This window comes from Winogradskyella pelagia (assembly GCF_017581965.1).
Lineage (GTDB): Bacteria > Bacteroidota > Bacteroidia > Flavobacteriales > Flavobacteriaceae > Winogradskyella > Winogradskyella pelagia.
Window position 1 is genome coordinate 403,701 of sequence record NZ_JAGEVF010000001.1, and the last position, 115,343, is coordinate 519,043.

Below are 115,343 nucleotides of genomic sequence, written 5' to 3' on the forward strand. Positions count from 1 at the left end.
ACCCACAGTCTCGAAGTAAGTGTAGTGGGACGCTCTTTGGGAAGAAAAGTTGGGCAGTGTATATTGGAAAAACACCCTCATTTATCAGAAGTTCATGGATATACTTTAAATGATTTTGGTGCAATTGTAGCAGCGGCTGCATTAGCGCACGATATAGGCAATCCTCCTTTTGGTCATTCTGGTGAAAAAGCCATAGGGTCATATTTTAAAGACGGCCATGGGAGTGCATTGACAGACCAACTAACAGCAAAGGAATACCAAGATTTATGTGATTTTGAAGGCAATGCAAATGGCTTTAATATACTTGCTCAAAGCAGAGAAGGACGCTCTGGCGGACTTAGATTAAGCTATGCTACATTGGGAGCTTTTATGAAGTATCCAAAAGAATCTTTACCCAAGAAACCAACATCGCATATCGCTGATAAAAAGTATGGTTTTTTTCAATCAGATAAGAAGATGTTTATTGATGTTGCTAACGAACTGGGATTGCAAAAGCGCAGTGAAGCCCATCACAGTTATCAGCGGCATCCCTTAGCTTTTCTTGTAGAGGCTGCTGATGATATCTGTTATACTATAATTGATTTTGAAGATGGTATAAACTTAGGTCTCATCGAAGAAGATTATGCATTGGAATACCTAATTAATTTAGTCAGAGACCGCATACAAACTAAAAATTATAACGCACTCACAACAAAACAAGATCGCGTTAGTTACTTAAGAGCTTTAGCCATAGGGACTTTAATTGATGAAGCTGCTTCTATATTTATGGAAAATGAAGCTAATATTCTTAAAGGTGATTTTGATAAAGCACTTCTAGATACATCTAAATACAAGGCCCAAATAGAAGACATTATCGCTTTGAGTATTAAGAACGTTTACAACTCTCAAGATGTGGTTTATAAGGAAATAGCAGGTTATGAGATTTTAAACCATTTATTAAACTGCTTTGGTACAGTTGCGACAAATTGCTTTAATAGTAGCTTGACGCATTATGATAAATTGTTGTTGGAGCTACTTCCGCCTTCAATTCATTTAGGCCAAGAATCACTCTATGAAAACGCATTAAGTATTTCACGTTTTGTTGCTTCATTGTCCGATTCTAATGCTATGATGCTACATCAAAAGCTTAAAGGACAGATCCACTAGTTGCATTTCATCGATTATTTTTGGTTTTTATCGTTTAATTATCGTATTTAGAAGTGAGTTTACCCCAAAAACCACCTACTTATGAGAAATAATATACTTGGAGGCTTAATTGTTTTTTTGGCCGTAGTGACGTGTTTAATTTTATTAGACGATATTACATCTTCAAAAGACCAGCAACAAATAACTACAGAATTTAGCCAGGATAACGCACATACAAAGGACTTAGCTTCTGTTGAAGCTGAGGAGAAGTGATTCTAATTTAGCTTTTACAGAAGCTACATCTAATTCTTGCAGTGTCATTAACTCAGGAATCGTTCCGTGCTCCACAAATTCATCATTTATTCCTAAGATTGAAATAGATTGGGGGTAATTGTTATTGTTTGCAAACGCTATTATAGAACTTCCTAAACCTCCTATAATCGTACCATCTTCAATGGTAACAATCTGCTCATAATTTTTAAAAATATGATGAAGCAGATTTTCATCTATAGGTTTAAGAAAGCGCATATCAAAATGGCCAATAGCATTCGTATATTTAGATTCTCCAATAGCCTCACTTATTGTATTTGCAATAGGTCCAATAGAAATAACAGCAAGTTTTTCACCTTTTTTAAGGCATTCACCTTTCCCGATTTCAATAGTACTAAAGGATTTTTTCCATTCAGTAATATGCCCTCGACCTCTTGGGTACCTTACGGCTAGAGGAAAATCTATACCTAATTGAGCTGTATACATAATATTGCGCAGTTCTGTGACATTTCTAGGTGAAAAAATAACAAGATTTGGGATGCAATTAAGAAAAGCTAAATCAAACACGCCATGGTGTGTTGCACCATCCTGGCCTACCAATCCTGCTCTGTCTAAGCAAAATATAACCGGTAAATTCTGCAAAGCAACATCGTGTATAACCTGATCGTAAGCGCGTTGCAAAAAGGTGGAGTAGATATTGCAAAATGGAATGAGCCCTTGAGTGGCCATTCCTGCCGCCAGTGTTACCGCATGTTGCTCAGCGATTCCAACATCAAAGGCTCGCTCCGGAAATTTGGCCATCATATACTTTAAAGAACTTCCAGTGGGCATTGCTGGTGTAATACCAATAATTTTATGGTTACTATCAGCTAATTCCACAATAGTATGTCCGAAGACATCCTGATACTTTGGAGGTAAGATTTCTCCAGACTTAGGTGTTAATTCTCCTGTTTTAGCATCAAATTTACCTGGCGCATGGTAAACCACTTGATTTTCTTCAGCTGATTTTAGCCCTTTTCCTTTTGTGGTAATGACATGAAGAAACTTTGGTCCATCAATAGTTTTTAGACGCTCCAACTCTGTAATTAGAGCATTGAGGTCGTGCCCATCTATAGGTCCAGAATATGCGAAATTTAAAGCTTCGAAAATATTCTCTCTTTTTTGGGTGCCTTTTTTAACATTAGTCAAATATTCTTTAAGAGCACCGACACTTGGATCAATTCCAATAGCGTTGTCATTGAGAATAACTAATAGATTGGTATCGGTAACACCAGCATGATTCAAAGCTTCAAATGCCATACCACTAGCTATGGAGGCATCTCCAATAACTGCTATGTGCTGTTTGTTTTCACCTTTTATTTTTGACGCAATCGCCATACCTAACGCTGCAGAAATTGAGGTTGAGGAATGCCCCACACCAAAAGTATCATAAATACTTTCTGCTCGTTTAGGAAATCCACTCAAACCGTTAAGTTGGCGATTGGTATCAAATTGATGTTTGCGTCCCGTCAAGATTTTATGTCCATAGGCTTGGTGGCCAACATCCCAAACCAATAAATCATTAGGTGTATTAAAAACATAGTGAATTGCGATAGTCAATTCTACAACACCCAAACTAGCACCAAGATGCCCTTCCTTTACTGCCACAATTGAAATAATAAATTCCCTTAACTCTTGGGCAATCTGACTAAGCTGGGTATAGCTAAAACTCCTTAAATCCTCTGGAGAATCGATGTTATCTAGTAAATCTTGTTTCACTTGGCAAAAATACGGGATCTCCTTAACACTATGTTTCAATCTATACCCAAGTACTTATAATTTTATCATAAAATGAAAGTTTGAGAAATATTCATTCATATCATTTAACAAATTGATGTTTATGTGTTAAAAATTTGAGTGATTTTAAATATTTAGTGGTATTCCTTATTTTTGAAAAAAATTGCTTACATCGCTAAGATGTATCATTCACTCTAACCATTATCTGCTATGACAAAAACATTACGTTTTTTTGCTGTAACTCTTTGTGCACTTTTCGCATTAAGTATTACAGCTCAGACCCCATTACAAGAGTCTCAATATGGAGATTTAATTATTACTTTTTTAGATACGAACAAGGAAAAGTACAATCTGGAAGAAAGTGACTACTCTGACCTAGTTCTTTTAAATGAAACCTATTCTAGAAGTACTGATATCAATCACTACTACGTTAATCAATCTTACCAGAATATTAGAATATTCAATGCAATCTCTAGCATCGCTATTAAAGAAGCTAAGGTATTTTATTTTGCTAATCGTTTTATTGGAAATGTCAATGATAAGGTAAATGCTATTACTCCAGTTATTTCACCTGAAGCTGCCATTCAAAAGGTTGCAAATCAATTTGAGCTTGGACAGATTAATGCTCTTGAGCAGCTCAATGTAAACGGTAAACGTTTTACGTTTAATTCAGCCGGAATTTCCTCCGAGGATATTCCTGTAGAATTGGTGTTGCTTCCTAAGGAAAATACACTTCAGTTAGCTTGGGACATACTCATTTTTAAAACGGATAATTCTAATTGGTGGAGTGTAAGGGTAGATGCCTTGAGTGGCGATGTTCTGGAGTCTAACGATTTAATTCTAAGTTGTAATTTTGACCATAAAGTATCGGAAGATAACCATGACCACGCAACGGATTTCAAGCTAGATTTATTCAAACAAGAATATACATCAATGCCTGCCATGGTTGATGGTTCTAGATATAATGTTTTCCCCCTTCCGGTAGAAAGTCCAAATCATGGTTCTAGACAAATTGTTTCTAGTCCTTCTGACCCTGTGGCCTCGCCTTTTGGATGGCATGACACAGATGGTATATTAGGTCCCGAGCATACAATAACAAGGGGTAATAATGTCTTGGCAAAAGAAGATGTAGATGGAGGAAATGAGCAGGGTGGTGTTGGATATTCACCAGACGGTAGTCAAGCATTGGTTTTTGACTTTCCTCTGGACTTCAGTCTTTCTCCATTTGATTACCAAGATGCTGCTATTACAAATTTGTTCTACATGAATAATATGATGCACGATGTATGGTATAAGCATGGTTTCGATGAGCAGTCTGGAAATTTTCAAGAGTCTAACTATATCACAGGGCAAGGTATAGGGAATGATTTTGTTTTTGCAGATGCACAAGATGGAAGCGGATTTAATAATGCTAATTTTGGTACGCCACCAGATGGTTCTAATCCTAGAATGCAGATGTTTTTATGGACGCCACCAGGAGGAGGAAATTCAGGCGATAGGCTGGATGTATTAAATGGACCATTATCTGGAAATTATGAAGCAGTCGGCGCCACTTTTGGAGCAGATTTACCAACTGATACAGCAATAACAGGACAATTGGGTCTAGCACTAGATTCAACAGCGGATTTTTACGACGCATGCCAAAATTTAATAAGTCCGTTTTTAATCAATGGTAAAATTGCTGTCATTCGCAGAGGTGGATGTCAATTTGGTACTAAGGTTCTTGCCGCTGAAAATGCTGGAGCTATTGCGGCAATTGTTGTAAATAATTCGCCAGATGCACTAATTCCAATGGGTCCCGGAAATGATGGAGGTTCGGTTACTATTCCTTCGGTTATGGTTACTCAAGCGTTTGGGGAGCAGTTGATTTCTGCTTTAGAAAATAGCCAAACTATAAATATATCCTTACAAGGGCCTGATTTAGTCGGTTTTGTAGATGGTGATTTTGACAATGTTATTGTAGCACACGAATATGGTCATGGAATTTCTAATAGATTAGCAGGAGGTCCACAAGCCGCAAATTGTCTATTTAATGATGAGCAGATGGGAGAAGGATGGTCTGATTGGTTTGGTTTAGTTATAACTATGACTGAAAATGATTTACCCGAAACAGGAAGAGGAGTTGGTACATTTGCATTGAGTCAACCTACAACTGGCGGAGGTATACGGCCAGCAAGATATAGTACAGATTTTGCCGTTAATCCTGCCACCTATGATGATTCTAATTTCCTCGCACAACCTCACGGTATTGGCTTCGTATGGGCAACAGTACTTTGGGACTTAACATGGGCTTATATCGATAAGTATGGTTTTGATTCAGATTTGTATAATGGTTCTGGGGGTAATAATCGTATTATGCAACTGGTAATTGATGGATTGAAATTGCAACCATGTCAGCCTGGATTTATTGATGGAAGAGATGCTTTGTTGGCAGCTGATATGGCCACTACGGGAGGTGAGAACCAATGCATTATTTGGGAAGTGTTTGCGGCGCGTGGTTTAGGATTTAACGCACAACAAGGATCTTCATTAAACAGGGGAGACCAAGTTGAAGACTTTACTTTACCTCCTACTGATGACCCTTCATTAGCAAATTGCTCTAGCTTAAATGTTGATGAGTTTGCACAGCAAAACGTAAGTGTTTATCCTAATCCAACTCAAACAGAATTGTTTATTGAGGCTAAAGAAAACTTAGGAGATGTTACCATAACACTTATAGATATAAATGGACGTCTGGTTTACAAAGGAAGTGACAGTTTATTTAATCCTATTTCTATTAATACCTCAGACCTAAAAGCTGGACTGTATATTTTAACTATAACTGGAGATAATTTCAGCTATAACGAGAAAATTATAAAGAACTAATTATCTTTAGTCTCGTATGATAACACCCTACGATGACAACTACTTTATGAAAAAGGCCCTTCAGGAAGCTGAAGCGGCCTTTGATAAAGGCGAAATTCCGGTTGGGGCAATAATAGTTGTTGAAAACAGAATTATTGCTAGGAGCCATAACCTTACTGAACTTTTAAATGATGTAACGGCCCACGCAGAAATGCAAGCTATTACGGCTGCCTCAAATTTTTTAGGAGGTAAATATCTTCATAATTGTATTCTGTATGTTACTTTAGAACCTTGCCAAATGTGCGCTGGTGCACTGTATTGGAGTCAAATCTCAAAGATTGTATATGGAGCTTCGGACGAGACTAGAGGATTTAAATCTATGGGAACTCAATTACATCCTAAAACCAAAGTCATTGAAGGTGTAATGGCAAATGAAGCTTCAGACCTTTTAAAACGTTTTTTTATACAAAAACGGAATTTAAACTGATGCAAAAAAAAACGCCCAGCTAAAAGCTGAGCGTTGAAACTGTAATAAAGTATATCTTAAAGAATGCTTACATTGGCAGCAACCATTCCTTTGCGTCCTTCTTCTTCCGTGTACTCGACATTATCGCCTTCGCGTAATTCTAAACCATTAAGGTTTGATACGTGTACGAAGATGTCTTTTCCTGTTTCTTCGTTTGTAATGAATCCAAATCCTTTTGAATCATTGAAAAATTTAACTGTTCCAGTCATTGTAAAAAAAATAATAAATTAAAGTGCAAATGTAGGATAATTATAACAGTCTTTTGTTAACAAATTGTATTTTTTTAATGTGGTTTTAATTAAAACTCTTTGGCTTTAACCAAAGAAAGCTTAGTCCATTTTAAATCTGTGGTACTTTTGTTTTGTGAATTTATAGCTTCTTCTCTTTTTGTGTTTTCCGCATTTTATCGAGATTTTCTTGGGTAAGCATATAGTCCTTAAAGTCCTTATCCTTCCAACGGTAATACGAAAAAAGAGGAAATACAACTAAAAAAAGGCCCACAACACCAAAACCAATGAGTTTTTGAGAATAAGACACATCTAAAATAAAACCACAAGTAATGCTTGCTAGGGAGGTTAAAAGAGCAATAGCTGTTATTGATTTAATCAATTTCATGAGGTAAAATTAATCAATTCGCGCCTGTATGCAGTCAATAATTTTGATTTAGAGACAAAGCCGTAATATTTATTGTCTTTAATAACCGGAAGATTCCATGCACCAGAATCATGAAATTTTTTCATAACCATTTCCATGGAATCATTATTGTATTGAATGTATTCAGGAGGTTTATGCATAAAGGTTTCAACAGTAGTTGAGCTATATAAGGATTGGTCAAACATCACTGTTCTTATATCATCTAAATATATAATTCCCACAAAATTACCAGTATCGTCAGTTACAGGAAAAAGGTTCCGATTAGACTTAGCCACACCTTTAAGTAGCATATTACCCAATGTCATTTCAGGGTGTAATTCTATAAAGTCTTTCTCAATAACCGTATCTAGATTCATTAAAGTTAAAACACTTTTGTCTTTATTTTGGGTTAACAAGGCGCCTTTCTCTAAGAGTTCCTTGGTGTAAATAGTGTGGTCTAACGTGTTTTTATTGATAATAAAAGACATGGAAGCTGTAATCATTAGCGGAACAAACAATTCATACCCTCCAGAGATTTCGGCAATTAAAAAAATAGCCGTTAAGGGCGCATGGAGCACCCCTGAAATTAGCCCAGCCATACCGATTAATGTAAAATTTGCTTCAGAAACCGAAAAACCCAAACCACTGTTATTAATAATCTTTGCCACTACATTTCCCAAGGCGCTTCCCATAACTAAAGTTGGAATTATAATTCCTCCTGTACCACCAGCGGCAAAGGTTGTGGTCATTGCAATAGCCTTAAAAATAGTAATACCAATAAGTAATGCAATTACAACCCATATATTGTCTAAGTAGGGATCAAAAGGTGTGCTACCCAAAGCTTTAATATCATTTCCTAACAATAAATCATTAATAAAACCAAATCCTTCACCATAAAGAGGAGGAATGAAATAGAGCATAGCACCAATGGCTAATCCTCCAATAATTAGTTTTTGACGCGCAGATTTTAGTTTGTTAAAAATTGATGTTATAGAAAAATAGATTTTTGAAAAGTAGATTGAAGCTATACCAGTTCCTATGCCTAAAACAATGTAGAAAAGGGTGTCTTTAATCACAAATTTTTCAGAAACATTAAAATCAAATAACACACTATCTCCAAGAAAAAAATAAGACGTAATTACAGACGAAACCGATGCAATTAAAAGGGGCAATAAAGAAGCAAAGGTTAAATCTAGACTAAATACCTCAATGGCAAATATTATGGCGGCAATAGGAGATTTGAAGATAGAGGCAATGGCGCCAGCGGAGGCACAACCAATTAAAAGACTTCTTGTTTTTCTATCTGTATGAAGTAATCCTCCAAGAGTAGAACTCACAGCTGAAGAAGACGCAATAGCAGGACCTAATAACCCTACTGAACCTCCGAAGCCAACAGTTAAAGGTGCTGTAACAATTGGAAAATACATGTTGTGCCTATTAATAATTCCGTTGCGTTTAGATAAAGCATAGAGTATTGAGGGAATAGCGTGTCCGCTAGGTCTTTTTGCAATGTACTGAACAAAAAGATAAACTAAAAAGAGGCCAACAATAGGTAGAATAAAGTAAATGCTATTTTGTGAAAGAACGATTCCTTTTTCAAGAATGGCCTCTATCCCAAACGTAATGTTTTTAATGAAAACAGATATTAAACCAGCTAATAGGCCAATGACCAAGCTTAGTAAAAACACAAAGTTCTTTTCTGAGATATGTCGATATCTCCAAATAAGTATGCGCTTAAATAAGTTTGATTTTGACATAACCTAAAACTAACAAAAAATCCTGCCATAAGACAGGATTTAATTATTATGATTCTAAATCTAATTTGAGATGTAATTCTTTCAATTGTTCCTTGTCAATAACGGCAGGAGCATCAATCATAACATCACGACCAGAATTGTTTTTAGGGAAGGCGATAAAATCTCGTATGGTCTCTTGTCCACCCAAAATAGAAACAAGTCTATCTAATCCAAATGCAATACCACCATGAGGTGGTGCGCCATATTCAAAAGCATCCATTAAGAATCCAAACTGCGCTCTTGCCTCTTCATCAGTAAACCCTAGATGTCTTAGCATTATAGCTTGTGTTGCTTTATCATGAATTCTAATAGATCCCCCACCGATTTCATTGCCATTTAAAACTAAATCGTAGGCATTAGCCTTAACATTACCTGGATTTGAATCTAACAATGCTAGTTGGCCAGGTTTTGGTGAGGTAAATGGATGGTGCATCGCATGATAGCGTTCGGTTTCTTCGTCCCATTCTAATAATGGAAAATCTATAACCCAGAGCGGAGCAAATTCATTTGGTTTTCTCAGACCTAAACGTTCTGCCAGTTCCATTCGTAAAGCGCTAAGTTGGGCTCGTACTTTATTGGTATCACCTGATAAAACGCAGATAAGGTCGCCTGGTTTGGCACCAGTAACTTCAGCCCATTTGGCCAAATCTTCTTGGCTGTAAAATTTATCAACCGAAGATTTAAAGCTGCCATCCTCATTATAACGACAATAAACCATGCCTAAAGCACCTATCTGTGGGCGTTTGACCCAATCAATAAGTTTGTCAATTTCCTTTCGAGTGTAACTATTTGCGCCAGGAACGGCTATACCAACAACAAGTTCAGCAGAATTAAATACATTAAAGTCCTTGTGCTGCGCCACCTCATTGAGCTCGCCAAATTGCATTCCAAATCTTATATCTGGTTTATCATTACCGTATAAGCGCATAGCGTCATCAAAGGTCATCCTTGGAAACTTGTTTACCTCAATACCGTGAGTTTCTTTTATGAGATGTTTTGTCAATCCTTCAAATGTATTGAGGATATCTTCTTGTTCTACAAAAGCCATTTCACAATCAATTTGAGTGAATTCGGGCTGGCGGTCAGCTCTTAAATCTTCGTCTCTAAAGCATTTTACAATTTGAAAATATTTATCCATGCCACCTACCATAAGCAGTTGCTTAAAGGTTTGTGGTGATTGTGGTAAGGCATAAAATTGACCTTCATTCATTCGTGATGGGACTACGAAATCTCTAGCGCCTTCAGGAGTAGATTTAATTAAATAAGGTGTTTCTACCTCAATAAAGCCCTCTTCCGATAAATAATTACGAACAGCTTGAGCAACCTTGTGTCTAAAAATCAAGCTGTCCTTAACAGGATTTCGTCTAATATCGATATATCGAAATTTCATGCGAAGGTCATCGCCACCATCGGTATCATCTTCAATAGTAAAAGGTGGTACAAGTGAAGCGTTTAAAAGGGTAAGTTCTTTAACCAAAACTTCGACTCCACCAGTTGGGATATTTGGGTTTTTAGAAGCACGTTCTACAACAGTTCCTTTTACTTGAATTACGAATTCTCTACCTAATTTTCGTGCCTTATCCATCAATTCCTTAACGGAGCGCTCCTCATCAAAATACAACTGTGTTATCCCGTAACGATCCCGTAGGTCTACATAAATCATAAAACCCTTATCTCTAACACCTTGAACCCAGCCTGAAAGTGTCACCTCCGTATTTATATGCGTGGCTCTAAGTTCACCACAAGTATGACTTCTATACATTTCATTTAATTAAGGCTGCAAATTTAAGCAACTTAGCCTATTAACACTAAAAAAGCCTTGACAATTGTCAAGGCTTTTCGCTATTAATCAACTTTGGTGTTTAGAACAAAAGTGGGTTCATTTGAGATTTTTGGGTCGGAAGTTTTAACTGTTTCGCTTGTTTCCGAGAACTGACGTTTTGACCACATTTTAAATTTAGTGATTAAGAAAAACAAAATTGGTACTACAATAAGCGTTAAAAAGGTTGCCACAAAAAGACCGTAGATTACGGTCCATGCTAGTGGTCCCCAGAAAATCACGTTATCACCTCCGACATAAATATTGGCATCAAAATCACTGAAAAAAGTAAAGAAATTGATGTTTAATCCAATAGCAAGAGGTATTAAACCTAGAATGGTCGTGATTGCCGTAAGTAATACAGGTCTTAAACGTGCTTTACCAGCCTTAACAACACATTCAAATAAATCTTTTACGGGTAGGTACTCGTTATCATCTAGATTTAGAGCATCTTTTCTTCTGTCTATAAGCAATTGGGCATAGTCCAAAAGAACAACACCATTATTTACTACAATACCGGCCAATGAAATAATTCCCATCATGGTCATCATAATAACAAAAGAAGATCCCGTAATTACAATACCTCCAAATACGCCTATTAAACTCAAGAATATCGCTATCATAATAATAGCTGGCTTTGATACTGAGTTAAATTGGAAAATAAGAATGAAGAAAATTAAACCTAGACCTTTGAAGAATGCACCCATTAAAAAGGATTGTTGCTTATTCTGTTCTTCAATCTGCCCAGTGTAATCTATCTTAATACTATTAGGAAAGTCTGTAAAGGCTTTCATCTCGGTTTTAATTTGGTCAACGACCGCTGCCGCATCTACAAAACCTGGCGCCAAAGCTGAATACACGGTGACTACCCGTTTAGTATCTCGGTGTTTTATGGCACTAAATCCGGAGCTATTACTTTGTTTAGCGAGAGCTGAAACCGGAATTGCCTTTACCTGACCCGAAGCCATATCTCTAAATGTGATATTCTGATTAAATAAGGCACTTTTGTTATATCGAATATCTTCACCAAAACGAACGTAAATATCATAGTCATCACCATCTTCTTTATAGATCCCAGCTTTAGAACCAAATAGTGCATTTCTGAGTTGCATTCCAACTTGTCCAACACTAACCCCAAGTTCACCTGCTTTTTCGCGATCTACTTCCACACTCATAGAAGGCTTATCTTTGTTAACATCTATTTTAAGTTCGTCAACACCAGGCACATTCCGAGTGTTGATGAAGCGACGCATTTGTTCGGCTGTAGCAATCAATTCATCATAATTGTCCCCTTGTAGCTCAATGTTTATTGGAGCTCCGGCAGGTGGCCCAGCGATATCTTTTTCTACTGAAATCAATACGCCAGGGTAAACCCCTGTTAAGGCTTCCTGCACTTTTTGACGTAACAATTCACTGTCTTGACCTCGACGGTATTTATATTGTCGCATGGTCGCCGTAATTTTACCTCGATGAGGCATTTCGGCCTGAGAACCGCCATCAGTTTGCGGATTTCCGGCTCCTTCACCAACCTGTGAAACTGCAGCTTCCACCATGTAATTATAACCATTATCCAGATACGTATCTTCATTTAAAATTTGATAGACACGCTGTTCTATTTCTTTAGTTATTGAATTTGTTTTATCAATATCGGTTCCTTCAGGATATTCGATATAAACAATGATTTGATTGGGCTTGTTATCGGGGAAAAACTCCACCTGTGTGCGTTGAGAAGCTATGGAAGCACCAAAACCTCCGAAGGCAACAAATAAAAGAATAAAGGTGCCTACGGCTATACTAACTGGTTTCCATCCACTTAATGCACTACGGAGCGTATTTTCATAAGCACTCTCAAGCCATGTTAATATTTTTCTTTGGAAATAATTTGCGGCGCCTCTTAAAAATAAACGATAAACCCAAAGCATTAGGGCTGTAAAAAGCATAACACCACCAAGACCGCGATAAGGTCCGCCGATAACAAGTATGAGTAAACCTAAACCACCAACAATTGCAGAAATTGAAATGATACGTTTTAAAGGCATTTCTTTATCCTCAATGGTCATAAACTGTGACACCAGAACTGAATTGAAGAAAATAGCAACAAATAATGAAGATCCTAGGACTACAGAGAGGGTCACAGGGAAGTAAATCATAAATTGACCAAATAAGCCTGGCCACAAGCCTAGAGGAACAAAAGCGGCAACTGTTGTAACAGTAGATATGATAATAGGAAAAGCAATCTCGCCGATACCTTTTTTAGCGGCCTCAATGCGTGAAAGCCCTTCTTCATCCATTAAGCGATAGACATTTTCTACAACTACAATTCCATTATCTACGAGCATACCAAGTCCCATAATAAGACCAAAAAGTATCATTGTATTTAGAGTGTAACCTAAGGCGCTTAAAATCATCAAAGACATAAACATAGACATAGGAATGGCAAACCCAACAAAAAGCGCATTTTTAAACCCTAGGAAGAACATTAAAACGGTTACTACCAATATAATTCCGAAGATGATATTATTGACTAAATCGTCAACTTGCCCAATGGTTTTGTCTGATAAGTCGTTGGTGATGGTAACTTCTAAATTTTTTGGAAAATAATTTTCTTGCGCCTCTTTTACAATAGTTTTTATTCGCTCTGCCGCTGCTACCATGTTCTTTCCTGAACGCTTCTTAACATCTAGCATTACTACCTTTTTACCGTCTTTTCTGGCGTAAGTCGTTTTGTCTTTTTCTTTAAATGTTACCGTTGCTAAATCTCGTAAATAGATAGGTTGATTATTTTCTGATTTTACGACAAAGTTGTAAAGGTCTCTTGGTTCTTCAATTTCACCTAAAACTCTTATAGTTCTGCGTTGTCCGCTTGCAATGAGGTTACCAGCAGAAGTAGTAACATTACCGCGATTTATGGCATTGATTATATCATCGAAGCTAACTTGCATAGCTGTCATTTTATAGACGTCTACTGCAACTTCAACTTCTTTTTCTTGAGCACCTCTAATATCTGCTTGTTTAATTTCTAATAAATCTTCAATATCATCTTGAAGATATTCTGCATAATCTTTTAACTTCTGGATAGGGTAATCTCCAGTAAGATTAATGTTTAGTATCGGGAGCTCCTCAGACATGCTCAGATCAAATACGTTTGGATCTACTTTAGCACCATTAAACGTTGGCCAATCTTCACCTGCTGTTTCAGTATCTATTTCATCCTTAACCAATTGTTTCGCCACCTCTACATCCATATCATCATCAAACTCAACGATAATTATGGAGTAGTCTTCTTGAGATGTTGAAGTAATCTCGACGACGTTAGTTACGGTTTTAAGTTTGTCTTCTAAGGGGTCAGTTATTAGTTTTTCTATGTCTTCCGCGGTATTCCCTGGATAGACAGAGCTAATGTATATTTTGGTTTCTTTTATTTCAGGAAAATCCTCACGAGGCATGCTAAAATAAGCTGTTATTCCTAAGATAAGGATAAACGCCATTAACACATACATTGTGGTTTTATTGGTAATCGCCCAAGAGGACAATTTAAATTCCTTATCTATGTTTTTCTTTTTTTTGGCCATGGGTAGTTAGATTTTTTGTGGTCTTATGATTGACGATCTATCTTAACGCGTTGTCCATTTTTAACGCTTCTTGCACCTTCTTTTATTAACTGCATATTTGGTTGAAGCCCAGAAATAACCTCAATGATATCGCCTTGGGTTTTTCCTGTTTTAATATCTATCCGTTCTACAGTTCCCATATTATTACTAATATCTTTTAGTGCAAAAACATATTGAGAACCTCCCGCATCTTCTGAAATAATATTTTGGGGTATGAGTATAGCGTTTTCATTGGTGTAATCATTAATCCTTAAGCGTGCTGTAAGATTTGGCTTTATATTACTGTCTTTTTCGGTTACAGGGACTTCTATAGTGTAAGTTCTATTAGACGGATTGATATAGTCACTCGCTTGGCGAATAGTTGAGGACATCGTTTTTCCTAAAAACGGAAATTCAATATCAACAGTTTTACCTTTGGTAACATCTGCCACATAGCGCTCTGGCACATCTGTTTCTATATACATATTATTTAGATTGACCAGGCGCATCAAAGACAGTCCTGCAGCAACGAGGTTGCCTTGTTCAATAAAAATTTCGTCAATTGTTCCTGAGATTGGAGCTGTTACCTTGGTTTTTGCAAGTTGCTGATTCATTTGGCTTATAGCTTCAGACTGCGCTTCATAATTAGATTTAGCTTGTAAATATTGTATCTCACTTCCTATATTTTGCTCCCACAAGCGCTTTTGACGCTCAAAAGTTGTTTTGGCTAGGTCGCGTTGTATTTTCATTTGAGCTATTTGTTGAGATAAACCACCGTCGTCAATCTTTGCTAATACCTGACCTTTAGATACTTTTTGACCTTCTTTTACGAAAACCTGGGTCAACTGACCATTGAATTCTGAACTAATAGTGACAACACTTTTTGTGGTTACATTTCCTTGTAATTCTATAAAATGGTAAAATGGTTCAGCTTCAGAGATTACAGTTGTAATTAGCGGTAACTTGCTGTTCTCGTCAAGTAAGGCAATGCGATCATTTAATTGTTTTAATTGTGCTGAGATTTCTTGTTGTGCTGCGTAAAGCTCGTCTTTTTTTGCCTTGATGGAGTCTAGATCTTTGGAGTTAAGAACTTTTTCTACACTAATTTTTGAGGCATCGATAGTTTCTTTTCCGCCGCAAGAAATAAGAGCTAAACTTGTTAGTACTAATAAGATATATTGGAATTTCATTTCATTAATTTTTTTAGTGGATAGATGGCTTATTAATTTGGGCGGTTTAATACCGTTTCAAGTTGTGTTTTATTAGTGATAACATTTAACATGGACTGTAAGTACTCCGACTGCGCATTATATAATTGGGTTTGTGCTTGTCTCAGTTCAAAACTAGAACCAATACCCTCAAAGAATTTTGTTTCATTTTTCTTTTCAATACGCTCGGCCAGTTTTAAATTCTGTTTTTTAATGTCATAATCTTCAATGGAAAACTGGTAATCGCTTTTAGCACGTGCTATTTCTAGTCTAATTTGTTGCTCTAGCTCTGTTAGACTCTCTTCAGCAATTTCTAATTCAATTTTGGCGCGCTGGGTTTTTGCCGTTCTGCCGAGGGAACTAAAAATGGGGATATTTAGATTAATACCAAAAGCAGAAAACCCAGACCAGTTTTGGTCCGAGTCTAAAAAAGTAAACTCATTACTAAAACCTAAATAACCACCATTAATAAAACCTGTTAATTGCGGTAAAGCTTTACTTTTTTCTAATTTTACCAACAACTCTTTGGAGGTTTTATCGTTTTCTGCAATCATGTAATCTATATTATCTTCTACATTTTCTTCGGCATTTAAAAGTTCTAGCGATATATTGGTTTCCGCGAGGTTTTCTAAAGAATCAGTTAGTACAGTATTGGTGTTTACATCTATGCCTAAAGTTATATTGAACATTTGATACGCGATGGTTTTAAGGCGTGTGGCATTTTTTAACAGACTTTCAATACCAGATAAAGTGATTTGCAATTGCTCAACACTTTCTTCTTCTTCAAGTCCGTTTTCGTAAATCTTTGTAGTCTCATCTAGGTTCTTTCTAAGAACATCTCTGTTTTTGACAAGAATGGCTTCACTTTCAATAGCCAATAAAACATTGCCATAGGCATTGATTACGTTTTGTCTTACTTGAAGTTCTGTTTTTTCTTTCGCATTTTTTGAAATTTCTAAAAAAACCTTAACAGATTGAAGACCTACAATATAAGAACCATCGAATATCAACTGATTTAAAGTTGCCGAGGCACTTACATTTTGTTTGGTTCCGAATATGACCTCTTCAAAGTCTCCGGGATTACCACCGAAGAATTCGGCAGGGACTACAGATACTTGTTGTTCTAAAAAGTTTTGATAATTAATGTTTCCGTCTATTTGAGGTAAACCCGTAGCTATGGTCTCCCATTTTTGTTCTTCTGCAGCCGCAACATCTCTTGAAGCATTTTTTACATTTCTGTTATTTTCTAAGGCATAAGTGATAGCCTCTTCAAGACTAAAGCTTTGTATCGCCTCTTGTGCTTGGCCAAAACCACCAACAAAAATGACCAGAAGGATTGAGATTATTTTTTTCATTTATTAGTATGATTTGTTGATGAAATTATTAAGTATGGCCATTCCTTTGTCAGTTACAATGGCTCTTAAATGGTATTCTAAGTAGCTCTCCATAAGATATTCCATCTGAAATTGCTGTGGAGGGAAAAACATATTGTCTTTTATGCCTGTCATACCTGTAAAGTACATGCGTGAAATAAAATCAACGTCAATGGAGTCTCTAAAAACACCTGTTTCAACACCGTCCTTTAAGCTCTCCTCTACCGATGAATGCATTTTTTCGAACTGTTTCATTTTAAGTTGGGTATAAATCTGAGGATAGTATTTTTTAAGCTGATGTTGGGGCGATGCCTTTTCGTTTTTTAAATGATGCATCACAAATAGCTTAATAGAGTACAGCTCTTCAATTGGGTTGGGTGCATTATCACAAATATCGTCAATGCCATTACAGATAGTATCGAAGAGGTGAAAGGTTACGGCCTCAACCAGTTTAGTTTTGTTTGGAAAGTGTACATATATAGTTTTTTTTGATATGCCCATAGTATTGGCAATGTCATCCATGGTAACGCTCTTAAACCCAAGATTTAGAAACAGTTCCGCTGAGGTATGTATGATTTTGTTTTTCATTAGAGCGAACAAAACTACGCACGGAAACTTTAAAAACAAAAAAAGTTTCCTAAGTTTTAATACTAATTTAACATTAGTAACATTGCCTTTAAATATGGGATATACATTATTTTTGCAGCATGCAACACATTGATACATACCGAAAAGACCTTCTAGAATTCATTGAGGTGTATACCAAGGATAGGGAACCTCAGAATCTGTATAACCCTATTCACTACATTTTGAAATTGGGAGGAAAGCGTCTAAGGCCTACACTTACGCTTATGACCTGTGATGTTTTTGAGGGAGATGTAACAGTGGCTTTAAATGCAGCTTTGTGTGTTGAGGTGTTTCATAATTTTACCCTCATCCATGATGATATTATGGATGATGCGCCATTGCGCCGAGGTCAACAAACTGTCCATGAGAAATGGGACGTAAACACAGGGATATTATCTGGTGATGCCATGTTGATAATGGCCTATCAACTCTTAGAAAAATACGGTACAGAACATTTTAAATCCTTAGTTACACTATTTAGCAAGACGGCAATTGAGGTATGTGAGGGACAACAATATGATATCGATTTTGAAACTAGAAATGATGTTGCTATACCAGAGTATTTAAAAATGATTGAATATAAAACAGCTGTTTTAGTGGGTGCTGCTATGAAAATGGGTGCTATTGTTGCTGGAGCTTCAGAAAAAGATCAAGATGCTATTTATGATTTTGGACGTTATTTGGGCATCGCTTTTCAGTTGCAAGATGATTATTTAGATGCTTTTGGAAATCCAGATACCTTTGGTAAACAAATTGGAGGTGATATAATTGAAAACAAAAAAACCTATTTGTATTTAAAGGCTAAGGAGTTTTCCAATCTAGATGATGAGAAGACGCTTCGGTCTTGGTTTGAAACCCAATCGGAAGATAATTCAGTAAAAATTAAGGCAGTTAAAGAATTATTTGTGGCCTCTGGTGCAGAGCGAGCAACTCTTGATGCCGTGGAGGATTATACCAATAAGGCGTTCACAGTTTTAGAACAATTGGCAATTTCTGAAGAGAAAAAAGCACTTTTAAAGCAATTTGGCCTAGGTCTGATGACCAGAAACGTGTGATGAATTTACCACAAACATTCGAAAATCTTATTGAAGAAGCGCATACGCTTAACCTTTACGAGAAGCTAATTGCACAACTCAACAAAGATTTAACATATGCCAATGTTGACCTTTATTTTAACACGAGTGTTCTCCCTTCTTCTTTAAGACTAATGCTTCAAGAAGTCGTCTATAAACTGATCAATGAAAAATTTATGGACTATCTCAACTTACTCTACATTGTAGATGTTTCGGAAGAAAAGGTGAGGTCATTAGACGGAATGGACACCTATAAACTTTCTGCAGATATTACTTTTCTTATTCTTCAACGCGTGTGGCAAAAAGTGTGGTTTAAAAACAAATACGCCTAAAAAAGAACTCGTACAAACGGAAACCATGAATCTGCGTAAATGCTACGATTTCTATCGTAGAGTAAATCATATTGTATACCAACCGTGACATTATTTGTGGTGTACCCTAATCCAAGAAAAATTGCTGGTACCCAGTATTTTTCGTCAGTAAAAGGGACATTAGCGTCAAAGGTTCTGTTAACATAGGACTGTTGGAATTCTGTTGATATTTGAATTTCTCTTATCGGATTGAAAAATCCAAGAAAACTACCACCGACAACAAAACTATCGTAAAAATTGCGCTCACTTGTGTAGGCAAAATTAAGGCCTACACCTGTAGAAACGTATTCGTTAAAACGGTAAACACCAATGGGAGCAAGGTTTCCGGCAAAAAAACCACTGCCAAAGTTCAATCCTATACCACCTCCAAACCTAACATTGTCCCAAAAAGAGGTCTGCATTGGTGTCGCATCTTGTGCATTTACAGCTCTTATATTGAATGCTGTGCATATCAGTATTAAACTTAGAACTTTGACAAATTTGGTTTGAGTAGTAGACATAAGAAAACAAGCTTGATTTTTAGTGTTATAAATATAATAAAACCCAAGCTATATTTGCTAAAAGTTGTATTTTTGAAGAAATTTTGTTGAAACGTCCACAGCGGAAATACTAATGGATAAATATTCCTTTCTCAACGCAGCACATACAGCATACTTTGCTGATTTATATGACCAATATCTAAAAAATCCTGATTCTGTAGAACCTAGTTGGCGAGCCTTTTTTCAAGGTTACGATTTTGGCTCTGAGAATTATGGTCTCGAAGGCGAAATCGTAGATGGTGTCTCTGCCCAGATTCCAGAACACCTTCAAAAAGAGTTTCAGGTAGTAAAACTTATTGATGGGTATAGAACTCGTGGACATTTGTTTACAAAGACAAACCCTGTAAGGGCCAGACGTAAATATGCTCCAACATTAGAAATTGAGAATTTTGGTTTATCGAAGGACGATTTGCAAACTACATTTTCAGCAGGTGAAATCATAGGTATAGGCTCAGCGACACTTCAAAAAATTATTGATAATTTAGAGCTTATCTACTGCGATTCTATTGGTGTGGAGTACATGTATATACGCAAACCAGAGGAAATTCAGTGGATTCAAGACAAGCTAAACATAAATGATAATCATAGTAAGTTCACAGCAGATGAGAAAAAGTACATTCTTAAAAAATTAAATCAAGCTGTAGCTTTTGAGTCATTTTTACATACCAAATATGTTGGCCAGAAGCGATTTTCATTAGAAGGAAATGAGTCATTAATACCTGCTGTTGATGCCATTATCGAAAAGGCAGCAGACCAAGGTGTTAAGGAATTTGTTATGGGGATGGCACATCGTGGCCGGTTAAGTACTTTGACTAATATTTTTGGTAAATCTGCTAAAGACATTTTCAGCGAATTTGACGGAAAGGATTATGAAGAAGAAATTTTTGATGGTGATGTTAAATACCATTTAGGATGGACGAGTAATCGAGAAACTTATAACAACAAGAAGATTAATCTTAATATAGCACCAAACCCTTCGCACTTAGAAACTGTAGGTGCTGTTGTGCAAGGCATTGCGCGAGCGAAACAAGATAAAAAAGAGATTGAAAATGCTACCCAAGTACTGCCTATCGTAGTTCATGGAGATGCGGCAATTGCAGGGCAGGGTTTAGTTTACGAGGTTGTTCAAATGGCCAAATTAGATGGTTACAAGACCAATGGGACAATACACATTGTTGTTAATAATCAAATAGGGTTTACAACCAATTATTTAGATGGTCGCTCCAGTACTTATTGTACAGATGTTGGAAAAGTAACTTTGTCTCCGGTGTTACATGTCAATGCTGATGATGCAGAGGCGGTTGTCCACGCTGCCCTTTTTGCACTCGATTTCAGAATGCAGTTTAAACGTGATGTTTTCATCGATTTATTAGGCTATAGAAAATACGGACACAATGAAGGTGATGAACCAAAATTTACACAACCACTACTTTACAAGGCGATATCAAAACATAAAAATCCAAGAGACATATATGCTTTACGGTTGATTGATGAAGGGATTATTGACGAAGGATATGTTAAACATATTGAGGCAGCTTACAAAGAACAGCTAGAAGAAAAACTAGAAGACTCCCGCAAAGAAGATAAGACTGAAATCACAGCCTTTATGCAAGAGGAATGGAAAGGGTTCACTCGTGTTACGGAAGTAACAATGATGGAGAACATTGACACTACTGTTTCAAAAGCAACTCTAGAGCAGGTTACAAAGGTAATTTCTAATCTTCCAAAGGATAAAAAGTTTATAAGAAAGATTCAACGTCTCATAGAATCACGTCAAATCATGTTTGACGAAAATCGTTTAGATTGGGCCATGGCTGAACATTTGGCTTATGGAACCCTTTTATTGGAAGGTTATGACGTACGCATTTCAGGTCAGGATGTTGAGCGTGGTACATTCTCACATCGTCATGCTGTAGTAAAAGTTGAGGATAGTGAAGAAGAGATTGTTTTACTAAAAAACCTATCGGATAATCAAGGAAACTTTAATATTTACAATTCCTTATTATCAGAATATGGTGTTGTTGGTTTTGATTATGGCTATGCCATGGCAAGCCCTAACACCTTAACAATTTGGGAAGCACAATTTGGCGACTTTAGTAATGGAGCCCAAATTATGATTGACCAATATATATCTTCAGGTGAGGATAAATGGAAAACCCAGAACGGATTAGTGATGCTATTACCTCATGGGTATGAAGGGCAGGGAGCTGAGCATTCATCTGGCCGTATGGAACGGTATTTACAGTTATGTGCTAAAGACAATATGTTTGTGGCCGATTGTACAACTCCTGCCAATATGTTCCATTTGTTAAGACGACAGATGAAAGCAGCGTATCGCAAACCATTAATTGTATTCACACCAAAAAGCTTATTGCGACATCCAAAGGTAATTTCTACAGTAGATGAATTTACAAATGGTAGTTTCCAAATGCTAATTGATGATAATAAAGTTGATGCAAAGAGTGTAAAAACTTTGGTTTTTGTTACTGGTAAGTTCTACTACGATTTATTAGATGAACGCCAGAAGCAAGGAAGAGAAGATATAGCGTTAGTAAGATTGGAGCAGTTGTTTCCTTTACCTATTAGTGCTATAAGGGAAATCATTAAAAAATACGGTAACGCAGATGATATTGTTTGGGCACAAGAAGAACCGAGAAATATGGGAGCATATAGCCATATGATGATGCATTTAGAAGAAGCTAGGTCTTGGCGTGCAGCTACAAGACGACCTTATGGAGCACCTGCGGCAGGTAGTTCAGTGCGTTCTAAAATGCGCCATAAAGAGGTTATCGATTTTGTATTTGACAAGTCTAAAGACAATCAAAAAAAGTATAAAGAACAATAAGAACTCAAATTAGAGCTTAATAAATCAAAAAGCATGATTTTAGAAATGAAAGTGCCTTCACCGGGCGAGTCCATAACGGAGGTTGAAATAGCAGAGTGGTTAGTAGAAGATGGTGATTATGTCGAAAAAGATCAGGCCATTGCTGAGGTAGATAGTGATAAGGCAACATTAGAATTACCTGCGGAAGCTAGTGGTACCATTACCTTAAAGGCAGAGGAAGGTGATGCCGTTGCAGTTGGTGAAGTTGTTTGTTTAATTGACACAAGTGCTAGCAAACCAGAAGGTGATTCAGCTTCTGAAACCAAAAGTGCTAAGGAGGAGAAGAAAGAGGAAGTGGCTAAGCAAGAAACTAAGCAACCTTCTCAATCTGAGCCAAAGACTTATGCTACTGGAACACCTAGTCCGGCAGCAAAGAAAATTTTGGATGAAAAAGGTATTAACCCCAACGATATAAAAGGCACAGGGAAAGATGGCAGAATTACCAAGGAAGATGCCGTTAGTGCAGTACCTTCTATGGGAACACCTACAGGTGGCACTAGAGGTGAATCGCGATCTAAGTTATCCATGTTAAGGCGCAAGGTTGCAGAACGTTTGGTTTCTGCCAAGAACGAAACAGCAATGTTAACAACATTTAATGAGGTAGACATGTCGCCGATTTTTGCTTTAAGAAAAGAGTACAAAGAAATCTTCAAAGATAAGCATGGTGTAGGTTTAGGCTTTATGAGTTTCTTTACTTTGGCTGTTGTTAGAGCGTTGAAGGAATTCCCTGCAGTAAATTCCATGATAGATGGTAAAGAGATGATTACTTATGATTTCTGTGATATCAGTATTGCTGTTTCTGGTCCAAAAGGACTTATGGTACCTGTAATACGGAATGCTGAAAACTTAACCTTTAGAGGCGTGGAATCCGAAGTAAAACGATTAGCTATTCGTGCAAGAGATGGTCAAATTACGGTTGATGAAATGACGGGCGGTACTTTCACTATTTCTAATGGTGGTGTTTTTGGAAGTATGTTGTCGACACCAATAATTAACCCGCCACAAAGTGGTATTTTAGGGATGCATAATATCGTAGAGCGGCCAGTTGCAGTAAATGGCCAAGTAGAAATACGACCAATAATGTATGTAGCGCTATCTTATGATCATCGCATCATTGACGGTAAGGAGTCTGTTGGCTTCTTGGTTGCGGTAAAAGAAGCGTTGGAAAACCCGATAGAACTTTTAATGCACAATGACATTAAAAAAGCACTAGAACTTTAAAATTATTTTTGAGTATAATATTGAAAAGCGAGGCATATAGTCTCGCTTTTTTGTGTGCTATTTTTTTGAGCAAGCTTAGAATTTATTGAAACCAAAAAAGCACAATTCATTAAGAATCGTGCTTTCTCCCCTTATTGCCAAGGGCTAACTAACTAAAATTAACTAATAAAATTAACTGCAACATTTGCAGAAATTACTATCAGAGATACTACTGTTAGCAGTACAATTAATAGTTTATCTGATTTTTCCGAACGATTATTCACTGTTTCCATACTGTTATTTGTTATAAAAAAGCCCTGAACTTTATTTAATTCAAGGCTTTTTAGACTTGAATTTGAGGCAGATGATTAATAGCACTGTAAAATTGTAAAATATAATATCATGATACAATACGTAGAACTACGTATTTTTTACGCAAATGCAACAAAAAAGCCCTGGACGTAAATCCAAGGCTCCTTAATCCCCTAAGAACTAATTAATAGCTCGTTATTAACCCTTAATTAATAACAATACTGTAAAGGTCTTAAATAATTGTGACTGATTTTATACGTAGTTCTACGTATTTTTTAAATAATTTGAAACCTCTTGGGCAAATAAATACAAACTTGCAGAGTTAGAGTCTAATGCAAGCTTTTGGCGTATATTACTTTTGTGTTTCTCTACAGTTCTGGCAGATATAAATAATTCTTTAGCTATTTCTTGAGCAGTTTTGGTCTCGCCTATTAACTTAAGGACTTTGATTTCAGTCTTAGTTAGAGACTTTATCTTCTCTTTTGCCGAATCAACTTCAATATATTCTACTAACTCAGGACTAAAATAAGGTGTGTTGTTTAGAACAGAATGAATACAGTTTTCAATTTCGTCTAAAGCGAACTCTTTAAGCACATAGCCAAAAATGCCTAGCGACTTTGCGGTATTGTAAATAGCTTCATCTTTTTCAAAAGTAATGAGTACAATCTTTGTCTTTATTTCGGCGTCTTTACACTTCTCGGCAATTTGCAAACCGGTAAAGAAAGGCATTTTAATATCTAATATGGCAAGGTCTGGTTGGTGTGCCATTATTAAGGCTAAGGCTTCTTTACCATTTTTTGCACTAGCCAACACATTATAATTATGCTCAACCAAAAAGTCGTGAAGACCTTTAAGTACCAGAGGATGATCGTCTGCTATAATTATACTTGGCTCCATTTTTAGATTTGAGTTTAGGGTAGAATTAAGATTTTGTTTTAAGGGTTGGTAATTTTAAATAGAGATATTTTTTTTCATAATCAATAATGGCCTTACCTTTTTTAAGAATATCAGCACCAATTATTCCATCAACAGGTTGAGCGTTATGGTTAATTAGACCTTCATTGACATGTGCGAGATTAAAAAGAATTAAAGCCATCCTATTTTTTTTCCATTTACCAATTTTAAGATTGTTGGATTTTGAAATCATTGTAGCCATATTAGAGGCACCAGCACCAACTGCTTTAATTTCAGAATCTTTAACCTTTAAGTTAAATCGTTCTATGGCCTCAAAACCCACACAACTACTAGAGGCACCAGTATCTAAAATAAATCGCCCTTTAATACCGTTGATTTGAGCTTTGATTTCAAAATGATTGGTTTTTGTCAACTTCAACTTAATTTTTGAATATCCTTTGCTCTCCAAAAATTCCATTAGTGTTACCATAGCCTTAATTTCTGTAAATATAACATTCTAAACGATTATTTTTGCAGCATGATTATAACAGATACACATACCCACTTATATTCTGAAGCTTTCGATGAGGATCGGGATGCAATGATTAAAAGAGCTATAGATAAAGGGATAAAGCGATTTTTTGTACCTGCTATAGACTCCACCTATACTGAAGGTATGCTGCAGTTAGAGAGAGACTATCCAGAATATATTTATCTTATGATGGGTTTACATCCTACGCATGTTAAGACCAATTACAAGAAAGAGTTATCACATGTAGAGGAAATGCTCGGTAAGCATAAATTTTATGCTGTAGGAGAGATTGGTATCGATTTATATTGGGATACTTCAACTTTAGATTACCAGAAAGAGGCTTTCAAATATCAAATACGGTTAGCGAAAAAACACAAGTTGCCAATAGTAATTCATTGTAGAGATGCCTTTGATGAAATATTTGACGTTCTAGAAGAGGAGCGTGCGGATGATTTGTATGGTATCTTCCACTGTTTTACAGGGACGATTGAACAGGCTAAACGCGCTATTGGATTTAATATGAAGCTTGGTATTGGTGGCGTAGTAACTTTTAAAAATGGTAAAATAGACCAGTATGTAAACCAAATTGATATAAGCCACATTGTGTTGGAGACAGATTCACCCTATTTAGCACCTAGGCCTTATAGAGGTAAACGTAACGAAAGCGCCTATATATATAAGGTGTTAGAAAAATTGTCCGAACTTTATAATTTAAGTACTACCGAGATAGCTCAAATCACAACTAAGAATTCAAAGCAAATATTTGGCATATAATTAAACTATGAGCAATCCCAAGATTTTATTGATTTACACTGGAGGCACTATCGGCATGATGAAAGATGCCGATACGGGTGCTTTAAAGGCCTTTGATTTTGATAGTATATTACAACGCATTCCTGAGTTGAGACTTTTGGATTGTGAAATTTCCACAATGTCTTTCGATAATCCTATCGATTCCTCTAACATGAACCCAACCTATTGGGCTGATATCGCTAATATCATTCATTTTAATTACGAGTATTATGATGGTTTTGTTGTATTGCATGGAAGTGATACTATGAGTTATTCTGCATCAGCCCTAAGTTTTATGCTAGAGAATCTAGAAAAGCCTGTAGTTTTTACGGGTTCTCAACTGCCAATAGGTGATTTAAGAACCGACGCCAAAGAAAATTTAATTACATCCATCCAGATGGCTTCACTTCAAAAGGATGGAAAACCAGTAATTAGAGAGGTGTGCCTTTATTTTGAATATAAGTTATATCGTGGTAACAGAACGACTAAAATCAATGCGGAACATTTTGAAGCTTTTGCATCCCCTAATTACCCAACTCTTGCAGAATCTGGCGTACACCTTAAGGTGAATTATGAATTTCTGCGACGCGAAAAATTCAAGGCAGAATTAATTGTAAGAACAGCCATGGATACCGATATTGGAATTCTTAAACTATTTCCAGGCATGTCAGAACATATTCTAGAAGCAGTTTTCGAGAAACAACTGCTTAAAGGGCTTATATTAGAAACCTATGGGGCAGGTAATGCCACAACTGAAAAATGGTTTATTAACTTATTAAAAAACGCTATTGATAATGGGTTGTATATCATTAATGTAACTCAATGTACTGCGGGTAGTGTTAACATGGGGCAATATGAAACGAGCTCACAATTAAAGTCTATTGGAGTTATTTCTGGTAAGGATATGACTACAGAGGCGGCCGTTACTAAATTAATGTATCTGCTGGGCTACGGATTAGAACCTTCAGAATTTAAACATTACTTTGAAAAATCACTTCGTGGAGAAATGGCTTAAAATTAACGACGTAAATTTTAGAGTTTAAAGTTTTTTTCGTTATTTCACGACCTGTTAATTTGAAATAGGCTATTCAGAGAGGTGGCCGAGTGGTCGAAGGCGCACGCCTGGAAAGTGTGTATACCTCAAAAGGGTATCGAGGGTTCGAATCCCTTCCTCTCTGCTTTTATTTTAAGTTTCAGTAATATATTTTTTTTATCTTTAACACTTTAACTAATAAAATTAAGATTAAGAACAATGAAAAGATTATTTTCTATCCTTGCCGTTACGTGTTTAATGGCTTTCGGAACTGTTAGTGCCAACGCAACGACATATGCTTCTGCAACGGCAACCGTAACCACTATAGTTCAAGACGATGCGGCAGCAGAAGACTTAGGCTTTCATCAAGAATTAAAAAAGCGTTTTATTGAAGGAGGTCCTGGATTTATGGGGATTGTACTGTTATGTTTAATTCTTGGTTTAGCTATTGCTATAGAGAGAATTATCTTTTTGAATCTGTCTACGACCAATACAAAAAAATTAACTCAGAATGTTGAAGACGCTTTGGCATCTGGAGGTATTGAAGCCGCTAAGGAAGTATGTAGAAATACAAAAGGGCCGGTCGCTTCAATTTTCTATCAAGGTTTAGATAGAGCAGATGAAGATATTGACGCTGCGGAAAAGGCGGTAGTCGCTTACGGCGGTGTTCAAATGGGCCAATTAGAGAAAAATGTTTCTTGGATTTCATTATTTATTGCCTTGGCACCGATGCTTGGTTTCATGGGTACGGTAATTGGTATGATTCAAGCATTCGATAAAATTGAAGCTGCTGGCGATATGCAACCTTCTTTAGTTGCAGGTGGTATTAAAGTAGCACTTTTAACAACAGTATTTGGTCTTATTGTGGCTATTATTCTTCAAATTTTCTACAACTACATCATCGCTAAAATCGATAGCATTGTAAATGATATGGAAGATGCTTCTATCACATTGATGGATTTATTAGTAAGACACAAAAAATAATTAAAAGACCAAACAAATTATGTTACACAAAATATTAAAAATTGTTGCAGCAATTCTTAGTGTCCTGGGCATAGTCTTCCTTGGAAGAATAATTGCACGAGGTGACGATGAAATAAAAGCTGCGGCACTTGCAGGAGATACGGCTATCGTTGACCCTATTGCCATTGTGGCTTACATAACATTAGGTCTTGTCCTTTTATTTGTTGTGGTTTTTGTAGTTAAAAACTTATTTACCAATACAGCAGGACTTAAAAACACATTAATAGGGGTAGGAGCTTTTGTAGCTGTACTTATTATATCGTACATGCTATCTGGCGGTGATCCAATGCAATATAAAATGCAAGATGGATTTGCCACAGAGGGGCAATCTCAGTTAGTAGGGGCTGGTTTAACAGCATTCTATATATTAATCATCGTTGCTGCGGTGGCAATGATTTTTTCAGGAGTTAAAAAAGTAATTAGTAAATAAGGATTTATGGCAAAAAGAGCAGCACCAGAGGTAAATGCAGGTTCAATGGCTGATATTGCTTTCTTATTGCTTATCTTTTTCTTGGTTACAACCACGATTGAAAAGGATAAGGGGATATTAAGAAGTTTGCCTCCTATTGACGACTCTGAGACTGAGCCACCAATTATTAAGCAGAAAAATCTTTTTACCGTTCTCATCAATAGAAACAATCAACTTTTGGTTGAAGATGAGCAAATGGAACTTAAAGATTTAAGACAAGCTGCGATAGATTTTCTAGATAATGGTGGAGGTGAAAATGCAGACGGAGAAAAATGTGATTATTGTAGAGGTGAGCGAGATCCATCATCTTCGGATCACCCTGACAAGGCTATTATTTCAATGAAGCACGATCGCGAAACGTCTTATGAACAGTACATAGAAGTGCAGAACGAGCTCGTAGCGGCTTATAACATCTTAAGAGAAAGAGAAGCACAACGTCTTTATAACAGAAGTTTCGAATCCATGTTAGCGGAAAAGGAAAAGAATCAGTTTAAAAAGGACGATAAATTAAATGAGCAAATAGAGACCATAAAAAAGATGTTCCCTATGAAGCTCTCTGAAGCAGAACCAGATAAAAATTAAAAGTAACGCATATGTCTAAGTTTAAGAACAAGAAACAAGGGGATTTGCCTGCAATTTCAACGGCATCCTTACCAGATATTGTATTTATGTTGCTTTTCTTTTTTATGGTGGCAACAGTGATGAGAGATAGCTCTCTAATGATTGAGAATATATTGCCGAGCGCAGATCAAGTTGAAAAACTGAAAAAGGATAGAACAACCTTCATCTATGCAGGTAAGCCAAGTAGCCAATACAAACAATTTGGTGAAGAGCCTCGAATTCAAATCAACGACCAGTTTGTTGGTATTGAGGATATAATGCCAGCTGTTTTACAGGCACAATCAGAGTTAAATGAAGAGCTACAGAGTAAAATAGTAGTGGGGCTAAAGGTAGATAAAGAAACCCATGCTGGATTAATTTCTGATATAAAGCAAGAACTACGTAAAGCAAATACGCTAAAGGTAATGTATATTACTAACGCGCGAGCGGAACAGTAAGTTCTAAATGCTTAATTTTATACAAAGCGCTTTGATAAGAATCAAGGCGCTTTTTTTATGTGCAATCCTCTAAAGATTTTGTAGCTTTATTCTATGAAGTATTTAATTGTTTTATTTGCCTGTATTATCAGTTGGAATGGGCTCTCGCAGACCAACTCAGAGAAAGATAAGGAAGAAATGTATAGGGACTATAGAGAAGATCAATTTTATTTTGCTATAACTTATAATCTATTAAATAATAAAGCCGGATTAATTTCACAAACTGGTTTTTCCCCTGGCTTTCACTTAGGGTTTATTAGAGATATGCCAATTAATAAACGACGTAATTTGGCTATCGGATTAGGAATAGGTCTATCTGCAAATTCTTATAATCAAAATCTATCTATACTAGAGAATAACAGTACTGTTGAATTTACGGTTTTAGATGATCGCCAATTTGATATCACTAAAAATCGATTTTCTACTTTTTTAATTGAAGTACCAATAGAATTTAGATGGCGTACTTCTACGGCAACAGAGTATAGCTTCTGGAGAATTTATACAGGTATGAAATTTGGCTATATGTTCTATAACACAACAGTATTAGAGAGTACTGCAGGTAATGAGCGATTGAGAAATTTAGATGTATTTAATCGGTTTCAATATGGAATAACTTTCAGTGCGGGATTAAACACATGGAATGTTCATTTCTATTATAATTTAGCGCCTTTGTTTAGCAATAATTCTCAATTGAATGGAGGGTCTATTGATTTATCAGCATTTAAAATAGGTCTGATTTTTTATATATTATAACCAATAATTGACAAATACCAGCTGAGGGAATAATCCTGTAAACAAACCTATTAAAAGTTCTCGATTGGTGTGTGCCTTAAGGTGTAGTCTAGAAGTGGCAATAGCACCAAGAATAATCATCATTAAAGCGATAGTACCATTAATATTTATTTTGTAATGAATTCCTATAGCTACTGCAAACATAAAAAAACCTGATGCTGCAATCATATGAATACTTGCTTTAATCTTAAAGGCAGCTAATATAAAACAAGCTAATGTTGAGCATAGAATGCCTAAAAAGAAATAATATAACTCCAAAATCTCGTTTGGAGGCATTACCCTGATAAGTATAAGGGTTACAATAATGCAATTGATTAGTAACGGAATAAGCCGTTCCTTTGTTTTTTTAAGGTAAATAGTTTCTACTTTATTTATGGTTTTTAGTAAAAAGAATAATAAGACAGGAAGAATAATGGTGAGAATCACAATAGAAAAAACCTTAGCCTTCATAACAGATTCTGGGATAAACCGTGGTGTTTTTGAAAAGTAAAATAGCACACCTAAGAGGGGCATAATAAGTGGATGGAAAACAAATGAAATACTTTTTAATATAAAATCCTTCATTAGTTTAAGCTTAAATTTTCTTTCTTAAACGAGCCACAGGTATATCTAACTGCTCTCTATACTTAGCGACAGTTCTTCTCGCGATAGGATATCCTTTTTCCTTTAGAATTTTTGACAGCGCATCGTCAGTGAGTGGCTTTTTTTTGTTTTCTTCCTCGATAACGGTCTCTAGTATTTTTTTGATTTCTCTCGTTGAAACTTCTTCCCCTTGATCGTTTGTCATAGACTCTGAAAAGAATTCTTTAATTAATTTGGTACCATAGGGCGTATCAACATATTTGCTGTTAGCAACTCGAGAAATGGTAGAAACATCCATGTCTATTTCGTCAGCGATATCTTTTAATATCATTGGGCGCAATTTACGCTCATCACCTGATAAAAAGTATTCTTTTTGGTAGTTCATAATAGCGCTCATTGTAACAAATAAGGTTTGCTGTCGTTGTTTAACAGCCTCTATAAACCATTTAGCAGCATCTAACTTTTGTTTGATGAAAAGAACTGCATCCTTTTGTGCCTTAGATTTATTTTTACTGTTCTTATAGCCTTTAAGCATATTGTTGTATTCTCTAGATACATGTAGCTCTGGAGCATTTCTTCCGTTGAGCGTAAGTTCTAACTCACCTTCTACAATTTTAATAGCAAAATCTGGCACAATGTGTTCAACAATTCGGTTATTACCAGCATAGGAGCCTCCAGGCTTAGGATTTAAACGCTCAATTTCTTCTATAGCATCTCTGAGTTGGCTTTCGTCGATATTGAATTTTTGCATCAATTTTTTGTAATGCTTTTTGGTAAATTGCTCAAAGGCTTTATCAATGATTAAACTGGCTAATTCTACATCTGGGCTTTTGGGTTTTCTGTGTAATTGAATACTCAAACATTCTTGTAGGTCTCTTGCAGCTACACCAGGTGGGTCTAATTGCTGTACAATTTTTAGGACTTTTTCGATTTCCTCTTCATTAGTATACACATTTTGAGTAAATGCTAAGTCGTCTGTAATATCAGATAAGGATCGTCTTATATATCCACTGTCATCGACACTTCCCACTAAAAAGCTAGCAATTTCCTCTTCTAGCTCATTCAGTCTAAAGGTATTGAGCTGATTTACTAAGTGCTGAGTAAATGTGGTGCCCGAAGCATAAGGTACCTGCTTGTCTTCATCATCAGCACTATAGTTGCTTGCTTGAGTTCTATATTCTGGTATTTCGTCATCACTTAAGTACTCATCTACATTAATATCTTCTGCATCAATGGTGTCATTATCATCGTAGTCGTCACTGCTATTATCAAACTCATCCAAGGTTTCTTTAGACTCTGTGTCCTTGCCAGTATCTAAAGCAGGGTTTTCCTCTAGCTCTTGTTTTAAGCGTTGTTCAAAGGCCTGGGTAGGAAGCTGAATCAGTTTCATTAACTGAATCTGCTGCGGTGAGAGCTTTTGAGATAGTTTAAATTGTAAAAACTGCTTTAGGGCCATAAGTAATTGTAAGTCTTACTATAAAAATATAAAAAAACCTAGCAGCTTTGGTCAAACTCTAGGTTTTATTCTTTTTTAGAATTCTGCGTTCTGAGGTGTACGAGGATAGGGTATAACATCTCTGATATTACCCATACCAGTGGCAAACATCACAAGCCGTTCGAAGCCTAGTCCAAATCCGGAGTGCACAGCCGTACCATACTTTCTTAAATCCAAGTACCACCAAAGTTCCTCTTCCGGGATATCTAAGGCTTTCATTTTCTCTTTAAGTACCTCTAAGCGCTCTTCTCTTTGAGAGCCACCGACCATTTCACCAATTCCTGGGAAGAGAATATCCATGGCCCTAACAGTTTTTCCATCCTCGTTTAAACGCATGTAAAATGCCTTAATATCGGCTGGATAGTCAAATAGGATAACTGGGCATTTAAAATGTTTTTCAACTAAATACCTTTCATGTTCCGACTGTAGATCAGCTCCCCATTCTGAAATTAAATAATTAAATTTTTTCTTTTTATTGGGTTTAGAATTTCTAAGGATATCAATAGCCTCTGTATAGCTAACACGTTTAAAATTGTTGTCTACTACAAACTTTATTTTTTCAATAAGAGGCATCGGGCTACGCTCCGTTTGAGGTTTTGATTTTTCTTCATCAATTAAGCGTTTTTCTAAAAACTCTAAGTCATCAGCATTGTGCTCCAAAATATAGTTGAGTACATCCTTAAGAAAATCCTCCGCTAAATCCATATTACCATCCAAATCCATAAAGGCTACTTCTGGTTCAATCATCCAGAATTCTGCTAAATGTCTAGACGTATTAGAGTTTTCAGCCCTAAAAGTCGGTCCAAAAGTATATACTTTACCCAAAGACATAGCATAGGTTTCAGCTTCTAACTGTCCGGATACTGTTAAGTTAGTTTCCTTACCAAAAAAATCTTCTTTATAGTTTATTGAGCCATCTTCATTCAATGGTGGATGTTTTGCATCTAGAGTGGAGACTCTAAACATTTCACCTGCACCTTCAGCATCACTGCCTGTAATAATAGGTGTATGCATATTGTAAAAACCATTTTCTGTAAAATATTTGTGTATTGCGAATGACAATGACGAACGTAAGCGCATAACTGCACTAAATGTATTGGTCCTTGTGCGCAGATGGGCATTTTTTCTTAAGAACTCAAAAGAGTGCTTTTTTGGTTGAATTGGATAATCTACAGGATGGGAATCTCCTAAAACCTCTAATTCTTTAACTTGTATTTCAACGGACTGACCTTTACCTTGACTCTCAACAAGTTCACCAAGGACATGAATTGCTGCGCCTGTAGTTATCCGTTTTAACAGATTTTCATTAAAATTTTCAAAATCAACAACGCATTGTATATTGTTTAAGGTAGAACCGTCATTTAAGGCAATGAATCTGTTTGCCCTAAATGTTCTTACCCATCCTTTTACAGAAACTTTTTCTGTTTTAGTCTTTTGAGCTAATAATTCGGCTACAGTGTTTGATGTCATTAATTCTTAATTTTGAGTGCTAAAATACGTCTTATTCTTGGTTATCTAAATCCTCATCTTCTGATGGAATAATATCAATTGTTGGTTTTCTGAGGACTTCTTTATTTGCAATATTACGTTCTAGCGATAAAAGCATAGATGGCAGTAACAAAAGATTAGATAACATTGCAAATAGTAAGGTAATGGAAACTAAGGCCCCAAGAGCTACGGTACCCCCAAAACTAGAAATGGTAAAGACAGAAAAACCAAAAAACAGCACGATGGAAGTGTAAAACATACTAACACCTGTTTCTCGGAGAGCCGCATATACTGATTTTCTAATTTTCCAATGATTGGCTTGTAGTTCTTGTCTATATTTTGCCAAGAAATGAATGGTGTCATCTACAGAAATTCCAAAAGCGATACTAAAAACTAAAATAGTTGATGGCTTAATAGGAACGCCTAAATAGCCCATAAGTCCTGCAGTGACTAGTAATGGTAGTAGATTAGGAATGAGTGACACAATAATCATTCTAAAAGAACGAAATAAATATGCCATAAATAGTGATATTAGAAATATGGCTAGAGATAAGGAGATTATTAGGTTTCTTACGAGATATTTAGTGCCCTTTTGAAATACTAGTGCTTTTCCTGTCATACTAACATTATAGCGTTCTTTTGGGAATACCTTATTGATTTTATTTTGGATATCCTCTTGAATACGCTCCATTTTGTCCGTGCCAATATCCTTCATAAATGTTGTAATCCTGGCATATTGTCCAGTACTGTCAACAAAATTCTTAAGTAAATCTACATCTGAGTTAGAATTTTTTGCATAGGATAGAATAAAGCTATTTTCTTGACTTGTTGGAAGTTGATAGTACTTTGGATTACCATTGTAATAGGCTTGTTTGCTGTATTTAACCAAGCTTACAACGGAAATGGGTTTAGATAATTCTGGTGTCTCGATAATTAGTTCTTCAACTTCGTTAATCCTTTTAAGCGTAGCTAGTTTCATAACACCTTTTTTTCGCTTGGTGTCAACCATTATTTCTAGGGGCATTATACCATTAAACTCTTCTTCAAAGAATCGAATGTCTTTAAAGAATTGTTTGTTCTTGGGCATATCCTCAATTAAACTACCAGATATTTTAATTTGATTGATACCAATCATACTTGCCATAATTAAAATAATGGCTGTGGTATAGATGGTTATTTTCTTATGCTTAACCATGCGCTCCATCCAGTCAACAAAACCACCTATCCAACGCTTATTAAGGTGTTCTAAATGCCTATCTTTTGGAAAAGGTAAAAAGGTGTATATAATTGGAATTATAAGTAAGCAAAGAATAAAAATAGCTAGAATACTTAGTGAAGCTACAATACCAAACTCTTTTAATAGTTTACTTTCAGTTAAAATGAAAGTGGCAAATCCCGACGCTGTTGTAACATTTGTCATTAGCGTAGCATTACCAATTTTGGTAATAACCCGTTGTAGAGATTTAACTTTATTTCCATGAGATTTAACCTCGTGTTGATATTTGTTGATAAGAAATATACAATTGGGAATACCTATAACAATTATCAGAGGTGGAATTAAGGCGGTTAGAACCGTAATTTCGTAGTTCAGTAAACCTAGGATACCAAAGGTCCACATTACACCAATACAAACCACTATTAACGAAATAAAAGTGGCCCTAAAAGACCTAAAGAATAAAAAGAAAATTAAAGATGTAACCAGAAGTGCAGCCCCTATAAATACGCCTATTTCATCAACAATATTTTGAGAATTTAGAGTTCTTATATAGGGCATACCAGAAACTCTCACATTGATATTGTGAGCTGATTCAAAAGACTCTATTTCGGCTTGTAAATCCTCAATAATAAAATCTTTTCTAACCGAAGTATTAACGATATCCTTTTTTAAATACAATGCAGTTCTAAGTGTTTTGGTCTCTGCATTAAATAAAAAGTTATCGTAAAAGGGGTATTTTTTAAATAAATCGTTTTGAAGTTTGATAATTTCCTGAGAGGAGGTAATAGAATCTTTGATGAAGGGCTCTAAATCAAATTGATTTTTATCTGTATTCTTTACTAACTTCTGAAGGTCTTTAATGGAGATAACGGTCTCTATCTCATCATAGGCTTTAAACCCTTCGGCTAAAGCATTCCATGCATTTAGCTTTTCAACTTCAAAAACACTAGAATCCTTAACACCTAAAACTATGAGATTTCCCTCTTCGCCGAAAATGTCTAAAAATGCCTTATAGGTTAAATTAACTTTATGGTCGTCGGGTAGGAGATTTGCTTCTGTATAGGTAAAGCGCATATTTTTCCACTGCATGCTTAAAAACACCGTTGCTATTGAAATAGCAATAAGTATAAAGATTTTGTTGCGTAAGATTAGCCGTGCAAGAGCTTCCCAAAATCCGGTTGTTAATAGTTTAAACATACATTTAAAAAATGAGCCGCAAAGGTAGAAAAAAGCAAAGTGAAAAAATTAGGTTTCACAAACATTTTACAAGGCTTTAACTGCGTTTATCGTCAAATCTAAATTTCATTAGTAAATACAATTTTTCGGGAGGTATTAAGTTTAACAGTTTTTAGGTGTTGTGGTCTTGACTGCTCATCCTTAAATACTTAATTTTAAATAAAACTTTAGCTATGAGTTTTCGCCTTCTTTTTTCCGCTTTAATAATCATTTCCGCTTTTAGTTCTAGAAGTGTATTTTCTCAAGATAATAATGAAGTTAAGCACGAGGCACTTGCCGAGAAAATCTATTTGCAATTAGATAACTCTGTTTATACAACTGACAAAACAGTTTGGTTTAAAGCCATTTTAGTAAATGCCTCAACACATTTTAGGGATATGGCTAGTGGTGTACTTTATGTTGATTTAATCAACTCTAACAAAGACATTATTGATAGCAAAATTTTGAGAATACAAAATGGTATAGGTAGCGGCTTTTTTGAACTAGACTCAAGCTACGAAATGGGTGATTACTTGGTTAGGGCGTATACAGAATGGAGCAAGAATTTTAATAATGACTTTATGTATGAAACCTATATCCAGATTTATCCAGAGAGAAAAGGTTTTGACGTAAAAGATGCGATTGCTAATATTAGAAAAGAAAATAGTTCTAAAGAGAACATCAATCTTAAAGCCGAATTAAATCCAAATATTCTAGATAAAACCCATAATAACGAAGTAACTGCGATTATTGCAACGAAAGATGCAATAGATACTGTTTTCGTCGAAAAGAAGAATAGAAAGTACATTTTAGATTACCAACTTCCTAAGACCACCAATGAAGTTAGCATTAAAATCATTGCAAAAAATGGATTGTCTTACAAAACATCTATTTACCCAAACAAAACCGGTATTGATGTTCAGTTTTTTCCAGAAAGTGGCGATTTAGTTGATGGTTTAACAAGTAAGATTGGGTTTAAGGCCATCGGTTATGATGGCTTGTCAAGGGAAGTAGAAGGAGAGATTTATGCCGATGACCAAATTGTGGCAACGCTTAAGAGCAACCGGCTAGGGATGGGTCATTTTATGATGAAGACAATAGATAAACAGCAATCTTATACCGCTAAGTTAAAAGAAATAGGGACCAATAAAGTTCAGACATTTTCATTACCCGAAGTAAAGGCAACAGGTAATGTAATGAGAGTGAAGCAAATTAAGGATATGATTTTCGTTGGTATTGAATCTAATTATCTCAAAACAGAACGTATAGCTTTAAAAGGGCATACTAGAGGATACCCTTACTATTCTCAAAGCGCTAGTCTAACCGATGGGCGATTTATATTTAGTATTCCAAACAAAGAATTTCCAGATGGTATTATCGCTCTTACGCTTTTAGATTCTAATAATCGACCTTTAGCAGAACGCTTGTTTTTTAATGAAAACCTTAGAAATAGAATTGGGTCAGAAATAAGCTTGAATAATAATCAATTTAATAAGCGCGATAAAATTAAGCTGTCGGTTTCCTTTGAAAAAAATAAAACAACAAAACCTATAAGTTCTTCCCTTTTGGTAACTAAAAGTGATGTTATTGGTTCGGAAGACTACAATTCAAATTTATTATCCTATTTACTATTGACTTCGGACCTTAAGGGACACATTGAAGAGCCTAATTCTTACTTTGAGAAGGATTCAGATTTAAACATCGATGATTTAATGTTAACTCAAGGGTGGCGAAACTATAATTATTCATCGTCTAGAATGAAATTACCTTATAAAATCGAGAATTGGCTTACTATAGATGGCGTGATTAATCCCAAGAAAAAAGGACTAGATGACCAGGTAGAATTAACACTTTTGAATTTAGGAGAAGACTATGCTGTACTATCTCAAAAAGTCCCTGTTCCGGGAAGTTTTAGTTTTGAACTGCCAGATTTATATGGCTTTGCTGGAGATATTGTTATACAACCCGCGGGAAATAAGGCAAAAGATAAAGATAATTACGCAATTGGTATAATAGACAAAACACCATGGCCTGTTCACTTTAATCAAAACAATATTTCATCATTTAAGGAACTTACAGAAATACCAGAAATGATTGAGAATTATCAAATGCAAAAGTCATCATTAGACAGTTTTTATTTAGATAATAATTCAGTTACAGAATTAGATGAGGTCATTCTAACAGGTTATCGTATGACAAGTAAAAGGCGAGAGATGTATGAACGCTATGGTCCACCCAATGTTGTCATTGAATCTAGGGAGCTAATGAGTAAAACTAGGGATTTTAATTATGGCTTATACGATGTGCTGCAAAGGGGGTTCGTAGATAAAATAACCATTACAAGAAGTGGTCCTTTCGGTGATTTAAAAGCATCCTCTATACAAGGTGGTAAAGGCCATGCAAATATAGTGGTTGTTGATGGTAAACCGGTGATGCCCTGGGATTCTTTACTTGTACAGTATATCAGACCAAAAGAAGTAACGAGTTTTGAAGTTATTGATATCCCTAAAAGATTTGCGAGGCTTTACCGGCAGCTTTATCCCCAGGCAACTATGCCACCTCTTACGGGGAGTATAATTGCTATATATACTAAAAATGGTATTGGGCTTCACGGAGCTATAAAGACCAGAAGCAATGTAGATATCCGGCAAAAGCGTTTATTTTCGGAGCCAAAGGAGTTTTATGTTCCAAAATATGGGACCGATTCAAGTTTAGATGCTCATATACCAGATTATAGATCTCCTGTATTTTGGCAACCTGAGGTTACATCAACTTTGGATAAAAACTTAAGTTTTGAATTTTATCATTCAGATGATATTGGGATTTTCACAGTTATTGTAGAGTCTATTTCTTATGATGGTAAAATTGGATACTCAACACAAAGATATTCTGTGGGTGATGAGAATCAGTCTAAAGAGTAATATTAAAGGTAAATTTAAAGGCAAAATTATCTGCAATTTCTGGTAGATGATAAGCCCCATATCGGTAAGCGAAACTCAATCCAAAACCAAATAATAGTTTGTTGATTTCAAATCCAGATTCTGAATATAAATGATTTAGGGTATTGAATTCTATACCTTCATGTCTGTCAATACTGTTCATATCACCAATGGCAAACCTGGAAATAAGAACTAGTTGTGGCTTAAACCATTCGGAAATCTTAAAAGGTTTAAAAAAGTGCTTCAATTGAAGGGTAGAAAACTTATCGCTAAAGAACTCATTAAAATACATAGTCTCAAAACTATTGAGGCCTGCCACAGAAAAGCGTTGAAGAATTGTTTCTTTATTGATGTTGTTAGGGTAGGCGTGATAGAGGTGGGTCAATGGGGCCTCACCTCCCGCAATTCCGGCTACAAGAGTTAATTTTGTTATGGCCTCATTACTATGGTTAAATTGTTGAATGGCTCTAAAATCTATCTTAGAAAAATTAAAATCGCCACCTAAAACAGAACTAAAAGCCTGTGTAAATTGAAGTGTAAATTTTGGATAACCGACTTTCTTTTCAATGGCTCTCTCGTTTATTATCTCGTAACTACTAAATGGGCTCCATTGTAGACTAATTCGTCCGAGACTTAAGTCGTATCTGGTATATTGAGCATCATCAAGAACAAATGTATATGTATATGTTGGGTCAATTTTGCTAGTGGAAATTTGGGTTTCTGTAAGTAAGTGATTGGATATTTGGTGTTCTACACCAATTGATTTTGTGATGTGTCTATGGAATAAACTAATGTTTAAAAGTCTAGGTTCAAAAAAAGTAAAATAGCGCTTATCTGTTAAGAAAGTAGAGCTTCCAGTTTCTTGTAAATCGTCTGTGTAGCTTAAGTTTACCCAAGTATTACTAGATTTATTAACTCTAAAACCTCCACCAAGGCTAAATTTATAGCGCTTATCTCTAAATCCATAAACACCATAACCATTTAAGCGATAAACACCTGAGAACCTTTCGTTAGTGGTGCCTCCCAAACCTGTTCTAAATCCTTCAAATTGATTAAATTTTATAAGGTAACGAAGGTCTAGGTTAAAGAAGCCAATAGGCAAATACCCATTACCAATATTTTTAAAAAATTCGGCTTTGCGTATGGAGTCTTTTTCTTGTTGTACAGAATTTTTTTCTTTGGTTACTGGGTTTTGGGCAGCACTGGTAGTTATAAAAATAAAAAAAAGGGTAAACAACAGATGCTTTACCATTAATAGGAGGAATATAAAAAATCATCCCATATTTTTATGGAATGATTTCTATGAGTAAATGTTATTATACAGTCATAATCTCGTTTTCCTTTACATCGAGAATATCGTCTATACGCTTAACGTAATTATCGGTTAATTCTTGTACGTCAATTTCTGCATTGCCTTGAAGGTCTTCCGAAGCATCTGTTTTTTTAATCTCGTTCATGGCCTCTTTTCTGGCACTACGTACTCCTACCTTTGCATGTTCTGCTTCAGCTTTGGCTTGTTTTGCTAAAGTTTTTCTGCGTTCCTCAGTCAATGGTGGAACATTTATTATTATCATTTCTCCATTGTTCATAGGGTTAAAACCCAAGTTCGCAAGCATAATGCCACGCTCTATTTCTTGAAGCATACTTTTTTCCCATGGCTGCACGGAAATAGTTCTACCATCTGGCGTGTTAACATTGGCAACTTGATTTAATGGTGTTTGAGAACCATAATACTCTACCATAACACTTCCCAACATTGCTGGACTTGCTTTACCGGCACGAATATTCACAAATTCTTTTTCGAGATGCTTTATAGCGGCATCCATGGCCTCTTTTGCCGTATCTAAAATAAATTGAATTTCTTCGTTCATGATTTATGTTTTACCTAGGCCTACAACTTTTAGGCCATACATTTTACAATTTAACTTTGGTCCCTATATTTTCTCCGGAAACAACTTTTAATAAGTTTCCTTTTTTATTCATATCAAAAACAATTATTGGTAATTCATTTTCTTGGCTTAAGGTAAAAGCAGTGGTGTCCATGACTTTCAACCCTTTCCTAAGAACATCTTCAAAGGTGATGTCATCAAACTTAATTGCTGAAGTGTCTTTTTCAGGGTCCGTGTTATAAATCCCATCCACACGCGTTCCTTTTAATATAACATCTGCTTCTATTTCTATGGCTCTAAGTACAGCGGCAGAGTCAGTGGTAAAGTAAGGATTACCAGTACCTCCTCCAAAAATTACTACTCGCCCTTTTTCTAAATGTCTAAGGGCTTTTCTTCTAATAAATGGTTCAGCAACTTCGTTTATTTTAATAGCAGACTGCAAGCGTGTGGGTATACCTGCGTCTTCTAAAGCGCTCTGCAATGCTAAACCATTGATAATGGTTGCTAACATGCCCATATGATCACCTTGTACGCGGTCCATTCCGTTACTAGCACCGGCTACACCTCTAAATATATTTCCGCCACCAATAACAATTGCTACCTCTACACCTTTATCGGTAATTGATTTAATATCTTCTGCGTATTCCGAGAGACGTTCTGGGTCAATACCGTATTGGCGTGATCCCATAAGAGCTTCACCAGAGAGTTTGAGTAGTATTCTTTTGTATTTCATTAGTGGGTTTGTGTGCTATTTTATAATATGATTTACTCGGCCTTTTTATGAGTTTTCCCCTGTGATTTCGTTTAACTCAATCGTTCAGATGAGACTCAAGCAAAACTACGTAATAATTGGCATCTGTAAAAGTGAAAAAAATGTCAAAAAAAAAGCCTCCTTTAAGGAGACTTTTTTAATCTATTTCAACTAGCAATTAGCCTAAAGCAACTCTACTGAATGTAGTTACTTTAACATCGCCTATAGTTTTTACGTATTCAGCAACACTAACTTTACTATCCTTAATAAATGCTTGGTTTACTAAAGTGTTATCTTTAAAGAAACGCTTTAATTTACCTTTAGCGATATTGTCTAACATAGCTTCAGGCTTACCTTCTTGGCGTAATTGATCTTTAGCAATTTCAATTTCTTTCTCAATTGTAACGGCATCAACACCACCTTCATCTAAAGCAATAGGATTCATAGCAGCTGCTTGCATAGCTACATCTTTTGCTACAACACCAGAGCCTTCTACGTTTGAGGAAAGACCAACTAATGTTGCGATTTTATTTCCAGCGTGGATGTAAGAACCAACAAATGGCGCTTCAATTTTTTCAAAAGCATTAATATCTAATTTTTCACCGATAACACCTGTTTGCTCAATAAGTTTATCAGCAACGGTCATGCCATTGAAGTCAGCAGCTAAGAATTCTTCTTTAGAGTTACAATTTAAAGCAAGTTCAGCCAACTCATGAGCTAAAGCCACAAAGCTTTCGTTTTTACCTACAAAGTCTGTTTCGCATCCAAGTACAATAGAAACGCCGACTGTTTTGTCTGCATTTACTTTTGCAATAGCTGCCCCTTCTGTAGATTCCCTATCAGCCCTTTTAGCTGCTACTTTTTGTCCTTTTTTGCGAAGTATCTCTATCGCTTTGTCAAAATCGCCACCTGCTTCTACTAATGCCTTTTTGCAGTCCATCATTCCTGCACCAGTAGCTTTTCTTAGTTTGTTTACTTCTGCTGCGGTAACTTTTACAGTATTTTCCATGGTTATGTGAGTTTAAAAAGGTCGAATAATTTCAAATTCTATATAGGAGAATTAATCGACTTTCTTATAAGTTTTAAATTTTTTTATTCTTCTTCTTGAGTCGTAACTGCTTCTTTTGTTGCCGCTACTGCTTCAACTTTTTTGGTTTTAGTCTCGACTTTAGCAGATTTACCTTCTTTGTCGGCACGCTCAGCTTTTCTCTCATTTAATCCATCTGCAATTGATGAAGCTACTATAGATAAAATCTTATGAATAGATTTTGAAGCATCATCGTTTGATGGAATTACATAATCTACCTGACGTGGGTCTGAATTGGTGTCAACCATTGCAAAAATTGGAATGTTCAATTTTTGAGCTTCTTTAATTGCAATATGCTCACGCTTAATGTCAACAACGAATAATGCACCTGGTAAACGTGTCATATCAGATATAGAACCAAGGTTCTTTTCTAACTTTGCACGTTGTCTGTCTACCTGAAGACGTTCTTTTTTAGATAAAGAATTGAAAGTGCCATCCTGCTTCATTCTATCAATAGAGGCCATTTTTTTCACCGCTTTTCTGATAGTAACAAAATTAGTTAACATTCCACCAGGCCAACGTTCTGTAATGTAAGGTTGGTTAACCCCTCCTGCCTTTTCAGCAACGATGTCTTTAGCTTGTTTTTTAGTGGCAACAAATAAAATCTTTTTACCTGATGCTGCAATTTTACTTAATGCGGCACAAGCTTCGTTAATCTTAGCTGATGTTTTGTAAAGATTAATAATATGGATACCGTTGCGCTCCATATAAATGTAAGGGGCCATGTTTGGATCCCACTTACGTGTAAGGTGACCGAAGTGTACACCTGCTTCTAGTAAGTCTTTTACTTCTACTTTTTCCATTTTGTAATAGTTTACGTTCTGTTGAATTAGCAATGATTAAGTGGTTGCTTTCGCTTGCCTTAACCATTTAGATGCTAAACTAAATCCCAATGTTTACATTGTGGACAACAATAACTGGTTTAAATTGTGCTGAATTATTCAGCGATTTCAATAAAATAAAACAATTCAGAATCTGAATATTCAGATTCTGAATTAAGTGTTGTTGGATATTAACGTTTCGAGAACTGGAATTTCTTACGAGCTTTCTTCTGTCCGAATTTCTTACGCTCTACCATTCTTGGATCTCTAGTCAATAGACCTTCTGGCTTCAATATTGTTCTGTTTTCAGGGTCTAGCTCGCACATTGCACGAGATAAACCTAAACGTACTGCTTCTGCCTGGCCGGTGATACCACCTCCATATACGTTAACAGTAATATCAAAGTTGCCATCATTGTTAGTCAAGGCTATTGGTTGATTGACTTTATACTGCAATGTTGCAGTAGTAAAGTAATCTGCCATGTCTTTTTTGTTCACTGTAATCTTGCCTTTTCCTTTGGCAACATATACACGGGCAACAGCCGTCTTTCTACGGCCAATTTTGTGAATTACTTCCATTAGTTAATGTCGTTTAATTTAATTGTCTTTGGTTTTTGAGCTTCGTGTTTGTGCTCTGCACCAGCAACAACAGTTAAGTTACGGAACAACTGCGCTCCGAGTTTGTTTTTAGGTAACATACCTTTAACCGACTTCTCTACTAATCTTGTTGGGTTTTTATCAAAAAGTTCAGTAGCAGTCAGACTTCTTTGACCACCTGGATAACCTGTGTGGCGGATGTAACTTTTATCCGTCCATTTGTTCCCAGTTAAGTTGACTTTCTCTGCGTTGACAACAATTACATTGTCACCGCAATCAACGTGTGGCGTAAAGTTAGGTTTGTGCTTTCCTCTAAGTAGAATAGCTACTCTAGAAGCTAAGCGACCTAAGTTTTGTCCTTCAGCATCAACAACAACCCACTCTTTGTTGACAGTGGCTTTGTTTGCAGAAACTGTTTTGTAGCTTAATGTATCCACACTAATTTGATTTGTAATTGCGCTCGTTGGCGCAATTGATTAAACAATTCTCTCTAAAAAAGAGTTTGCAAATTTACGATAAACTATTGGATAACCAAATGTTGTGAAAGATATTTTTGGGGTTGAAAACCAGGCAAATGGTAGAGTTGATATTTACTCTTCTTCATCAATGGGAACTACAAGTACAGGAATTTTAGTTTTTTTAATAAGCTTACTCGATACGCTTCCAACCAATGCTTCGTAAAGAAAGTTGTGATCTTCATATCCAACGATAATTAAATCGATATTTAAATGGTCAGCCTCCTTCAAAATTATTTCTAAAGTTGCACCTTGAATCAATATACCCTCAGCATTTACACCTTTGTTTTCTAAGTCATCAGCTAAGACTTGCAGTGCCTTGTGCTCATTTTTTAGTTCTTCGGCTCTAAAATCTCTAATGTACTGAGGACCTACTTCGTAGCCAACAAAGTCTGGGTCTGGAGCAGTTACATGAAGTAACCAAACTTTAGATGAATAGCTTTTTGCTAGGTTATAAGCCATTTTTACAAGCTTTTGTTCACTATTATTAAAATCAATGGTTACTAACAGGTTTTTCATGTCTAAAGGTGTTGCAAATAAGTCAACTGTATTACCTTATAATATACAAAAAATTCCTATTAAATTAACGTTGTTCTATTATGATTTTATAAGATAACCTTGGGGTTAAGGCCACGCAGGCTAGAAGGCATTAATTCTAATAACATCAATCTCTTCTAGTGAAAATACATTTTTATTGATGAGTTTTATATACTCATCAGAAACCGAGGCGTTAAACAGAATAAGGTCGTCGGTATTAATTGTCACTTTTATTCCATAATCGAATAAAGTTCTTACAGGGTGTGTTTCAATATCTGCTACCGCTCCCAATGCTTTATTACTTGAAGGGCAAATATTAAGACGAATATCCCGCTCTAAAATCATATCCATAGTCTTTTGAGAGTCAACAGCTCTAATACCGTGTTGGATTTCATCCGGATTTAACAGTAAAATGGTTTTTTCAATACTTGTGTGATCGGAAAATTCTCCAATATGTACTTTAGTTTTTATGCCTTTGTCTTTGGCCATATCATAGATTCTAATAAATGGATTGAGGTCTTTGCCAGCTTCTTGTCCATACAAATCGATACCATTAAAAACACCACTATCTATACATTTTGTACTGTAGTTATATACTTTTTCTAAATCTAAATCTTTGTTTACACCAAAGTCTGGTTTAAATTGAATTTGAGGGTTATATTTTTCTTTCAAACGTTTAACCTCTTCAATAACGTTTTCTATTGAGTCATTGAAAAATCGAGCTAAACCAATATCCACGCTTGCTTCAAGTAAACTTACATTGTCTTGTATGGCACTTTCAATAGCAATTTCCATAAAGTTAACTACATCTTTATCAGTTGTCATAATATTGTTGAGATGACCGTAGATAAATTCAATCATTCCATTTAAGCCATTATAACTTGTTGGAAAATTAATATTAGCAGTAGGATAACGCTGCTTAAAAAGCTCTTGAGACCCAGATAGGTGTAGATGATTATGGACATCTGCTTTTGGCAGATTTTTTATGTCGTCTATTTTGTCTTTCAAATTAATCCTATAAATGCGGAAGCAATATAATGAACTTTAGTATAAAGAAAATTATAGGATAGGTGATAGTTGAGCAAAACAATATAAAAGCCCTCCGTCAATTAATTGACGGAGGGCAAAGTCTAAAGTAATATAGTTTAGGACTATTTTTCTTGGTCGGTAACTTGTACAATTTCATACATATCCTTACCATCTACCTGGATTGGTTGATAGTAGGTGTCACCAAATTGCACATAGGTCTGCTCACCTATTTTAACTTCTTCCCCTCCTTCTGGCAGATTGGGTACAATGGTACCTGCTGTTGCGGGAACTACGATATATCCTTGATTATTTTTTTCGTAGAAGGCACCAGCATAGTAGTAATTATCTTTGTTGCTTTCATCGATAACCACCTTTTCTGCTTCATCAGGAATATCAGGGACTTGGGCTCCAACCGGAGCTTGAACAGCAACAAAGCCATCTTCAGTTTTCATATAGTAAGTTCCATTTTCGTAGTGGTACTCTTCCTTGTCTTCTTCTTTGGCATTGCTATCATTTACAATACTCACAATAATTGCTGTAGTAGCTATAGACGTTACAAAATAGCCCCAAGGACGATAATAAGGTCCCCAATAAAATGGTGTGTAAGGATGATAAAAATAAGGTCTATGACAATAGTAATAAAAACCGCCATAGCGATAAGGAGGTCGTCTGTAGGGTCTATAGCTTGGCCTAACAACGGTGTTTCTTCTATTAATAGTCACATTTCTGCTTCTGTCTATCTTTACATTGTTATTACCAACTCTATTTCTATTACCAACCTTATTATTGCCGCTTCTATTAACGCTGCGATCGGTTGTACGATTTTTTACATTTGAGGTTCTTCTATTAGTTGTCTTATTTGAAGTTGTAGGTCTTGTTACCTTTTTATTGGCCCCTCTATTGCTACCGCCATTTATAGACCTGTTACGTGTAGAAGGCGTAGTTGTTTTAGGTCTAGTCGTTGGTCTAGTTTGCCTATTTGTCGATTGTGGTCGCGTAGTTGTTTTCGGTCTAGACGTCGGCCTACTTACGTTTCTGCTAGGTGTTCTAGATGCACTATGACGCATACGCTGAGCTTCGAGTTGCTCTGGTAAAATAAACATCATAAGCGTAAATAAGAACGCAAGACTGATATGTGTTTTTTGTAAAGGAATCATTTTGTAAATTTTTTAAAATTAAGATTTGGCTAGGATACTAATCAATTTGGCACTTGTTGGAGGCCTAAAGTTAAACATGCTTTCTGGTAATATTGGGTTAATATTCCAATTGGAGAAAGTTCCTTGATAGTGTTTATGGCCATTTTCTTTATCGATAATTAAAAAGCGTTTTGGAGTAAACATAGCATTATTGTTTATCCAAATTTGAAAAGTCATATGCTTATTACTTGCCATTACATGAAAACATTCTTCTTCGTCTACAGTTTTAAAACCGAGATATTTTACAAATTCAAAATTTTCTAATACATCATCAACTAAACTAGGATAAAATATATCCGCTCCAGGGAAATCAATTCCAAACCGATTATTTATGTCATCTACCATGTCAATGATATTATCTGGTGCTTCAAGCGATACATAATTATTTTCATCGAAGGAGTAATAGGTTAGAATTTCACCATTGTACCAGATTGCTTTGTTGCCAGAATCTCCTTTGCTGTGAACAGCCATTTTATCAGGACCAACCATTTGAATTTTATGCGTACTAAAATGTCTTTCATTTTCCCTTAGGTCGTTCATTTTATCATTTGCCGTTTCAAGATTAAAAGTTACCGAGGTAAGTTCTCCAATCACAGTACTCATCTTACTGAGTAAATTAACTGCTACAGTATCTACTTTAGTCATTTCCTGGCTGTATCCAAGGACACCACTTGAGATAAAAATTAAAATAAAAAGTTTTTTCATAGGATATTGATTTCTGCTTTTAAAGCTACTATTAATTTAATCAAAAAAAAAGGAATAATTTCATAGGTTATAGTCCAAATCTGTATTGGAGGCCTGTAAAAAAGGTATTTCTACCTTCAGAAAAGCCATATTCAGCGCGGAGCATCCAACTCTTATTGATTTGAAATTGGCTCCCAACAACAAAATTCCACATACTTAACTGACGCTTGTCTAGACTATAATCAATGGTTGAGCTTTCTGCAGTATCTAATGCGGATTCTGCACCATTTAAAAATCGAGAGGCTACATTTAATTTGGCTTGGTTCGTTTCCCTTTTTACAATATTTACCGGGTTTTGTTGTTGAATAGGGCTTAAATTTTCCCACCATTGGTCTAGCTCTTGCTGAGCATCGCCAACTTTCGTTTGGCCCGCCGCCACTTTTGAATTCCATTCTTCAAATGGTAGTACTTCATCTAAACCAAGGCTGCCTCTAGTATCTCTTTTAACTTTAAGTCTGAAGCCTCCAACCCAAAATGAGATATTGCGATTTGGTTTTCTCAGCTGAAAGGTCTTTCCAATTCGTGGGTCAAAAACAAAAGCGAAAACAGGATTCTCCTGGGCATCTACATCGGTCCAGGTAAAATTCATATCAAAAGCAATCCAGCCGCCAAAAAAACCTGCTGTTGGAGTTAAACCAAATCCAACTGTTGTTGTATTAAAGAGCGGGTTGGTTTGAATATTAAACAATTCTTCGGCTTCATTAATTCTAGGAATTACAATACTTACATCGACATTAGTACGCGATTGCGCCTGGGCAAAAATACCATAGACATTTAGAAAAGGGAAGAGCCAAACATCTGGTCTAATATTTACACCGTTAGACTCTGCCGTTGTAGAATTAAAACGTATAATATCGTCGACATTAATTAAGTCGCCACTATTAAAACCAACAGCAACATTTGAGATGACAATATCTGATTTTTGCCATAAGTAATTAACACTTATTCCCGCAGAGTAGGGTAAATCAAATCCAAGCTCTTTTACTTTTTTTCCAAAAATGGGTAAAAGGTTTTTGTACTCAAGCGTATCTTGCGGTTTATCGGTGAGTTCGGAATATACTTGGCTATTAACACTACTTGTATAAAACAAGACCATTAATACCGTAACACAAAAAACTTTAAAATTCATAATCAAATGATAAGTGAGTTTAAAAATACTATTTTCACTAGATAACTGTTGAACAAAGTAATTTTTATTCGCCACCTATTTTTTTATTGAATTTACTAATTGTTTTCTCGATAATAGGAATTTCTAATCCTATTATAGCTTGATATCTTCTGTTTTTTAGATTTGAATTTTGTGTGTTGTTAAAATCTAGGCCAGATGCATTAATTTGAAAAGGGTTGTTAAAATCTGCTGAGCCTGTAGCATAGGTTATTCCTAAAATAATGTTTGCCCAAGACATCTTCCAATCGATTCCTCCACTAAGGTGAAAATAATTTGCGCCAATAGCTGTATTGTCTGAGTCGTTCGTAGTTAAATCTAAAACTGAAGCGTTGGTTTTATAGGCATTAAAGTCTGTTGAAAATCCAAAAAACGATTTAAATTTTTCAGATATATATACCTCACCACCTGCACCAAAGTTAATAATGGCTCTGCGTTCTTCATTAAATGGAACAGGTATTAGGTTGGGTTGACCAATATCAATATCTGGAATACGTATTCGAGTAAAATCTGAAATACCAGAAACGAAATCTAAATTGAGATGAATCTTACTCCTATTTACGGGAATACCCGCGCCAATTGAAATACCAAAAGGCTCCTTGCGTCTTGCATCGAGGCTATCGAAGCCATAAGTATAGAATACATCAGAACCACTTCCTGCACCAGATACCACTTGATTATAGTTGTAGGAGGCATCCTCATAGATTTCTAAATAAGGCAGATTGATATTTAAGCCTAGGTCAATTGAATTTAATTTATAGCTCATTCCTAGTTTTAGATAGAGCCCATATGATTTTTGACTAAATCCTGTTTGGGTCAAGTAATAGGCTACTGCATCTGAATTGTACTGGATAGTGTGACTTATACTTCGTGAGCCACTATCTTTATAGGACGATCCAAAAGCTGAAATCCCAAGACTTAGATTGTCATTTACCTCCGTTGCCCATGTTAAACCATACCAATCTTCTCTCACATTTGAATTAACAGAAGCATTTAAACCATAATTCTCAGTACTAGGAAAAAAGTTGAGAATATTATCGGTGATTTGATTGCTTGAGATGCCTAAATTTAAATCATTTCGCCTTCGAGAAATAAATGAATAACCAAAACGCTCACCAAAGAGTTTGAAAGTACCACCAGCCATTGAGGGTACCCCTCCAAAAGATGTATTCTCAATTTGCCTTTCTTCATCTAGCACGGTAGTCAAAATCAAAGAATTTAATTGATATGCCTTGGCATTAAATGCAAACCCTGTATTTTCAATACTTGTTAATCGTGCAGGATTGTAAAATACTAAACCAATATCTGAGACACTACCTGTAACATTACCTGACAAAAGTATAGACCGGTTACCAAAATTATTGAACTTATAATTACCTTGTTGACTCCAATTGAGCATAGTGCTGCAAATACCAATACAGAATAAAATTATTTTAGCCCGCATCCTATTACTTGGTAACACCTTCAGATTTATCTTTTGATTTTTTCGCTTTATTGGCACCAATAGGAATATTTAATTTTAAAAAAATAGAATTATTGTTTGTCCCTGATACGTTTTTATAGACGTTTGTAAGACCGTGATAATATTTAATCCCTATGGTCATGCCATCTGTGGCTCTGAGTTTGTAACCTGTACCAATGGTTAAACCTGTATCTATTTTATTAATGTTGTCTTTATTAAAATCCCTTATTCGAGTTTCTGTAGAGCTATTGTCTGCATTAAATTCTACAAAGGCATCGTACATGAGTCCAAATTGTGGACCTGCTTCCAAATAGATTCTGTTTTTAAAATTGTATTTCAATAGTACAGGTACTACAAAATAACTGATTCGTTGCGTGTAGTCACCATTTTCTTGTTTAGGTGTAATTCCAAGAAAAGCCAAGTCGTTTTCAGAGAGTCTGTCATCGCCAAGTCTTGCTTTTACTAAGACACCTGTATAGATATTCCATTGGTTTTTCAATCTAAAGTCAAAATAAAAACCAAGATTTAATGAGGCTAAACGCCTGTTGGCTTCTAAAGTGTTAATGTCTGAAAAATTAAAACCTCCTTCAAGTCCGAATTCAAGACCATCAGAATTCAACTTATCTCCAAAAATTAACGACAATAGTATTTGGGATTGTCCCTGAAGGCAAAATGTCAGGAAGAGCATTAGAAAAACTGATTTAAGAGGCTTCATTGGTCTGATTATTATGTGCGAAAGTTAATAAAATGATTTTAACGGCATTCATGAAGTTTATTTCGCCGCTCTTTTCAGTCTGTCATTAATAGACTTTCCCAAACCAAAATCTGGTAATCGCTCGGCAATTATGATATCTAAGTTCTGCTTATCGAGCATATGTAGCGCATCATAAAGCTTGGCAGCCGCTTCATTAAGGTTATTGCCAGTATTAGACAAAACCCTTTTGGCAGAAATATTCTCATCTTCCATGAAATCGTTAAAAGCTAAGATACCAATTTTAAGACCTGAATATTGTTTAATGGCGTCTTTAAGGGAATCCGTAAGAACTGTTTTGGTCTTTGGGGCGTAATGGCGTTCTAACATTCCAGGAGCTAATGGTTTATTTGTCTTTGTATTCTTTATACCAATGCGGCCTACTACCGCTTCTATGTCTTCAATTGATATGGATCCTAAACGATAAATCACAGGTTCTTCACCTTCAAATCCTATAATAGTAGATTCAATCCCTTTTTTGCATGGTCCGCCATCTAAAATAAGATCTATAGTGCTCCCAAAATAAGATTCAACATGCCCAACAGTGGTTGGACTAATTCGGTTAAATGGGTTAGCGCTGGGTGCCGCCAGTGGAAAATCTAATTTGCTTAAAAGTTCTAAAGTCAAAGGATGGTTTGGAACTCTAACAGCTACGGTGGATTTTCCTGCGGTTATTATATCAGGGATATGATTTCGTTTAGGTAAGACCAATGTAATAGCTCCGGGCCAAAATGTGTCGGCTAACAGTTGTGCTTTCTTTGGGACGTAGGAAGCAATGGTATCAAGATTTTTTTTGTTGCCAATGTGAACAATTAGAGGGTTGAAATGAGGCCGTTGTTTCGTCTTAAAAATGGCCTTTATGGCTTTTTCACTAAAAATATTTCCTGCAAGCCCATAAACCGTTTCCGTTGGTATGGCAACAAGTTGCTCAGCTTTAAGAATAGCAATAGCTTTATTTATATCGGTGGAGATGATACTCATTCAAAACTTATAAAAGGATTTATTTTAATGCGCCTCTAACCAATTATCACCAATATCTAAATCAACATCTAACGGAACTGAGAGTTGATACGCTTTTTCCATTTCAGTTTTGATAAGTGTTTTCATGGTTTCTAATTCTGGTTTATAAATATCAAAAACCAATTCGTCATGTACTTGCAATAGCATTTTAGATTTGTAATTACCAGCGGTTAATTTTTCATGAATCCTAATCATGGCAATTTTAATGATATCTGCCGCACTACCTTGTATTGGAGCGTTAACCGCATTGCGCTCTGCTGCTCCTCTAACTACTGCATTACGAGAATTGATGTCCTTTAAATAGCGACGTCTTCCTAATACGGTTTGAACATAACCATTATCTCTTGCGAAATCAACCTGCTTACTCATGTAAGCTTTTAACTTTGGATAGGTTTCATAGTACGTATCAATAAGTTCTTTAGCTTCACTACGAGATAAATCGGTTTGGTTACTTAATCCGAAGGCAGACACGCCATAGATTATCCCAAAATTTACCGTTTTAGCGTTGCTACGCTGCTCACGTGTCACTTCGGTAAGAGGAACATTAAAAACTCTTGAAGCAGTTGAGGCATGGATATCTTCACCATTTTTAAAGGCTTCAATCATCGTTTCTTCTTCGCTAAGTGCAGCAATAATCCTTAATTCTATCTGAGAGTAATCCGCAGCTAATAAAGTATACTCCTCATTTCTTGGGATAAAGGCTTTGCGGACTTGGCGGCCACGTTCTGTTCTTATAGGAATATTTTGAAGATTAGGATTATTACTACTTAAACGTCCTGTAGCAGCTACGGTTTGGATATAATCAGTATGAACTCTTCCTGTACTGTCTTCTACTTGTAATGGCAAAGCATCAACATAGGTGCTTTTTAGTTTTGCCAAACCTCTATACTCTAAAATATCTTGAATGATTTTGTGGTCTTTTGCCAAATAGCTCAACACATCCTCTGCAGTTGAATATTGACCCGTTTTGGTCTTCTTAGGTTTATCGACCAACTTCATTTTTTCGAATAAAATCACACCTAATTGCTTTGGTGAAGCAATATTAAACTCTTCACCAGCAGCTTCAAATATACTTTTCTCTAGATTTGCTATATCATTATTGAGCGCTTCAGAAAGTGAACTTAAAAAATCCTTATCTAAATTAATACCTTCTAATTCCATAGACGCCAAGACACGCAATAATGGAATTTCAATATCGTTAAACAGCTTTTGTGTGTTGGCTTCTCCTAGCTCTTTTTCAAAGTGCTCCTTGAGTTGTAAAGTAATATCGGCATCTTCAACTGCATATTCGGTTTGTTTTTCAATAGGGACTTCTCGCATTGAAAGTTGATTCTTGCCTTTTTTACCAATGAGCTCTGTTATGGAAATAGGGGTGTAATTGAGGTAAGTTTCTGCTAGGACATCCATATTGTGGCGCATATCTGGATTGATCAAATAGTGTGCTAACATGGTGTCAAAGAGTTTGCCTTTTACTTCAATATTGTATTTAGCCAATACCTTAATGTCATATTTTAAATTCTGACCGATTTTTTCAATGGTTTCACTTTCAAAAAATGGTCTTAAGATTTCTATTAAGTCTTGAGCTTCGTTTCTATCCTCTGGAAATGGCATATAAAAGCCCTTGCCAGCTTCCCACGAGAAGGCAATGCCTACTAATTCAGCGGTTAGTGGATTAAGTCCTGTGGTTTCCGTATCAAAACAAACCGAAGATTGATTTAATAAGTTTTTTACGAATAGTTGGGTTGCCATACCAGGAGCTATACTTTGGTAAAAGTGTGTGGTCGTTTCGGCAGTTTTTCGTGTAAATTCAGATACTGTTTCTGTTTTAGGACTATCATCTCCGCCAAACAATGAAAACTGTCCCGCTCCTGCAGATTTCTGTTCTTTTGAAGCAGCTTTAGGCACTTCTTTTTTTGTTGTATTTTCAGTTGAAGCAGAAGTCGATGCCTCTTGAGAAAATGTTTTTAAGAAGTTGTCCGTAAGACGTCTAAATTCTAGGTTTTGAAAAATTTCTTTTACTTTTTCAATATCTGGATGGTCGAGTTCAAAGTCTTTGGCATCGAAATCAACAGGTACATCTAGCATTATGGTAGCTAGTTTCTTAGAGAGCAGACCAAGTTCGCTGTTGGCTTCAACTTTCTCTTTCATTTTGCCTTTGAGTTGGTCTGTGTTTTCTAAAAGACCTTCCATACTGCCGAATTGATTAATGAATTTTTTGGCAGTTTTCTCTCCAACACCGGGTAAACCTGGGATATTATCACTGGCATCACCCATCATACCCAAAAAGTCAATCACTTGCAATGGGTTGTCAACTTCAAATTTTTTCTTCACTTCAGGAATTCCCCATGTCTCGTAACCTCCACCAAAAACTGGGCGATACATAAAGATATTATCTGTCACCAACTGTGCAAAATCTTTATCTGGAGTGACCATAAATACCTTATAGCCCTCTTTTTCGGCTTGCCTAGAAAGTGTTCCAATAACATCATCAGCCTCAAAGCCTTCTTTTACCATAATAGGAATATGCATAGCTTTTAAAATCTCATAAATGTATGGTACCGCAGTTTTAATACCTTCAGGTGTTTCATCTCTATTAGCTTTGTAGGCTTCAAACATTTCAACGCGGTCGGCACTGCCTCCTTTGTCAAAACAAACGGCCAAATGGTCTGGGCGTTCTCGTTTAATGACATCTAAAAGTGAGTTCATAAAACCCATAATGGCAGAGGTGTCTTCGCCTTTAGAGTTAATTCTGGGATTCTTTATAAACGCATAATAACCCCTAAAAATTAAAGCATAGGCATCGACTAAGAAAAGACGTTTTTGATCGGACATTGTATTGATTTTGTAAGAGTCTCAAAGCTACAAAACTTAAGTCTTGAAAAGAAAGATTGTACAGCTAAAAAAATAAAACACTTAAGCTAAATTTAACAGGTTTCAGTATTGGCTGAAATGAAAAAAAGAAAGCCGCTCTCTAATGCGGCTTTCTTCACTCAAATTATAGTTGAAGACAATCCAATAATGTGGTTTATCATCTAATATTAGACGATATGGATTACTTTTTTATGAATAGTTTATTAGTTATAGCAGTATTAGAGAAAAGATTTATGATGCAAACTCTAATTTTATAATTGGTATAATCAGAAGGGCTTGTAGCGAGCAACTTGTCTTCTACAAAAAAGACTTAAAAGAATAGTTCTATAAAAAAAGGTCGAAACAACGTTTCGACCTTTTTTTAGCACATTTATTTTATTGTTTAGCAAAGCTTCACAGTCTTAACCTTAATTTGAAGACTTTTTCGATAAGCTTTAATACTTATTAAATCGTTGCTCTTTTTTCGGTTTATCTTAAGAGCTTTTGCTTTCATTTGCGTTGTAAGTGTTGCTTTTTTAGCTGCAGGCTGTTCTAACTTAGTTTCATTCTCTAGTTCGTTACCTAATGCGCTAGCTGTGGCATCTTGCCCAAAACTGAGAGCAGATACTGTTAAGAATACTATAATGGCACAAACTTTTTTCATAATTAGAAGTCCTTTTTTTTAACTTCGAATCAAAGAAACAACCTATTCATTGTTTAAGTGATAACTTTTGGACGAAACAAGAGGATAAATAGACAACTGACATGCCTTAGTTAAAAACATCGATGAAATGCACAAAATGCGCTGTTAGCCCTTTAAAATCGCTTTATTTCTACCTGAAAAATGTTAAAATATAAGCTAAATAGGGTGCTTTACGGATAACATCGATGAAATGCAGCAAAACACAAGCGATACAGGCAAATAGATTAAAACTACTATGAAAGATTTTAAAGAAAACCCATATTACGACCTATTTTCAAAGCAAGAATCCAATAAGTACAATATTGGAAAGTCTAACTATAAAGAAAGGATTAAGAAACTGAATGCCTTGCAGATTGCCATTGAAAAGACATTTAGAAAAGACATACAAGAGGCTTTATTTAAAGATTTGGGCAAGCCTCGGGTTGAAAGTGAAATGACTGAAATCTATCAGATAGTCAGTGATATTAAATATGTAAAAAAGCATTTACGGCTGTGGATGCGCAAGCAAAGAGTTAGTACACCCTTGTCTATGTTAGGAGCTAGCTCTTACTTTATATATGAGTCTAAAGGAGTGTGTTTAATTATTTCACCGTGGAATTTCCCGTTTAACTTAACTTTTGGGCCCTTAATTTCAGCAATTGCTGCTGGCAATACTGCTATTATCAAGCCTTCCGAGATGACGCCATATTCATCAGCTTTAATGAAAAGTATCATAGAAACTGTTTTTAATGACGATGAGGTTGCACTTATAGAAGGCGAAGTTGAGGTTTCGACAGCCTTATTAGAATTACCTTTTAACCATGTTTTCTTTACAGGATCTCCACAAGTGGGTAAAATTGTAATGAAAGCTGCGGCCAAACATTTGGCATCAGTAACCTTGGAACTCGGAGGAAAATCTCCAACGCTTGTTGATAGTACTGCCAATATAGATTTAGCAGCAAAAAAGATTGTCTGGGGCAAATTTCTTAATTGTGGCCAAATTTGTGTGTCTCCAGACTATGTGCTTATTGATGAAACAGTAAAATCTCAGTTTATTGAAGCCTGTAAGAAATGGATTGCCAAATATTATGGTAATCATCCAGCGTCGTCTCATTCTTATGGTAGAATTGTAACAAACAAACACTTTAAAAGGTTACGGGCTCACCTTGACAACGCAAATCAACATGGTGCAGTAACAGAAATTGGTGGAATAAGTGAATCCCAGAGCAGGTATATTGCTCCAACGGTATTGTCTAATGTTACAGACGAAACAAGTGTAATGCAAGAGGAAATATTTGGTCCGCTTTTGCCAATTGTAACTTACAGTAGTTTTGAAGACGCCATTACCTATATTAACTCCAAAGAACGTCCGCTAGCACTTTATATCTACAGCAAATCAAAAACCAATATTGATAGAATAATTAAAAACACTAGGGCAGGCGGTACATGTATCAACAATAATATAATCCATTACGCTAACCATAACCTACCTTTTGGTGGTGTAAATAATAGTGGTATTGGTAAAAGCCATGGGTTTTACGGGTTTAAGGCCTTTTCAAACGAGCGGGCTGTGGTAAGGCAGCATACCTTTGGTATTACGGAGTTGTTGTTTCCACCTTATAATAAGTCAAAGGAGAACATGGCCAAATGGACTATAAAATGGTTTTAGATTTCAATTAGAAATTTTTAAAACTACCGTTTAATCAGTCTCTTGATAGATATTTTATTATTAACTTTAATTTTCAATAGATAAACACCAGCATCTAAGTTTCCAATATTTAAGGTTTTAATACCATTAAAGGTTGCAACGAGCTTACCATTAATGGTATATACCTTTACTTCATTAACTTCCAAAGGAGTATCTAAAGTCGTAATGTCTTTAGCAGGATTTGGGTAAAGGTCTAGGTCTTCTTGAAATAGTGTTGCATCATCAACATGTAGTACACTAAACATAAATGTGCCCTGTCCTGAGGCAATCCCGCCAAAATAGTCTTGAGTTGTTGTATTATCAATATTGGCATTATAGAAACTGTCTACCGTACCGCCTAAACCCAGGGCAATAGGATCAGAATTACTCAGTATCTCTAGCTGACCAGAAGTTGGCATATTAGTAACATCAAAAGAAGTGATGATAATTTGTTGTCCAGAGGTATGTGATAATAGGGTTTGTCCTGGTGGAAGATTGATTAAAAACCCATCACGAGTACCATCTCCAAGACCATTTGCCGTAAGAACAGCAGCAGTCACCTCAGTAGAAGATAAATTTCGTCCATTGAACTGGGTTAAATTGGAAACGTCTGCATTACCAGTAGGTAGCATTAGTGCAAAACCAATGTCTGAGATGTCTGTATTGCCAACAGAATCAAAATCTGGGATAGCAACCACTGAAAAATTGAAGTCCGAATTCTGTACTAGGGCAAACTCATAGCTTTGCGCACTTAGAACTGTAGTAAAAATTAGCGTAATAATTGTGTAAAAATGTTTCATGATATAATTATTTTAATTTGAAGGTGGAACTGTTGTTGAAATGGTGTAGGTTGGAAAGTTTAGAAAGTTTCCAGGATGATTTAGGACATTATCCTTAATAAGGTTGCTATCGTTGGCGGTACCAGAGAATCGTGCAATGCCATCTAGGTTGACATCTTCAATGAGATAGCCTGTAGATGAAAACGTGATGAAATTGAGAAAGTTTGCAGTATCTGCTAAAATGTAATCTTTAATGGTATTGGCATCATTATTAGCGCCTGAAAATGTCACAGCATTATTGTCACCAGCATCACCTGTCCAAAGGGCTGTATCACCAGTAGATAAAACAGCTTGTGCATTGAGGCCAAAGGTGTTAAAAAGAGAATTTGTAAAATCTACAATAGTCGTTATATCCTCAGCCAATACAATGGGCAACTGACTCATGGCACCAAGATGATTTCGGTGTTTAATCACAACAAAGTGATCTTTAGGAGGTGCATTCATGTTTAAGGTAGAGATACCATCTACAGCAACCACATCACCATCGCGTTGCAACAACCCAGACTTACCATTTAGTAGCTTGGTATTATCGTTACTAGAACGCAGTTCTACCCAAACCCAATCCACTATGGCATCATTACCAGTTACCGAAAATACGGAAGCATCGCACGTGGCATTATCAGCATAAGGACTCGTTGTTGGTATAAGCCCTGCACTACGTAGGTCATCATTCATAAAGCCACCAGTATCTGGATTAAGAATAGGGCCTTGTAGATAGACTACAGGGTCTATTTTTAGCTTAAAACTAGAGTTGATAAAACCTTCAGATACGGAAAGCGTAGGCATACTGTATTCTTGTACGTTAACTTCGCCTAAGGTGTACAGCATATTTACACCACCAGCAGAGGCAGATGCACCACCAGAATCTATGCTGAATTTTTCTATGGATTGGCCATAGTTAAAGAAGTTGTGAGCTATAATTATGAAAATTATAAAGTGTTTTTTCATGATTTTATGATATTAAGAGTAGTTTTTAGCTGTACCATTTTTAGTTCTTACCATATTATCCGATTTAATTAGTTTCTATTAAAAAAGCGTGTTAACCGAAATCGTTGTCGTAAAAAGTTGTACTAGTCTATTTTCATGAGTATTAAAATATATTCTGTTCCAATATACTGGCTATCAGATATTTTGATACGAATCTTATTTAGATTAGTATTTGCAAAACTATTTTCTAGGTTGACATATACTGAATTAGTATCTCCTGATGTATAATTGCCAGCAGTTGTATACCAATTGAGACCTTGAGCACCTCCAGTATTAGATTTGACCTTACAGCTTACTACATGAGTATTCTCCCAATTATAGCCTGTTGGGTAATCTATAATAGTGGTGCCTCCAGCATCACCAACACCTGTTATTTTAATGACCTCTGATATAGCCGTCCCTGATGAACCAATAGTTGTTGTATTATTAATCGTTAAATCTCCAGGAATATCAACCTTTCCATTCTTTAAAACCGTCAAGGCATTTGATCGATTTGTATCATCCGTGCCGTTGCCAATTTCAAAAAGGGGATCTGATTCTATCCAACTATTAGCATTACCATTTCCAATATTGTAGCGGCCTAGTGCAGCGCTACTAAAGGCTTGAGCTCTTGTAAAACGTCCTGCAGCAGTTGCGCTGCGGCCTGTGGCTTCTGTTGCACTTCCCATAGCAATAGAACCAATGTTAGTGGCGGTTGTAGCACTACCTAAAGCAACTGAAGAGCCTCCTGATGCTGTTGTTTCGCGCCCTAATGAAATAGAATAATCACCGCTAGCATTTGCAGAACTACCCATGGCTACTGCAGCAATATTTGTAGCATTATTTTGATTTCCTATGGCTGTTGCATATAATGCTGAGGCCGTATTGTTTCTTCCAGTAGCAAATGAATAGGCTCCAGTGGCACCTTGTGTACTTGACGCCACAGTGCTATGGCTTAAATCTACAGCATTATTACCAACATTTCCATAATTGGCAGCATCTACTCCATTTAACCTCCAACCATTTCCATTACCTTCGTCTAGGGCTTCTAGACCGGAACTGCCCAAATTTAAATCTGCATATTCTTTGGTAATTAATGCTTTATCATCGGTGATCTCAGATAGGTCAAAGCTAGGTGCGGTTATGGTACCGTTTTTAAATAGCGTTAGCGCATTAGAGCGATTGGAGTTAGATATGCCGTTTCCGATTTCGAAAAGTGGATCAGTTTCTACCCAATTGAAAGGATCTCCACCGCCAATATTGTAGCGCCCTATTGCTAAAGAGATAAAAGCTTCAGCGGTAGTTACAAATCCCATAGCAGTTGAATTGAAACCTGAGGCAGTTGTGGAAACCCCCATTGCTGTTGCGTAATTTCCTGATGCTTCTGTGCTAGTTCCCATCGCGGTTGATGAAGTTCCTGATGCTCCTGTGCTACTTCCCATCGCGGTTGAATTAGATCCAGATGCTTCTGTGCTACTTCCCATCGCTCTTGAATTTGATCCAGATGCTACTGATCTATTTCCCATCGCGGTTGAATTAGATCCAGATGCTTCTGTCCTAAATCCCATTGCAGTTGCTCCAGAACCTGACGCTACCGTCTCACGTCCCATAGCAGTTGAGTTGTTCTCAGATGCTTCTGTGCCAAATCCTATTGTGAATGAATTAAAACCAGTTGCACCTTTTGTAGTTGAAGACAAATTGTTAAAACTTAAATCTATGGCAAAAGCACCGATATTACCATAATTGTTGGGGTCGCTACCCTTCAATCGCCAACCCGTACCATTGCCTTCATCCAAAGCTTCAAGACCAGAACTGCCCAAATTTAAATCTGCATATTCTTTGGTAATTAATGTTTTATCATCTGTTATTTCAGAGATATCTAGACTTGGAGCGACAATGGTTCCATTTTTTAATATGGTTAAAGCATTAGAGCGATTTGAATTAGACGTACCATTACCAACTTCTAATAAGGGATCCGTGCCAACTACAGATTGTGGATCACCACCACCAACATTGTATTTACCAAGTGCTGTAGATTGTACGGATTCTGCTATGGTACCTTCTCCCATTGCTGTAGAATAAATACCAGAAGCTGTAGTGCTTCTTCCTAAAGCGGTTGAATTATTCCCAGAAGCAATAGTGCTGAACCCTGTAGCTAATGAGGAATCGCCTGAGGCCTCAGTTCTATTACCCATAGCCGTAGAGTTTAAGCCTGTGGCACCATAGGTAGATGAAGTTGCGTTAGAAATGCTTAAATCTACAGCGTTTATACCTATGTTTCCATAATTATTGGGGTTTCGGTCTTTCAATCTCCAGCCCGTTTTACTATCCTCAGTTATCGTATTAAGCCCATTGACATTATTCGCAGTTTCGGCATTAAGCGCATAGGGTACTGTCATAAACCGAGTTGTACCAAGATCTACTAGGCCACTGCCAGTATCGATCTGTACATTTAAAAAATGTTCGGCACTCGCCCAATCTATGCTTGAAAAGTCACCTGAATCAACAGTGCCTTCACCAATGTTTAAAATTACGAGGCCGTTGGCATCTGTAGTTGGTGTATGGGTCTCTTGATAGACATTGGTCTGAGTCACACCTTGTAGAATGGATAATTGGATTGTAATGGTTTCGTTAGCTACAACATTGCCCAAATTGTCTTTAATGATGGCTTTGTAGTTAATACTGTTGTTTTGAGCGGTAAGTGATACGGTGCTAAAAAGTACAAGAACGAGGGAATAGAGATATGTTTTCATGGATGTAGTAATTAATTTTTATTGACATCTGAACTTCTAAAAAAGAGTCCTTTAGCCCAGAATGATATCATAAAATTAATGGCAATAGCCCATGAACATCTAATAAATGGGTGGGTACACTAATTAAATTAGTGAACGGAATAAAAAAGGAAGTAAATGAAATTACAGCAAATTGAGTTTTCTAATCAATTGCTCTTTATGCGATTTGCTGTAGGGGATTTTATGGTTTTTTATAAAGATATAACCATCGTGAATAGAGTCTATTTTGGAGAAGTTGATGATATAAGACCGATGTACTTTTAAGAATATGGAAGCAGGTAATTTTTCTTCTACTTTTTTTAAGGTATTGCTCAGTAAGTGCTTTTTTTCTGAAGTATATAGATTACAATAATTGTCGTAGGCTTCAAAAAACAGAATGCTACTTTGTTTTACTTTAATGAGTTCGCCCTTGTTCTTAATAAAGAAATCATCACTCTTTTCATTTACCGTGATATTAGATTTAGCGGTTTCATATTTATGGTAGGCCAATTCTATATTGGCCATTAATGTGTTTTCATTAAATGGTTTTACAATATAGCCCGATGGATTTGTGGATTTAACACGCTCAAGCGTATTTTCATCAGAAAGCGAGGTCAGGAATATAAAGGGAATATCTAGTTTGTTTTTAAAATGATTTACGACATCTACACCATCCATATCGCCTTTAATCATAATATCAACAAGGACTAAATCTGGTTTTAGGTCTTCTATATCAAAGATGGCGTCTTTACCTCTGAGACTTATACCTGTAATGGTATGATTATCATTTTCCAAGATGGTTTTAATTGTCTCTGCAATTAATGGTTCATCCTCAACAATATGTATGTTTAGTCCTTTCAAGGTGTTTTAATAATGTCAAAATCGTTAATAATTAGTTGTGCTTCAGTACCTTCAGTTGTCTTGGCTTTTATGGTAAACGTTGCATCTAATTTTTTAGAAAGCGAATTTATAAGTTTAAGTCCAAAAGAGTTTTTTCTTCCATTTGCTTCATTGTATCCAATGCCATTATCATCAACTTTTAGGATTAATGAACCATTGTTTTTGTAAAAGTTTATAAGGAGTTTATTGTCTTTACTATTGTCTTTGAAAGCATGCTTTAATACATTCACAATAAGCTCATTTAAAATAAGTCCTATGGGTGTTAAGCTATCAATGTTTAAGATTATATTTTCAACATCTAATTCTGTATTTAAATGTTGTGATTCTAATTGATGACTGCTAAAAATATCTTGCACTAAATCTGTGATATAGTCTTTTGTTTCAACACCAACCAAATGTTTTTTACTGTATAATTTTTGATGTATCAATGTTAAGGAGCGGACTCTGTTTTGAGCATCCTTTATAGCTTCTTTTGCTTGCGAATCGATTATGTTCTGAGATTGTAGAAAAAGGAGCGAAGAAACTACTTGAAGACTATTTTTCACCCGATGATGAATTTCTTTGAATAGTACGTTTTTCTCATTAATTGTTTTTTCTAAATCCTTTTTTTGATGGGCTAGTACTAGTTTTTGCTTTTTGAGTTTGTATGCAAATAAGGCAAATAGTGCAGCAATGATAAGACCAGATAGTGCTAGAATGAGATAGAGTTGTTTGGCTTTTTCTTTTGTGGCGTTTTCTGCTTTTAAAAGTTGTAATTCGTTAGCTTTTTTTTCAGTCTCATATTTAACTTCTAGTTCAGTAACCTTTTGGAGGGTTTCCTTTTTTCTTATATCATTTACAAGGGCGTTTTTGGAGTTGAGTGCATCCAAAGCCTTTTCATAATCCTTGTTTTTATAATATGCTTGATATAAATTTTCATAGCTAATAACTTTGCTGTAAGGACTTACGTTTTTATCGTTATAGCGTAAAGATCTTTTAAAATAATAAATTGCTTCTTTGTACTTGCCTATTTCCGATAATTTGCCACCTAAATTATTTGCTAGTTGAGGCAATAAAAAACTGTATTTTAAGCTGTCATTACTATTTAGAATTTGCTTAAGCTCCATTATTTGCTCATCGGTATTGTTAATTTTGAGCATAGATGAAAGAGATTCGTGAGCTTTTGGAGAATTAAAACCATCTCTTTTTAAATATAATGCTTTTAATTGTTGTGCGTAATAGGCATGTTTAATGTAATTTTTCTTTGTTTTGAAATGGTAAACAACCATAGCTAAGTTAAATGCATTTCCGCTTTTATCTGGATATAATGAAATAACTTCCGCTATTTTTTCAATGTAGTTGTCTTCTTTTTCTGGATGTCCTAATTTTTGTTCAAGTAGGGCACGTTGTTGATAAACTCTCGTCATATTATAACCAAGTTCTTTTTTGTTTTTGGTTATTATTTCTTCTGCCTTATTAATATAAAATATAGTAGAGTCTAAAACAGCTTCATCATCAAATATATTGGCACGCATTTGATAATATTCAAACAAAAAATAGGGCCAGTAAAGGCTTTTTGCTAGTTGTAATCCCTTAGTATTAATTTTTAGAGCTTCGTTGTTTTTTCCAGCACGTAATAATGTACTAGTATAGTATGAGTATGCATGTAAGCGTAGTGAGTCTCTGCTTTTAATGGCATCATCAATATATTCAAATTTAGGTATAGATTCACTGCTCGGCAATTGATCTATTTTACGAAGAAGGCTTTTAAATTCTTTTAGATTTTCATCTTTTTCCAGAGCTACAACACTATCAATAGTGGCTTGAGAAGTATTTTGTGAAAATACCACAATTGGAAAAAAAAATATGATTAGTAAAAGTCTCAAAAGCTCAGCTATTAATTTAGAAAGTCACGACTTCAAATCTACATTTCTTTCGCGATTTTAATAATATGACCGTAGAAATCACCCTAAATTTAAAAACTCTCTAAGATATGACTTAATTTTTTTGGTCACTGACACTATTTTTTTAGTGGGCAGAGGTGTTTTTACTTTAAAAAGATAAATATTGAATACATAAGCTAACCAGAGCGTGTAACCATAAAGCTTAATTATGGTTATAAAGAGTGGTCTTTTAGTGCTACTAAAAGTTCAGAGCGGACATGGCCCAATGGACTATAAAATGGTTTTAACTTTTATTATAATAATCTGATTGTATCTGCTCATTAACACCATCTTGAAACTTCGTCATACTAAACCATTGGTGGATGGAGTAACTTCCTGTTTCCCCTTTTTTATTTACTGCAATATAGCCTACCTGAAAGTCCTTGAAGTTGCTATTGGGTTTTGTAACAATACGGTTAATGGCCTCTTCACACGCTTCTTGTGGGCTTTTGCCCTGCCGCATCAATTCTACAACTAAAAAACTGCCAACAGTTTTAACCACTTCCTCTCCAAGTCCAGTCGCTACACAAGCACCTATTTCATTATCTACGAATAATCCAGAACCTATAATTGGAGAATCACCTACACGTCCTCCCATTTTATAAGCTAATCCACTAGTAGTACAAGCACCAGAGATATCTCCATTCTTATCAATCGCTAGCATACCTATAGTATCGTGATTTTCAATATTGATGATAGGTTTGTATTTGGCTTCAACTTTCCATTTCTCCCAAGCTTCTTTTGATGCTTCTGTTAGCAAATCTTCGGGTTCAAAACCGCTTGAAATAGCAAATTGTTTGGCACCTTCTCCTGCAAGCATCACATGAGGCGTCTCTTCCATAACCTTGCGCGCTACAGAAACAGCATGAGTGATATTTTGAAGGTAAACAACTGAGCCGCAATTACCATGTTTATCCATTATGCAGGCATCTAAAGTTACATTGCCATCGCGATCAGGCAAACCACCTTTACCAACCGATTGACCTTTTTCATTGGCTTCTTCTACCATGCACCCTTGTTCAACGGCATCAAGCGCATTTCCGCCAGCTTGCAGCACTTCCATAGCCTTAGCTGTGGCCTCTTTTACATGCCATGTTGCGATAACTAATGGTAACCTTTTTGAGTCTGCTATTACAGTTTTATTAGCTTCATTGATGGGCTTTGATTTGGTCTCATCACAGCCTACCAAGGAATTTCCAACCGCTAGGCCTACTCCAGTTAAAGAAGCATTTTTAATGAATTCTCTTCTTTTCATAATTCAATTTTTAATAAGTTACACCTTGTTTGTCTAGCACATTTTTTGTTCTAAACGCATAAAACAATAGATATATGAAACACGCTACGGCAATCCAATAAGACGATTGAATATTAAATACATCAGCTAGTTTCCCTTGTACTGGTGGAATGATGGCACCACCTAAAATCATCATAATTAAAAATGCCGATCCTTGAGAGGTGTATTTTCCTAAACCAGCTATACTCAATGTAAATATACATGGCCACATAATAGAACAGAACAATCCACCAGACAAGAAAGCGAACAGTGCCACGTTTCCTGATGCAAACAAGCCGATTAGCATCGCAATAATTCCAAATAAACTGAATATTTTGAGTGTTTTAACTGGTCTGTCTTTTGCTAGAAAGAATCCAAAGATTTGAACGGCAATACAAATAGCAAAGAATAACATTTCATTAATCGAAAATTCATTTCCAGCGATATAGTTTACGGCAAGAATAACTCCAAAAGCAACATATGGGACAATGATTAAAAGGACTTTTTTTAGACCTTGACTTGGTTCAAATACAGTTATAGCACCAACCCAACGACCAATCATTAATCCTCCCCAATATAAAGAAATGTATATGCCAAGCTGAGAATCGTTAAGTACTGGTAATCCTAGTGAATTTAAACCTGTTGTACCAACGCCTTGTTTTAAAAGCTCTCCAAGATTACTGCCAATAGTAACTTCTACTCCTACGTACATAAAAATAGCCAACATCCCTAAAACGAGTTGTGGATATTTCATGGCTCCCCAGCCTTCTGATTTTTTTGTGGCGCTAGAATTTGCAATAAAAACAGCAGCTATGACGGCAAAAAGCGCAACAAATAATACAATTAATCGAGTTTCTTCCACACTTTCAGTAGGGAGAGCATCTCCAGCGTAAGTGCTAAATATGTATCCAAAACATCCAATAATAACTAACGTTAATATGATTAATAAATTACGAGCTTTATTCGCAGGTTCGAATGCGGTGTCTGATTTTAATGCAGGCAATTTCTTTGAAAAATAGAATAATGCCGCTGCGACTAAAAATAAAGCACCAACACCTAAGTAGAGACTCTGTACGGTAACCAAAGTAATTTCATTATTAGCTATCATAGTTGCAAGTTCATCAGTACTCCAGGATGCGGACCCAAAGATGACGAGACTTACGACAACAGGTCCAATGGTTGTTCCAAATGAGTTGATTCCTCCTGCAAGATTTAAGCGATGCGATCCTGTTTTAGGGTCTCCCAATGCTATGGCGAAGGGATTAGCGGCGGTTTGTTGTAGAGAGAAACCCAAGGCAACAATAAAATAGGCGACGAGTACCAGATAAAAAACACCTGTCTGACCTTGTTCTGCACCAGCCGTCGCAGGATACATCACAAATGCACCAATAGCAGACAACAAAAGACCATAAATAATCCCGTTTTTGTAGCCCCAATTGTTCATGATATCCTTTTTAATAGAACCAGATAGAACAAATAAAAGAAGCGCACCTATGTAATAGGCACCATAAAAGGCAAAATCAACTAATTGCGATTGAAACTGATCGATATTAAAGTACGTTTTACAAAAGGGGATGAATACACCGTTAGAAGCGGCGATAAATCCCCAGAAAAAGAAAACCGTCACTAATGTAGCTAATGCCGATTTGTTGTTTTGATTGCTCATTATAGTTAATGTAAGTTATTGTTTATTTAATTGATATTTCATCTGCAAAAATCCAGCTGCGGCCATCCATTGGGTAGCCTAAATGCCATTGTGGAAGTACTCCCAGTTTTTTAGCAATGATTTTTACGTATTTATATTCGGTCATCGGAATTTTAAACTCAACAGTTTTAATTTCAAGTTCACTATTTCGTTTTGAGGCATCAATTATTTTAGATGGCAGGGCTTTAAAGGTTATATTGTCTTTTGAAACCAAACATTGAACCTTTGTCGGATAAAAAATCCATGCACCTTGATCTTGTAGAAAGTTGATGGAAATAGTATTAATTGGTTTTTGACGACCTAGGTCAACAGTTGCCACTAAATCCGTATTCCAATAGCCTTGCCAACTGCCTGTTCTATAATTTTTGGTACTTCTAATGCCGTCTATTAGGGCATCATTTCCCCCTGCTGAATATTGATTTGCATATTCACTTTCAAGCGTAATGCTGAGGTTTGGGTCAATTTTATAGAAAGGTGTAGTTAGGACAGGACTTTTTAATTCTCCTTTTTCTGAATACAATTTCACCTTGGCATCTTCAGTTATGGTGAATGGTTTTTCATATAATTTAAAATCATAATTATCAATAGCATAATAGATTTTGGCATCTTGTTCTGAAGTATTTAAAACCACCTGAGTTTTTCCCCTGAAGGTAATGTCTCCTTTTTCAATGTAAGGTGATGGTAAAATAATATGATCTGTGATTTCAGTTTTTGGTTCGTTTCCTTCTCTACTTCCCCAAACTGCCGGATTATCAGACATGGTAAACTCTAAAGTGCCTCCAGAAATAATATCCTCATGTTTTAAATAGGTTACATCCATATCTTTTCCATTGAGTTTAACATATTCAACATAAATATTGGTGTCACTTAAATTATTTGCAATAATTGTGAACTGTTTTCCATCTTCGAGATTAATGGTGGCTTTATCAAAAAGTGGTGTTCCAATGACATATTCATTACTTCCTGGAGTTACCGAATAGAAGCCCATTGAACTCAAAACATACCAAGCACTCATTTGTCCACAATCTTCATTTCCCGAAACGCCGTCTGGTTCATTTTTATAGAGTTCAGTTAAAATTTGGTGTACTTTTTCCTGAGTTTTATGAGGGCTATTTACAAAATTGTATAGATAAGCCATGTGATGGCTAGGCTCATTACCATGAGCATATTGCCCAATTAAACCTGTAATGTCAGACTGATTGCGACCAGAAGTTTCTGTTTTTGCAGAAAACAATTCATCGAGTTGTGCTTCTAATTGGTGTTTTCCGCCGAGTAGATTTATAAATCCTGAAATATCCTGAGGTACGTAAAAACTATATTGCCAAGCGTTAGCTTCTGTATAATTAAAGTTAACCTCGTAAGGATCAAATGGTGCAAACCATGTGTTTCGGAATCGTCCTCTCATAAATTTTGATTCCGGATCAAACATATTTTTGTAATACTGTGCACGTTGTATGTATGTTTTATAATCTTCAGATTTACCCATAGCTTTTGCCATTTGTGCAATCGTCCAATCATCATAGGCATATTCTAAGGTTTTAGAAACTGATTCACTTTCCTCATCAACAGGAATAAAGCCATATTTCTTATACGATTCTAGCCCGAATTTATTTCGCGTTGCGGAGTGTTTCATCGCTTCAAAAGCTTTTTCGGTATCATAATCTCTAATACCTTTTAAATAAGCATCAGCCACAACGGGTACAGCATGATAACCAATCATACAATCGGTATAATTTCCTGCTAAATCCCACGTGGGCATAATACCTCCCTCATCATATTTGGCTAAAAAAGTATTAATGAAATCGTTGGTGCGTTCTTGCTCTATAATTGTATAAAGCGGATGTGCAGCTCTGTAGGTGTCCCAAAGTGAAAACACAGAATAATAATCAAATTCAGCATTGTGAATTTCCAAATCCATCCCTCTATAACGACCGTCAACATCTTGATAACGGTTTGGTGCAATCATGGTATGATATAACGCGGTGTAGAAATTCGTTTTTTTATCCGAATCGTCACTTTCAATCACTACCTTTTCCAGTTGTGACTCCCAGTATTTTTGTGCTTCTTCTTTTACAGTTTCAAAATTTTTGTTGCCTATCTCTGCTTCTAAATTTTTAAGAGCCCCATCAATGTCAACGGCAGAAATGCCGACTTTAATAATTATGGGTTCATTATTCGGATTAATAAATTTTAATGACGAACGTCGTGCACCTGGCATTCCGGATTCCGGTGGTGATTGTAGTATATCATTAAATGGATGGGACGTTTTAATTGCGAAGAATAAACGTTGGTCTTTTGCCCACCCTTCTGAGTGTCTGTAACCGACAATCTCAGTATTAGAAATCTTATTTATTTTTGCATCTAAGACTTTATCTCGATGTACTAAATCTAAAATCACAAATTGATTTTCAGCTGAAGGAAATTGATATTTGTGAATACCGCTTCGTAGGGAAACCGTTAATTCTACATCAATATTGGTAGAATCTAAATGAACTTTGTAATAGCCAGGTTCTGCAAATTCATTGTCATGGCTAAAATGCGCACGATAGCCTTTTTTACCGTCTGCGCCATTATTGAAATTGGTTTCATTGGTTGGCATTAACAACACATCACCATAGTCGCTAATACCTGTGCCACTTAAGTGCGTATGCGAAAATCCATAGATATACTCATCTGTATAATGGTAACCAGAACATCCATCCCAACCATCTAAACGGGTGTCAGGACTCAATTGCATCATTCCAAAAGGTAATGTGGCACCTGGATAAGTATGACCATGACCACCTGTTCCTATAAATGGATTTACATAATTAATAAGAGGTTGGTCTTTTTCGGCAGGACTTATTTCACTTTGCTTTGAGCAGCTGATGCAGACCATAAGACTTAATAAAATGTAGAATCGATTTAAAGTCATTGAAAAAAGGATTGCTTATTTTAGAGCAACTAATATACTAAAATGCACTTCAAGCAGTTTTTTCAAGCGTTACTTTTGTCATTATTTGTATTTGGGTGTACTAAACGTAGTCCTTTAATTGAGGAAACTGCGCTTATTCCTATGCCATCTCAAATACAAGAGGGAGATTCTTATTTTTCTATCACCTCAGCAACTGGAATGTCTTACGATTCCATTTTTAAAATAAGTCCAATATTTTTTAAGTCATTCATTGAAGAAGGTAGCGGTATTACACTCAAAAGAGGCAATGATATTAGGTTTATATTAGACAGCACTCTTTCAAAGGAAGCTTATAATCTTCAAATTTCTAAAGTTGGAATCTCTGTATCGGCAAGTACTGATGGAGGTGCTTTCTATGCCGTTCAAACATTAAGGCAGCTATTGCCAATAGCTTTAGAGGAGGATAATTATACGTCATTAGAATTATTGATTAAGTATCAATCCATAAAAGATGCTCCACAATTTCCATACCGAGGCATGCACCTCGATGTTGGTAGACATATGTATTCTGTTGATTTTATTAAAAAATATATTGATGCGCTGTCCTTATTAAAGATGAACACCTTTCATTGGCATCTCACCGAAGATCAGGGTTGGCGCATAGAGATAAAACAGTATCCTAAACTGCAAGATGTTGCCGCGTATAGAGACGAAACCTTAGTTGGTCATTATAGTGACCAACCACATCAATTTGATGGTAAGCGTTATGGTGGCTACTATACTCAAGACCAGATTAAAGACATTGTAACCTATGCCCAAGAACGTTTTGTCACTATAATTCCAGAAATTGAAATGCCAGGGCACAGTCAGGCTGCTATTGCCGCTTATCCAGAATTAGGTTGTGTGGGCAAACAAGTTGAAGTAGCAAAAAAATGGGGTGTTTTTGAGGAAATTTACTGTACTAAAGACTCAACTTTTGAGTTTTTAGAAAATGTTTTGGATGAGGTTTTAGAATTATTCCCAAGTGAATATATCCATATTGGTGGAGATGAAGCTCCAAAAACACGTTGGAAAAACTGTCCCAACTGCCAAAAGCGGATTAAAGAGGAAGGTTTAAAAGATGAGCATGAGTTGCAGAGCTATTTTATACGACGTATTGAAGGTTATCTCAACGCTAAGGGACGACAAATCATTGGTTGGGATGAAATTCTAGAAGGTGGCTTAGCACCAAACGCTACGGTTATGAGTTGGCGTGGCACCAGCGGTGCCATTGCTGCTGCACAGCAGCACCATAACGTTGTTATGACGCCAACGTCACACTGTTATTTCGATTACTATCAGTCTGAAAAAGAGGATGAACCCTTGGCCATAGGGGGTTTTCTATCGTTAAAAAAAGTCTATAGTTTTAATCCCATTCCTGAAGAGTTGAACCTAGAGGAGTCTGAATATATCCTAGGTGCGCAGGGTAATGTTTGGACAGAGTATATGCCCACAGAGTCGCAGGTAGAATATATGGCGTTTCCAAGAATGTTGGCTATGAGTGAAGTGGTGTGGACAAATCCTAAACAAAAAGATTACTCAGGTTTTACCAATCGAGTAGAACGATTTTATAAGCGATTGGAGGCTATGGATATCAACTATGCTAATCATTTTTATGATATTGAGGGTGACATGCTATTTAAGAATGAAGAAAGCTTTTACAGCCTCACTACTTTATCGGAAGGTAAAGACATTAGGATGACTACAGATGGCACTGAGCCTAATATTAATTCTAAAGTTTATCAGTCTCCTGTAGCTGTCACCGAGAGCGGCATTATAAAAGCTGCGGTTTTCAATGATTCAATACAATTGGGAGCAACCTTCGCACAAAATATTAACTATCATAAAGCCATTGGAGCAAAAATTTCAATCGATAAAAAACCACATAAAGCTTATGTTGGAAGTGGACCGGAAGGATTAATTAATGGGATAGTTGGAAGTGATAAGCGCTTTGGCGATAAAGAGTGGCTAGGCTTTTGGGGTGATGATATTGAGGTTACGATTAATTTCGATGAACCAAAGGAAATTAGTGTTATTGAGACAAGATTTCACAATGGACAAGGACAGTGGATTTATGCGCCAAAGGAACTCTATTTTCAGTTTATTTTAGATAATGGAAGTATTATATTGGATCAGAGAGAACTAAAACCTGCTGATGGGCTTCACGTAAATTTAAATTACAATTTCAATACGCCTGAAGGTATGAGAATAAAAGTAAAATCAATTGCCATTACAGTTCCTAATTATGGAATTATCCCGGAGGGCAACCAAGGTGCAGGGAACAAGGCATGGACTTTTATTGATGAAATAATTGTCAATTAATATGAAATTAGAAATCTGCGCAAATTCGTTTCAATCTGCTTTAAATGCAGAAATTGCAGGTGCACATCGCGTGGAATTATGCCAAGAATTATCCGTTGGAGGAATAACTCCTTCATATGGGTTAATGAAGAAGGTTTCCAAAAAGCTTAATATTCCAATATTCGTTTTAATCAGACCGCGTTCGGGAGATTTCGTGTATTCAGATGCTGAATTCGAAGTCATGAAATACAATATTGACATTTGTAAATCCTTGGGCTGCCATGGTATTGTTTCGGGAGTTTTAAACCCGGATAACACAATTGACGTAAAGCGAACTCGAGAATTAGTTATCTATTCAAAACCATTGCCTTTTACATTTCATCGTGCCTTTGATGAAGTGACCAGCCCAAAACATGCACTGGAGCAATTAATAGCACTAGGCGTTGATCGAATTTTAACTTCTGGTCAACAGACAACTGCAGAAAAAGGTGTAAAGTTACTTAAAGAATTGAACGCTCTTGCTCAAAATAGAATAAGTATCTTACCTGGAGGAAGCATCACTACTAAGAATGTTCAGCTGTTTAAATCTGCTGGGTTTAAGGAGATCCACGCCTCTGCTTCCAAAACACTGAAGCCAAGCCAAGGGATGTTTAATGCGACCCGAACAGTCTCAGATATAAATAGGATTAAATCTATTTTGAATGCGTTATAGTGTTGTTTTCATTTTGGCCTTTATTCTCGGATGTCAACCAAAATACGATGTTCCTCAGACTATTGAACTTCATTTAAACTGGCAGTTTCGAAAAGCAGGTGATAGTATTTGGAATTCTGCAACGGTGCCCGGAAATGTGTTTTCAGATTTAATGAAAAATGGACTTATTGAAGACCCATTTATTGGCGACAATGAACAAAAAGTCCAATGGGTCTCCGAAGAGGATTGGGAATACAGAACGACCTTTTTAGCAGATGAAGAAACACTCCAAAAGAAAAATGTAGAATTAAATTTTGAAGGTCTAGATACTTATGCCTCCGTTTTTTTGAATGATAGCTTAATCTTAAAAACCAACAATGCATTTCGAGAATTTAAAGTCAATGTAAAACCACTTTTAAAATCTGAAAATGAATTACGAATTCTTTTTGAATCTACTTCAAAATATGAAGAAAAGGAAAAACAGAAATTGCCTTATGACTTACCAGAAGGCGAGCGTATTTTTACTAGAAAAGCACAATTTCAATACGGTTGGGATTGGGGCCCAAAACTAAATACTTCAGGGATATGGCGACCAATTGAGTTAATCGCTTGGGATGATTTTAAGTTTCAAAACCTTTTCATAAATCAATTGAAATTGTCAGAAAAAGAAGCTGCTCTAAGTATTAACTTAAATGATAATGGTCAAATTAATCCCGAATTACAATTTGATGTTTTTGTCAATGATAGCTTATTCATAGAATTTAAGAATCCAAACGCATTAATGCCAACACAAATTCCAATAACAATCCAAAACCCAAAACTTTGGTGGCCACATAATTTGGGAGAGCCCTATTTGTATGCTATTAAAGTGGTAGTTAAGGATGACGAAAGAATCTTAGATAGTATTTCTACACCATATGGTATCCGTGACATTGAATTAGTAACAGAGAAAGATAGTATTGGTGAGTCTTTCTATTTTAAAGTTAATGGTAAACCGGTTTATGCAAAAGGAACGAATTATATTCCACAAAACAGTTTTCAAAACAAAGTGACTGCTACGGATTATGAAAATCTTTTAAATGATGTTGTCGAAGCCAATATGAATATGCTCCGTGTTTGGGGTGGTGGCATTTATGAAAACGATATTTTTTATGATTTATGTGATGAAAAAGGAATTTTAGTTTGGCAAGATTTTATGTTTGCATGCGCGATGTATCCCGGTGATGACGCCTTTTTAGAAAACGTAAAACAGGAAGCCATTGATAATGTGAAACGCCTTAGAAATCATGCCTCAATGGCATTGTGGTGTGGTAATAATGAAAATTCTGAAGGTTGGTATCGTTGGGGTTGGCAGAACGGAAGAAGCGAAAGAGAGAAGGAAGAAATTTGGAATAACTATTTAAAAGTTTTCGACTCTATTTTGCCTCTTTCAGTTGCTCAACTTACTGATACAGATTATTGGGAAAGTTCCCCTAAATATGGACGAGGTAATCCAAAACATAAAACTGAAGGTGATGCTCACGATTGGTGGGTTTGGCATGATGGGTATGCGTTCGAGCATCTAGATAAAAATGTACCACGTTTTATGAGTGAGTTTGGGTTTCAATCTCTACCCAATTATGAAACTATCAGATATATCAACCAAAGTGATAGCATAGAAATTTTTTCAAAAGGGTTTAAAAATCACCAAAAGCATCTCCGAGGGTTCGAACTCATCAGAGATTATATGGAGCGAGATTTTCCAATGCCAAAAGATGCCACGGATTACGTTTATATAAGCCAGTTGTTGCAGGCTTATGGAATTGCTAAAGGGATAGAGGCGCACCGTAGAGCCAGACCACATAATATGGGCACTTTGTATTGGCAATTAAACGACTGTTGGCCTTCTGTATCTTGGTCTAGTATCGATTTCCTTGGAAATTGGAAGGCCCTTCATTATAAGGCGAAGCGTAGCTTTGAAAATAGATTAGTTAGCACAAAAGTTGAAAATGACACGCTGCAAGTCTGGATAGTAAATGATGATTTAAAGGCTTTAAAGGAGAATTTAAAAATTAAGGCTATTGATTTCTTAGGTAAGGTATTGCAATCGTATAATCTGTCTGTAAATGTCGCATCGGCTTCAAGTAATTTGGTATTCAAATTACCTTTAAAAGGTTTGGAAAAAAATCTAAATGAAATGGCTGTTATTACTGAATTTCAGAATTTAAAACGAGTCCATTGGTTGGTATCGCCAAAAAACCTTTACTTTAAAACGTCACCAATTAGAAAACATATCTCACAGAATAAAGACGGTTTTAGTATTGAATTATCGAGCAAAACCCTTCAAAAAGATGTGTTTTTGTTTACAGATACGAAGGGAAGATTCTCTGATAATTTTTTCGATATGTTACCCAATACGATTTATACTATTATGTTTGAAACTTCGGAATCCTTCAAAGATCTTCATATTAAAAGCTTTAACAATTTCATAAGATAAGTCGGTAGGCATCTTTGTACATTTGATTAGATAAGAAAATAGCACATGCGCTGGTTTATTTTTATTCTTCTGGTTGGTATAGCAGATTATTACGCTTTCCAGGCCTTACGTACTATAACAAAAGGCAATTGGTGGTACGTTTTATATTGGCTGTTTACCCTTGGTGTCATCGGTAATTTTGTGTATCAGTTTTATGGGTTTAATCGAAGTAACGGTTTCTCTCAAAGTAATTCTTTGGCGGTCGGTTTTCTGATTGCTATGGTCGTTCCCAAATTAGTGCTAATAGCTATAATGTTTACAGAAGATGTCTTTAGAGTGCCTCAAGGTCTGTATAGCTATTTTATGCAAGACACTGGTGGAGAAAATGGAGTTAAACATTTTCCGTCCAGACGAAAGTTTATTAGTCAAATTGGCCTTGGTTTAGCAGCAATACCATTTGCTTCCATATTGTATGGTATGTACAAAGGCAAATACAATTTTAAAGTACTTAAGTATGTATTGCATTTTGAAGATTTGCCATCGGCTTTTGATGGATACCAGCTTACTCAAATTAGTGATATACATTCTGGTAGTTTTGATAATGTAGATAAGGTTAAATATGCTATTGACCTTATAAATGAACAGAACAGTGACGTCATCCTTTTTACTGGTGATATGGTTAATAATAAAGCGACCGAATTACAACCATATGTGCCAATATTTAAGAAATTAAATGCCAAAGATGGTTTATATTCGGTATTGGGCAATCATGATTATGGGGATTATGTCAGGTGGAATTCAGAGGAGGAAAAAATCCAAAATCTTGAGAATTTAAAAGATTTGCAAAAGGAGATTGGTTTTGACTTATTGCTCAATGAAAATCGATTTATAGAAAAAAACGGTGAACGCCTTGCTATAATAGGCGTTGAAAATTGGGGAAAGGGTGGTTTTAAAAAGGCTGGTGATTTAAAACGTGCAATACAAGGAGTTGATAGTGATGATTTTAAGGTTCTATTGAGTCATGATCCAAGTCATTGGGATGCCGAAGTTGTTAATGACGATTACCATTATCATTTAACCTTAAGCGGCCATACCCATGGAATGCAATTTGGCATTGAAATTCCAGGAGTGTTTAAATGGAGTCCTGTGAAATGGCGATATAAGCATTGGGCAGGAATTTACGAACAATTAGGACAGTATATTAATGTTAATCGTGGATTTGGATATTTGGCTTTTCCAGGTAGAGTTGGTATATGGCCAGAAATAACCGTAATAGAATTAAAGAGAGGAACAAAAGAGGCATAATTGCTAACAATTGTTTATTTTTATGATGCTCGGAATGAACTTTCTATAATTTTGGTATTATATTTTTAATTAGGTTTGTATAACAACGTTTGACTAAAATCCATTTTATATGTCAAAATTTGGAGAATTAATTGATGTAGACACTCCTGTTCTTCTAGATTTCTACACAGAATGGAACGAACAATCCATAGCAATGCATCCCGTATTGAGAGACGTCGCGGCAGCATTAGGAGATAAAGCCAAAGTGATTAAAATCGATGTAGATAAAAATAAGGAACTTGCAGAAGCATTGCGGGTAAAAGGCCTTCCTACATTAATTATTTATAAAAACGGTGAAATGAAATGGCGTCATAGTGGTGAGCAAGATGCGAATACTTTAATTGGCATCATCCAAGAATACGTATAACGTATTAATTTATTGCCTTAAAATTATAGCCTTCCCTTGAGAAATGGTCTAAAACCTTTGGAAGTGCATATTTAAGATTTCTTTCGGCTTTTAGACTGTCGTGAAATACTACAATACTTCCAGGTTTAACTTTTAAGATAACATTTTCCAAACATTCTACTTCGGTTGTGTTTTTATCCCAATCAAAAGATAAAACATCCCATAAAATTATTGAATAGCCCAAGTTTTGAAGCGCCTTACTCTGTTTGGATTTAAACTTGCCATAAGGTGGTCTAAAGAGTTTTTTTTCTTTTGATGTTATATGCGAAGTCGTTTTGAGCATTTGGTTAGTCCCAACCGTAAAACTATTAAACGCCCCCGAAATCAAATGATTAGTTAACTCTACATCATTTATGTATTCCTTGGTTTTGATTTGCCATCCTTTTAAATGATTAAAGGTGTGGTTACCTATGGTGTGTTCGCCCTCAATGATTTCATGCAAAATCTCAGGAAAGGATTTGATGTTATTTCCTATACAGAAAAATGTGGCTTTTGCTTTATAATCCTTGAGTGTTTGTAATACCCATTGTGTAATTTCTGGTGTTGGTCCATCATCAAAAGTGAGATAAATATCCTTACCATTTGTTGGGATAGTCCAGACAAAATTTGGAAAAAGTGATTTTACAAATTCCGGTGTTTTGGCTGGTATAATTTTCATCCTTTATTATTCTTGCTCTGGAGCAATAAGTCCTGAACTGTCATTAAGTAAAGAGTTGATATCAAGATCTTCGCTAGGGGTTAAATCTTCTTCAGAAGGTCCCATGAGGGGGTCAAATAGCTTTAAATAACTATTAAATTTCTTAGTTTCCTCTAAAACAAAATCTTCGTCATCATATACCACAAGTACATCTACTAATGCCCTGTAGCGTTGAATATCTGTGTAAATCTCTTCGATTAATCGCTCTTGGGTTTTAATCGATTGACTACTCAGATACATCAGATTTTCTTGGTATTTCCTAGCGACATCCTTAAATAGGTTTCGAGCTTTTTCGCTGTTGCCAACTTCGTAGTAAGTACTAACATAAGGTTCTAATAAAGAATAAAAGCTAAAGGTGTCAACTGGCATCTTATCCATTGCTATATCTGCAATTTCTTCAGCCTTTTGCAGTTTATCTTCATTAATAAGTTGTTCTATCAATCGCGCAATGTTCCCTCTGTAAGTAATACCATTGCGTCGTGTTTCAATATCGTGATAAATGTCTTCACCACTTCCACCCCAATCCCAAGATTTAACTAAGTCATACATCAAGTCTGCATCAACTCGGCCCATATCGTATGGATTAGCTCTATCTACAGGAGTTTTTATAGGCACTAATTTATAACACATACCATCTAATTGTAGGTAGTCTTTTAGCCAAATATAGTCTTCATCACTAAAGGCGCCACCGGAGAAATATATTGGTCTCTCCCAGTTGTTATTGGCAATAATATCTAGCATTAATAATCTATTTTTATAAATATAACTTCCGTCAATTTGCAGGTATAGGTTATTTTCAATTTTTGAAGCATCTTTTGGTTTAACAATACCATTTCTTAAAACGGCTTCTTTGTCCACAGGAACACTGATATTCCGTGTTGGAAAATAATTAGAATTGAGTAGATGCTTTGGATAAACCCTCGGGTCTTCCCCTCTGCGCTCAATAATATATTTTAATTTGGTGGTCGGTTCTTCACTCCCTACAAAATCCATGAATTGATTAATGTCTAGAGTGTCTTTTGCTACTTTTTCACTAATCTCTCTATAGATTACAACATCCCTGTTGCTTCCTCTGTATTGATCGTGAGTAAGCTGCGAGGGAATTGGGTCGCTTTCATAGGCTTTACGCTTCATTTGGTCTATATACCAATCTGTTTGAAATAAGCTTGTATTAACAACTCTTACGTCAGTTCTTACACCTTCTATTTCTTGCAGATACCATAGTGGGAAGGAATCATTATCGCCAATTGTAAACAATATAGAATTTGGCGCACAAGATTCTAGATACTTTCTTGCCATAGCATTAGCAGTATATTTGCCGGAGCGATCGTGGTCATCCCAGTTGTTAGCAGCTAATATACCTGGTACTAAGAGAAGACATAATAGACTAATAGCGGGAGCGAGAAATTTAGACTTAATTTTTTCGTTTAGTAAATCATATATAGCATAAACTCCAAATCCAATCCAAATTGCAAAGACATAGAACGACCCTACTACCGAATAATCGCGCTCCCGAGGTTCAAAAGGTCTAATATTAGTATAGAACTGAATGGCCAAGCCTGTCATTAAGAAAAATACTAATAGTACCCAGAACCGTTTTTTGTCTACGTTGAGTAAGAAAAAGAAGCCCACAAGACCCAATAACAATGGTAGAAAATAGTAGGTATTCCTTGCTTTGTTTTCTAGTACATCTGTAGGAAGATTATCTTGAGACATACCAAGATGTATCTCATCTATAAAATCGATTCCAGAAATCCAGTTCCCATTAAAGTCATCATACTTGCCTTGGACATCGTTTTGACGACCCGTAAAGTTCCACATAAAATAACGCCAATACATGTACCCAAATTGGTATTGAAACATATATGCTAAATTATCTGCAAAAGAAGGCTGTTCAACAATAAAATACTGTTGGGCAAATCGCCTTAAGAATTGGTCATAACCTTCATAATCAATCTCGCCATTAGCTACTTTCATCCGAAAGTCCATAACCATTTGGTCTATTCTACGTTTTTCTTGTAACGCATATTGTCCAGCACGATCTTCGTCAAGGCCATAGCTTAAAGCTTCCTCGTATATATCATTTTGTAGGCTAGGATCAATTTTAAAATCGATCAAGCCCGTAAACATCATATAGTTTTGAGCATGCTCGCTGCTCCACATTCTTGGGAGTACAAAGGCATGATCGTGATTATAGTTTTGTTTACTTTTTTCCCAATCGTTTATGATAACGTACTTTCCTAATGCCTCGTCCTTCTCATAGTTTTTTTTGTCGTCAACAAAGGGCTCGTTTTTATCTGCTCCCGAGTAGATTTCGGTAAATTGAGGGCCATAAAAAAGGTGAGTTTCGGGGTATTGCTCTAAATTGTAGTAGGCCAGTAATTCCCTAGCATCAGAAGGATTATTTTCATTAATTATTACATTGGCATTTGCCCGAATAGGTAACATTACCCAAGAAGAAAAACCAATAAAAATGAACATAAGACACAGCACCATTGTGTTGAGATGCGGCATTTGGTGCTTTCTTGTATAGTTAAGTCCAAAATAGAATAGAGCAATAACTATAAGACCTGTGATTACAGTACCTGAGTTAAAAGGAAGACCTATTGAGTTCACAAAAAAGACCTCAAGATTTCCAAACAATTTTAGCGTTGTAGGCAATAATAGTTTGAAAATAAACAGCAAGATTGCAGCTGATGCAACATTAGCTATGATAAAGTTCTTAACTGTTATGGTTTTATAATTTTTAAAATAATAGATAAGTCCAATAGCAGGTATAGTTAAAAGTCCCATAAAATGAACACCAAAAGACAAGCCAATAATAAATGCCATTAGAACAAGCCAACGATTTCCTCTGGGTTTATCCATATCTTGCTCCCATCTTAAACCGACGTAAAATAAAATGGCCATAATTAACGTAGCCATGGCATATACTTCGGTTTCAACGGCATTAAACCAAAAAGAGTCAGTAAATGTAAAAGCTAAGCTACCTACAAAGGCACTACCTAATATGGCATGTCCTTTAGAAGTAGAAGACGAATCATCATATTTAACCAGCTTAACTAACAGCATACTAATAGTCCAGAACATAAATAGTATGGTAAATGCACTGGCCACGGCACTCATCATATTCATAATCATTCCTATTTGCGAAGGTTCAAACGCAAATACGGAAAAAAATGCACCTAACATTTGGAATAATGGCGCTCCAGGAGGATGTCCCACCTGTAATTTTGAAGAAGTTAAAATATATTCTCCTGCATCCCAAAAACTCACCGTGGGTTCAATAGTTGAAGCATAAACGACAAATGCAATAGCAAAGACACTCCATGCTAGAATAGTATTCCACTTCTTAAAATTAAAATTACTCATGTAATCTTGTTTAATGATGCTGGCGAATTTAATAATTATTACAATACAGACACGTGTTTTAAGGTAACGTTAAGTAAATTAGGTTATTTTTAAAGAAAATTTTTGTTCGAGAAAAAGTTTATTATAAATTTGCAACCTCTTTTGAGAGATTGGCCCATGGTGTAACTGGCAACACGTCTGGTTTTGGTCCAGAAGAGTCTAGGTTCGAGCCCTAGTGGGCCAACAAAAAATAATCCTTGTTCATTGTTTTGGGCAAGGATTTTTCATTTCGTATACCTAGGTTTTTATAGAAGTTAGTACTGTGCTGGATGCATCAACAATACATAGTTCAAAAACACGTTGAGGTAAAGCCTAGTGAGTAATTATTTTATTGCCTTTTGTAGCTTAATGACGACGTTGTTTATCAAAATAATTAATTTTAAATCTTAAATGTAATTACAGGTCTTTTTGCGTGATTTACCAAATCTTCGCTAATACTTCCATTTAAAAAATGTGCAATGCCTTGCCTGCCATGAGTGCTAATACCAATTAAATCGGCATCAATATCCTTTGAGAAATTTAAAACACCTTGCTCTATAGTAATATCATTATGTATATTAATAGTATAATTTTCAAATGATTGACCTGAGATGAAATCCTTAATTCGTGCGTTAGCTTCATAGGTAGTAATAAATTTGTTCGCGGTATTAACCATTAAAAGATGAATTTTAGCGCCAAAGCCTTCAGCAAGTTTAACGGCCTGTTTGTAAGTTGCTTTATTATCATTTTTAAAATCAGAAGCAAAAACAAAATCCTTAATATTGAAGGATTGATGTTCGTTTTTAATAACTAATACAGGGACATCAGAAGTCCTAACCACCTTCTCCGCATTTGAGCCAACAAACATTTCCATTAAGCCAGATGTTCCATGAGAGCCCATTATTATCATATCGATATCAAATTCCTTACAAGCTTCTTTTATTTCATTAAAAGTGATATCTGCTTTTACCGTTTCGTGTACAGTTAGTCCTTTGAGATAATCGCTATCCATTAAATCTTCAAATTTTTTATGTGCCAACCTCATAAAAAATAGTGCTTCCGGCACATCGCTATGTGCATTGATTGGATCTATTTGCTGCATAGGGATTTCCATCATGTGCAATAAATAGATGTCAGCATTAAATTTATTGGCCAGCATAGCGGCAACCTTTAAGGCATGCTCCGCCTGCTCAGAAAAGTCGGTAGGGACTAGAATGCGATTCATACAGAAATGATTTTTGTTAGTCTTATAAATTTACTAAAATAAATCTAGTTTACTCTGTTTGCCTGTCTTATTATTATATTGTATATTTGCATCAGCATTTAAGAAAATGAATATATGAGAGGACGGACGTCCTCTCTTTTTATATCAAAAAATAATGCAGGATATTGTTCAAAAGCTATTAGATGAGGCCCTAGAGGAGCGAAGTGATTTGTTTCTGTTAGATTTATCCATTTCTTTAGATAATTCTATTAAAGTGGTTATTGATGGTGACAATGGTGTTTTAGTAGAAGATTGTATGTATGTGAGCCGAGCTATAGAGCATAATTTAGACAGGGATGAGCATGATTTTTCCCTTGAAGTATTATCGGCAGGAGCCGCGGCTCCCCTTAAAATGCCTAGACAATATACAAAACATGTTGGGAGAAACCTGCAGGTAAAAACAGAGCAAGGTGAATCGTTCGAGGGCCAGCTCAAATCTGTTGAGGATGATACCATTCTTTTAACATGGAAAACAAGAGAGCCAAAGCCAGTTGGCAAAGGAAAAATTACTGTCACCAAAGAGCAAGTTATTGCATTTGTAGACATAAAGGAAGCAATAGTTAAGATTAAATTTTAATTCAAACCAATTATGGAAAATGTTGCGTTAATTGAGTCATTTTCAGAATTTAAAGATGATAAATTAATTGATAGGGTAACGCTAATGGCGATTCTAGAAGATGTGTTACGTAATGCATTGAAAAAGAAATACGGTGATGACGATAACTTCGACATTATCATTAATCCAGATAAAGGTGATTTAGAGATCTGGAGGAACCGAATTGTTGTTGCTAATGGTGAAGTCGAGGAGCCAAATCAAGAAATAGAACTATCTGAAGCTCAGAAAATTGAACCGGATTTTGAAGTTGGTGAAGACGTTGCAGAAGAGGTGAAATTAATTGATTTGGGACGACGTTCTATTTTAGCATTAAGACAAAACCTGATTGCTAAGATTCATGAGCACGATAACACCAATATCTACAAGCAGTTTAAAGAATTAGAAGGTGAAATTTACACGGCTGAAGTTCACCACATAAGACATAGAGCAATTATATTGTTGGATGATGATGGAAATGAAATTATTTTGCCTAAAGAGAAGCAGATTCCTTCGGATTTCTTTAGAAAAGGTGAAAATGTCCGTGGTATTATTGAGAGTGTAGAACTCAAAGGAAGCAAGCCGGCCATTATTATGTCTAGGACATCTCCTGTATTTTTGGAGAAGTTGTTCGAGCAAGAGATTCCAGAAGTTTTTGACGGGTTAATTACGGTTAAAAAAGTAGTGAGGATTCCGGGCGAAAAAGCAAAAGTTGCTGTAGATTCTTATGACGATAGAATTGATCCCGTGGGTGCTTGTGTAGGGATGAAGGGCTCAAGAATTCATGGTATTGTTAGGGAGCTAGGAAACGAAAACATTGATGTGATCAACTTTACCAATAACATTCAGTTGTTTGTAACAAGAGCATTAAGTCCAGCCCGTGTTACTTCGTTAAAATTAGATGAAGAAAATATGCGCGCCGAAGTACTGCTAAAACCTGAAGAGGTTTCTAAGGCCATCGGTAGAGGAGGTCACAACATTAGATTGGCAGGACAATTAACAGGATTTGAGATTGACGTATTTAGAGAAGGGGCTGAAGAGGATGTAGAGCTATCGGAATTTAGCGATGAAATAGATGGGTGGATTATAGAAGAGTTCAGTAAGGTTGGCCTAGACACGGCTAAAAGCATATTAGAACTAGACATTGAGGATTTAGTTAAACGTACAGATTTAGAAGAGGAAACTATTACAGAGGTGATAAAAATTCTGAGAGAAGAATTTGAAGAATAATACCTATCAATTCAAATGTTTCACAAAGTTGAATTGATAAAATAATTATAAGTTTTATATTACAGGCAATTTATGGCTCAAATAAGAATAAATAAAGTATTAAGGGAATTGAATATCTCGTTAGATCGTGCAGTAGATTTTTTAGAATCTAAAGGCATTGAAATTGAGAAGAGCCCAAATACAAAAATTTCACAGGAGGTTTATGATACATTAGCTGATGAATTTCAGACTGATGCAACCAAGCGTGAGAAAGCCCAGGAAGTGAGCGAGGCCAAACTCAAAGAGAAAGAAAAGCTCAGAGAGCAAAGAGAGCGCGAGATTGAAGAAAAACAGAAAAAGGAGCCTGCACAGGAAACCGTAGTTAAAGCAAAGGCAGAGTTGAGTGGACCAAAGAAAGTTGGTAAAATAGAATTAGACAAGCCAAAAGCCAAGCCTAAAGAAGAACCAAAACCTGAAGCCGAAGTGCCAACTGAGCCAACTAAGCCAGTTGAAATAAAGGAAAAAAAGAAAAAAGCTCCAGTAACTCCTAAAAAAGGGGAAAAGATAAAAGAAGAAGTTTCTGAGCCTGAGTCGAATGAACCTGTTGAAGCAAAATTAAAAACACAGTATCAAAAGCTGTCGGGTCCTACAACTACTGGGAAGAAAATAGACCTTTCTAAATTCAATAAACCTAAAAAGAAAAAAGAGGATAAGCCTAAAGACGATAAGGGCGGAAACAAACGTAAGCGACGAAGAATAAGTAAGGCAGGTGGTGATAAACCGAATTTTGATAATCGCAGACAACGTGGTAAAACTGGCAACAGGCCTAAAGTTGTAAAGGAAGAACCAAGTGAAGAAGATGTACAAAAACAAATTCGTGAAACTCTAGAAAAGCTTCAAGGTAAGTCCAATAAAGGAAAAGGTGCTAAATATAGAAGAGAGAAAAGAGAACAACATAGAGAGCAGACAGAGAAAGATCTTCAAGCTGAAGCAGCAGAGAGTAAAATTCTAAAAGTAACAGAATTTGTTACGGTTAGTGAAGTTGCCACAATGATGAATGTTGGTGTTACAGAGGTAATTTCTGCATGTATGTCATTGGGAATGATGGTTACTATGAACCAAAGACTAGATGCTGAGACACTGTCTATTGTTGCAGACGAATTTGGTTATGAGGTTGAGTTTGTAACCACAGACATCGAAGAAGCCATAGAAGAAGCACAAGATAGTCCTGAAGATTTAAAACCGAGGGCACCAATTGTTACTGTAATGGGTCACGTTGATCACGGTAAAACTTCTTTGCTTGATTATATAAGAGAAGAAAATGTAATAGCAGGTGAATCAGGTGGTATTACCCAGCATATCGGTGCTTACGGCGTTGAGTTGGCTAATGGCCAAAAAATAGCATTCTTAGATACTCCTGGTCACGAGGCCTTTACCGCAATGCGTGCTCGTGGGGCACAAGTTACTGATATCGCTATTATCGTTGTAGCAGCAGACGATGCGATAATGCCGCAAACTAAAGAAGCTATTTCACACGCTCAGGCAGCAGGAGTGCCAATAGTTTTTGCAATAAATAAGATTGATAAACCAGATGCCAATCCAGAAAAGGTAAAAGAAGGCCTTGCGAATATGAATTTGTTGGTAGAAGATTGGGGTGGAAAAATTCAATCTCATGATATTTCTGCAAAGGTTGGAACGGGCATTAAGGAACTTCTAGAAAAAGTATTGCTAGAGGCCGAGTTGTTAGAACTTGAAGCTAACCCTAATAAACCTGCTAATGGTACTGTAGTTGAAGCCTACCTAGATAAAGGTAGAGGTTATGTTTCTACAATTTTAGTACAAGCAGGTACTTTAAGAGTAGGAGACTACGTTCTTGCTGGCAAGCATAGTGGAAAAGTTAAGGCTATGCAAGATGAACGAGGCAACGAAGTTAAAGAAGCAGGTCCGTCAACACCAGTTTCTATATTAGGTCTGGATGGGGCGCCTCAAGCGGGTGATAAGTTTAGTGTGTTTGAAGATGAGCGTGAAGCCAAGCAAATAGCTACAAAACGCACCCAATTGCAACGAGAGCAATCTGTACGAACTCAGCGTCATATTACTTTAGATGAAATTGGTAGACGTATCGCTTTAGGAGATTTCCAAGAATTGAACATTATTCTTAAAGGTGATGTGGATGGTTCTGTTGAAGCATTAACAGATTCCTTCCAGAAATTATCAACAGAAGAAATACAGGTTAATATAATTCATAAAGGCGTTGGAGCCATAACCGAAAGTGATGTGCTTTTAGCTTCTGCATCAGATGCCATTATCGTCGGATTTAATGTAAGACCTGTAGGTAATGCTAGAGCAATTGCTGATAAGGAAGAAATTGATATAAGAACATATTCCATTATTTACGATGCCATTAATGATCTTAAAGATGCAATGGAAGGTATGTTATCTCCAGAGCTCAAAGAAGAAATTACTGGTACAGCTGAGATAAGAGAGACCTTTAAGATTTCTAAAATAGGAACAATTGCTGGATGTATGGTAACCAATGGAAAAATTTACAGAAATTCAGGAGTTAGAATTATTAGAGATGGAGTGGTAGTCTTTACTGGTGAGTTGACTTCTTTAAAACGTTTTAAAGACGATGTTAAAGAAGTGTCTAAAGGTTACGATTGTGGTATGCAAATCAAAAATTATAATGATATCAAAGAAGGTGATATTATAGAAGCATTCCAAGAAGTAGAAGTAAAGAAAACGCTGAAGTAAATAGAATTTTATAGAAATAAAAAAGAGCGGTTTTACCGCTCTTTTTTATTTTTTAATAAGTCTGTTTTTGGTTGAAAAATAATAGCATTCATATAATTTTTCTTTATTTTTTGAAGAGCTCGATCCGCTTCAAGCCTTGAGGCAAAATTGCCTACCCAAACTTTATAATTTGGTGTATTCCATTCTATTTCAACAGGAAAATTATCGTATAAGTCCAGAAAGTTTGCCTTTTCTTTTTGCGCCTTATCTGGATCAACACTTTGGTAAACTTGTATCTTGTAAACTTTTAAAGTAGAAATATCTTTCTTATACTCTAGGAGTTTATCAATGTCTGGGTGCTGTGTTACGGTAACTTGCCCTTCTTGAGCAATCATCCATAAGGGATGTCCAATAAAGCAAATTGTAATTAATATAAATCTATAGATATTTTTCATTAATCATTATTTTGAGACAAAGTTATATTTATTTCTAAAAACGCTTTCTTACAACACATTATTACTAATTATAAAGATATATAACGTATATATTTTAACCAAAAAATAGATTGAAAGTACAGCAAAACAAGTTAGTTCGGCTATTATTTAGAATAATTATAAATTAGCTATTAACACTTCACTAACATTCCGAAAATCGACTTTATATCTTACTTTTGCCAGAGTTTTTATCAACATGATTTTTATCATATTTTGAAAAAATCGTACCAAACTTTAGAAGATAATTCAACATATAATATGAAACACGTTATCTACCGTAATTTAACCTCTAAGATTCTTAGTTTCGGTTTTATTTTTTTCCTTACGTTTTCAATTTCACTTAATGCCCAAGACGAAACTGCAGCAACTGCTGGCGACCCTGTAAACGGGAAGTCGTTGTTTAATGCAAATTGTGCTGCTTGTCATAAATTAAACAAGCCAATGACAGGTCCGGCTTTAGCCAATGTTGAGCAACGTCTTTATGACGAGGAAGGGCTAGACAGGGAGTGGTTGAATAAGTGGATTAGAAATAGTTCTGCATTGATTAAGTCTGGTGATGCCTATGCAAACAAGGTTTACAATGAATGGAATCAGGTAGCAATGAATGCTTTTCCTCAATTGACGGATCAACAAATCACTGATATTTTAGCCTACACGGCTGCACCACCTCCAGCACCTGTAGTTGCGGATACGGCTGTTGCCCAAGAAGGTGGAGGTGCTCAAGGAGGCATTTCTAATGAGATTATTTTAGGAGCGTTAGCTGTTCTCTTTGGCTTGTTGGCCATGGCTTTAATAGTCGTAAAACGTACATTGAATCGTTTTGCTGATGCTAAAGGTATTCCAGTAGTTGAAGAAGGCGAGAAGCGTTTACCCTTATGGAAAGCTTTCGCACAAAACCAATTTTTAGTTTTGGTAACGTCAATTTTCTTTTTACTATCCAGTGGTTATTTTGTCTACGGTTACTTAATGCAAGTTGGAATTGACCAAGGATATGAGCCTGTGCAACCAATACATTACTCACATAGAATCCATGCTGGTGATAATGGAATCGATTGTAAATACTGTCACTCTTCGGCAAGAGTATCTAAGCATTCAGGTATTCCATCACTTAACATCTGTATGAATTGTCACAAAGCTATCGGTGAAGTTGCTGAAGTTACCCAACAAGAGGGTATTAATGAGTACGGTGTAGATTACAATGCAGAAATTCAGAAGTTATATAAAGCCGTGGGCTGGGATGAAAGCACACAGTCTTATACAGGTGAAACAGCTCCTGTAGAATGGATAAGAATTCACAATTTACCAGATTTGGCTTATTTTAATCATGCTCAGCACGTGTCGGTTGCAGGTGTAGAATGCCAGACATGTCACGGACCAGTTGAAGAAATGGAAATAATGTATCAGCATGCGCCATTAACTATGGGTTGGTGTATTAATTGTCACAGAGAGACGAATGTGAACGTGAAGGATAATGGCTATTATACTAAGATACATGAAGAGTTGTCCAAAAAATATGGTGTGGACCAATTGACCGCTGCACAAATGGGTGGTTTAGAGTGTGGTAAGTGTCACTATTAATTGTTAATTAGAAGTAATTCATAGATATATGTCATCAAACAAGAAATACTGGAAAAGTGTTGAAGAACTAAACGAAAACAGTTCTTTAATAGAGACGCTTCAACAGAATGAGTTTGTAGAAGAAATCCCAACAGATGAGTTTTTGGGTGATAAGGATTCTTTAGAGTCGTCATCAACATCGCGAAGAGATTTCTTAAAATATGTAGGTTTCAGTACAGCAGCGGCATCTTTAGCCGCTTGTGAAGGTCCTGTAATTAAGTCTATTCCTTATGTGGTACAACCTAAGGAAATCATACCTGGTGTAGCTAATTATTATGCTACTACAATAGCAGATGGTTACGACTTTGCAAGTGTTTTAGTTAAAACTCGTGAAGGACGACCTATAAAAATAGAGAACAATACTGATGCCGCCACTAATGGAATGGCAAATGCAAGAGTGCATGCATCTATTTTAGGTCTTTACGATAACTTAAGAGTAAAGGCACCAACGAAAGGAGGTTCAGCAATCTCTTGGGATACATTTATGGCTGAAACTACATCTAAGCTAGATGTGTTAAAAGCAGAAGGAAAGGAGATAGCTATCCTTACACAGACTTTTTCAAGTCCGTCTACACGAAATTTAATAGCAGATTTTAAGGAAGAGTATACAAATGTGCGCCATGTAGAGTATGACGCTATATCAGAATCTAAAACTTTAGAAGCTTTTCAAGCTAAATATGGAGAGTATGCTATGGCTAACTACGATTTCTCTAAAGCCATGACCATAGTCTCTGTAGGAGCAGATTTTCTCGGTGATTGGCAGGGCGGAGGATATGAATCAGGTTATGCCAAGAATAGAATTCCGCAAAATGGAAAAATGTCTCGTCATATCCAGTTTGAGTCCAATATGAGTTTAACTGGAGCTAACGCAGATAAGCGTGTTCCAATGACTGGATCCGAACAGAAATTGGCATTGGCAAAATTATATAGCTATGTAACTGGTAATTCGGTTGGTGGTAGTTTGCCCGAAGGTTTAGATAAAGCAGTAAGAAGTGTTGCCTCTGAAATTAGTAAAGCAGGTAGCAATGCCGTAGTAGTTACTAGTATTCAGGATATAAATGCACAAACTGTAGTTTTAGAGTTGAACGAATACTTAAAAAGTAAGGCTTTTGACCCAAAAACAACCGTAAAAACAAGACGAGGTAACGATAACGCGGTTAAAAGTTTGGTTAATGATATGAAAGCAGGTAAAATTTCTGCAATTATCATGGCTGGTGTTAACCCAGTGTATACCTTGCCAAATAGCTCAGATTTTATAGAAGGTTTAAAGAAAACGGAGTTATCAATTTCTTTCTCAATGAAAGAGGACGAAACCTCGAGTGAGTGTCAATATATTGCGGCCTTACCTCATTATTTAGAATCTTGGGGAGACTATGAGTTTAAAAAAGGGCACTATAGCTTAATGCAACCAACCATAAGACCTTTATTTGACACCAAGCAATTTCAAGAAGTTTTAATGGGATGGACAGCTAACCAGCAGTCCTACCGTGACTACATAAAGCTAATTTGGTCTGAAGATATCTTAAACGGAGCATCTTTTAACAAAGCTGTCCAAGATGGTGTTTTCGTATCCTCCTATGATGAAATGGGCGATTATGACAAATTAGAGGAAAATAACTCAGGAAATGAAGATGACATAGAAATGCCTAGTGGAAATGCAGCCAGAGCGTTGGCTTCTTCTGCGAAGTCCAAAGGAATGGAATTGATTCTCTATCCCAAAGTAGGGATGGGAGACGGTCAACAAGCAAATAATCCTTGGTTACAAGAGTTCCCTGATCCAATAACAAGAACCTCTTGGGATAACTACCTTGCAGTTTCTAAAGCAGACGCTGACACTATGGGTTTTGTCAATGAGAACGTAGCAAATGGCGGACTTAATGGGTCTTATGCTAATGTTACCGTTAATGGTGTTACAGTATCAAATATTCCAGTTATCATTCAGCCTGGCCAAGCCAAAGGAACTGTTGGATTAGCATTTGGGTATGGAAAAACCAAAGGCTTAAAACAAGAAATGCAAACAGGTGTCAATGCTTATCCTTTGTATCAAAATTTTTCAAGTGTACAGAATGTAACAATTGAAAAGGCATCCGGAATGCATGAATTTGCCTGCGTTCAACTTCATAATACCTTAATGGGTAGAGGGGATATTATCAAGGAAACTACACTTGAAATCTTCAATACTAAAGATAAGAACTATTGGAATGCGATTCCAAAAGTATCTAAGGACCATATAGAAACACCTGTTACATCGCCAGATGTAGACCTTTGGGATTCTTTTGATCGTTCAATAGGTCATCACTTCAATTTATCAATTGATTTAAATGCATGTACAGGTTGTGGAGCATGTGTTATAGCGTGTCATGCAGAAAATAACGTCCCAGTCGTTGGAAAATCAGAAATGCGTCGTAGCCGCGATATGCACTGGTTGCGTATAGATAGATATTATTCATCTCAAGATTCTTTTGAAGGTGATAATGAGAAAAAGGATAACATCTCTGGACTTAGCAGTTCGTTGAGCGAATTTGGGGAAATGGAGAGCCCAGCGGACAATCCGCAAGTCGCTTTCCAGCCGGTAATGTGTCAGCACTGTAATCATGCACCTTGCGAAACAGTGTGTCCAGTTGCTGCTACAGTACATAGTCGTCAAGGTCAGAATCACATGGCTTACAACCGTTGTGTAGGTACGCGTTATTGTGCAAATAACTGTCCTTATAAAGTAAGACGATTTAACTGGTTCTTGTATAATAAAAACGATGAGTTTGATTACTATATGAACGATGACCTAGGACGAATGGTCCTTAACCCTGACGTAACTGTCCGTTCTAGAGGTGTGATGGAGAAATGTTCATTCTGTATCCAAAAAACTCAAAAAACTATATTGGACGCGAAGCGTGCTGGTCGTCCTGTTGAAGATGGAGAATTCCAAACAGCTTGTTCTGCTGCATGTGGCAATGGCGCTATGGTGTTTGGCGATATAAATGATGAGAGCAGTAAGATTGCAGAATTGAAAGAAGATGACAGAGCTTATCATTTATTAGAGAGCGTAGGTACAAAACCTAATGTGGTTTATCAAGCAAAAGTGAGAAACACAGCAAAAGCATAACTAAATTAAAGATTCAATTATATAATTATGGCGTCTCATTACGAAGCACCTATTAGAAGACCTTTAGTAACCGGAGAAAAATCCTATCACGATGTTACTGTAGACGTGGCAAGACCAGTTGAAGGTAAGGCCAACAAAGCTTGGTGGATAGTTTTTAGTATTTCTTTGGTAGCCTTTCTTTGGGGAATAGGTTGTATCATTTACACCATTTCCACAGGTATTGGAGTTTGGGGTCTCAATAAAACAGTAAACTGGGCTTGGGATATTACCAATTTTGTTTGGTGGGTAGGAATTGGCCACGCAGGAACTTTGATTTCTGCAGTACTGTTGTTATTCAGGCAAAAATGGAGAATGGCAATTAACCGCTCAGCAGAAGCGATGACTATCTTCTCAGTAGTACAAGCAGGTCTGTTTCCAATCATTCACATGGGTCGTCCATGGCTAGCGTATTGGGTACTCCCAATCCCAAACCAATTTGGATCTTTGTGGGTAAACTTTAACTCTCCATTATTGTGGGATGTATTTGCGATTTCTACATATCTGTCCGTGTCCTTAGTATTCTGGTGGACAGGATTATTACCTGATTTCGCAATGATACGTGATAGAGCGGTAAAGCCTTTCCAAAAGAAAATCTACTCATTAATTAGTTTTGGATGGTCGGGAAGAGCAAAAGACTGGCAACGGTTTGAAGAGGTTTCGCTGGTATTGGCTGGTTTGGCAACGCCATTAGTACTTTCCGTACATACGATAGTATCTTTTGATTTTGCTACTTCTGTAATTCCAGGTTGGCATACAACAATATTCCCACCCTACTTTGTTGCGGGTGCTATTTTCTCTGGGTTTGCTATGGTAAATACCCTTCTTATCATTATGAGAAAAGTATGTAGCTTAGAAGATTACATTACAGTACAACACATTGAACTAATGAACATAGTAATTATGCTTACAGGTTCTATAGTTGGTGTGGCCTATATTACAGAGCTTTTTATTGCCTGGTATTCTGGTGTTGAATATGAACAATATGCGTTTTTAAACAGAGCTACAGGACCTTACTGGTGGGCTTACTGGTCAATGATGACGTGTAATGTGTTCTCTCCTCAATTTATGTGGTTTAAAAGACTTAGAACTAGTATTATGTTCTCATTCTTTATATCTATAGTTGTTAATATTGGTATGTGGTTTGAGCGTTTCGTAATCATCGTTACATCGTTACACCGTGATTACTTACCATCATCATGGTCAATGTTTTCACCAACCTTCGTAGATATAGGAATATTTATAGGAACTATAGGATTCTTCTTTGTGCTATTCTTGTTGTACTCTCGTACATTCCCAGTAATTGCACAAGCTGAAGTAAAAACAATATTAAAATCATCTGGTGAGCGCTATAAAAGAATTAGAGAGAGCGGAGAAAGTTTAGTAGGTACTGGTACTGATGAAAGAACATCTAAGCCTTTAGAGGTTTCCAAATTAAATGTGAAGGCAGATGATAATAACCAGCATAAATTGAATAGCTTGTTTGAGGGCATTGGTAAATTTGATGCAGAAACTCAGACGGCTGACGATTTAAAGGTTATAAACGGCATTGGGCCAAAAATGGAAGAGGTGCTTAATAGCATAGGAATTTTCACTTATCTTCAGGTAAGCAGAATGACTAAAAAAGAATACGACTTGCTAGATTCAATTACAGGTTCATTCCCAGGTAGGGCTGAGCGCGACGATTGGTCTGGACAAGCTAAAAATTTATTAAATAACTAATATAGTCTATGGAAGCTTCAAAAGTAATTCATGCTATTTATACAGATGACGATATTTTAATGTCGGCCGTTAAGAAGGTTAAGGCAGAGAAACATCATATCGAAGAAATATATACACCATTCCCTGTTCATGGTCTAGACAAGGCAATGGGATTGGCGCCAACACGTATTGCAATAACATCGTTTATGTATGGTTGTGTTGGTTTGGCTGTAGCAATATTAATGATGAATTTCATTATGATTGAAGATTGGCCTCAAGATATTGGAGGTAAACCAAGCTTTAGTTACATAGAGAACATGCCGGCGTTTGTTCCAATTATGTTTGAGCTTACTGTATTTTTTGCAGCGCACTTAATGGTAATTACATTTTATTTACGAAGTAGAATGTGGCCGTTTAAAAAAGCTGAAAATCCAGACCCAAGAACTACAGACGACCATTTTTTGATGGAGATTGCAGTGCATGACAATGAAGATTCACTTACGAATTTATTAAAGGAAACAGGAGCTGTAGAAATTAATATTATTGATAAAGACGAAGAAGACGCACATTAATATGAAAACATTATTAAAATATAATCTCTTAGCGCTTATAGTAATTAGCTTGTCGTCTTGTAAGGATAATGCAAGCAGAAACTATCAGTACATGCCTAATATGTATGAGCCTATTAGCTATGAGGCATATCAAGAATCTGATGCATTTGCTAATGGTGTAGAGGCCCAAGTTCCAGCAGAAGGTACAGTACCACGAGGCGGATTTATGCCTTATGAATTCAAAGATACTAATGAAGGTTACGAATCTGCAAAAGCTACTTTAAAGAGCCCTATGGACTCTACTCAAATAGATTACGACAGAGGCAAGGAACTGTATGATGTATATTGTGGAATTTGTCACGGAACAAAAGGAGCAGGCCAAGGAAAACTTGTGAAACGAGAGAAAATATTGGGTGTTCCCAGTTATGCAGACGCAGGAAGAGCCATAACTACAGGTAGTATTTACCATGTCATTTATTATGGTAAAAATTCAATGGGTTCTTATGCAAATCAGCTTAATGAAGAAGAGCGTTGGCAGGTAGTTGCTTATGTTGAAAAACTTAAAGCAGAATTAGAAAAATAAGATTTAGATAAAGATTATATAAATGGAATATACATTTTCAAATCGATTAAAAATAGGTGCTATAGTCTGTATGGTCTTAGGGCTAATTGGTGTTGCTTATGGCTTCTACGATTCTCATAAATACGCAACTGTAGAGGACGTAAAAGTACTTCTTGCAAGTGAGGATCATGGAGGAGAACATTCAGCAGATGGTCACGGAAGTGCTCATGCAGAAGAAGGACACGGTACTGGTCATGCAGCTGCTGAAGGAGACCACGGCGAAGAAGCACATGTAGAGGGCCATGAAATGAGCCATGAAGAGCATGTATTGCACCAAATTCATAATAGACCATATGCAGCCTTGTATGTGGCGGCATTTTTCTTTTTCATGATTTCTTTAGGGGTTTTAGCATTCTATGCTATTCAATATGCAGCCCAAGCTGGTTGGTCACCTGTTCTATTTAGGGTTATGGAGGCTATAACAGCTTATGTTTTACCCGGAGCCCTTATTGTTCTTGCTATAGCTCTAGTTGCAAATAAGCACTTATTTGTATGGATGGATCCAGAAGTGGTAGCACACGATAAATTAATCCAAGGAAAATCAGGATTTCTGAATAAAGGCGTATTTATTGGGTTGAGTTTGTTCTTTATATTAGGGTGGAGTGCCTATCGCTATATAGTACGTAAGTTCTCTCTTGCACAAGATAATTCAGATAATAATTCTTATTTCAAAAAGGCCTTTAGATGGTCAGCTGGTTTTTTAGTATTCTACATAGTCACTGAGTCAATAGTATCTTGGTTATGGATAATGAGTGTTGACCCTCACTGGTTTAGTACTTTATTTGGATGGTACGTATTTGCCAGTATGTTTGTAAGTGGTATAACGGTTATAGCACTGATTGCGATATATCTAAAGTCTAAGGGATTATTAGAATTTGTAAATGATAGTCATATACACGATTTGGCTAAATTTATGTTCGGTATTAGTATTTTCTGGACGTACTTATGGTTCTCACAGTTTATGCTCATATGGTATTCAAATATTCCTGAAGAGGTAACCTATTATATTACTAGAATTGAGTATTATAAATTGCCATTCTTTGGTATGGTAGTAATGAATTTTATATTCCCATTGTTATTATTAATGAATAGCGATTACAAACGTATTCCTTGGTTTGTTGTAATGACTGGTATTGTTATATTATGTGGGCACTATATAGACGTCTTTAATATGATTATGCCTGCTACTGTGGTAGACAGATGGTTTATTGGAATTCCAGAAATAGGATCTGTTCTCTTGTTTGGTGGTCTATTTGTATTCTTTGTCTTTGCGGCCTTGAGTAAAGCACCGCTATTAGCAAAAGGGAACCCATTTATGAAGGAAAGTAAACACTTCCATTATTAAAAACTTTTAAAAACGAATAGATAAATAATGACTGCTTTATTAACAATCATAATTGTACTTTTTGTAGCTGTTGCCATGTGGCAAATGGTTAAGATTTTTGATTTATCCCAAGTAGGAGCATCAAATAATCAAATCGCAGATGATAAGGACAACAGAGTAAACGGTTACTTAATGCTAGGCTTTTTGGTATTCATATATGCCATTACAATTGTCAGCTTTATGTATTTAGGGGATTTACCATTAGTAGCTAATTCAGCTTCAGACCATGGTCCTGAAATAGATAATTTAATGGTCATTTCTATGGTTGTTATTTTCTTAGTTCAGATAGTAACCCAATTTTTACTGCACTATTTCGCATTTAAGTATAAGGGCGAGAAAGGAAGAAAAGCATTATTTTATGCAGATAATAATACCCTAGAATTTATCTGGACAATCATTCCTGTTATAGTCCTTGCTGGGTTAATTATATACGGTCTATTTACTTGGAATGACATAATGGGTATCGATGAGGAAGAAGATCCTATGGTCATTGAGTTATATGCGCAACAATTTAACTGGAAGGCTAGATACTCTGGCGATGATAATGTCTTAGGTAAAGCAAATGTTAGATTGATTGATATAGACAAGGCAAATATCCTTGGGGTAGATGAAAATGACCCTAACGCTCAAGATGATGTTATTGTAACAGAACTACACTTGCCAAAAGGCCGACCAGTATTGTTTAAGATGCGTTCACAAGATGTATTGCATTCTGCTTATATGCCACACTTTAGGGCTCAGATGAACTGCGTCCCAGGGATGGTTACACAATTTGCATTTACACCTACTGTTACAACAGAGGAAATGAGATTGAACCCAGATATAGTTGAAAAAGTAAAAAATATTAACGAACTTAGACAAGAAAGAAAAGCACAAATTGAGGAAGCTGGGCAAGACCTGCTTTATGAGTTTGATTATCTTTTATTGTGTAATAAGATTTGTGGAAAATCGCATTACAATATGCAAATGAAGATAATTGTGGAAACGCAGGAAGAGTTCGATGCCTGGATGGCAGAACAAACAAAGTTTTCAAACTCGTTATTGAAATAAAAAATTGTAAAAAAGAAAAAGATTAGAAGATTATGTCAGCAACAGTAGAAAATCACATTCACGACGACCACGACGTACATCACCACAAAGAAACGTTTATCACTAAGTACATCTTTAGTCAAGATCATAAAATGATAGCTAAGCAGTACTTAATTACCGGTGTACTAGTAATGGGTGTTATTGGAATTTTAATGTCCTTGATGATACGCATGCAAATAGCGTGGCCAGAACAACCAAATGTAATATTTGACACGCTACTTGGCAAATGGGCACCAGATGGTGTTATGGACGCAGATATTTATTTAGCACTAGTTACAATTCACGGAACCTTAATGGTGTTTTTTGTACTTACAGCTGGATTAAGTGGAACCTTTAGTAACCTCTTAATTCCATTACAAATTGGTGCAAGGGATATGGCATCTGGATTTCTTAATATGGTCTCATATTGGTTATTCTTTGTGTCATGTGTTATCATGATTGCTTCATTTTTTGTTGAGGCAGGTCCGGCAGCAGCTGGTTGGACGATATACCCACCATTATCGGCTTTACCTTTAGCTCAAGGTGGTTCGGGTCTAGGTATGACACTTTGGTTAGTTTCAATGGCAATATTTATTGCGTCGTCACTTTTGGGATCCCTAAATTACATCGTAACTGTTATTAATTTAAGGACCAAAGGTATGTCAATGACCAGATTACCACTTACAATTTGGGCATTTTTTGTAACTGCAGTAATAGGTGTAATTTCCTTCCCGGTATTGTTGTCTGCGGCTTTATTGTTAATAATGGATAGAAGTTTTGGAACTTCATTTTTCTTATCGGATATATTTATTCAGGGAGAGGTTTTACACTATCAAGGTGGTTCACCGGTATTATTTGAGCATCTATTCTGGTTCTTAGGTCACCCTGAAGTATATATCGTGTTATTGCCAGCATTAGGTATAACATCTGAAATTATTGCGACAAATTCGCGTAAACCTATCTTTGGCTATCGCGCCATGGTAGCATCAATTTTAGCTATTGCCTTTTTATCCACTATAGTTTGGGGTCACCACATGTTTATTTCTGGTATGAACCCATTCTTAGGATCGGTATTTACATTTACCACTTTATTAATAGCTATTCCTTCAGCAGTAAAGGCATTTAATTACATAACCACCTTATGGAAAGGTAATCTACAAATGAATCCAGCTATGTTGTTTTCAATTGGTTTGGTATCTACATTTATTACTGGTGGTTTAACAGGTATTATTTTAGGTGATAGCGCATTAGATATCAATGTTCACGACACATATTTTGTAGTGGCGCACTTCCATTTAGTAATGGGTATTTCAGCACTATATGGTGTATTTGCTGGAATTTACCATTGGTTCCCAAGAATGTATGGACGAATGATGAATAAAAATTTAGGATACTTGCATTTCTGGGTTACGGCAATATGTGCCTACGGTGTATTCTTCCCAATGCATTTTATAGGAATGGCAGGTTTACCAAGACGTTATTACACCAATTCAAACTTCCCACTTTTTGATGATACAACAAATACCCAAATGGTTATTACAATGTTTGCTTTGGTTGGTGGTGCTGTACAGTTAGTATTCTTATACAACTTTATTAGTAGTATCTTTTATGGAAAAAAATCAGAACAGAATCCATGGCGTTCTAACACATTAGAATGGACGGCTCCTGTAAAGCATATGCACGGTAATTGGCCCGGAGCAATCCCTCATGTATACCGTTGGTCATACGATTATAGTAAGCCAGGGCACGAGGAAGATTTTGTACCGCAAAATGTACCTTTAAAAGAAGGAGAGGAAGAACTACATCACTAAGTTGAGTATCATCCTAGAAATTATAAAAAAGCCTTTCCTCTTTGGAAAGGCTTTTTCTTTATCTTTGTTTAAAGCTGATGTTTTATAGACTTTAAATGTTTAATGTAATTTCAGCAGACTTCAAAACTAAATATGAACGAAAACCTTAATCCATCTAACGATAATTTTAGTCCAGAAGAACTCGATGTAGAAAAGAAGTTAAGGCCCTTAACGTTTGAGGATTTTACTGGTCAAGATCAAGTCCTAGAAAATCTCCTTGTTTTTGTTCAAGCTGCCAATTTACGTGACGAAGCTTTAGATCACACGTTGTTTCACGGACCTCCGGGATTGGGTAAAACAACACTTGCACATATTTTGGCTAACGAGTTAGATGTTGGTATCAAAGTTACTTCAGGTCCTGTATTGGATAAACCAGGAGATTTGGCAGGATTGCTTACTAATTTGGAAGATCGTGATGTGCTTTTCATTGATGAAATTCATCGCCTAAGCCCAATCGTAGAGGAGTATTTGTACTCGGCAATGGAAGATTATAAGATTGATATTATGATAGAGTCCGGACCAAATGCAAGGACAGTACAAATAAATCTTAATCCTTTTACTTTAGTTGGTGCGACAACCAGATCAGGTTTATTAACTGCACCAATGCGTGCCCGCTTTGGCATTAGTAGCCGTCTTCAATATTATAAAACAGATTTGTTAACTGCCATTGTCCAACGGAGTGCATCAATTCTGAACGTGCCAATATCTATGGAAGCTGCTATTGAAATAGCAGGTCGTAGCCGAGGAACACCACGTATAGCAAATGCATTGTTACGACGCGTAAGGGATTTTGCACAGATAAAAGGCAACGGAAATATTGATATAGCTATAGCCAGGTTTGCCCTAGAGGCGCTAAACGTAGATGCACATGGCTTAGATGAAATGGATAATAAAATTCTTAGTACAATAATAGATAAGTTTAAAGGAGGTCCTGTCGGAATTACCACTTTAGCTACAGCAGTGAGTGAGAGTGCAGAGACTATAGAGGAGGTTTATGAACCATTTCTGATACAACAAGGCTTCATCATGCGCACACCCCGTGGCCGTGAAGTGACAGAACAGGCTTATAAGCATTTAGGAAAAATTAAAGGACCAACGCAAGGCGGATTATTTTGACACCTTTTGTCATTCTGAACTTGTTTCAGAATCTTTTAATATGATCAACAACAAATCCAAATACACTGAACTTATTAAAACCGGAGCCAAACGCCTCGGTTTTTTATCTTGTGGTATAAGTAAAGCCGAATTTTTGGAAGAGGAGGCTCCGAGACTAGAAGCTTGGCTCAATAAGAGTATGCATGGCGAAATGCGCTATATGGAAAACTATTTTGATAAGCGCTTAGATCCAACCTTACTGGTTGAAGGTTCTAAAAGTGTGGTGTCTTTGCTGTTGAATTACTACCCGTCGGAATTTCAAAATGAAGAATCATATAAACTATCTAAATACGCCTACGGTACAGACTATCACTTTGTGATAAAGGATAAGTTAAAAGAACTATTGCACTTTATTAAAGAGGAAATAGGACATGTTCACGGCCGTGCTTTTGTAGATTCTGCACCTGTTTTGGACAAAGCCTGGGCTGCAAAGTCTGGTTTAGGTTGGATGGGCAAGCACTCAAATTTACTGACCCAACAAGTAGGTTCCTTTTATTTTATTGCAGAGCTTATCATTGATTTAGAATTAGAATATGACACGCCCGTAACTGACCATTGTGGTACTTGTACGGCGTGTATCGACGCTTGTCCAACAAAAGCCATAACTGAGCCTTATGTGGTAGATGGTAGCAAGTGTATTTCCTATTTTACCATAGAATTAAAAGAAAATATCCCAACAGAATTTAAAGATCAATTGGACAATTGGATGTTTGGCTGTGATGTTTGTCAGGACGTCTGCCCTTGGAACCGCTTTTCAAAATCCCATAAGGAGCCTCTGTTCTATCCGCATCCAGAATTATTGGATATGACTAAAAAAGATTGGGATGAGATTACAGAAGATACCTTTAAGAAGGTATTTAATAACTCTGCCGTAAAACGTACAAAATTTTCTGGATTAAAAAGGAATATTGAATTTTTGAAAAAGTAAATTAAAGCTGACGTTGCTTATCTTTGTTTCATAATCCATTAGGTATATGAGCAAAGAAAGTAAACGTATTGAAGCTTTGGTATATCATGCCAAACCAACTCCAGGTAAGATAAAAGTAGTCCCATCTAAGAAATACGCCACTCAGCGCGACTTATCACTCGCCTATTCTCCAGGTGTTGCAGAGCCCTGTTTAGAAATTGAAAAGGCTATTGAGAACGTGTATAAGTACACTGCAAAAGGAAATTTAGTTGCAGTAATTTCAAATGGTACAGCAGTTCTAGGTCTTGGAAATATTGGTCCTGAAGCCTCTAAGCCAGTTATGGAGGGTAAAGGCCTTCTCTTTAAGATTTTCGCGGATATTGATGTATTTGATATAGAAGTTGACACTGAGGATGTGGACGCTTTTGTAGAAACCGTGAAACATATTGCACCAACTTTTGGAGGTATTAATCTCGAGGACATTAAAGCCCCAGAAGCTTTTGAGATAGAACGAAGACTTAAAGAAGAGTTGGATATTCCCGTGATGCACGATGACCAACACGGAACAGCCATTATCTCTGCGGCCGCTTTATTAAATGCGTTAGAACTGGCCAATAAAACTATTGAAGAGGTTAAAATTGTTGTTAGTGGAGCAGGTGCGGCTGCTGTATCTTGTACAAGGCTTTACAAAGCTTTTGGTGCAAAACAAGACAATATAGTTATGCTGGATAGCAAAGGTGTTATAACCCAGGACCGTGAAAATCTAACACCTCAAAAAGCTGAATTTGCAACAAAACGTAATATTGGAACCTTGAATGAAGCCATGAAAGATGCTGATGTATTTATTGGATTGTCGAAAGCAAATATTGTGACTCCTGAAATGTTGAGTTCCATGGCTAAAAATCCAATCGTTTTTGCCATGGCGAATCCAGACCCAGAAATAGCCTATAAACTGGCTATTGAAACACGTGAGGATATTATAATGGCTACAGGTAGGAGCGATCATCCTAATCAGGTAAATAATGTGCTGGGCTTCCCATTTATTTTTAGAGGAGCGCTAGATGTTAGAGCTACAAAAATAAATGAGGACATGAAAATGGCGGCAGTAAAGGCATTGTCTAATTTAGCTAAAGAACCAGTACCAGAACAGGTAAATATCGCTTATGGAGAAACACGTCTCACTTTTGGGCGGGACTATATAATTCCGAAACCATTTGACCCTAGGCTCATTGCTGAAATTCCACCTGCGGTTGCTAGAGCTGCAATGGATACCGGTGTGGCTAAAGAACCTATTGAAGATTGGAATAGATATAAAAACAATCTTTTAGACAGATTAGGGTCTGACAACAAGTTGGTAAGACTATTGCTCAACCGAGCACGTACCAATCCAAAGCGAGTGGTATTTACCGAAGCAGACCAACTAAATGTTTTAAAGGCAGCACAAATTGTATATGATGAAGGAGTGGCAGAACCTATTTTACTAGGAAGGGAAGACGCTATAAAATCCATGATGCAGGAAATAGACTTTGAGGCTGAAGTACAAATCATTGACCCCAAGGCAGATAACCAAACGGAGCGCAAAAATAAATATGCCGACGCCTATTGGGAGAAACACAAACGCGATGGTGTTACTCAATATTCTGCGCGAAAAATTATGCGCGAACGGAATTATTTTGGAGCAATGATGGTTAATGAGGGCGATGCCGATGCCCTAATATCTGGTTTTTCCAGAAGTTATCCAAGTGTGGTTAAGCCAATGCTAGAACTTATTGGGATGGCTAAAGGGGTTACACGTGTTGCCACAACTAATGTAATGATGACCCAACGAGGACCATTATTTCTTAGTGATACGGCAATAAATATAGATCCCACTGCGGAAGACTTAGCGCGAATTGCATATATGACCTCAAAGGTATGTAAGATGTTTGGCGTTGACCCAATAATTGCTATGACCTCCTATTCAAACTTTGGGTCATCTAATCACCCAAATGCATCTAAAGTTAATAAAGCCGTAAAAATACTTCACGACACCTATCCTAATATGGTAGTCGATGGAGAGGTACAAACAGATTTTGCACTTAATCCAGATATGCTTCAGGATATCTTTCCGTTCTCTAAGTTGGCAGGCAGAAAAGTTAACACCTTGATTTTTCCGAATTTAGATTCAGCTAACATTACCTATAAACTCCTTAAAGAATTAAATAAGGCAGAATCTATTGGGCCTATAATGATTGGCATGAACAAGCCAGTTCACATCCTGCAATTGGACGCTAGCGTTGATGAAATTGTAAACATGGCTTCCGTTGCCGTCATCGATGCTCAAGAGCGCGAAAAACGACAGCAGAAACAATGAGATTTTTAACTGATATATCCCAATTTGAATTGTAAATAAATTTATTACATTTGGGACGTTAACCTATGAACTAAAAGAAATACTGATTAGATGCTTTTTATATGAGAAAAGCATTCATAATTCCATGGTTTAAATAGGTTAATCTAAGTTCAGAGTAGAATTTTATGATTACACACTTAGAGGGTAAACTTGTTGAAAAAAACCCTACCGATGTTGTTATAGATTGCAATGGTGTAGGTTATTTTATAAACATTTCGCTTCATACATTTTCACAGATTCCAGATAAGGAACATCTGAAGCTGTATACGTTTTTGCAGGTTAGAGAGGATTCTCATAGTCTTTACGGGTTCTCGTCAAAGATAGAACGTGAAATTTTCAAATTATTAATTTCCGTTAGCGGTATTGGAGCCAATACGGCACGCACCATGTTATCATCACTTTCTCCGGATCAAGTAAAAGAAGGAATAGCCAATGAAAATGTGGCTTTAATTCAAAGTGTGAAAGGCATTGGAGCGAAGACCGCTCAACGTGTTATTATTGATTTAAAGGACAAAGTGTTAAAAGTCTATGGTCTAGACGAACTTTCATTAATACCGAACAATACTAACAAAGATGAAGCGTTATCTGCTTTAGACGTTTTAGGCTTTAACAAAAAACAGTCGGAAAAAGTAATAGAGAGAATTATAAAAAACCAACCAGATGCCCAAGTGGAGCAAATCATTAAAGAAGCTCTTAAAAACTTGTAATGCAATTGACCAGAACTAACTATAATCAGCTTAAATCATCTTGTTTTCATTGCCTTATAGTCATACTATTGCTATTTGGTGCTGGCGTAAGTGCACAAGAAACTGAACCAGAAGGTGAAGTACAAGACTCTACCAAAACAACCTTTGCCTTTGGTAAAATAGCAATGCCTAACCCAAACAGTATTGTTTCTAAATATACTTACGATCCTATATTGGACAGATATATCTACACTGAAAAAATCGGCAATTTTAATGTTAACTATCCGCTAATCCTTACACCTGAAGAGTTTAGAAAATTAGTGCTTCAAGAAAAGCTCAAAGAGTACTACAAGCGCGTGGCAGATGCTCAAGAGGGAAAAAAAGAGGGAACTGAAGAGGACCAGAAGAATTTATTGCCAGAATTCTATGTGAGATCAGGATTATTTGAAACGATTTTTGGTGGGAACACCATTAATGTAGTACCTCAAGGTTCGGTTGAAGTAGATTTGGGTGTTTTGTTTTCGAGGCAGGACAATCCATCTTTTTCCCCTAGAAATAGAACAAATTTCACCTTCGATTTCGATCAACGCATAAGTTTAAGCCTTCTAGGAAAAGTGGGGACGAGACTTCAGGTAACTGCTAATTACGATACCGAATCTACTTTTGATTTTCAGAATTTAGTGAAATTAGAATATACTCCTACTGAAGATGATATAGTTAGAAAAATTGAAGTTGGTAATGTAAATATGCCTCTCAATAGCTCATTGATAACAGGTGCTCAAAGCCTATTTGGTGTTAAAACTGAATTGCAATTTGGTAAAACTAGAGTAACAGCGGTGTTCTCAGAGCAACAATCGCAATCACGATCTGTAGTTGCAGCAGGAGGAGGAACGCTAGAGGAGTTTGAATTCTTTGCAAGAGACTATGACGAAAATAGACACTTCTTCTTAGCACAGTATTTTGAGGATAATTATGATAAAGCGTTGTTACAATATCCGTTTATAGATAATCAAGGTCTTCAAATTACAAGAGTAGAAGCCTGGGTGACCAATAGGAATAACCAAACCGAGAACGTAAGAAATGTTGTTGCCTTTCAAGATTTAGGAGAATCTGATCCTACCCCAGATAAAGTAAGCTTACCTTTTGATGATTTAGGAAACCCAATTCCTGGTTTCCCTGCCAATTTTTTTAATGTAGCGCCAGGAGCTTTTCCAGATAATGGTAATAATGATTTAGATCCAACGGCAATTGGTTCAACATCTATTCTTAACGACAACATTAGAGATATTACTAATGTTGAAGCTGGAATTTCGGTAGATGCACAAGAAGGGTTTGATTATGGGAAAATGGAAGGTGCGAGAAAGTTAATTGAAGGACAAGATTATTTTTTAAGCACGGACTTAGGTTATATTTCTTTAAATCAGCGTTTATTAAATGACGAAGTGCTTGCGGTTGCATTTCAATTTACAGTGGGTGGCCAGGTGTATCAAGTAGGTGAATTTGCAAACGACGGTGTTGATGCGACACAGGTAGATGAAGGAAACAATGGAAATGAGGTTATCAATAATCAGAGTTTGGTTTTAAAGATGCTAAAGAGTGCTGTAACAGCGGTGGATCAACCTATCTGGACTTTAATGATGAAAAACATCTACGATACTGGGGCTTTTCAATTAAGTCAAGAAGATTTTAGACTGAACATATTTTACACGGAAGCATCGGCACTTAATTATATCACACCAGTGGAAGGGACGTCATTCCCAATTTACGACAATAACACACCAAACAATCCTAATGACGATTCTCAAATTCAAGAAACACCATTAATACGGTTGTTCCATCTAGATAGATTAAATTTTAATAATGACCCTCAAGAGGGAGGTGATGGGTTTTTTGATTATGTGCCAGGACGAACCGTTTTAGTGCAAAATGGTAAAATTGTATTTACCAAAACAGAACCGTTTGGGCGATATTTATTTGACGTGTTGGACGATCCAAATGACCCTGGCGATTATGAGGATGAATTATTTGACAACCCAAACCAAGAGAAGTATGTTTACGACTTACTCTATAAGTCAACAAAAACTCAAGCTTTAGAAGAAGCTCAAAAAGACAAGTTTCAAATCAAAGGACGCTTTAAAAGTAGTGGTGGCGATGGAGGTATTCCAATAGGAGCATTTAATGTACCAAGAGGCTCGGTTAGAGTTACTGCAGGTGGTAGGCTTTTAGTAGAAGGGATTGATTATACAGTTAATTACCAGCTAGGTCGCGTAGAAATTTTAGATGAAGCCTTAAAGGCCTCAAATACACCAATCAATGTTTCGGTTGAAAACAATGCCGTATTTGGTCAGCAAACAAGACGATTCTCAGGTATAAATGTAGAGCATCAGTTCAACGAGAATTTTGTACTTGGGGCAACTTTATTAAACCTAAATGAACGCCCCATAACGCAAAAGGCAAATTTTGACACAGAGCCCATTAATAATACCATCTTTGGTTTTAATGGTAATTATTCTACAGAAGTACCCTTTTTAACTAGACTAGCCAATAAATTACCTAATGTTGATACTGACGTTCCATCGAATCTGTCTGTTAGGGGTGAATTTGCATATTTGTTGCCAGGAGCTCCGAAAGGAACAGATTTCAATGGTGAAGCTACTGCTTATATTGATGATTTTGAAGGTACCCAAGGTGCAATTGATTTACTAAGTCCATTGTCTTGGTTCTTATCAAGTAGGCCGGCAGAATTACCAGGCATAAGAGGAAATAGTATTAACGGTCCAGAAAGTGGTTGGGGAAGGGCTTTTTTAAATTGGTATACCATTGACCCTATATTTTACAGTAACCAGAGACCAGATGGAATAACGGATGATGATGTTTCCAATTTATATACACGTAGAGTATTCATAGATGAAATATTCCCTCAAATTGATATCGTTCAAGGGCAAACCTCAGTTATTAATACTTTAGATTTAGTCTATTACCCCTCTGAGCGTGGACCCTATAATTTTGACCCATTTGCTACAAATGATGTGCTCAATCCAAATGAAAGTTGGGCAGGGATATCACGGCAAATTACTTCAACCGATTTTGAGCAAGCAAATGTAGAGTATATAGAATTCTGGCTGCAAGATCCATTTTTAGATAATCCGGCAAACCCAGGCGGTAAGTTATTGGTAAATCTTGGAAACATTTCTGAAGATGTACTAAGAGACGGTAAAAAACAGTATGAAAATGGACTACCAGAAGACGGCGACATAACAGGTTTGAACCCAACAGATTATGGTAGTGTTGTTCCGCAGAACCAATCTTTAATATACACTTTTGCAACGGAAGGAGTAGAGCGTGACAATCAAGATGTTGGTTTAGATGGTTATGATGATACTGAGGAGATTGCAGCTTTCGGTAGTCAATTTGGAGACGACCCTGCGAAGGATAACTACACATATTACCTCAATACCGACGGTAATGTTTTTGAACGCTATAAAGCTTATAATGGTTTAGATGGAAATACACCAGATGTATTTACAGATACCAATAGGGGCTCAACTACCCAACCAGATGTAGAAGATATTAATCGTGACAATACAATGAACACGATTGATAGCTATTTCGAATATGAAATAGATATAAATCAAACAGATTTAAATATTAACAATCCTCAAATTAATGATATAAAGGAAGCGACCGTTACACTGCCTAATGGAGACCAAAGAGATGTAACTTGGTATCAATTTAGAATACCAATTAATCAAGAAACTCGTCGAATCGGTGGAATAACGGATATTAGATCTGTCCGTTTTGCGAGAATGTTTTTAAGAGACTTTGTACAAAATACTGTTTTAAGATTTGGTTCTTTTGATTTGGTGCGCAGCGACTGGAGGAGGTACACTCTAGATTTAGACAATGACCCGTCCAATGGAAGTCCAAACGCAGAATTTAATGTTGCCATTATTGGTATACAAGAAAATGATGGTAATTATGTTAGTCCTCCAGGCGTAGTGCGAGAAGAACTTAATAATAATAATAATATTATTCGACAAAACGAGCAGTCGCTTGTGCTTCAGGCATGCGAGTTAGAACCAACCGATGCACGAGGGGTTTTTAAAAATATTAATTTAGATATGCGCCAATATAAGAGGTTGCGCATGTTTATGCATGCTGAAGGGCTTAATGGAGAACCTCTAGATCCTGGGGAATTAGTCGGTTTTATAAGGATGGGTAATGATTTTACCCAGAATTTTTATGAAATTCAGGTTCCTTTATTACCAACCGATTTTGCCGAAGGAAGTATAGAGGAACGAGTATGGCCGGCTTTAAATGAGATAGATATACCGTTAGAATTTTTACAAAAAATAAAAGCACTAGGAATTTCAGCGGGAACGTTAGGCAACGAAACTCCAACATACTACAATGTTGTTGATGATAATCTTAACGAAACACCACTATTAAATGGCAATGTACCTTTTGATGATATCTTAAGCAGCGGAAAACAACAGCGTATAGCCATTCAAGGAAATCCAAATTTTGGTAACGTAAGGGTTTTAATGGTTGGTATTAAAAATAGCGGTAGCTCAATAAATAACCCAACAGCTTGTGGAGAGGTTTGGTTCAATGAGCTACGTATGTCTGATTTAGAAAATGAAGGCGGTTGGGCTGCTGTATTAAGTATGGACTCCAATATTGCCGATTTTGCCGATATAAGTGCCACAGGTCGCAGAAGTACAATTGGTTTTGGAGGTATAGAACAAACGCCTAATGAGCGTAGCAGGGAAGATATACAACAATACGATTTTGTGACCAACATTCAATTGGGACAATTGTTTCCGAAAGAGTGGGGAATTCAAATTCCTTTTAATTATGCTCAAAGTGAAGAGTTGGTTACACCTCAGTTCGACCAATTTTATAATGATTTAACTCTAGAATCACGCATAGAGGCTGCAGCAAATGATGATGAGGAAGAAGAGATAAGACAGCAATCTGAGAGTTATACCAAACGAAAGAGTATTAATTTTATTGGGGTAAGAAAGCAGAAAACCGGAGATTCTAAGAGACGACCCTATGATGTAGAAAATCTTACGTTCAATTATTCATATAACCAAGTTGAACATCGAGATTTTGAAATTGAAAGTGCCTTAGATCAAAATATTAGAGCAGGTGTTAATTACAATTATGCATTTGAACCTGCTAAAATAGAACCATTCAAGAAAAATGATTCACTTTTTACTGGTGACTATTGGAAAATATTAAAAGACTTTAATTTCAATTTACTGCCATCGAGTTTTTCGGTAAATACAGATGTAAATCGACAATTTAGTAAACAAAGATTCCGAGAGGTAGATTTAGGAGGAAATAACATTGCTGTTGAAGAGCTTTTTAGAAGAAACTATACATTTGATTTTCAGTATGTAATTAATTACAACCTAACTGACGGACTGAGTCTTAACTTTACGGCGGCCAATACAAATATTGTAAGGAATTATTTTATAGATGACCGCATAAACGGAAGGCAGGACCCAAATTTAGATGTTTGGGATGGTTTCTTTGATTTTGGGGACCCTAACTTCCAAACTCAACAGTTGCAGGTCAATTACGAATTGCCACTTTACAAAATACCAACTTTAGCCTTTTTAAGGACGACCTACGCATATAATGGAGCATTCCAATGGCAGAAAGGTTCTGATTTAAATGAAAATCTAGTAACTGATTTGGGAACCTTCAATCTTGGTCATTCAATACAAAATTCTAACACCCATAATATAAATACAACCCTTAACATGGAGACGTTATACAGATATTTAGGGTTTGTAAGAAAGGGAAGGCCGAGAAGTAGAAGAGCCAGAGCGCCAGCTCCAACTAGAGGAGGAGGTACTCCTGATACAAAGGATAAAGAAAACGAACAAAAAGACCCAAATAAACCTAACGTTGGCACAAAAGCATACAATACACTTGTAGATATTGTAACCATGGTAAAAAGAATTCAGTTCGGATATACTGAAAATAACGGAACCTTTCTACCAGGCTATCTCCCAACTCCAGGTTTTATTGGCACCTTGAGGCCAACCTTGGGATATACTTTTGGTAGCCAGCAAGATGTAAGACGAATTGTTGCTCAAAATGGTTGGTTGACCGTTTTCCCAGAATTCAATCAACAATATACAGAGGTCACGAACAAAACTTTGGATTATTCGGCAGATGTTGAGCCAATGAGAGATTTAAAGATTAATCTTATTGGTAATAGAACCTACGCTGAAAATCTGAGCCAAAACTTTAGAGGGTTGGACAACAATAATGATGGGCTAAGTGACGAGTATGAAGAATTGATTACTAATTCTTTTGGTAATTTCAATATCTCTACAGCATTAATACGAACTGCTTTTAGCCAGAGTGATGAGACCCAATCTGTCGCATTTGATGATTTTAGGGCTAATAGGTTAATTGTTGCAAATCGATTAGCTCGTGAGTTTTATGGCACGGATAACTATGCAACTGATGCAGAAGGTTATCCTTTAGGTTTTGGAAAAAATAGTCAACGAGTATTATTACCAGCCTTCCTCGCAGCCTACCAAGGTAGTGACGCAGAAAACATAAGTACTGGTGCATTTAGAGATGTACCAATACCTAACTGGCAAATAAAGTATACAGGTTTAATGCGAATCCCGTGGTTTAAGAAAACCTTTAGACGTTTTTCTATTCAGCATGGTTACAGGTCACGTTATACCATAAATCAATTTAGGAATAACCTAGACTTAGATGAATCCTTGTTAAACCCAGGTCAGCCCTATGAAGATCAGCCAGATGATGTCTTAGATCAAGCAGGTAATATTAAGAATGGCACCTTATTTAGTAATATTAATTTAGAAGAGCAGTTTAGTCCTTTAATACGTTTAGAATTCGAGCTAAAAAACTCTTTAAAAGTCTTGGCAGAGGTGAAGACAGATCGCTTATTATCTCTAAGCTTTGATAATAATCTGTTAACAGAAATTCAAGGAGAAGAATATACTCTTGGTTTGGGATATCGTATTAAAGATTTAAGAATTAGATCAAAGCTTGCAGGTGCAAAGCAAATTATAAAGAGTGATTTAAATATGCGGGCAGACATTTCGGTGCGGGATAATAAGACTATAATTCGGTATTTAGATTTAGAGAATAATCAAGTGACCGCTGGCCAAACCATTTGGAATGCTAAATTTACGGCAGATTATGCCTTTAGTAAAAATTTAACTGCGATTTTCTATTTTGATTATACTTTCTCAGAATTTGCGATTTCTACCTCATTTCCTCAAACCTCACTAAGGACAGGGATAACACTTCGTTATAATTTTGGTAATTAATCTTGAATTGAAGCAATTAAAAAATTATTTTTGTTTCACTAATATTTTACAACCTAAAAGATGAATATACCATCAGAATTAAAGTACACCAAAGACCATGAATGGGTTAAATTAGAAGGTGATGTTGCAACAGTAGGGATTACAGACTTTGCTCAGGGTGAGCTAGGCGATATCGTTTATGTAGAAGTCGATACTTTAGATGAAACTTTGGATGCCGAGGAAGTATTTGGTACCGTGGAGGCCGTAAAAACCGTATCGGACTTATTTTTGCCTCTATCTGGAGAAATCATAGAATTTAACGAGGCTTTAGAAGATGAACCAGAAAAAGTCAATACAGATCCATACGGTGAAGGCTGGATGGTTAAATTAAAAATTTCTGATACTTCAGAAGTTGAAAACTTAATGTCTGCAGAGGATTATAAAGCACTAATTAGTGGTTAAAAAAGTACTTTTCCTGGCAGCAGTAGTATATACTATTGCGCTAGTGATAGTTACTTTGGTTGATTTAAATGATGTTCCGAGTCTTGGGTCTTCATTTGATGATAAAATATACCATGTCCTAGCGTATGTAGGGTTAGGATTTTTGTGGCTGACATATTTCAGACCTATAATATCAAAAGCAGGATTTCTTTATGTTTTAGCAGTTCTACTCGTGTTTGGGATGTTTTTAGAGTTAATTCAACATCAGATTAATTCCAACAGAACCTTCGACATACTAGACCTATTTTCTAATTGCCTTGGAATTGTCCTTGGCACAATTGTTGCTAAATATTGTAATATCTATAAGTTAAATATATTCAAAGCCTTGTTTATTTTATTTATTATTAATTAAATTAGCGCTTCTACAAATAATAACAACTATGGAACCTAAAAAGAATCCAAAATCAGATGTAAGTCGAAATAGTTCGATTTACTTTGCAGTAGGATTGGCACTAATGCTAGCCGTTACCTATTTGTCTATTAATTATAAGACCTATGATAAGAGCGATATCGCTATCGATTCGTTAAATCTAGACGATGATCTAGAAGAAGAGGTTCCAATTACAGAACAAATTATAACGCCGCCACCGCCACCGCCACCGCCACCAAAGGCACCAGAAATCATTGAAGTGGTAGAAGATGAAGAAGAAGTTGAAGAGACAGTTATTGAATCTACTGAGACTGAAATGGATACTGAAATAGTAGAAGTTGAAGAAATTGAAGAGGTAGAGGTAGAGGAAGATATAGAAGTACCATTTTCAGTAATTGAAAATGTACCGATATTTCCGGGTTGCGAAAAGAAGAAAGGAAATGAAGCCAAAAAGAAATGTATGTCTGAAAAGGTGGCTAAGTTTGTAAACAAAAAATTTAACGTTGACTTGGCAAGCGAACTTGGATTGCCTCCAGGTAAAAAGAGGATTTTTGTGGCGTTCAAAATAGATAAAAATGGAAACATTGTCGGTGTAGCGGCAAGAGGTCCTCACCCAGGGCTCGAAAAAGAAGCTAAGCGCGTAATTAGTTTGCTGCCGAAAATGAAACCAGGAAAGCAAAGAGGAAAATCAGTTGTTGTACCGTATTCTTTACCAATCGTTTTCCAAGTTCAAGACTAAAAAAAAAGTTTTTTTAATATTCAAAAATCCCGTTCAAAATACATTGGACGGGATTTTCTTTTTGGTATGCTTATTGTGACCTTATCATAATATTAACATTTTAAATAATAAGTATTATGAAAAATTCTAAAAAGAATTTCGGTTTTGCTGGT

The 115,343-nt window shown here is 36.2% G+C and carries 87 protein-coding genes and 2 tRNA genes (2 of these 89 cut by a window edge); 44 read left to right on the top strand and 45 right to left on the bottom strand.

What is annotated here, in order from left to right:
* Together J4050_RS01845 and J4050_RS01850 are read left to right on the top strand one after the other, a co-directional pair.
* Positions 1-1,146: the 3' portion of a deoxyguanosinetriphosphate triphosphohydrolase gene (locus tag J4050_RS01845; RefSeq protein WP_208152231.1), read on the top strand. Its footprint begins 195 nt before the window's first position; the window shows 1,146 of its 1,341 coding nt (coding positions 196-1,341); its start codon lies off the left edge, out of view; the stop codon is at positions 1,144-1,146.
* An 81-nt stretch (positions 1,147-1,227) separates the two neighbouring features.
* On the top strand, positions 1,228-1,398 hold the full coding sequence (locus tag J4050_RS01850; RefSeq protein ID WP_208152232.1) for a hypothetical protein: 171 nt from the start codon (positions 1,228-1,230) through the stop codon (positions 1,396-1,398).
* Here the strand turns inward: J4050_RS01850 and J4050_RS01855 are convergent.
* Positions 1,369-3,153 (bottom strand): 1-deoxy-D-xylulose-5-phosphate synthase, encoded by a 1,785-nt coding sequence (locus J4050_RS01855; protein ID WP_208152233.1) that lies wholly within the window; start codon positions 3,151-3,153, stop codon positions 1,369-1,371. The genes J4050_RS01850 and J4050_RS01855 overlap by 30 nt on opposite strands.
* Before the next feature lie 228 nt (positions 3,154-3,381).
* Here J4050_RS01855 and J4050_RS01860 point away from each other — a divergent pair, with 228 nt between their 5' ends.
* Together J4050_RS01860 and J4050_RS01865 are read left to right on the top strand one after the other, a co-directional pair.
* Positions 3,382-6,036: a T9SS-dependent M36 family metallopeptidase gene (locus J4050_RS01860; protein WP_208152234.1), complete on the top strand. Its 2,655-nt coding sequence runs from the start codon at positions 3,382-3,384 to the stop codon at positions 6,034-6,036.
* A gap of 16 nt (positions 6,037-6,052) precedes the next feature.
* Positions 6,053-6,502: a nucleoside deaminase gene (locus tag J4050_RS01865; RefSeq protein WP_208152235.1), complete on the top strand. Its 450-nt coding sequence runs from the start codon at positions 6,053-6,055 to the stop codon at positions 6,500-6,502.
* 56 nt (positions 6,503-6,558) lie between these two features.
* Here J4050_RS01865 and J4050_RS01870 read toward each other — a convergent pair whose 3' ends face one another.
* From J4050_RS01870 to J4050_RS01905, 8 genes are all read right to left on the bottom strand, one after another.
* Complete coding sequence (locus tag J4050_RS01870) at positions 6,559-6,750, bottom strand: cold-shock protein (protein WP_073085124.1); 192 nt, start codon at positions 6,748-6,750, stop codon at positions 6,559-6,561.
* A gap of 160 nt (positions 6,751-6,910) precedes the next feature.
* Positions 6,911-7,156, bottom strand: a complete 246-nt coding sequence (locus J4050_RS01875; protein WP_208152236.1) for a hypothetical protein — start codon at positions 7,154-7,156, stop codon at positions 6,911-6,913.
* Positions 7,153-8,931, bottom strand: coding sequence for a chloride channel protein (locus J4050_RS01880; RefSeq protein ID WP_208152237.1), 1,779 nt, complete (start codon positions 8,929-8,931; stop codon positions 7,153-7,155). The genes J4050_RS01875 and J4050_RS01880 overlap by 4 nt, the downstream gene beginning before the upstream one ends.
* Before the next feature lie 46 nt (positions 8,932-8,977).
* Positions 8,978-10,732 (bottom strand): aspartate--tRNA ligase, encoded by a 1,755-nt coding sequence (gene aspS, locus J4050_RS01885; protein ID WP_208152238.1) that lies wholly within the window; start codon positions 10,730-10,732, stop codon positions 8,978-8,980.
* An 83-nt stretch (positions 10,733-10,815) separates the two neighbouring features.
* Positions 10,816-14,361, bottom strand: coding sequence for an efflux RND transporter permease subunit (locus tag J4050_RS01890; RefSeq protein WP_208152239.1), 3,546 nt, complete (start codon positions 14,359-14,361; stop codon positions 10,816-10,818).
* A 23-nt stretch (positions 14,362-14,384) separates the two neighbouring features.
* Positions 14,385-15,569: an efflux RND transporter periplasmic adaptor subunit gene (locus tag J4050_RS01895; protein WP_208152240.1), complete on the bottom strand. Its 1,185-nt coding sequence runs from the start codon at positions 15,567-15,569 to the stop codon at positions 14,385-14,387.
* A 32-nt stretch (positions 15,570-15,601) separates the two neighbouring features.
* Entirely contained in the window at positions 15,602-16,942 is a 1,341-nt protein-coding gene (locus J4050_RS01900; protein ID WP_208152241.1) for a TolC family protein, read from the bottom strand.
* A gap of 3 nt (positions 16,943-16,945) precedes the next feature.
* Positions 16,946-17,548 carry a TetR/AcrR family transcriptional regulator gene (locus J4050_RS01905; RefSeq protein WP_208152242.1) on the bottom strand — a complete coding sequence of 201 codons (603 nt, stop codon included), beginning with the start codon at positions 17,546-17,548 and terminating at the stop codon, positions 16,946-16,948.
* Positions 17,549-17,667: 119 nt separating this feature from the next.
* Here J4050_RS01905 and J4050_RS01910 point away from each other — a divergent pair, with 119 nt between their 5' ends.
* Positions 17,668-18,642, top strand: a complete 975-nt coding sequence (locus J4050_RS01910; protein WP_208152243.1) for a polyprenyl synthetase family protein — start codon at positions 17,668-17,670, stop codon at positions 18,640-18,642.
* Positions 18,642-18,992: a hypothetical protein gene (locus tag J4050_RS01915; RefSeq protein ID WP_208152244.1), complete on the top strand. Its 351-nt coding sequence runs from the start codon at positions 18,642-18,644 to the stop codon at positions 18,990-18,992. Before J4050_RS01910 ends, J4050_RS01915 begins: the two co-directional genes overlap by 1 nt.
* Here the strand turns inward: J4050_RS01915 and J4050_RS01920 are convergent.
* A complete protein-coding gene (locus J4050_RS01920; RefSeq protein WP_243878519.1) occupies positions 18,989-19,531 on the bottom strand; it encodes an alpha-ketoglutarate decarboxylase in 543 nt (180 codons plus the stop codon). The genes J4050_RS01915 and J4050_RS01920 overlap by 4 nt on opposite strands.
* Before the next feature lie 112 nt (positions 19,532-19,643).
* On the opposite strand from J4050_RS01920, the gene J4050_RS01925 reads away from it, so the two are divergent.
* Positions 19,644-22,415, top strand: a complete 2,772-nt coding sequence (locus J4050_RS01925; RefSeq protein WP_208152245.1) for a 2-oxoglutarate dehydrogenase E1 component — start codon at positions 19,644-19,646, stop codon at positions 22,413-22,415.
* Between the two features lie 33 nt (positions 22,416-22,448).
* The gene (odhB, locus tag J4050_RS01930; RefSeq protein ID WP_208152246.1) at positions 22,449-23,675 is read left to right on the top strand and encodes a 2-oxoglutarate dehydrogenase complex dihydrolipoyllysine-residue succinyltransferase; all 1,227 of its coding nucleotides are present in this window, start codon (positions 22,449-22,451) and stop codon (positions 23,673-23,675) included.
* A 555-nt stretch (positions 23,676-24,230) separates the two neighbouring features.
* On the opposite strand, the gene J4050_RS01935 is transcribed toward odhB, so the two are convergent.
* Both J4050_RS01935 and J4050_RS01940 read right to left on the bottom strand, forming a co-directional pair.
* Complete coding sequence (locus tag J4050_RS01935; RefSeq protein WP_208152247.1) at positions 24,231-24,863, bottom strand: response regulator; 633 nt, start codon at positions 24,861-24,863, stop codon at positions 24,231-24,233.
* 25 nt (positions 24,864-24,888) lie between these two features.
* Positions 24,889-25,350: a retropepsin-like aspartic protease gene (locus tag J4050_RS01940; protein ID WP_208152248.1), complete on the bottom strand. Its 462-nt coding sequence runs from the start codon at positions 25,348-25,350 to the stop codon at positions 24,889-24,891.
* 48 nt (positions 25,351-25,398) lie between these two features.
* Here J4050_RS01940 and J4050_RS01945 point away from each other — a divergent pair, with 48 nt between their 5' ends.
* The 8 genes from J4050_RS01945 (at position 25,399) to J4050_RS01980 (ending at position 30,559) form a co-directional block, all read left to right on the top strand.
* Positions 25,399-26,166: a TatD family hydrolase gene (locus J4050_RS01945; RefSeq protein WP_208152249.1), complete on the top strand. Its 768-nt coding sequence runs from the start codon at positions 25,399-25,401 to the stop codon at positions 26,164-26,166.
* 7 nt (positions 26,167-26,173) lie between these two features.
* Positions 26,174-27,199, top strand: a complete 1,026-nt coding sequence (locus tag J4050_RS01950) for an asparaginase (protein ID WP_208152250.1) — start codon at positions 26,174-26,176, stop codon at positions 27,197-27,199.
* 75 nt (positions 27,200-27,274) lie between these two features.
* A tRNA-Ser gene (locus J4050_RS01955) sits at positions 27,275-27,362 on the top strand.
* Between the two features lie 74 nt (positions 27,363-27,436).
* The gene (locus J4050_RS01960; protein WP_208152251.1) at positions 27,437-28,201 is read left to right on the top strand and encodes a MotA/TolQ/ExbB proton channel family protein; all 765 of its coding nucleotides are present in this window, start codon (positions 27,437-27,439) and stop codon (positions 28,199-28,201) included.
* A 19-nt stretch (positions 28,202-28,220) separates the two neighbouring features.
* A complete protein-coding gene (locus J4050_RS01965; protein ID WP_208152252.1) occupies positions 28,221-28,670 on the top strand; it encodes a hypothetical protein in 450 nt (149 codons plus the stop codon).
* Positions 28,671-28,676: 6 nt separating this feature from the next.
* Positions 28,677-29,291, top strand: a complete 615-nt coding sequence (locus J4050_RS01970; protein WP_208152253.1) for an ExbD/TolR family protein — start codon at positions 28,677-28,679, stop codon at positions 29,289-29,291.
* An 11-nt stretch (positions 29,292-29,302) separates the two neighbouring features.
* On the top strand, positions 29,303-29,767 hold the full coding sequence (locus J4050_RS01975) for an ExbD/TolR family protein (protein ID WP_208152254.1): 465 nt from the start codon (positions 29,303-29,305) through the stop codon (positions 29,765-29,767).
* Between the two features lie 93 nt (positions 29,768-29,860).
* Positions 29,861-30,559: a porin family protein gene (locus J4050_RS01980; RefSeq protein WP_208152255.1), complete on the top strand. Its 699-nt coding sequence runs from the start codon at positions 29,861-29,863 to the stop codon at positions 30,557-30,559.
* On the opposite strand, the gene J4050_RS01985 is transcribed toward J4050_RS01980, so the two are convergent.
* The 4 genes from J4050_RS01985 to J4050_RS02000 all read right to left on the bottom strand — a co-directional run bounded on the left by J4050_RS01985 (position 30,554) and on the right by J4050_RS02000 (position 36,576).
* Positions 30,554-31,162, bottom strand: coding sequence for a hypothetical protein (locus J4050_RS01985; RefSeq protein ID WP_208152256.1), 609 nt, complete (start codon positions 31,160-31,162; stop codon positions 30,554-30,556). The two genes, J4050_RS01980 and J4050_RS01985, sit on opposite strands and share 6 nt — an antisense overlap.
* Positions 31,163-31,172: 10 nt before the next feature.
* Positions 31,173-32,636: an RNA polymerase factor sigma-54 gene (gene rpoN / locus J4050_RS01990; protein ID WP_208152257.1), complete on the bottom strand. Its 1,464-nt coding sequence runs from the start codon at positions 32,634-32,636 to the stop codon at positions 31,173-31,175.
* 75 nt (positions 32,637-32,711) lie between these two features.
* Positions 32,712-34,145: an asparagine--tRNA ligase gene (asnS, locus tag J4050_RS01995; protein WP_208152258.1), complete on the bottom strand. Its 1,434-nt coding sequence runs from the start codon at positions 34,143-34,145 to the stop codon at positions 32,712-32,714.
* Between the two features lie 31 nt (positions 34,146-34,176).
* Positions 34,177-36,576 carry an efflux RND transporter permease subunit gene (locus J4050_RS02000; RefSeq protein ID WP_208152259.1) on the bottom strand — a complete coding sequence of 800 codons (2,400 nt, stop codon included), beginning with the start codon at positions 36,574-36,576 and terminating at the stop codon, positions 34,177-34,179.
* 212 nt (positions 36,577-36,788) lie between these two features.
* Here J4050_RS02000 and J4050_RS02005 point away from each other — a divergent pair, with 212 nt between their 5' ends.
* The gene (locus J4050_RS02005) at positions 36,789-39,515 is read left to right on the top strand and encodes a hypothetical protein (protein ID WP_208152260.1); all 2,727 of its coding nucleotides are present in this window, start codon (positions 36,789-36,791) and stop codon (positions 39,513-39,515) included.
* On the opposite strand, the gene J4050_RS02010 is transcribed toward J4050_RS02005, so the two are convergent.
* From J4050_RS02010 to J4050_RS02090, 17 genes are all read right to left on the bottom strand, one after another.
* Complete coding sequence (locus tag J4050_RS02010) at positions 39,505-40,785, bottom strand: DUF5686 family C-terminal domain-containing protein (protein WP_208152261.1); 1,281 nt, start codon at positions 40,783-40,785, stop codon at positions 39,505-39,507. The genes J4050_RS02005 and J4050_RS02010 overlap by 11 nt on opposite strands.
* A 64-nt stretch (positions 40,786-40,849) precedes the next feature.
* Complete coding sequence (gene frr / locus J4050_RS02015) at positions 40,850-41,404, bottom strand: ribosome recycling factor (protein ID WP_208152262.1); 555 nt, start codon at positions 41,402-41,404, stop codon at positions 40,850-40,852.
* A 43-nt stretch (positions 41,405-41,447) separates the two neighbouring features.
* Positions 41,448-42,155: a UMP kinase gene (gene pyrH, locus J4050_RS02020; RefSeq protein WP_208152263.1), complete on the bottom strand. Its 708-nt coding sequence runs from the start codon at positions 42,153-42,155 to the stop codon at positions 41,448-41,450.
* A gap of 196 nt (positions 42,156-42,351) precedes the next feature.
* Positions 42,352-43,182: a translation elongation factor Ts gene (tsf, locus tag J4050_RS02025; protein ID WP_208152264.1), complete on the bottom strand. Its 831-nt coding sequence runs from the start codon at positions 43,180-43,182 to the stop codon at positions 42,352-42,354.
* Positions 43,183-43,265: 83 nt separating this feature from the next.
* A complete protein-coding gene (gene rpsB / locus J4050_RS02030; RefSeq protein WP_208152265.1) occupies positions 43,266-44,063 on the bottom strand; it encodes a 30S ribosomal protein S2 in 798 nt (265 codons plus the stop codon).
* Between the two features lie 209 nt (positions 44,064-44,272).
* Positions 44,273-44,659 carry a 30S ribosomal protein S9 gene (gene rpsI / locus J4050_RS02035; protein WP_208152266.1) on the bottom strand — a complete coding sequence of 129 codons (387 nt, stop codon included), beginning with the start codon at positions 44,657-44,659 and terminating at the stop codon, positions 44,273-44,275.
* Positions 44,659-45,114, bottom strand: coding sequence for a 50S ribosomal protein L13 (gene rplM, locus J4050_RS02040; protein ID WP_208152267.1), 456 nt, complete (start codon positions 45,112-45,114; stop codon positions 44,659-44,661). Before rplM ends, rpsI begins: the two co-directional genes overlap by 1 nt.
* Positions 45,115-45,267: 153 nt before the next feature.
* A complete protein-coding gene (locus tag J4050_RS02045) occupies positions 45,268-45,711 on the bottom strand; it encodes a universal stress protein (RefSeq protein ID WP_208152268.1) in 444 nt (147 codons plus the stop codon).
* A 120-nt stretch (positions 45,712-45,831) separates the two neighbouring features.
* Positions 45,832-46,737 carry an amidohydrolase family protein gene (locus J4050_RS02050; RefSeq protein ID WP_208152269.1) on the bottom strand — a complete coding sequence of 302 codons (906 nt, stop codon included), beginning with the start codon at positions 46,735-46,737 and terminating at the stop codon, positions 45,832-45,834.
* 143 nt (positions 46,738-46,880) lie between these two features.
* Positions 46,881-47,915 (bottom strand): DUF6515 family protein, encoded by a 1,035-nt coding sequence (locus tag J4050_RS02055; RefSeq protein ID WP_208152270.1) that lies wholly within the window; start codon positions 47,913-47,915, stop codon positions 46,881-46,883.
* 18 nt (positions 47,916-47,933) lie between these two features.
* Positions 47,934-48,659, bottom strand: a complete 726-nt coding sequence (locus J4050_RS02060) for a DUF2092 domain-containing protein (protein WP_208152271.1) — start codon at positions 48,657-48,659, stop codon at positions 47,934-47,936.
* Between the two features lie 67 nt (positions 48,660-48,726).
* A complete protein-coding gene (locus J4050_RS02065; RefSeq protein ID WP_208152272.1) occupies positions 48,727-49,827 on the bottom strand; it encodes a hypothetical protein in 1,101 nt (366 codons plus the stop codon).
* A gap of 64 nt (positions 49,828-49,891) precedes the next feature.
* On the bottom strand, positions 49,892-51,307 hold the full coding sequence (locus tag J4050_RS02070; RefSeq protein ID WP_208152273.1) for a hypothetical protein: 1,416 nt from the start codon (positions 51,305-51,307) through the stop codon (positions 49,892-49,894).
* Positions 51,308-51,311: 4 nt separating this feature from the next.
* Positions 51,312-52,040, bottom strand: a complete 729-nt coding sequence (locus tag J4050_RS02075; RefSeq protein WP_243878520.1) for a porin family protein — start codon at positions 52,038-52,040, stop codon at positions 51,312-51,314.
* 57 nt (positions 52,041-52,097) lie between these two features.
* Positions 52,098-53,057 (bottom strand): L-threonylcarbamoyladenylate synthase, encoded by a 960-nt coding sequence (locus tag J4050_RS02080; protein ID WP_208152274.1) that lies wholly within the window; start codon positions 53,055-53,057, stop codon positions 52,098-52,100.
* A 24-nt stretch (positions 53,058-53,081) separates the two neighbouring features.
* Positions 53,082-55,928, bottom strand: coding sequence for a DNA polymerase I (gene polA, locus J4050_RS02085; protein ID WP_208152275.1), 2,847 nt, complete (start codon positions 55,926-55,928; stop codon positions 53,082-53,084).
* A 421-nt stretch (positions 55,929-56,349) separates the two neighbouring features.
* Positions 56,350-56,610 (bottom strand): hypothetical protein, encoded by a 261-nt coding sequence (locus J4050_RS02090; protein WP_208152276.1) that lies wholly within the window; start codon positions 56,608-56,610, stop codon positions 56,350-56,352.
* A 274-nt stretch (positions 56,611-56,884) separates the two neighbouring features.
* Here J4050_RS02090 and J4050_RS02095 point away from each other — a divergent pair, with 274 nt between their 5' ends.
* A complete protein-coding gene (locus tag J4050_RS02095) occupies positions 56,885-58,297 on the top strand; it encodes an aldehyde dehydrogenase family protein (protein WP_208152277.1) in 1,413 nt (470 codons plus the stop codon).
* 23 nt (positions 58,298-58,320) lie between these two features.
* On the opposite strand, the gene J4050_RS02100 is transcribed toward J4050_RS02095, so the two are convergent.
* From J4050_RS02100 to J4050_RS02135, 8 genes are all read right to left on the bottom strand, one after another.
* Positions 58,321-59,115, bottom strand: a complete 795-nt coding sequence (locus tag J4050_RS02100; RefSeq protein WP_208152278.1) for a T9SS type A sorting domain-containing protein — start codon at positions 59,113-59,115, stop codon at positions 58,321-58,323.
* 12 nt (positions 59,116-59,127) lie between these two features.
* Positions 59,128-60,102 carry a hemagglutinin protein gene (locus J4050_RS02105; RefSeq protein ID WP_208152279.1) on the bottom strand — a complete coding sequence of 325 codons (975 nt, stop codon included), beginning with the start codon at positions 60,100-60,102 and terminating at the stop codon, positions 59,128-59,130.
* Between the two features lie 122 nt (positions 60,103-60,224).
* Entirely contained in the window at positions 60,225-62,873 is a 2,649-nt protein-coding gene (locus tag J4050_RS02110; protein WP_208152280.1) for a hypothetical protein, read from the bottom strand.
* Between the two features lie 162 nt (positions 62,874-63,035).
* Positions 63,036-63,752, bottom strand: coding sequence for a LytR/AlgR family response regulator transcription factor (locus tag J4050_RS02115; protein WP_208152281.1), 717 nt, complete (start codon positions 63,750-63,752; stop codon positions 63,036-63,038).
* The gene (locus J4050_RS02120) at positions 63,749-65,656 is read right to left on the bottom strand and encodes a histidine kinase dimerization/phosphoacceptor domain -containing protein (RefSeq protein ID WP_208152282.1); all 1,908 of its coding nucleotides are present in this window, start codon (positions 65,654-65,656) and stop codon (positions 63,749-63,751) included. The genes J4050_RS02115 and J4050_RS02120 overlap by 4 nt, the downstream gene beginning before the upstream one ends.
* Before the next feature lie 301 nt (positions 65,657-65,957).
* A complete protein-coding gene (locus J4050_RS02125) occupies positions 65,958-66,968 on the bottom strand; it encodes an isoaspartyl peptidase/L-asparaginase family protein (protein WP_208152283.1) in 1,011 nt (336 codons plus the stop codon).
* 10 nt (positions 66,969-66,978) lie between these two features.
* Positions 66,979-68,652: an MFS transporter gene (locus J4050_RS02130; protein WP_208152284.1), complete on the bottom strand. Its 1,674-nt coding sequence runs from the start codon at positions 68,650-68,652 to the stop codon at positions 66,979-66,981.
* Between the two features lie 22 nt (positions 68,653-68,674).
* A complete protein-coding gene (locus J4050_RS02135; RefSeq protein ID WP_208152285.1) occupies positions 68,675-71,605 on the bottom strand; it encodes a GH92 family glycosyl hydrolase in 2,931 nt (976 codons plus the stop codon).
* 75 nt (positions 71,606-71,680) lie between these two features.
* Between J4050_RS02135 and J4050_RS02140 the strand changes: the two genes are divergently transcribed.
* The 5 genes from J4050_RS02140 to J4050_RS02160 all read left to right on the top strand — a co-directional run bounded on the left by J4050_RS02140 (position 71,681) and on the right by J4050_RS02160 (position 78,781).
* Positions 71,681-73,945 (top strand): beta-N-acetylhexosaminidase, encoded by a 2,265-nt coding sequence (locus J4050_RS02140; RefSeq protein ID WP_243878521.1) that lies wholly within the window; start codon positions 71,681-71,683, stop codon positions 73,943-73,945.
* Positions 73,935-74,636 carry a copper homeostasis protein CutC gene (locus J4050_RS02145; RefSeq protein WP_347879099.1) on the top strand — a complete coding sequence of 234 codons (702 nt, stop codon included), beginning with the start codon at positions 73,935-73,937 and terminating at the stop codon, positions 74,634-74,636. The genes J4050_RS02140 and J4050_RS02145 overlap by 11 nt, the downstream gene beginning before the upstream one ends.
* On the top strand, positions 74,626-77,091 hold the full coding sequence (locus J4050_RS02150; RefSeq protein WP_208152287.1) for a beta-mannosidase: 2,466 nt from the start codon (positions 74,626-74,628) through the stop codon (positions 77,089-77,091). Before J4050_RS02145 ends, J4050_RS02150 begins: the two co-directional genes overlap by 11 nt.
* Positions 77,092-77,136: 45 nt before the next feature.
* Positions 77,137-78,375, top strand: coding sequence for a metallophosphoesterase (locus tag J4050_RS02155; RefSeq protein WP_208152288.1), 1,239 nt, complete (start codon positions 77,137-77,139; stop codon positions 78,373-78,375).
* A 109-nt stretch (positions 78,376-78,484) separates the two neighbouring features.
* A complete protein-coding gene (locus tag J4050_RS02160; protein WP_208152289.1) occupies positions 78,485-78,781 on the top strand; it encodes a thioredoxin family protein in 297 nt (98 codons plus the stop codon).
* 4 nt (positions 78,782-78,785) lie between these two features.
* On the opposite strand, the gene J4050_RS02165 is transcribed toward J4050_RS02160, so the two are convergent.
* Together J4050_RS02165 and J4050_RS02170 are read right to left on the bottom strand one after the other, a co-directional pair.
* The gene (locus tag J4050_RS02165; protein WP_208152290.1) at positions 78,786-79,478 is read right to left on the bottom strand and encodes a polysaccharide deacetylase family protein; all 693 of its coding nucleotides are present in this window, start codon (positions 79,476-79,478) and stop codon (positions 78,786-78,788) included.
* Between the two features lie 6 nt (positions 79,479-79,484).
* Positions 79,485-82,889, bottom strand: coding sequence for a glycosyltransferase family 117 protein (locus tag J4050_RS02170; protein WP_208152291.1), 3,405 nt, complete (start codon positions 82,887-82,889; stop codon positions 79,485-79,487).
* A gap of 150 nt (positions 82,890-83,039) precedes the next feature.
* Between J4050_RS02170 and J4050_RS02175 the strand changes: the two genes are divergently transcribed.
* Positions 83,040-83,112: transfer RNA gene (locus J4050_RS02175), tRNA-Gln, on the top strand.
* Positions 83,113-83,307: 195 nt separating this feature from the next.
* Here J4050_RS02175 and J4050_RS02180 read toward each other — a convergent pair.
* Positions 83,308-84,132 carry a universal stress protein gene (locus J4050_RS02180; RefSeq protein ID WP_208152292.1) on the bottom strand — a complete coding sequence of 275 codons (825 nt, stop codon included), beginning with the start codon at positions 84,130-84,132 and terminating at the stop codon, positions 83,308-83,310.
* Positions 84,133-84,286: 154 nt separating this feature from the next.
* On the opposite strand from J4050_RS02180, the gene rimP reads away from it, so the two are divergent.
* From rimP to infB, 3 genes are all read left to right on the top strand, one after another.
* Positions 84,287-84,748 carry a ribosome assembly cofactor RimP gene (gene rimP / locus J4050_RS02185; protein WP_243878522.1) on the top strand — a complete coding sequence of 154 codons (462 nt, stop codon included), beginning with the start codon at positions 84,287-84,289 and terminating at the stop codon, positions 84,746-84,748.
* 12 nt (positions 84,749-84,760) lie between these two features.
* Complete coding sequence (gene nusA / locus J4050_RS02190; protein ID WP_208152293.1) at positions 84,761-85,993, top strand: transcription termination factor NusA; 1,233 nt, start codon at positions 84,761-84,763, stop codon at positions 85,991-85,993.
* A 72-nt stretch (positions 85,994-86,065) separates the two neighbouring features.
* Positions 86,066-88,726, top strand: a complete 2,661-nt coding sequence (gene infB, locus J4050_RS02195; RefSeq protein WP_208152294.1) for a translation initiation factor IF-2 — start codon at positions 86,066-86,068, stop codon at positions 88,724-88,726.
* A gap of 32 nt (positions 88,727-88,758) precedes the next feature.
* Here the strand turns inward: infB and J4050_RS02200 are convergent, their stop codons facing one another.
* On the bottom strand, positions 88,759-89,160 hold the full coding sequence (locus tag J4050_RS02200; RefSeq protein WP_208152295.1) for an SPOR domain-containing protein: 402 nt from the start codon (positions 89,158-89,160) through the stop codon (positions 88,759-88,761).
* A 297-nt stretch (positions 89,161-89,457) separates the two neighbouring features.
* Between J4050_RS02200 and J4050_RS02205 the strand changes: the two genes are divergently transcribed.
* From J4050_RS02205 to J4050_RS02285, 17 genes are all read left to right on the top strand, one after another.
* Positions 89,458-90,777 (top strand): c-type cytochrome, encoded by a 1,320-nt coding sequence (locus J4050_RS02205; protein ID WP_208152296.1) that lies wholly within the window; start codon positions 89,458-89,460, stop codon positions 90,775-90,777.
* 28 nt (positions 90,778-90,805) lie between these two features.
* The gene (locus J4050_RS02210) at positions 90,806-93,919 is read left to right on the top strand and encodes a TAT-variant-translocated molybdopterin oxidoreductase (protein WP_208152297.1); all 3,114 of its coding nucleotides are present in this window, start codon (positions 90,806-90,808) and stop codon (positions 93,917-93,919) included.
* A gap of 27 nt (positions 93,920-93,946) precedes the next feature.
* Positions 93,947-95,677, top strand: coding sequence for a helix-hairpin-helix domain-containing protein (locus J4050_RS02215; protein WP_208152298.1), 1,731 nt, complete (start codon positions 93,947-93,949; stop codon positions 95,675-95,677).
* Between the two features lie 8 nt (positions 95,678-95,685).
* On the top strand, positions 95,686-96,228 hold the full coding sequence (locus J4050_RS02220; RefSeq protein WP_208152299.1) for a DUF3341 domain-containing protein: 543 nt from the start codon (positions 95,686-95,688) through the stop codon (positions 96,226-96,228).
* Position 96,229: 1 nt separating this feature from the next.
* Positions 96,230-96,790, top strand: a complete 561-nt coding sequence (locus J4050_RS02225) for a c-type cytochrome (protein WP_208152300.1) — start codon at positions 96,230-96,232, stop codon at positions 96,788-96,790.
* Between the two features lie 22 nt (positions 96,791-96,812).
* Positions 96,813-98,174: a quinol:cytochrome C oxidoreductase gene (locus tag J4050_RS02230; protein ID WP_208152301.1), complete on the top strand. Its 1,362-nt coding sequence runs from the start codon at positions 96,813-96,815 to the stop codon at positions 98,172-98,174.
* Positions 98,175-98,201: 27 nt separating this feature from the next.
* The gene (locus J4050_RS02235; RefSeq protein WP_208152302.1) at positions 98,202-99,263 is read left to right on the top strand and encodes a cytochrome c oxidase subunit II; all 1,062 of its coding nucleotides are present in this window, start codon (positions 98,202-98,204) and stop codon (positions 99,261-99,263) included.
* Positions 99,264-99,295: 32 nt separating this feature from the next.
* The gene (locus J4050_RS02240) at positions 99,296-101,092 is read left to right on the top strand and encodes a cytochrome c oxidase subunit I (protein ID WP_208152303.1); all 1,797 of its coding nucleotides are present in this window, start codon (positions 99,296-99,298) and stop codon (positions 101,090-101,092) included.
* A 132-nt stretch (positions 101,093-101,224) separates the two neighbouring features.
* Complete coding sequence (gene ruvB, locus J4050_RS02245; protein ID WP_208152304.1) at positions 101,225-102,247, top strand: Holliday junction branch migration DNA helicase RuvB; 1,023 nt, start codon at positions 101,225-101,227, stop codon at positions 102,245-102,247.
* A 40-nt stretch (positions 102,248-102,287) separates the two neighbouring features.
* Positions 102,288-103,214 carry a tRNA epoxyqueuosine(34) reductase QueG gene (queG, locus tag J4050_RS02250; protein ID WP_243878523.1) on the top strand — a complete coding sequence of 309 codons (927 nt, stop codon included), beginning with the start codon at positions 102,288-102,290 and terminating at the stop codon, positions 103,212-103,214.
* 46 nt (positions 103,215-103,260) lie between these two features.
* Positions 103,261-105,546: an NADP-dependent malic enzyme gene (locus J4050_RS02255; RefSeq protein ID WP_208152305.1), complete on the top strand. Its 2,286-nt coding sequence runs from the start codon at positions 103,261-103,263 to the stop codon at positions 105,544-105,546.
* A gap of 164 nt (positions 105,547-105,710) precedes the next feature.
* Positions 105,711-106,292, top strand: coding sequence for a Holliday junction branch migration protein RuvA (gene ruvA, locus J4050_RS02260; RefSeq protein WP_208152306.1), 582 nt, complete (start codon positions 105,711-105,713; stop codon positions 106,290-106,292).
* 5 nt (positions 106,293-106,297) lie between these two features.
* A complete protein-coding gene (gene sov / locus J4050_RS02265; RefSeq protein WP_498370597.1) occupies positions 106,298-113,602 on the top strand; it encodes a T9SS outer membrane translocon Sov/SprA in 7,305 nt (2,434 codons plus the stop codon).
* Between the two features lie 60 nt (positions 113,603-113,662).
* Complete coding sequence (gene gcvH / locus J4050_RS02270; RefSeq protein ID WP_208152308.1) at positions 113,663-114,043, top strand: glycine cleavage system protein GcvH; 381 nt, start codon at positions 113,663-113,665, stop codon at positions 114,041-114,043.
* A gap of 43 nt (positions 114,044-114,086) precedes the next feature.
* On the top strand, positions 114,087-114,434 hold the full coding sequence (locus tag J4050_RS15390; RefSeq protein WP_208152309.1) for a VanZ family protein: 348 nt from the start codon (positions 114,087-114,089) through the stop codon (positions 114,432-114,434).
* A gap of 28 nt (positions 114,435-114,462) precedes the next feature.
* The gene (locus tag J4050_RS02280) at positions 114,463-115,191 is read left to right on the top strand and encodes an energy transducer TonB (RefSeq protein WP_208152310.1); all 729 of its coding nucleotides are present in this window, start codon (positions 114,463-114,465) and stop codon (positions 115,189-115,191) included.
* 116 nt (positions 115,192-115,307) lie between these two features.
* Positions 115,308-115,343, top strand: partial view of an energy transducer TonB gene (locus tag J4050_RS02285; RefSeq protein WP_208152311.1) — the 5' portion only. 759 nt of this gene lie beyond the right edge of the window; 36 of the gene's 795 nt are visible here — the first part of the coding sequence; the start codon lies at positions 115,308-115,310; its stop codon lies beyond the right edge, outside the window.

Excerpts from the sequence above, each read along its gene's own strand:
- rpoN (WP_208152257.1), bottom strand. The coding sequence starts at position 32,636 with ATGGCCCTAAAGCAGTTTTTACAATTTAAACTATCTCAAAAGCTCTCA.
- asnS (WP_208152258.1), bottom strand. The coding sequence starts at position 34,145 with ATGACATCAAACACTGTAGCCGAATTATTAGCTCAAAAGACTAAAACA.
- J4050_RS02200 (WP_208152295.1), bottom strand. The coding sequence starts at position 89,160 with ATGAAAAATATCTATAGATTTATATTAATTACAATTTGCTTTATTGGA.
- J4050_RS02065 (WP_208152272.1), bottom strand. The coding sequence starts at position 49,827 with ATGAATTTTAAAGTTTTTTGTGTTACGGTATTAATGGTCTTGTTTTAT.
- J4050_RS01945 (WP_208152249.1), top strand. The coding sequence starts at position 25,399 with ATGATTATAACAGATACACATACCCACTTATATTCTGAAGCTTTCGAT.
- J4050_RS02110 (WP_208152280.1), bottom strand. The coding sequence starts at position 62,873 with ATGAAAACATATCTCTATTCCCTCGTTCTTGTACTTTTTAGCACCGTA.
- J4050_RS01925 (WP_208152245.1), top strand. The coding sequence starts at position 19,644 with ATGGATAAATATTCCTTTCTCAACGCAGCACATACAGCATACTTTGCT.
- gcvH (WP_208152308.1), top strand. The coding sequence starts at position 113,663 with ATGAATATACCATCAGAATTAAAGTACACCAAAGACCATGAATGGGTT.
- J4050_RS02170 (WP_208152291.1), bottom strand. The coding sequence starts at position 82,889 with ATGAGTAATTTTAATTTTAAGAAGTGGAATACTATTCTAGCATGGAGT.
- J4050_RS01905 (WP_208152242.1), bottom strand. The coding sequence starts at position 17,548 with ATGAAAAACAAAATCATACATACCTCAGCGGAACTGTTTCTAAATCTT.
- J4050_RS02150 (WP_208152287.1), top strand. The coding sequence starts at position 74,626 with ATGCGTTATAGTGTTGTTTTCATTTTGGCCTTTATTCTCGGATGTCAA.
- J4050_RS02060 (WP_208152271.1), bottom strand. The coding sequence starts at position 48,659 with ATGAAAAAACTTTTTATTTTAATTTTTATCTCAAGTGGTGTCCTTGGA.
- pyrH (WP_208152263.1), bottom strand. The coding sequence starts at position 42,155 with ATGAAATACAAAAGAATACTACTCAAACTCTCTGGTGAAGCTCTTATG.
- rpsI (WP_208152266.1), bottom strand. The coding sequence starts at position 44,659 with ATGGAAGTAATTCACAAAATTGGCCGTAGAAAGACGGCTGTTGCCCGT.
- J4050_RS01980 (WP_208152255.1), top strand. The coding sequence starts at position 29,861 with ATGAAGTATTTAATTGTTTTATTTGCCTGTATTATCAGTTGGAATGGG.
- rpsB (WP_208152265.1), bottom strand. The coding sequence starts at position 44,063 with ATGGAAAAAGTAGAAGTAAAAGACTTACTAGAAGCAGGTGTACACTTC.
- J4050_RS02255 (WP_208152305.1), top strand. The coding sequence starts at position 103,261 with ATGAGCAAAGAAAGTAAACGTATTGAAGCTTTGGTATATCATGCCAAA.
- J4050_RS02090 (WP_208152276.1), bottom strand. The coding sequence starts at position 56,610 with ATGAAAAAAGTTTGTGCCATTATAGTATTCTTAACAGTATCTGCTCTC.
- frr (WP_208152262.1), bottom strand. The coding sequence starts at position 41,404 with ATGAACGAAGAAATTCAATTTATTTTAGATACGGCAAAAGAGGCCATG.
- ruvB (WP_208152304.1), top strand. The coding sequence starts at position 101,225 with ATGAACGAAAACCTTAATCCATCTAACGATAATTTTAGTCCAGAAGAA.
- J4050_RS02210 (WP_208152297.1), top strand. The coding sequence starts at position 90,806 with ATGTCATCAAACAAGAAATACTGGAAAAGTGTTGAAGAACTAAACGAA.
- J4050_RS01900 (WP_208152241.1), bottom strand. The coding sequence starts at position 16,942 with ATGAAAAAAATAATCTCAATCCTTCTGGTCATTTTTGTTGGTGGTTTT.
- J4050_RS02240 (WP_208152303.1), top strand. The coding sequence starts at position 99,296 with ATGTCAGCAACAGTAGAAAATCACATTCACGACGACCACGACGTACAT.
- J4050_RS01915 (WP_208152244.1), top strand. The coding sequence starts at position 18,642 with ATGAATTTACCACAAACATTCGAAAATCTTATTGAAGAAGCGCATACG.
- J4050_RS01895 (WP_208152240.1), bottom strand. The coding sequence starts at position 15,569 with ATGAAATTCCAATATATCTTATTAGTACTAACAAGTTTAGCTCTTATT.
- J4050_RS01960 (WP_208152251.1), top strand. The coding sequence starts at position 27,437 with ATGAAAAGATTATTTTCTATCCTTGCCGTTACGTGTTTAATGGCTTTC.
- J4050_RS02010 (WP_208152261.1), bottom strand. The coding sequence starts at position 40,785 with ATGGTAAAGCATCTGTTGTTTACCCTTTTTTTTATTTTTATAACTACC.
- J4050_RS01910 (WP_208152243.1), top strand. The coding sequence starts at position 17,668 with ATGCAACACATTGATACATACCGAAAAGACCTTCTAGAATTCATTGAG.
- J4050_RS01975 (WP_208152254.1), top strand. The coding sequence starts at position 29,303 with ATGTCTAAGTTTAAGAACAAGAAACAAGGGGATTTGCCTGCAATTTCA.
- J4050_RS02280 (WP_208152310.1), top strand. The coding sequence starts at position 114,463 with ATGGAACCTAAAAAGAATCCAAAATCAGATGTAAGTCGAAATAGTTCG.
- tsf (WP_208152264.1), bottom strand. The coding sequence starts at position 43,182 with ATGGAAAATACTGTAAAAGTTACCGCAGCAGAAGTAAACAAACTAAGA.
- ruvA (WP_208152306.1), top strand. The coding sequence starts at position 105,711 with ATGATTACACACTTAGAGGGTAAACTTGTTGAAAAAAACCCTACCGAT.
- nusA (WP_208152293.1), top strand. The coding sequence starts at position 84,761 with ATGGAAAATGTTGCGTTAATTGAGTCATTTTCAGAATTTAAAGATGAT.
- J4050_RS01970 (WP_208152253.1), top strand. The coding sequence starts at position 28,677 with ATGGCAAAAAGAGCAGCACCAGAGGTAAATGCAGGTTCAATGGCTGAT.
- J4050_RS01860 (WP_208152234.1), top strand. The coding sequence starts at position 3,382 with ATGACAAAAACATTACGTTTTTTTGCTGTAACTCTTTGTGCACTTTTC.
- J4050_RS01880 (WP_208152237.1), bottom strand. The coding sequence starts at position 8,931 with ATGTCAAAATCAAACTTATTTAAGCGCATACTTATTTGGAGATATCGA.
- J4050_RS02080 (WP_208152274.1), bottom strand. The coding sequence starts at position 53,057 with ATGAGTATCATCTCCACCGATATAAATAAAGCTATTGCTATTCTTAAA.
- J4050_RS02220 (WP_208152299.1), top strand. The coding sequence starts at position 95,686 with ATGGAAGCTTCAAAAGTAATTCATGCTATTTATACAGATGACGATATT.
- J4050_RS02070 (WP_208152273.1), bottom strand. The coding sequence starts at position 51,307 with ATGCGGGCTAAAATAATTTTATTCTGTATTGGTATTTGCAGCACTATG.
- J4050_RS01875 (WP_208152236.1), bottom strand. The coding sequence starts at position 7,156 with ATGAAATTGATTAAATCAATAACAGCTATTGCTCTTTTAACCTCCCTA.
- J4050_RS02160 (WP_208152289.1), top strand. The coding sequence starts at position 78,485 with ATGTCAAAATTTGGAGAATTAATTGATGTAGACACTCCTGTTCTTCTA.
- J4050_RS02000 (WP_208152259.1), bottom strand. The coding sequence starts at position 36,576 with ATGTTTAAACTATTAACAACCGGATTTTGGGAAGCTCTTGCACGGCTA.
- J4050_RS02215 (WP_208152298.1), top strand. The coding sequence starts at position 93,947 with ATGGCGTCTCATTACGAAGCACCTATTAGAAGACCTTTAGTAACCGGA.
- J4050_RS02180 (WP_208152292.1), bottom strand. The coding sequence starts at position 84,132 with ATGAATCGCATTCTAGTCCCTACCGACTTTTCTGAGCAGGCGGAGCAT.
- J4050_RS01935 (WP_208152247.1), bottom strand. The coding sequence starts at position 24,863 with ATGGAGCCAAGTATAATTATAGCAGACGATCATCCTCTGGTACTTAAA.
- J4050_RS02125 (WP_208152283.1), bottom strand. The coding sequence starts at position 66,968 with ATGAAAAGAAGAGAATTCATTAAAAATGCTTCTTTAACTGGAGTAGGC.
- J4050_RS01940 (WP_208152248.1), bottom strand. The coding sequence starts at position 25,350 with ATGGTAACACTAATGGAATTTTTGGAGAGCAAAGGATATTCAAAAATT.
- J4050_RS01965 (WP_208152252.1), top strand. The coding sequence starts at position 28,221 with ATGTTACACAAAATATTAAAAATTGTTGCAGCAATTCTTAGTGTCCTG.
- J4050_RS02155 (WP_208152288.1), top strand. The coding sequence starts at position 77,137 with ATGCGCTGGTTTATTTTTATTCTTCTGGTTGGTATAGCAGATTATTAC.
- J4050_RS02075 (WP_243878520.1), bottom strand. The coding sequence starts at position 52,040 with ATGAAGCCTCTTAAATCAGTTTTTCTAATGCTCTTCCTGACATTTTGC.
- J4050_RS01890 (WP_208152239.1), bottom strand. The coding sequence starts at position 14,361 with ATGGCCAAAAAAAAGAAAAACATAGATAAGGAATTTAAATTGTCCTCT.
- J4050_RS01950 (WP_208152250.1), top strand. The coding sequence starts at position 26,174 with ATGAGCAATCCCAAGATTTTATTGATTTACACTGGAGGCACTATCGGC.
- queG (WP_243878523.1), top strand. The coding sequence starts at position 102,288 with ATGATCAACAACAAATCCAAATACACTGAACTTATTAAAACCGGAGCC.
- rimP (WP_243878522.1), top strand. The coding sequence starts at position 84,287 with ATGCAGGATATTGTTCAAAAGCTATTAGATGAGGCCCTAGAGGAGCGA.
- J4050_RS01865 (WP_208152235.1), top strand. The coding sequence starts at position 6,053 with ATGATAACACCCTACGATGACAACTACTTTATGAAAAAGGCCCTTCAG.
- J4050_RS02135 (WP_208152285.1), bottom strand. The coding sequence starts at position 71,605 with ATGACTTTAAATCGATTCTACATTTTATTAAGTCTTATGGTCTGCATC.
- J4050_RS02235 (WP_208152302.1), top strand. The coding sequence starts at position 98,202 with ATGACTGCTTTATTAACAATCATAATTGTACTTTTTGTAGCTGTTGCC.
- polA (WP_208152275.1), bottom strand. The coding sequence starts at position 55,928 with ATGTCCGATCAAAAACGTCTTTTCTTAGTCGATGCCTATGCTTTAATT.
- J4050_RS02205 (WP_208152296.1), top strand. The coding sequence starts at position 89,458 with ATGAAACACGTTATCTACCGTAATTTAACCTCTAAGATTCTTAGTTTC.
- infB (WP_208152294.1), top strand. The coding sequence starts at position 86,066 with ATGGCTCAAATAAGAATAAATAAAGTATTAAGGGAATTGAATATCTCG.
- J4050_RS01850 (WP_208152232.1), top strand. The coding sequence starts at position 1,228 with ATGAGAAATAATATACTTGGAGGCTTAATTGTTTTTTTGGCCGTAGTG.
- J4050_RS01920 (WP_243878519.1), bottom strand. The coding sequence starts at position 19,531 with ATGTCTACTACTCAAACCAAATTTGTCAAAGTTCTAAGTTTAATACTG.
- J4050_RS02100 (WP_208152278.1), bottom strand. The coding sequence starts at position 59,115 with ATGAAACATTTTTACACAATTATTACGCTAATTTTTACTACAGTTCTA.
- J4050_RS01985 (WP_208152256.1), bottom strand. The coding sequence starts at position 31,162 with ATGAAGGATTTTATATTAAAAAGTATTTCATTTGTTTTCCATCCACTT.
- J4050_RS02095 (WP_208152277.1), top strand. The coding sequence starts at position 56,885 with ATGAAAGATTTTAAAGAAAACCCATATTACGACCTATTTTCAAAGCAA.
- J4050_RS02055 (WP_208152270.1), bottom strand. The coding sequence starts at position 47,915 with ATGATTCCTTTACAAAAAACACATATCAGTCTTGCGTTCTTATTTACG.
- J4050_RS02130 (WP_208152284.1), bottom strand. The coding sequence starts at position 68,652 with ATGAGCAATCAAAACAACAAATCGGCATTAGCTACATTAGTGACGGTT.
- odhB (WP_208152246.1), top strand. The coding sequence starts at position 22,449 with ATGATTTTAGAAATGAAAGTGCCTTCACCGGGCGAGTCCATAACGGAG.
- J4050_RS02230 (WP_208152301.1), top strand. The coding sequence starts at position 96,813 with ATGGAATATACATTTTCAAATCGATTAAAAATAGGTGCTATAGTCTGT.
- J4050_RS02165 (WP_208152290.1), bottom strand. The coding sequence starts at position 79,478 with ATGAAAATTATACCAGCCAAAACACCGGAATTTGTAAAATCACTTTTT.
- J4050_RS01870 (WP_073085124.1), bottom strand. The coding sequence starts at position 6,750 with ATGACTGGAACAGTTAAATTTTTCAATGATTCAAAAGGATTTGGATTC.
- aspS (WP_208152238.1), bottom strand. The coding sequence starts at position 10,732 with ATGTATAGAAGTCATACTTGTGGTGAACTTAGAGCCACGCATATAAAT.
- J4050_RS02045 (WP_208152268.1), bottom strand. The coding sequence starts at position 45,711 with ATGAAAAACCTGTTAGTAACCATTGATTTTAATAATAGTGAACAAAAG.
- J4050_RS02005 (WP_208152260.1), top strand. The coding sequence starts at position 36,789 with ATGAGTTTTCGCCTTCTTTTTTCCGCTTTAATAATCATTTCCGCTTTT.
- J4050_RS02105 (WP_208152279.1), bottom strand. The coding sequence starts at position 60,102 with ATGAAAAAACACTTTATAATTTTCATAATTATAGCTCACAACTTCTTT.
- J4050_RS02225 (WP_208152300.1), top strand. The coding sequence starts at position 96,230 with ATGAAAACATTATTAAAATATAATCTCTTAGCGCTTATAGTAATTAGC.